At 67.5% G+C, this 81,747-nt stretch carries 69 protein-coding genes and 1 pseudogene (1 of these 70 only partly in view); 38 read left to right on the forward strand and 32 right to left on the reverse strand.

Translation table 11 applies throughout. The annotated features are described in order from the left end of the window. From U5809_RS27195 to U5809_RS27205, 3 genes are all read right to left on the reverse strand, one after another. On the reverse strand, positions 1–221 hold the start of the coding sequence (locus U5809_RS27195; protein ID WP_322088789.1) for a hypothetical protein. 577 nt of this gene lie to the left of the window's left edge; only the first 221 of its 798 coding nucleotides appear in the window; the start codon lies at positions 219–221; its stop codon lies beyond the left edge, outside the window. A gap of 63 nt (positions 222–284) precedes the next feature. Next, on the reverse strand, positions 285–695 hold the full coding sequence (locus U5809_RS27200; RefSeq protein ID WP_322088841.1) for a hypothetical protein: 411 nt from the start codon (positions 693–695) through the stop codon (positions 285–287). A 646-nt stretch (positions 696–1,341) separates the two neighbouring features. Beyond that, a complete protein-coding gene (locus U5809_RS27205) occupies positions 1,342–2,337 on the reverse strand; it encodes a LysR substrate-binding domain-containing protein (RefSeq protein WP_322088790.1) in 996 nt (331 codons plus the stop codon). A gap of 589 nt (positions 2,338–2,926) precedes the next feature. Here U5809_RS27205 and U5809_RS27210 point away from each other — a divergent pair. From U5809_RS27210 to U5809_RS27240, 7 genes are all read left to right on the forward strand, one after another. Continuing rightward, positions 2,927–4,342: a circularly permuted type 2 ATP-grasp protein gene (locus U5809_RS27210; RefSeq protein WP_176045111.1), complete on the forward strand. Its 1,416-nt coding sequence runs from the start codon at positions 2,927–2,929 to the stop codon at positions 4,340–4,342. Positions 4,343–4,406: 64 nt separating this feature from the next. Next, entirely contained in the window at positions 4,407–5,348 is a 942-nt protein-coding gene (locus U5809_RS27215; RefSeq protein ID WP_322088791.1) for an alpha-E domain-containing protein, read from the forward strand. 8 nt (positions 5,349–5,356) lie between these two features. Continuing rightward, positions 5,357–6,334, forward strand: a complete 978-nt coding sequence (locus tag U5809_RS27220) for a transglutaminase family protein (protein WP_322088792.1) — start codon at positions 5,357–5,359, stop codon at positions 6,332–6,334. 93 nt (positions 6,335–6,427) lie between these two features. Beyond that, positions 6,428–9,856 carry a transglutaminase family protein gene (locus U5809_RS27225; protein WP_322088793.1) on the forward strand — a complete coding sequence of 1,143 codons (3,429 nt, stop codon included), beginning with the start codon at positions 6,428–6,430 and terminating at the stop codon, positions 9,854–9,856. A gap of 202 nt (positions 9,857–10,058) precedes the next feature. After that, on the forward strand, positions 10,059–12,665 hold the full coding sequence (locus U5809_RS27230; protein ID WP_322088842.1) for a circularly permuted type 2 ATP-grasp protein: 2,607 nt from the start codon (positions 10,059–10,061) through the stop codon (positions 12,663–12,665). Continuing rightward, a complete protein-coding gene (locus tag U5809_RS27235; protein ID WP_322088794.1) occupies positions 12,659–13,702 on the forward strand; it encodes a transglutaminase family protein in 1,044 nt (347 codons plus the stop codon). Before U5809_RS27230 ends, U5809_RS27235 begins: the two co-directional genes overlap by 7 nt. Before the next feature lie 176 nt (positions 13,703–13,878). Then, complete coding sequence (locus U5809_RS27240) at positions 13,879–14,151, forward strand: hypothetical protein (protein WP_322088795.1); 273 nt, start codon at positions 13,879–13,881, stop codon at positions 14,149–14,151. Positions 14,152–14,208: 57 nt separating this feature from the next. On the opposite strand, the gene pip is transcribed toward U5809_RS27240, so the two are convergent. After that, positions 14,209–15,141 carry a prolyl aminopeptidase gene (pip, locus tag U5809_RS27245; RefSeq protein WP_282510492.1) on the reverse strand — a complete coding sequence of 311 codons (933 nt, stop codon included), beginning with the start codon at positions 15,139–15,141 and terminating at the stop codon, positions 14,209–14,211. 328 nt (positions 15,142–15,469) lie between these two features. Between pip and U5809_RS27250 the strand changes: the two genes are divergently transcribed. Beyond that, positions 15,470–16,621, forward strand: coding sequence for an acyltransferase (locus tag U5809_RS27250; RefSeq protein WP_322088796.1), 1,152 nt, complete (start codon positions 15,470–15,472; stop codon positions 16,619–16,621). Positions 16,622–16,649: 28 nt separating this feature from the next. On the opposite strand, the gene U5809_RS27255 is transcribed toward U5809_RS27250, so the two are convergent. After that, a complete protein-coding gene (locus U5809_RS27255; RefSeq protein ID WP_322088843.1) occupies positions 16,650–17,468 on the reverse strand; it encodes a multidrug ABC transporter ATPase in 819 nt (272 codons plus the stop codon). A 340-nt stretch (positions 17,469–17,808) separates the two neighbouring features. Then, positions 17,809–19,107 (reverse strand): NAD(P)/FAD-dependent oxidoreductase, encoded by a 1,299-nt coding sequence (locus tag U5809_RS27260; protein WP_322088797.1) that lies wholly within the window; start codon positions 19,105–19,107, stop codon positions 17,809–17,811. A gap of 586 nt (positions 19,108–19,693) precedes the next feature. Between U5809_RS27260 and U5809_RS27265 the strand changes: the two genes are divergently transcribed. Next, complete coding sequence (locus U5809_RS27265; protein WP_322088798.1) at positions 19,694–20,479, forward strand: alpha/beta hydrolase; 786 nt, start codon at positions 19,694–19,696, stop codon at positions 20,477–20,479. Positions 20,480–20,666: 187 nt separating this feature from the next. Here U5809_RS27265 and U5809_RS27270 read toward each other — a convergent pair whose 3' ends face one another. Genes U5809_RS27270 through U5809_RS27300 form a run of 7 tightly spaced genes read right to left on the reverse strand, consistent with a single transcriptional unit; the run spans position 20,667 to position 27,878 of the window. Next, positions 20,667–21,731, reverse strand: a complete 1,065-nt coding sequence (locus U5809_RS27270; RefSeq protein ID WP_322088799.1) for a 2-aminoethylphosphonate aminotransferase — start codon at positions 21,729–21,731, stop codon at positions 20,667–20,669. Then, positions 21,731–22,912, reverse strand: coding sequence for a phosphonopyruvate decarboxylase (aepY, locus tag U5809_RS27275; RefSeq protein WP_322088800.1), 1,182 nt, complete (start codon positions 22,910–22,912; stop codon positions 21,731–21,733). Before aepY ends, U5809_RS27270 begins: the two co-directional genes overlap by 1 nt. Continuing rightward, a complete protein-coding gene (gene aepX, locus U5809_RS27280) occupies positions 22,909–24,594 on the reverse strand; it encodes a phosphoenolpyruvate mutase (RefSeq protein ID WP_282510479.1) in 1,686 nt (561 codons plus the stop codon). Before aepX ends, aepY begins: the two co-directional genes overlap by 4 nt. Beyond that, positions 24,591–25,358, reverse strand: coding sequence for an NTP transferase domain-containing protein (locus tag U5809_RS27285; protein ID WP_176045124.1), 768 nt, complete (start codon positions 25,356–25,358; stop codon positions 24,591–24,593). The genes aepX and U5809_RS27285 overlap by 4 nt, the downstream gene beginning before the upstream one ends. 35 nt (positions 25,359–25,393) lie before the next feature. Continuing rightward, on the reverse strand, positions 25,394–26,395 hold the full coding sequence (locus tag U5809_RS27290; RefSeq protein ID WP_322088801.1) for an HpnL family protein: 1,002 nt from the start codon (positions 26,393–26,395) through the stop codon (positions 25,394–25,396). Further along, complete coding sequence (locus U5809_RS27295) at positions 26,392–27,201, reverse strand: 2OG-Fe(II) oxygenase (protein ID WP_322088802.1); 810 nt, start codon at positions 27,199–27,201, stop codon at positions 26,392–26,394. The genes U5809_RS27290 and U5809_RS27295 overlap by 4 nt, the downstream gene beginning before the upstream one ends. After that, positions 27,198–27,878: a CDP-alcohol phosphatidyltransferase family protein gene (locus U5809_RS27300; RefSeq protein WP_322088803.1), complete on the reverse strand. Its 681-nt coding sequence runs from the start codon at positions 27,876–27,878 to the stop codon at positions 27,198–27,200. The genes U5809_RS27295 and U5809_RS27300 overlap by 4 nt, the downstream gene beginning before the upstream one ends. 665 nt (positions 27,879–28,543) lie before the next feature. Here U5809_RS27300 and U5809_RS27305 point away from each other — a divergent pair. Beyond that, entirely contained in the window at positions 28,544–30,058 is a 1,515-nt protein-coding gene (locus U5809_RS27305) for an acetyl-CoA hydrolase/transferase family protein (RefSeq protein WP_322088804.1), read from the forward strand. A 37-nt stretch (positions 30,059–30,095) separates the two neighbouring features. Here U5809_RS27305 and U5809_RS27310 read toward each other — a convergent pair whose 3' ends face one another. Next, positions 30,096–31,625 carry a DHA2 family efflux MFS transporter permease subunit gene (locus U5809_RS27310; RefSeq protein ID WP_322088805.1) on the reverse strand — a complete coding sequence of 510 codons (1,530 nt, stop codon included), beginning with the start codon at positions 31,623–31,625 and terminating at the stop codon, positions 30,096–30,098. Between the two features lie 135 nt (positions 31,626–31,760). On the opposite strand from U5809_RS27310, the gene U5809_RS27315 reads away from it, so the two are divergent. Both U5809_RS27315 and U5809_RS27320 read left to right on the forward strand, forming a co-directional pair. Continuing rightward, positions 31,761–32,201 (forward strand): MarR family winged helix-turn-helix transcriptional regulator, encoded by a 441-nt coding sequence (locus tag U5809_RS27315; RefSeq protein WP_176045129.1) that lies wholly within the window; start codon positions 31,761–31,763, stop codon positions 32,199–32,201. 56 nt (positions 32,202–32,257) lie between these two features. Beyond that, on the forward strand, positions 32,258–33,328 hold the full coding sequence (locus U5809_RS27320; RefSeq protein ID WP_322088806.1) for a tetratricopeptide repeat protein: 1,071 nt from the start codon (positions 32,258–32,260) through the stop codon (positions 33,326–33,328). Between the two features lie 6 nt (positions 33,329–33,334). On the opposite strand, the gene U5809_RS27325 is transcribed toward U5809_RS27320, so the two are convergent. Continuing rightward, positions 33,335–33,832: a DUF2938 domain-containing protein gene (locus tag U5809_RS27325; protein ID WP_322088807.1), complete on the reverse strand. Its 498-nt coding sequence runs from the start codon at positions 33,830–33,832 to the stop codon at positions 33,335–33,337. 137 nt (positions 33,833–33,969) lie between these two features. On the opposite strand from U5809_RS27325, the gene U5809_RS27330 reads away from it, so the two are divergent. Then, positions 33,970–34,395 (forward strand): helix-turn-helix domain-containing protein, encoded by a 426-nt coding sequence (locus tag U5809_RS27330; RefSeq protein WP_176045132.1) that lies wholly within the window; start codon positions 33,970–33,972, stop codon positions 34,393–34,395. 86 nt (positions 34,396–34,481) lie between these two features. After that, the gene (locus tag U5809_RS27335) at positions 34,482–35,309 is read left to right on the forward strand and encodes a hypothetical protein (protein ID WP_322088808.1); all 828 of its coding nucleotides are present in this window, start codon (positions 34,482–34,484) and stop codon (positions 35,307–35,309) included. A 1-nt stretch (position 35,310) separates the two neighbouring features. Here the strand turns inward: U5809_RS27335 and U5809_RS27340 are convergent, their stop codons facing one another. Together U5809_RS27340 and U5809_RS27345 are read right to left on the reverse strand one after the other, a co-directional pair. Beyond that, the gene (locus U5809_RS27340; RefSeq protein WP_322088809.1) at positions 35,311–36,195 is read right to left on the reverse strand and encodes a helix-hairpin-helix domain-containing protein; all 885 of its coding nucleotides are present in this window, start codon (positions 36,193–36,195) and stop codon (positions 35,311–35,313) included. Between the two features lie 180 nt (positions 36,196–36,375). After that, positions 36,376–37,911, reverse strand: coding sequence for a sigma-70 family RNA polymerase sigma factor (locus tag U5809_RS27345; protein ID WP_322088810.1), 1,536 nt, complete (start codon positions 37,909–37,911; stop codon positions 36,376–36,378). Positions 37,912–38,209: 298 nt separating this feature from the next. Here U5809_RS27345 and U5809_RS27350 point away from each other — a divergent pair, with 298 nt between their 5' ends. Continuing rightward, positions 38,210–38,632 (forward strand): hypothetical protein, encoded by a 423-nt coding sequence (locus tag U5809_RS27350; RefSeq protein ID WP_322088811.1) that lies wholly within the window; start codon positions 38,210–38,212, stop codon positions 38,630–38,632. 43 nt (positions 38,633–38,675) lie between these two features. Next, positions 38,676–39,491, forward strand: a complete 816-nt coding sequence (locus U5809_RS27355; RefSeq protein ID WP_282510453.1) for an SH3 domain-containing protein — start codon at positions 38,676–38,678, stop codon at positions 39,489–39,491. Between the two features lie 126 nt (positions 39,492–39,617). Here the strand turns inward: U5809_RS27355 and ilvD are convergent, their stop codons facing one another. The 5 genes from ilvD to U5809_RS27380 all read right to left on the reverse strand — a co-directional run bounded on the left by ilvD (position 39,618) and on the right by U5809_RS27380 (position 47,206). Next, positions 39,618–41,477, reverse strand: a complete 1,860-nt coding sequence (ilvD, locus tag U5809_RS27360) for a dihydroxy-acid dehydratase (RefSeq protein WP_282510451.1) — start codon at positions 41,475–41,477, stop codon at positions 39,618–39,620. A gap of 271 nt (positions 41,478–41,748) precedes the next feature. Continuing rightward, positions 41,749–42,771, reverse strand: coding sequence for an Ldh family oxidoreductase (locus U5809_RS27365; protein WP_322088812.1), 1,023 nt, complete (start codon positions 42,769–42,771; stop codon positions 41,749–41,751). After that, entirely contained in the window at positions 42,764–44,356 is a 1,593-nt protein-coding gene (locus tag U5809_RS27370; RefSeq protein ID WP_322088813.1) for an aldehyde dehydrogenase (NADP(+)), read from the reverse strand. Before U5809_RS27370 ends, U5809_RS27365 begins: the two co-directional genes overlap by 8 nt. A 76-nt stretch (positions 44,357–44,432) precedes the next feature. Further along, positions 44,433–46,058 (reverse strand): APC family permease, encoded by a 1,626-nt coding sequence (locus U5809_RS27375; RefSeq protein ID WP_322088814.1) that lies wholly within the window; start codon positions 46,056–46,058, stop codon positions 44,433–44,435. A gap of 227 nt (positions 46,059–46,285) precedes the next feature. Next, positions 46,286–47,206 carry a dihydrodipicolinate synthase family protein gene (locus tag U5809_RS27380; RefSeq protein ID WP_282510444.1) on the reverse strand — a complete coding sequence of 307 codons (921 nt, stop codon included), beginning with the start codon at positions 47,204–47,206 and terminating at the stop codon, positions 46,286–46,288. A gap of 251 nt (positions 47,207–47,457) precedes the next feature. Between U5809_RS27380 and U5809_RS27385 the strand changes: the two genes are divergently transcribed. Genes U5809_RS27385 through U5809_RS27400 form a run of 4 tightly spaced genes read left to right on the forward strand, consistent with a single transcriptional unit; the run spans position 47,458 to position 51,009 of the window. Continuing rightward, complete coding sequence (locus U5809_RS27385; protein ID WP_322088844.1) at positions 47,458–48,390, forward strand: 4-hydroxyproline epimerase; 933 nt, start codon at positions 47,458–47,460, stop codon at positions 48,388–48,390. After that, positions 48,387–49,514: an FAD-dependent oxidoreductase gene (locus U5809_RS27390; RefSeq protein ID WP_322088815.1), complete on the forward strand. Its 1,128-nt coding sequence runs from the start codon at positions 48,387–48,389 to the stop codon at positions 49,512–49,514. Before U5809_RS27385 ends, U5809_RS27390 begins: the two co-directional genes overlap by 4 nt. After that, entirely contained in the window at positions 49,511–49,744 is a 234-nt protein-coding gene (locus U5809_RS27395; RefSeq protein WP_040139619.1) for a 2Fe-2S iron-sulfur cluster-binding protein, read from the forward strand. The genes U5809_RS27390 and U5809_RS27395 overlap by 4 nt, the downstream gene beginning before the upstream one ends. Continuing rightward, on the forward strand, positions 49,741–51,009 hold the full coding sequence (locus U5809_RS27400) for an FAD/NAD(P)-binding oxidoreductase (RefSeq protein ID WP_322088816.1): 1,269 nt from the start codon (positions 49,741–49,743) through the stop codon (positions 51,007–51,009). Before U5809_RS27395 ends, U5809_RS27400 begins: the two co-directional genes overlap by 4 nt. 106 nt (positions 51,010–51,115) lie before the next feature. On the opposite strand, the gene U5809_RS27405 is transcribed toward U5809_RS27400, so the two are convergent. Continuing rightward, entirely contained in the window at positions 51,116–52,060 is a 945-nt protein-coding gene (locus U5809_RS27405) for a LysR substrate-binding domain-containing protein (protein WP_322088817.1), read from the reverse strand. 168 nt (positions 52,061–52,228) lie between these two features. Between U5809_RS27405 and gtdA the strand changes: the two genes are divergently transcribed. From gtdA to U5809_RS27450, 9 genes and pseudogenes are all read left to right on the forward strand, one after another. Continuing rightward, positions 52,229–53,272: a gentisate 1,2-dioxygenase gene (gene gtdA, locus U5809_RS27410; RefSeq protein ID WP_322088818.1), complete on the forward strand. Its 1,044-nt coding sequence runs from the start codon at positions 52,229–52,231 to the stop codon at positions 53,270–53,272. 81 nt (positions 53,273–53,353) lie between these two features. Then, positions 53,354–54,052 (forward strand): fumarylacetoacetate hydrolase family protein, encoded by a 699-nt coding sequence (locus U5809_RS27415; protein ID WP_282510431.1) that lies wholly within the window; start codon positions 53,354–53,356, stop codon positions 54,050–54,052. 25 nt (positions 54,053–54,077) lie between these two features. Continuing rightward, positions 54,078–54,719 carry a maleylacetoacetate isomerase gene (gene maiA / locus U5809_RS27420; RefSeq protein ID WP_322088819.1) on the forward strand — a complete coding sequence of 214 codons (642 nt, stop codon included), beginning with the start codon at positions 54,078–54,080 and terminating at the stop codon, positions 54,717–54,719. A gap of 19 nt (positions 54,720–54,738) precedes the next feature. Continuing rightward, positions 54,739–55,947: a 3-hydroxybenzoate 6-monooxygenase gene (locus tag U5809_RS27425; RefSeq protein WP_282510427.1), complete on the forward strand. Its 1,209-nt coding sequence runs from the start codon at positions 54,739–54,741 to the stop codon at positions 55,945–55,947. A gap of 81 nt (positions 55,948–56,028) precedes the next feature. After that, positions 56,029–57,390 carry an aromatic acid/H+ symport family MFS transporter gene (locus U5809_RS27430; RefSeq protein WP_322088820.1) on the forward strand — a complete coding sequence of 454 codons (1,362 nt, stop codon included), beginning with the start codon at positions 56,029–56,031 and terminating at the stop codon, positions 57,388–57,390. A 97-nt stretch (positions 57,391–57,487) separates the two neighbouring features. Next, positions 57,488–57,838 (forward strand): metalloregulator ArsR/SmtB family transcription factor, encoded by a 351-nt coding sequence (locus U5809_RS27435; RefSeq protein ID WP_322088821.1) that lies wholly within the window; start codon positions 57,488–57,490, stop codon positions 57,836–57,838. Next, a complete protein-coding gene (locus tag U5809_RS27440) occupies positions 57,828–58,262 on the forward strand; it encodes a YeeE/YedE family protein (RefSeq protein ID WP_322088822.1) in 435 nt (144 codons plus the stop codon). The genes U5809_RS27435 and U5809_RS27440 overlap by 11 nt, the downstream gene beginning before the upstream one ends. Position 58,263: 1 nt before the next feature. After that, on the forward strand, positions 58,264–58,686 hold the full coding sequence (locus U5809_RS27445) for a DUF6691 family protein (protein ID WP_322088823.1): 423 nt from the start codon (positions 58,264–58,266) through the stop codon (positions 58,684–58,686). Positions 58,687–58,837: 151 nt separating this feature from the next. Beyond that, a pseudogene (locus tag U5809_RS27450) lies at positions 58,838–59,239 on the forward strand (PLP-dependent aminotransferase family protein); the annotation flags it as partial. A gap of 84 nt (positions 59,240–59,323) precedes the next feature. Here U5809_RS27450 and U5809_RS27455 read toward each other — a convergent pair. The 3 genes from U5809_RS27455 to U5809_RS27465 form a co-directional block, all read right to left on the reverse strand. After that, positions 59,324–59,599, reverse strand: coding sequence for a hypothetical protein (locus U5809_RS27455; RefSeq protein WP_034191604.1), 276 nt, complete (start codon positions 59,597–59,599; stop codon positions 59,324–59,326). Positions 59,600–59,696: 97 nt separating this feature from the next. Further along, positions 59,697–61,043 (reverse strand): cytochrome-c peroxidase, encoded by a 1,347-nt coding sequence (locus U5809_RS27460; protein ID WP_322088824.1) that lies wholly within the window; start codon positions 61,041–61,043, stop codon positions 59,697–59,699. 44 nt (positions 61,044–61,087) lie between these two features. Then, positions 61,088–62,551, reverse strand: coding sequence for a metallophosphoesterase (locus U5809_RS27465; RefSeq protein WP_322088825.1), 1,464 nt, complete (start codon positions 62,549–62,551; stop codon positions 61,088–61,090). A 198-nt stretch (positions 62,552–62,749) separates the two neighbouring features. Between U5809_RS27465 and U5809_RS27470 the strand changes: the two genes are divergently transcribed. Beyond that, a complete protein-coding gene (locus tag U5809_RS27470; protein ID WP_322088826.1) occupies positions 62,750–63,598 on the forward strand; it encodes a class I SAM-dependent methyltransferase in 849 nt (282 codons plus the stop codon). A gap of 99 nt (positions 63,599–63,697) precedes the next feature. Here U5809_RS27470 and U5809_RS27475 read toward each other — a convergent pair whose 3' ends face one another. From U5809_RS27475 to U5809_RS27495, 5 genes are all read right to left on the reverse strand, one after another. Further along, entirely contained in the window at positions 63,698–64,009 is a 312-nt protein-coding gene (locus U5809_RS27475; protein ID WP_322088827.1) for a hypothetical protein, read from the reverse strand. A 58-nt stretch (positions 64,010–64,067) separates the two neighbouring features. Next, a complete protein-coding gene (locus U5809_RS27480) occupies positions 64,068–66,089 on the reverse strand; it encodes a BCCT family transporter (protein ID WP_322088828.1) in 2,022 nt (673 codons plus the stop codon). Between the two features lie 308 nt (positions 66,090–66,397). Further along, positions 66,398–67,585 carry a porin gene (locus U5809_RS27485; protein ID WP_322088829.1) on the reverse strand — a complete coding sequence of 396 codons (1,188 nt, stop codon included), beginning with the start codon at positions 67,583–67,585 and terminating at the stop codon, positions 66,398–66,400. A 107-nt stretch (positions 67,586–67,692) separates the two neighbouring features. Further along, positions 67,693–70,113 (reverse strand): glycoside hydrolase family 31 protein, encoded by a 2,421-nt coding sequence (locus U5809_RS27490; RefSeq protein WP_322088830.1) that lies wholly within the window; start codon positions 70,111–70,113, stop codon positions 67,693–67,695. 27 nt (positions 70,114–70,140) lie between these two features. Beyond that, on the reverse strand, positions 70,141–71,412 hold the full coding sequence (locus U5809_RS27495) for an MFS transporter (protein ID WP_322088831.1): 1,272 nt from the start codon (positions 71,410–71,412) through the stop codon (positions 70,141–70,143). 470 nt (positions 71,413–71,882) lie between these two features. On the opposite strand from U5809_RS27495, the gene U5809_RS27500 reads away from it, so the two are divergent. The 8 genes from U5809_RS27500 (at position 71,883) to U5809_RS27535 (ending at position 81,232) form a co-directional block, all read left to right on the forward strand. After that, a complete protein-coding gene (locus U5809_RS27500) occupies positions 71,883–72,827 on the forward strand; it encodes a MurR/RpiR family transcriptional regulator (RefSeq protein ID WP_322088832.1) in 945 nt (314 codons plus the stop codon). Next, on the forward strand, positions 72,824–73,810 hold the full coding sequence (locus U5809_RS27505) for an isoaspartyl peptidase/L-asparaginase (protein WP_322088833.1): 987 nt from the start codon (positions 72,824–72,826) through the stop codon (positions 73,808–73,810). The genes U5809_RS27500 and U5809_RS27505 overlap by 4 nt, the downstream gene beginning before the upstream one ends. A gap of 27 nt (positions 73,811–73,837) precedes the next feature. Then, the gene (locus U5809_RS27510; protein ID WP_322088834.1) at positions 73,838–75,745 is read left to right on the forward strand and encodes a dipeptide ABC transporter ATP-binding protein; all 1,908 of its coding nucleotides are present in this window, start codon (positions 73,838–73,840) and stop codon (positions 75,743–75,745) included. 129 nt (positions 75,746–75,874) lie between these two features. Further along, positions 75,875–77,437 carry a glutathione ABC transporter substrate-binding protein GsiB gene (gsiB, locus tag U5809_RS27515; RefSeq protein ID WP_322088835.1) on the forward strand — a complete coding sequence of 521 codons (1,563 nt, stop codon included), beginning with the start codon at positions 75,875–75,877 and terminating at the stop codon, positions 77,435–77,437. Positions 77,438–77,504: 67 nt separating this feature from the next. Continuing rightward, positions 77,505–78,425 (forward strand): glutathione ABC transporter permease GsiC, encoded by a 921-nt coding sequence (gene gsiC / locus U5809_RS27520; RefSeq protein WP_282510395.1) that lies wholly within the window; start codon positions 77,505–77,507, stop codon positions 78,423–78,425. 7 nt (positions 78,426–78,432) lie between these two features. Next, positions 78,433–79,326 carry a glutathione ABC transporter permease GsiD gene (gsiD, locus tag U5809_RS27525; protein WP_322088836.1) on the forward strand — a complete coding sequence of 298 codons (894 nt, stop codon included), beginning with the start codon at positions 78,433–78,435 and terminating at the stop codon, positions 79,324–79,326. Further along, positions 79,326–80,408 (forward strand): P1 family peptidase, encoded by a 1,083-nt coding sequence (locus U5809_RS27530; protein ID WP_322088837.1) that lies wholly within the window; start codon positions 79,326–79,328, stop codon positions 80,406–80,408. The genes gsiD and U5809_RS27530 overlap by 1 nt, the downstream gene beginning before the upstream one ends. Further along, positions 80,405–81,232 carry a M55 family metallopeptidase gene (locus U5809_RS27535; protein ID WP_322088838.1) on the forward strand — a complete coding sequence of 276 codons (828 nt, stop codon included), beginning with the start codon at positions 80,405–80,407 and terminating at the stop codon, positions 81,230–81,232. The genes U5809_RS27530 and U5809_RS27535 overlap by 4 nt, the downstream gene beginning before the upstream one ends. A gap of 35 nt (positions 81,233–81,267) precedes the next feature. On the opposite strand, the gene U5809_RS27540 is transcribed toward U5809_RS27535, so the two are convergent. Continuing rightward, the coding region (locus U5809_RS27540; RefSeq protein ID WP_322088839.1) for an alpha/beta hydrolase at positions 81,268–81,747 on the reverse strand (480 nt) is incomplete at its 5' end.

Raw genomic sequence — 81,747 nt, forward strand, 5'->3', positions numbered from 1 at the left:
GCGACGATCGCCTTGCGGTATTTCCCGACGGCGGTCGTGATCACGCGGGAGATGTCGTGTGCCATGCTTGCGTGGCCGACCACCGTGTCCCGTTCGGCATACGCGAAGATGCCGAAGATCGCGGCGAACGCGACGAAGCTGAGTGCCGCGTTCTTTCCAGGGCCCCACGAGGGCTTCGGCGGGCGGGCGAGTGAGTCGTCCGGTCGTTCTGCACGAGTCATTCAATGCTCCTCGATTCGATACGCTGCGGTGAATGACGCGATCGGGGCCGATTCAGGCGGCGTTCACCATCGCAATTGCGTGGTGAGCGCGCCCGTTTCGACGATCGCGAACTGCGTGGCGCCTTGATAAGTCCCTTCGACCCGGTAGCTGGCATCGGGCACGCTGAACAGGCAGCGCGACCCCGATGCGTTGAATTCGACGAGCACACGGCCATGTCGCCGCAGGCGTACCTGCACGTTGGCAAGCGGCTGCCCGGTACTGGCGGACGCAAACGACACGCCCAGGTTGTAGGGCCGTCCGTCCGGTGGGAGCGGTGCGGTCCCGTCGATCCGTGCGTCGCCGCAGATATACGAAATCACGTAGCGGTTCGCGCCGGGACCGGACGCGGGGGCCTGGGCCATCGCATTCATGCAGAGCGCGGAGATGAAGACGCTGAGGATAGGGCGAGCATGCTGTCGATACGAGGAAGACATTGCAACCTCCCGTCCGGAATCAATGACAGGCATTTATTCCGAGTCAGATTTGCCTGCGTTCTTTTTGCGACACGCTATTGATACACGATGGTTTTTAAACCAACAACCGCATGTGGCCGGAATGGGACGGGGTGAAATATCCTATTTAAATAGGATAACGATGAATTCGTATGAATAACTTAACGCTGAAGAAAGTCGATATTGCCGAATATGATTATTGCTCGTCGGTAGCAATGATCGAGCACACATTGAATCAGGCCGGAGGTATCGACGTTCATGCCGAAAAGTAACGACTGATAAAAGGAATTTTTGCGACTGTGTTCGAGGCGGGTCAATGAGGGTTCGGATACAGGGCGTGCATCGTGAAAAGAGGGTGCGACGTTTTGGTTATTTTGGATTGTTACAGGTAAATAGAAACTTTTGATTTGTTCTGTAACAGGGTATTTCTGTCTGGAAAATCAGGCTGAATATTCGGACTTAATGGCGCAACAGTAAAAAATACGATATTGAAACGCAAACGTTTGCGTTTCGTCTGATGCCGATTTCGGGCCGGGCACCGGGATTTCACGGACTGCGGCGGGATTGCCGATTGCTGCCTCGGGAAAGGGCGTTCACGCCGTGAACCCGCACGGCGCGAACGCAGGGGTCAGCGGCTGCCGCCGGCGATTCGACGCGCAGTGCGCATCGCCGGCGCGGCGGCCTGCTCGGCGCCGAGCGCACCTTCGACCGCCGTGCGCGGCCGGTTCATGATGTAGGTCCACAGCTGCTCGGCCGCGAGCCCGCGCTTGCGTGCCGATCGATACAGGCGGATTTCGAGTTCGGTGATCCAGTCGCCGGTGCCCGCGCACACGAGTGTGCCGTCCGCGAGCTCCTTCGCGACGCAGCTCTCCGGCAGCCAGCCGATCCCGTGCCCGGCCACGACCATGCCTTTCAATGCCTCGGACATGTGCGTCTCGAAGCAGCGTTGCAGCACATACGGCTCGGTCGCATTCAGCAGCAGCATCTCGACGATGTTGCCGAGGAACGCGCCCGACGAATACGCGAGCAGCGGCAGCGGGGCGTCGGGCGTGCCCGGCAGCTGGAACACGGGCTTGCCACGCGCATCGGGTGTCGACACGGGCAGGATCCGCTCGACGCCGAGGCTGACGAACGGGAAGTGATTCGGATCGAGCACGATCGGCAGTTGCGGATGGTGATAGCCGAGCAGCAGGTCGCATTCGCCTTCGACGAGCTGCTGCACGCCTTCCGGCACGTTCACCGCGTTCACGCGCGCGGTCACGTGGCCGACCTCGCCGTTGAGCTGCTTGAGCCATTCGGGAAACAGCGTGAAGACGAGCGTATGCGCGACGGCGAAACGCACGACCTGGTCGCTGGCCGCGAACTGGTCGTAGCCGTTCACGAGATTGCGCGCCGCATACATGCTGCGCAGGATGTCCGCGGCGAGCCCGCGGAACATCTGGCCGGCCGGCGTCAGCGTGATCGGGTTGATGCTCCGGTCGACCAGCTTCGCATCCATCCAGGTTTCGAGCGCGGCAATTCGTCTGCTGAATGCCGACTGCGTGAGGTGCCTGTTACGTGCTGCCCGGGAGAAGCTCTTGGTATCCGCAAGGCTCAGGAAATCTTCCAGCCACTTTGCTTCCATTTCGATCGTCGCTTTTTATAGTCGGGCGCCTGAGGGCGGCGGCACCGTGTGCTGCACCAATTTTCTAGCGTACCGCGCCTCGCGTGGATCGGCCCGATGTTTTTTTTCGATCGGTGTCAGTCGAAATATGCATGGGCGTTGTCGGCGGGATTACGGCTACATAGCGTTGAGGTGCCGGACCCGGCTAACCGGACAGTTCACAGCGTCGAGCTGCCGGCGTGCCGCAGACGGTACTTCCCCCAGGGCCGGTTGCGCCGTGCGCGTGCCGGCCCGCCTCCATTGCGGCGGCCCGGTGCCCGGTCGCGCCGTTTTTTTTGTGCAGTGCAGATTGCACAATCGTGACACGCGGGGGAACTATGTTCGAAAGACGCGGCGCAGCATCGACCGTGCGCACTCGCGGCGCACGCGGACGCACGTCGCGTCGGGCGCTGCACCGTTGTGGTGCGCAATGCCGCGCGGGCGTGCCTGGCGTGGCGCAAAAACGGGGGGATATCGAGGAGATTGCACAAGGCACGTTCCTTGCACAGCATTGATTACGCCGGTCCGGCATGCGCAATGCCGGGGAAAACGATCGATGGAGAAAAGATCGATGAAGCCATTCGATGAAATGCTGCAATCCGGCGACATGGTAAGGGCGCCCTACGCGCGCCTGAAGCGGTGGCTCGACACGCAAAATCCCGCGAGCCTCGCCCAGAAAGCCCACGACGCGGAAGGTGTGTTCCGCAAGACGGGCATCACGTTCGCCGTTTACGGCGACGCAGAGGCCGCCGAGCGGTTGATCCCGTTCGATATCGTCCCGCGCATCATCTCGGGCGCGGAATGGAGCCGGCTATCGCTCGGGATCGAGCAGCGCGTGATGGCGTTGAACGCCTTCCTCGACGACATTTATCACCGGCAGGAGATCGTGCGCGCGGGCATCGTGCCGAAGCACCTGATCGCGCACAACGAAGCATTCGTGCCGGAGATGATCGACTTCCGGCCGCCCGGAAACGTTTACACGCACATCATCGGCGTCGACATCGTCCGTACCGGCGAGAACGAGTTCTACGTGCTGGAGGACAACGCGCGTACGCCGTCCGGCGTGTCGTACATGCTGGAAAACCGCGAGACGATGATGCAGCTCTTCCCCGAGCTGTTCCAGCAGGTGAAGGTGCGCCCGGTCGAAACCTATCCGCAGTTGCTGCGCCAGTCGCTCGCGGCCGTGTGCCCGCCGGGCGGCAATGCCGACAACCCGACCATCGCCGTGCTCACGCCCGGCATCCACAATTCCGCGTACTACGAACATTCGTTCCTCGCCGACCAGATGGGCGTGCACCTCGTCGAGGGCAGCGACCTGCAGGTGATCGACGGCCGCGTCGCGATGCGCACGACCGAAGGGTTCCGCCCGATCGACGTGCTGTACCGCCGCGTCGACGACGCGTTCCTCGACCCGCTCACGTTCCGCCCCGATTCGGTGCTCGGCGTCGCGGGGATCATGGACGTGTACCGCGCGGGCAACATCACGATCGCGAATGCGCCCGGCACGGGCATCGCCGACGACAAGGCGATCTACTCGTACATGCCGGAGATCGTCGAGTTCTACACGGGGCGCAAGGCGCTGCTGGAGAACGTGCCGACCTGGCGCTGCGGCGAGGCTGACAGCCTGAAGTACGTGCTCGAGCATCTCGACGAACTGGTCGTGAAGGAGGTGCACGGCTCGGGTGGCTACGGGATGCTGGTCGGGCCGTGCGCGTCGAAGGCCGAGCTGGAGGCGTTTTCCGCGAAGCTGCGCGCGCGCCCCGCGAACTACATCGCGCAACCGACGCTCGCGCTGTCCACGACGCCGATCCTGACCGACGCCGGCCTCGCGCCGCGCCACGTCGACCTGCGGCCGTTCGTGCTGGTGTCGGACCGGATCCGCATCACGCCGGGCGGGCTCACGCGCGTCGCGCTGAAGGAGGGATCGCTCGTCGTCAACTCGAGCCAGGGCGGCGGCACCAAGGACACCTGGGTGCTGGCCGACTGAGCCGGACGCGACCGCGCGCGCCGCAACCGGCGCGCCAACCGAACGAAGACGGAGTGGACACGAGATGCTTCTGGGACGTACTGCAAGCGGTCTCTACTGGATGTACCGCTATATCGAGCGCGCGGAGAACATCGCGCGCATCGTCGATGCCGGGCTGCGGATGGCGCTCACGCGCACGTCCGACGCGCCGGCCGAATGGTCGTCGGTGCTCGTCAGCTCGGGCACGGACGACGGCTACCGGCAGAAATACGATGCGTATGCGGCCGATACCGTGACCGACTACCTGCTGCGCGATCGCGACAACCCGTCGAGCGTGCTGTCGTGCATCGAGGCCGCGCGCTCGAACGCACGCATGGTGCGCACGGCGCTGACGCGCGAAGCGTGGGAGAGCGTGAACGGCGCGTGGCTCTCGCTGCGCCGCGCGCTTGCGGAGCCGGTACCGGAGAGCGAACTGCCGGCCGTGCTCGACCAGGTGAAGCGCGAAACCGCGCTGATCCTCGGCAGCTTCTACAGCACGATGCTGCGCAACGAGATCTTCGATTTCGCGCAGATCGGCGCATTCATCGAGCGCGCGGACAACACCGCGCGGATCATCGACGTGAAGTACCACCTGCTGCTGCCGTCCGTGTCGCACGTCGGCACGATCCTCGACAACTACCAGTGGGAGACGATCCTGCGCTGCGTCGCCGCGCACCGTTCGTACCGCTGGGTGTACGACGTGCAGTACAAGCCGATGAACATCGCCGACTACCTGATCCTGAACGGCCGCATGCCGCGTTCGCTGCGTTATTGCTACGGACGCGTCGTGTCGAGCCTGAACCTGCTCGCGAAGGATTACGGCGTGACACACCCGTGTCACGACACGGCCACGAAGATCCTGCAAATGCTGTCCGATACCTCGGTCGAGCGGATCTTCAAGAGCGGCCTGCACGAGTTCCTGACCGACTTCATCGGCCGCAACAACAGCCTCGGGATCGAAATCGCCCAGGCTTACAACTTCGACTGAGACTTGCCATGCGACTCGCCATTCGACACATCTCGCGTTATCGGTTCGACGATCAAGCCACCCATGCGCTGCAACGGCTGCGGCTGCGCCCGCAGTCGGGCCCCGGGCAGACGGTGCGCGCGTGGCAGGTCACGATCGACGGCGTCGAGCCGTCGCTGTCGTACGACGACGGCCTCGGCAACCGGATCGATCTCGTGCGTCACGACCGCGGCGCGAAGGCCGAGATCGTCGTCATCGCGGCCGGCGTCGTCGAGACGCAGGACCGCGCGGGTATTCTGGGGAATCCTGAGGGCTATGCGCCGCCGTGGATCTTCGAGCGCGAGACCGCGCTCACGAAGGCCGGCGACACCGTGCGCAAGCTCACGGAAGCGCTGCCCATCGATCCGCACGGCCTCGACGCATTGCACTGGCTGATGACGGAAGTGCACGGCCGCATCGCGTATGCGCCGAACCTGGCCGCCGACGCGCCCGTCGACGCGGAGACCGCGCTGCAAAGCGGCGAGGGCACGAGCCGCGACCATGCGCATGCGTTCATCGCGGCCGCGCGCGTCCTGAAGATTCCCGCGCGCTATATCTCGGGCTACGTGCTCGCCGACAGCGCGATGCAGCGCATCGCCGATGCGAAGCAGAACGCCGGCGACGTCGAAGAGGAGGAGGCGCTCGCGCTGCAGAGCGGCGAAGGCATGCAGCAGGTGCTCGGCGCATCGCACGCCGCCCAATCGCAGGGGCTGCCGCAACCGGCGCTCGGCGCGCAGCCGCTGGCCGCCGCGCTGATGCAGCAGCCGGCCGGCCATGCGTGGGCCGAGGCCTATGTGGAAGGGCTCGGCTGGGTCGGATTCGATCCGTTCATGAACCGCTGCCCGGACGAGCGCTACGTGCGCATCGCGGTCGGCCTCGATTATCGCGACGCGCAGCCGGTGACGGGGCTCGGCGCGACGGCCGTCGGCGTCGAGATCAGCGTCGTGCAGACGCCCGAGCTCGTCTGATCCGACGCACGCTTTCGCCGAATCCGCCATGCCGGGCCGCCGCGTCGAGTGCGACGCGGCGTGCGCGGCCGGCCCAACCCGAATCGAGCTCCCATGTCCATCCACGTCGCGCTGCATCACACCACCCGCTATCGCTACGACCAGCTCGTCAACCTCGGCCCGCAGGTCGTGCGGCTGCGTCCCGCGCCGCATTGCCGGACGCCGATCCTCGCGTATTCGATGACGGTCGAGCCCGCGCAGCACTTCATCAACTGGCAGCAGGACCCATTCTCGAACTATCTCGCGCGGCTCGTGTTTCCGGAGCGCACCGAGCATTTCGAGATCACGATCGATCTCGTCGCCGAGATGTCGGTGTACAACCCGTTCGACTTCTTCCTCGAAGCGAGCGCCGAACAATACCCGTTCAGCTATGACGACGCACTGAAGACCGAGCTTGCGCCGTACCTCGTGTGCGATCCGAAGACGAGCGCTTCGCCGCTGTTCCGTACGTATCTCGACGGCGTCGATCTCACGCCAGCCGGCACCGTGAATTTCCTCGTCGCGCTGAACCAGCAGCTTCAGCGCGACATCGGCTATCTCGTGCGGATGGAGCCCGGCGTGCAGACGCCCGAGCAGACGCTCGAGCTCGCGTCCGGCTCGTGCCGCGACAGCGCCTGGCTGCTCGTGCAGCTGTGCCGTCATCTCGGCATCGCCGCGCGTTTCGTATCGGGCTACCTGATCCAGCTCACACCCGACGTGAAATCGCTCGACGGCCCGAGCGGCACGTCGGTCGACTTCACCGACCTGCACGCGTGGTGCGAGGTCTACCTGCCGGGCGCCGGGTGGATCGGCTTCGACCCGACATCGGGCCTGCTCGCGGGCGAAGGGCATATCCCGCTCGCGTGCACGCCGCAGCCGACGAGCGCCGCGCCGGTCGAAGGGCTGATCGACGAGTGCGAGGTGTCGTTCGAGCACGAGATGACCGTGACGCGCGTGTACGAATCGCCACGCGTGACGAAACCGTATACGGAATCGCAATGGGACGCCGTGCTGACGCTCGGTACGCAGGTCGATGGCGCGCTGGCGGCCGGCGACGTGCGGCTCACGCAGGGCGGCGAGCCGACTTTCGTGTCGATCGACGATCGCGACGGCGCCGAATGGAACACCGACGCGCTCGGCCCGACCAAGCGCGGTTATGCGACCGAACTCGTGCAGCGGCTGCGCGCCGAATATGGCGACGGCGGCTTCCTGCACTTCGGGCAGGGCAAGTGGTATCCGGGCGAGCAATTGCCGCGCTGGGCGCTGTCGATTTTCTGGCGCGCGGACGGCCAGCCCGTGTGGCACGATCCGTCGCTGTTCGCCGACGAGCGCGAGCCGTCCGCGTATACGACCGACGACGCGAAGCGCTTCATCGATGCGCTCGCCGCGCGGCTGAACCTGACCGGCGAATTCATCCGGCCCGGCTATGAGGACGTCTGGTACTACCTGTGGCGCGAGCGCCGGCTGCCCGTCAACGTCGATCCGTTCGACTCGCGACTCGACGACGAGCTCGAGCGCGCGCGGTTGCGCAAGGTGTTCGATCAGCAGCTCGACAGCGTCGTCGGCTACGTGCTGCCGGTCAAGCGCGTGGACGATCAGCCGGGTCACGATCGGTCGGGCCTCGACGGGCCGCGCTGGCAGACGGGCCCGTGGTTCTTCCGCGACGAGCGGATGTACCTCGTGCCGGGCGATTCGCCGATGGGTTATCGGCTGCCGCTCGATTCGCTGCCGTGGGCCAGCCGCGCCGACCATCCGTATCTCGTCGAGCGCGATCCGTTCGCGCCGCGCGCCGCGCTGCCGGAAGCCGCCGCGATCCGCGCGCGCTACGCGGGCCCGGCCGATGCGCCGCGCTACCTGTCCGGCGTGCATCGCGAGGCGTCCGCGCAGACGGTCATGCAGTGGCGCAACGACGGCACGGCCGCCGACGGACGCGCCGCGGCGCTCGATCCGCAGCGCCGGCCCGAGCGCTTCGAATCGGCCGCATGGATCACGCGCACCGCGCTGTGTGTCGAAGTGCGCAAAGGCATCCTTTACCTGTTCATGCCGCCGCTCGCCGCGCTCGAGGATTATCTCGAACTGCTCGGCGCGATCGAGCTGACCGCGTACGCACTTGGTGTAAAGCTCGTGCTCGAAGGCTATCCGCCGCCACGCGACGCGCGGCTGAAGATGCTGCAAGTGACGCCCGATCCCGGCGTGATCGAAGTGAACATCCATCCGGCCGCGAGCTTCGACGAGCTCGTCGACCACACCGAATTTCTGTACGACGCCGCATGGCAGTCGCGGATGTGCAGCGAGAAGTTCATGGTCGACGGCCGCCACGTCGGCACGGGCGGCGGTAACCACTTCGTGCTCGGCGGCGCGACGCCGGCCGACAGCCCGTTCCTGCGGCGCCCGGACCTGCTCGCGAGCCTGATCGCGTACTGGCACAACCATCCGTCGCTGTCCTACCTGTTCTCCGGGTTGTTCATCGGGCCGACGAGCCAGGCGCCGCGCGTCGACGAGGCGCGCAACGATCAGCTCTACGAACTCGATATCGCGTTCGCCGAGATCCAGCGCAACAAGCTGTTGTTCGGGCAGGACATGCCGCCGTGGCTCGTCGACCGCGTGCTGCGCAACCTGCTGATCGACGTGACGGGCAACACGCACCGCAGCGAGTTCTGCATCGACAAGCTGTATTCGCCCGATTCGTCGACCGGCCGGCTCGGCCTGCTCGAACTGCGCGCGTTCGAGATGCCGCCGCATGCGCGGATGAGCATCGTGCAGCAACTGCTGCTGCGCGCGCTGGTCGCGCGTTTCTGGGCCGCGCCGTACACGACGCCGCTCACTCGCTGGGGCACCGCGCTGCACGACCGCTTCATGCTGCCTGAGTTTCTTCAGATGGATTTCGACGATGTGCTGGCCGAATTGCGCGATGCCGGTTTCGCGTTCGATCCGGCGTGGTTCGCGCCGCACTTCGAATTCCGCTTCCCGCTGTTCGGCCAGATCGCGGTGAACGGCATGCAGCTGTCGCTGCGCGGCGCGCTGGAGCCGTGGCACGTGATGGGCGAGGAGGGGGCGCCCGGCGGCACGGTGCGTTACGTCGATTCGTCGGTCGAACGGCTCGAAGTGCGCGTGACGGGGCTGAACGACAACCGGCATGTCGTGACCGTCAACGGCCGCGCGTTGCCGCTGCAGCCGACCGGCACCGTCGGCGAGTACGTCGCGGGCGTGCGCTACAAGGCGTGGTCGCCGCCGTCCGCGCTGCATCCGACCATCGGCGTGCATGCACCGCTCACGTTCGACATCGTCGATACGTGGCTGCAGCGCTCGCTCGGCGGCTGCCGCTATCACGTCGCGCATCCGGGCGGCCGAAACTACGCGACGTTCCCTGTCAATGCATACGAAGCCGAGAGCCGCCGGCTCGCACGCTTCGTCGAGATGGGGCATACGCCTGGGCGGATGGATGTCGCGGCTGCCGCGCCGAGCCGCGAATTCCCGTTCACGCTCGACTTGCGGCGGCCGTGATCCATCGATGACGGGGCGGATCACGATACGCGGCTCGCGACCTCCCGGCGGGCCCGCCGGAATGCTAGGATGCGGGCAGATTGCGGCCGCGCGCCGCAGCAGCTTGCCGCTGGCGCGGCGGTGCGCACGCGCGGTTGCGCCCTGAAGACGGAACGACATCGTGCCGCCCATTGACACCGATCATCTCGCCGCCCCCGACGCGATGCCCACGCTTTTCGATTCCGGCGCGCAGCCGGATGCCGCCGAACTGGCCGCCGCGCTCGCGGCGCCGGCGGCCGCCGGCCGTTACGACGAACTGCGCGGCAGCGCGGCCGGCCTGAATGCGCCTGCGCTCGCGCCCGCGTGGCGCAGTTTCTTCACATCGATCGGCAGCGACGGTGTGGCCGACCTCGATCGCCGCGCCGACGCGCTGCACCGGCGCATGCGCGAGAACGGCCTGTTCTACCAACTGCACGAGCAGCGCGCCGGCGACGGCGCGGCCGGCCCGTGGTCGCTCGACCTGCTGCCACTGATCGTCACGCCGGAGGACTGGGTCGCGATCGAACGCGGCGTGCTGCAGCGCGTGCGGTTGCTCAATGCAACGATGGCCGACCTGTACGGCCCCCAGACGATCCTGCAGCGCGGGTTGCTGCCGCCCGCGCTCGTCACCGGCCATCCCGGCTATCTGCGCGCGATGCGCGGCGCACACGTGCCGGGCGACACATGGCTGCATGTCGTCGCGTTCGATCTCGCGCGCGGCCCCGACGGGCAGTGGCGGATCGTCGCGCAGCACACGCAAGGCGCGGCCGGGCTCGGCTACCTGCTCGAAAACCGCTTGATCGTGTCGCGGCTCTTTCCGCGCGGGTTTCGCGGGCTGCGCGTGCAGCGGCTCGCGTCCGCGTACCGCGCACTGCTGCAGAGCATGCAGTCGCTCAGCCCGGCCCGCAAGAATTCACGGATCGTGCTGCTGACACCGGGGCCGCACAGCGCGACGTATTTCGAGCACGCGTATCTTGCGCGCTACCTCGGCCTCACGCTCGTCGAAGGCGGCGATCTGACCGCCCGCGACAACCGCGTATTCCTGAAGACGCTGCGCGGGCTTGAGCCGGTGCACGGCATCCTGCGCCGCGTCGACGACGCGTGGCTCGATCCGCTCGAACTGCGGCCCGATTCGATGCTCGGCGTGCCGGGGCTGTTGCAGGCCGTACGCGCGGGCAACGTGCTGCTCGCGAACGCGCCGGGCTCGGGCTTCCTCGAATCGCCGGCGATGCTCGGCTTCATGCCGCGCCTCGCCGAAGGGCTGCTCGGCGAAACGCTCACGCTGCCGGCCGTGCATTCGTGGTGGTGCGGCGAGGAGGCTGCCTGCGCCGACGCGCTGCCGCATCTCGCGCGCGGTATCGTCAAGGCGTCCTATCCACCCGACGTACAGGCTGGCGGCGCGTTCGAGCCGGTGATCGGCGCGCGGCTCACGCAGGCGCAGCTGGCCGAATGGCGCGCACGAATCCTCGCGCAGCCCGAACACTACACGGTGCAGGCCGACCTGCCGCTGTCGCAGGCGCCGACCTGGCCGCGGCCCGACGCGCCCGACGGCAACGGCAGCGCACGCATCGTGCCGAAGCCGCTGCTGATGCGCGTCTTCGCGCTCGCCGACGGCGCGCAGCGCTGGCGGCTCCTGCCGGGCGGGCTGTCGCGGGTCGGCACGCGCGACACGCTGTTCAATGCGCCGATGCCGCGCGGCGGCAGCACCGTCGATACGTGGGTGATGACCGAAGGCATCGTCGACTCGACGACGCTGCTGCAGACGCACCTCGGCCCCGACGACCTCGTCGAACGGCCGCGCGCGATCGCGAGCCGTGCGGCCGAGAACCTGTTCTGGCTCGGCCGTTACACCGAGCGGGCGACCAACCTGATGCGACTGGCGCGCGCCGCGCTCGAAAGGCTGCGCGGCGAAGACGACGTCGACAGCCCCGCGCATCTGGAGCTGATCGACACGCTGTGCCGCGATACGGGCCTGATCGCGGCCGACGCGCCGAATGCCGTCGAAGCGCCGCGCGCGTTCCAGCATGCGCTCGCGACCTCGCTGACGCGCGGTGCCGATCGCACGTCGGGCATCGCGTCGTGCCTGTTCGGGATGCGCGGCGCGGCCGCCGCGATCCGCGAAAGGCTGTCGAGCGATCAATGGCGACTGATCGACGACGCGACACAACTGTTCGCGGACAGTGCCGGTCTGCCCGAGGCCGAAGAGCAGATCGGCAACGAAGCGCTGCTGCTGCTGGAGCGTCTCGGCCTGCTGCTCGGCGCGATCACCGGCGCGCAGACCGACAACATGACGCGCGACGACGGCTGGCGATTGCTCTCGATCGGCCGGCAGATCGACCGGCTGGACTTCCTCTGCAGCGTGCTGAAGTTCGCGTTCGACGAAGGCGCGGTGCATCGGCAGGACGGTTTCGAACTCGTGCTGGAGCTGTTCGACAGCACGATCACGTTCCGCTCGCGGTTCCAGCGCGGCTTCGATGTCGCGCCGCTGCTGTCGCTCGTCCTGCTCGATACCGACAACCCGCGCTCGCTCGGCTGGGTCGTGCAGGCGCTGCGCGGCCGGTTGACGAAAGTCGAGCGCAGCGAAGGTTATGCGCTGTCCGAGCTGGCCGAGACGATTCCGGACGTGCCCGCGTGGTCGCTGCACGAGCTTTGCGAAACCGCTGAGGGCGGCCGGCACGACAAGCTGCTCGCCGCGCTCGACACGACGGTGAAGGCGGTCTGGGAGCTGTCGAACCGGATCGGCGAACGCTATTTCAGCCACGTGCGCGAGGCGGGCAGGACGCTATGGTGACGACGAAAGGCGCGGTAAAGGCGCCGTCTGGCGCGGGCAATGCACGACCGGCAGCGACACCAAGCGCACCGGCCGCACCAGCGGCCGGTGCACCGGGCCGGTTGCTGCGCGTCACGCACGATACCGAATACCGGTATGCGGCGCGTGTCGAATCCGCGCAGCACCAGGCGCGCCTGCAACCGCTCGTGACGCCGCGCCAGCAAGTGCTGTCGTTCTCGCTCGACATCGAGCCCGCACCGGAATCGGTCGGTACGGAGATCGACGCATTCGGCAATGCGCGCGCGTCATTCGCGCTGAACCAGCCGCACGACGCGCTGCTCGTGCGCAGCCGCAGCACGGTGCGCGTGACGCCGCCCGTGTGGTCGCTCGGCGCGCGCGGCGAGCCGCCGCCTGCGATCGCCAATCCCGATGCAAAACGGGCGACCGCATGGGAAGCCGTGCGCGACCGCTTGCGGTTCCGCGCGGGGCAGCCGTACGACGCAGCGAGCGAATTCGTGTTCGCGTCGCCGCACGTCGCGTGCGATCCCGAACTCGCCGCGTATGCGGCCGCGAGCTTCACGCCGCAACGTCCGCTCGTGCAGGCCGCCTGGGACCTGATGCGACGCGTGCACGCCGATTTCGCGTATACGCCGAACAGCACCGACATCACGACGTCGGCGCTCGATGCGCTGCAGTTGCGCAAGGGCGTCTGCCAGGATTTCGCGCACGTGATGATCGGCGCGTTGCGCTCGCTCGGGCTGGCCGCGCGTTACGTGAGCGGCTACCTGCTCACGCAGCCGCCGCCCGGTCAGCCGCGGCTGATCGGCGCCGATGCGTCGCATGCGTGGGTCGAGGTGTACGACCCGGCATGGCCCGAGGACAACGGCTGGCTGCAGCTCGATCCGACCAACGATCGCGCGCCGGGCGACGACTACGTGATGCTGTCGATCGGCCGCGACTATGCCGATGTGACGCCGTTGCGCGGCGTGATTCGCGGCGGCGGCGCGGACCAGGAGCTGAAGGTCGGCGTGACGGTCGAGCCGCTCGACGTGCCGTAACGCGTGTCGCCCGTGCGGGCGATTTCCCGTTTAAGTCTTCGTTAATACTGCACGCCTAGCATGGTGATGCCGGCGAACGGTCCGGAATTGTCCGGCGCGCCGGCGGCACGCGCGGGTGCGTCGACGTCACGGCGCCGCGCCGTCGCGCGTCGCCATTTTTGCAACGGCGGCAGACCATGATCAAGCACTTCGACTACACGCTCGGCAGCGAGACGATTGCGCTTTGCGCGAGCTTCGGCGCGGGGCCGGCGCTGCGCCGCGTGCTCGTCAGCCGCGCGGATTCGATGGAGACGCTGGTGGTGCTCGACGCGCGCGGGCTGTCGGGCTTGCTGAAGGTCGCGACCGAAGAGCCGGAAGGGCTGCTCGACGACGCGATCCGCAAGGTCGGTGACGAGCAGCTCGTCGAGCAGGCGATCAGCGGCAGGACGATCGTCGAAACCGTGCTTTGATCGGGCGGCGCGTGTGCGTGCGGGCAGCACGCGCCGCGTTGCGTTGCACTGCGTGGGCTACGCAGCGAACCGGTCCGTTGCCGCGATCAACGCTTCCAGGATCCCCGGCTCGTTGTAAGCGTGCCCGGCGCCCGGCGCGATCTCGAACGTCGCATCCGGCCACGCCTTCGACAGTTCCCACGCCGTGCGTGCGGGCGTCGCGATGTCATAGCGGCCTTGCACGATCACACCCGGAATGCCGGCGAGGCGATGGGCGTCGCGCAGCAACTGGCCTTCCTCGACGAAACCCTTGTTCACGAAGTAGTGGTTTTCGATCCGCGCGAACGCGAGCGCGTAGTGGCCGTCGGCGAAATGCGCGGCGAGCGCGGGATCGGGCAGCAGCGTGATCGTGCGGCCTTCCCAGATGCTCCATGCACGCGCGGCTTCGAGCTTCGCGGCTTCGTCATTGCCGGTCAGCCGGCGATGGTAGGCGGCCATCAGGTCGCCGCGCTCGGCTTCCGGAATCGGCGCGACGAAGTCTTCCCACAGGTCGGGGAACAGCCACGACGCGCCTTCCTGGTAGTACCACAGCAGTTCCGCGCGGCGCATCGTGAAGATGCCGCGTACGATCAACGCGCTCACGCGCTCGGGGTGCGTCTCCGCGTAGGCAATCGACAGCGCGCTGCCCCACGATCCGCCGAATACGAGCCATTGCTCGGCGCCGACCATCTCGCGCAGGCGTTCGATATCGGCGACCAGATGCCAGGTCGTGTTGTTCTCGAGGCTCGCATGCGGCGTCGAGCGCCCGCAGCCGCGCTGGTCGAACAGCAGGATGTCGTAGCGCTCGGGATCGAACAGGCGGCGATGGTCGGGGCTGCAGCCTGCGCCGGGGCCGCCGTGCAGGAACACGGCGGGCTTGCCGGCCGGGTTGCCGCAGCGCTCCCAGTAGATGCGATGGCCGTCGCCGGTGTCGAGGTGGCCGTGGGCGTAGGGTTCGATCGGTGGGTACACAGACAGGCTCCGGGTGAAGGTCGACAGGAGAGGCGGACGAGGCGCGGGCCGGTGTGCGGGCGGGTACGGTACGTCGGGTGTTGCTGCGCCGCAAAAATCGTTGCGTGGGCATCGGACCGGCCGCCGCCGGACAAGGCTTGTCATTATGCCCATTCGCCGCGCTCGACGTTTGCTCGCTGTGGCGTGCGCGACCGCCACTGTCAGCTCGGGGATTTTTGAAGCAATTTCATTCCGATATTTTTCATACAAAATCCCGGCGGCATATCGGCGTGCCAGTCGGCGCGCCGGCCATCTCCTGCTCCTTTACCGTGCCAACGGGAACCAGCCGATGAACCAACGCGTCACGCAGTTGACCGGGTTGCGCGCCGTCGCGGTCGCGATGGTGGTGGTCGGACACGCCGAACATGTGCTGCCGGGCGGCTACACGGGCTGGTACGCGCCGTTGCGGCTGGTCGCCGACGGCCGGCTCGGCGTGCTGATCTTCTTCGTCCTGAGCGGCTTCCTGATCACCAATGTGCTGCGCGCCGAATTCGCGCGAACCGGCGGCATCGCGCTGACGTCGTTCTACGTGCGCCGCGCGCTGCGGATCTGGCCGGCCTGCTATGTCTATCTCGCGGCCGTTGCGATCGTCGCGTTCGCCGGCTGGTTCGACGTCGATCGCCGGCAGTGGCTGTATGCCGCGCTGCACCTGTGGAATTACTCGGCCTGGTTCGGGCTGACCGCCGACAACACGCTGCATCCGGACGGTGCGTGGTACCTCGGCCATTTCTGGTCGCTCGCGCTCGAGGAACAGTTCTACTGGTTCTGGCCGTTGCTGTTCGTGTTCGGCATGCGGCGCGCCGGCACGCGCTGGCTGGCCGCGCTGATCCTGGTCGTGCCGCTGGTGCGCGCCGTCACGTATTTCGTTGCGCCGGCGCTGCGCGGGCAGCTCGGGATGATGCTCCACACCGGTGTCGATCCGATCCTGATCGGATGCTATGCATCGCTCAACCGCGAACGGCTCGAAGCGTGGATCGGCTCGTGGAGGGGCGAGGCGCGCATCGTGACGGCGATCGTCTTCGTCGTGCTGCTCGGCATGCCGCTCGCCGAACACCGGCTCGGCGGCTTCTGGAATGCGACGTACGGCGTGACGCTCGAAGCCGCGCTGATCGCGATCGTGATCGTCGTGCTGAATTTCCGCGACGAGTTCTGGTGTGCGCGCTGGCTGCGCGCGCGGCCGGTCGTGTTCATCGGCACGATCTCGTTCAGCCTGTATCTGTGGCAGCAGCCGTTTGCGAACCCGGATCTGCCGGTTGCGCACGCGTTTCCGCTTGGGATCGTGTGGGCGCTGCTGGCCGCGACAGCCAGTTACTTCCTCGTCGAGAAACCGTTCCTGCGGTTGAAGGATCGGTATATCGCGCGTGAGGCGCGACGCGTGCGGGACGATGCGTTGCGGATGCCCGCGTCGAGCGATGCAATCGGGGCGAAGGTGGTGGAGTAGGCGGGCGGGCCGGCGTCCCGCCGGAGCCTTACTTGAAGCGCTTCATCGCGGCGGGCGAATACCAGAAGTTCCGGAACATATCGATTCCATACGATTTGCCGTCGTATTTGACGACCGTGCGTACTGTACGTTTTCCCGCAGACGAGTCTTTTTTGTCGTCGCTTTCCATGTCAGTGACGTGTGCCGTAATCGACAGATCCGCGAAACCGTTGTGCACCGTCTTTTCAACAGCAATCGTCATGCGAGCAGACTCACTGCGCAGGTCGCTAGTATCGGGGCCACACGAGGTGCCTGCGATAGCGACCCAACCATTGAGATTTGTACCGAACACAGGGCGGATGCGGGCGCCGTCGCGAATCCACAGTGTCAGTTCGTTCTCGGTGTAGGCATCGGGACAACTCGGCCCCCGCGCGCTGCTCGAGAACACGACACCGAACGCGCGAACGTCCGGCGACAACCGGTAAGGTGCCGTATCGATGCGATAGCTGTTCTCGCCGATTTCCGTTATCGCATCTTCCTGAACCACTGACCGCTCGGCCGCCACGACCTTGCCGCCTTCAACGAGCGCGACGACCTGCAGCTTATTGCTTTCGTCCGGGTTCTTGCTTTTCGGAAGCGAATCGAACGCGACGGCCGCGATCGTCGTGTCCGGCGCATTCGGCATGACCTTGCACGCCGACGCGACGACGAGCCTGTCCGCGTCGCGCGTGGCGATCCGTGCGCTGGCGATGCCGGCCCAGCGGGCGATGGCCGTGACGATATCGTCGCCGCAAGGCTGGTTGTCGGCAGCCTGAACGGCGGAGGCGGCGACGAGCGCCAGCAGCGGGGCGAAACGAAGGATTCTCATAGTCAAAAGGTTCTTCATTGATGCCGTGGATGTCGAGTACCGACCCTTCTCGGCCCTTCACTGGCGCGTCGCACGGCGGGTCCCGGCGCACAACGGTCATCGGATTTTGATTGGTGGCCGACGGGTCGCCGGCTGTCGCCGACATTGGGGCGGGCTGGGTTCTACGTCGGCAATGTGGCGGATTGCTGACAGCGTCGGCGTCGAGCAACCGAACGTCAGCTTTCTGCGTCAACGAACTCACATCCTCGACTCATTGCGGTCCGTCGCCAATGCCTTCGGCAATGTCCGATGCGCAATCGGCAAGCGGTCGCTACCGAGCGGGTCCGGGTAGCCAGGCCGATCAGGCTCCAGGCGCGGGCATCTCCGGCAGCGAAATCTCGATTCCACGGCGGTGCAGTGCCGAGAGCACGTGATATACGACCTTGAAGCACATCACCGGGAGTGCGGCGCGCCAGCTCCCCCGAAGATTTCCTGCTAGCAGATTGACGATGCCGTCCCGCATCCACAGGCGATTGGACGGAGCCATGAAAAGCGTACGCATGACGGGATCGTTCACTCGATAGATCAGCCAACTGATCCGATCCATCGCCTCTGACAGCTCTTGGTTGGCTGCCTGTGCAAGCTTTGTTCCTCGTGCCGGATCGTCGAGCCAAACGTGGGCGGCCTCCGCGCCGAGTTCTCCACCAATCATCGCCATCAATACGCCTGTCGAGAACATCGGATCAACGAATCCGTAGGCATCGCCGATCATCAGAAACCCGTTACCGTTGCCCTCTCGCGCGCGATAGCTGTAATTGGCCGTGCTGTAGACGTCCGATACGCGCTGTGCGCCTTGCGCGCGAGCCGCGACGGTCGGGCTCGAAGCGATACGCTCGGTGAGCAGATCGGTCGGCGTTCCCTTGCGCGCTTTCCACGCCGATTGATTGCCGACAAAGCCAATACTCATTGTGTCACCGGGTAGCGGGATCAGCCAAAACCAGCCATCCTCCGCAAGATGAATGCTGATGTAGCCCGCGAGTTCGCCTTCTCGACGCTCTACACCAGTGAAATGCGCATAAACGGCCGCCGTGTTGTTGTACTTGTTCGAGGTCTTGACCTTCATCCGCGACGCGAGAAACGTATCGCGGCCCGAAGCGTCGAGCACGTAGCGCGGATGCCATTCGCGGGTGCCGCCCGATTCGTCCTGCGCGGACACGGCGTGACGTCCGCCGGCATCGTCCAGCTTGACCTGCGTCACACGAGTACGCTCGAAACAATCAGCCCCGCACGCGACTGCCTGTCTGAACAACAAGGCATCAAGGTCCGCACGCCGTACTTGCCAGGCGTGCGTACGGTCTCGATTCAGTGCGTTTTCGAACGGAAACGCGCAGCTGCGACCCGTACGGTCCGAGACGAACTCTGCACCCGGCTTATGGACACCGATCTCTCGTACCTGATCCAGAACGCCGAGCCGTTCGAAAATGTCGAGGTTACGTGGTAGCAGGCTTTCGCCGATATGGAAGCGCGGATGCGCTTCCTTCTCCACGAGCACAACGTCGCGTCCTTTCATCGCCAGGAAGGCCGCCGCCGTCGCACCGGCGGGCCCGCCGCCGATAATCAGCACGTCAGGTCGGTTCGAATCGCGTTCCAATGAGTTCATTGCGCTGGCTGCCAAAAAAGGACGTATTCGTGGACCAAAGCAACAATGCTATGGCTGATTTTGGGGATCATCGTGATGTTACGAGGTGCTTGCCTGCACGAGGCCTGAAATCCACTGACGGGGCGCAAGGAGATTCAGAGGCCCGACTCAGGATTTTTTGGTTCCTGATTGACGCAATTGGAAGCAGTCCGACTGTTTCCCGACCGCAGGCCGTGACGGATAGCAGCATTTTGCCATCGCGGACAGTCTGCGGGTTCGTGCGATGGGTGCGCGTGCGAGCAAAAGCAGACGTTCTGGATCGACGCTCAAGTGGCCGTTGCTGGCTGCGGAGTCGTCGTTCGAACGTCCGCGTGACAGCATCGGCCAGCGTCCGCAACTGGCCGACTGCCGCCCGACGCGGTCGGCCGTGGTCGACCTGCGTCTGACGTATGCGAGTGGCGACCTCCGATCTTTTTCAGTCACCCGGTTTCTCGTAAAGCAACCATTCAGCGGCGAAGACTCCAAGTCAGCACAGCGTGTACCATGCACATTCTCAAATATGCGGCGGTTCGCGATGAAAAGCCTTCTAATCACTTCAGGTCGTGCCATGCTGGCCACGGAAGTCTTCGGAAGCGGAGAACCGATTGTATTTTTGCACGCCCGGGTCGCCGATCGCCGGATGTGGGGCCAGCAGATTCGCGAAATCGGCGTTGGCAACCAAGCTATCGCCTATGATCGACGCGGATTTGGCGAAACAGTTGCCGAGACAGAGGACCACTCTGCCGTTGAAGATTTGATTGCCGTTCTCCAATCGGTGGCGGGTGGATCTCCTGCAATACTCGTTGCCTGCTCTCAAGGTGGAGGCATAGCGCTCGACGCAGCTCTTCGGTATCCGTCGTATGTTCGCGGTCTCGTTCTTGTCGCGCCGAGTGTGACAGGTGCGCCGAAAATGACTCATGCAGCGCGGGTTGAAGATTTGATCACCCGTTTGGCGGCGGCAGAAGCGAGGAAAGATATTGAAGAGGCCGTCGCGATTCGAGCGACGCTCTGGCTTGATGGTCCGTTTCAACCTGAGGGACGTGTGGCGGGTGAAGCTCGCAAACTGTTTGACGAGATGAACGTTGCTGTTCTCGGTTTGCCGCCGACGGGCACGAACACTGATGCACCGGTTGCTTACGGACGGTTGGGCGAACTATTGGTACCGACGCTGGTGATGTGTGGGGATCTGGACCTTCCCGGAATTCAGGAGCGCAGTCGTTACGTTGCGGCTAACGTATCCCGCGGGACGTTTCACCAGATTTCAGGAACCGCACATTTGCCGTCGCTCGAACGGCCACAGGAGGTTACGAGCGTAATCGCGAGTTTTATCAATCAATGTAAAGCTCTGCAATAGCGGGGGAGGCGAAGCGCTAACGAGGATTTTCCTGTGGCGCATGAAGTGATTGTCGACGATTCGAACGGTGTCATCGAGTACCCCCTCACGAATGTCGACACCTCGCCCAGAGTTTCCAAGAAATCCGCAAAGAATAAAAAAGGCCCTTGCGAGAAGGGCCTTTCACAGACAAAGGTACGACCAACGCTTACCGCGTCAACGCCGTAAACCCTTCCAGCAACCGCTCGACATCAGCCGCCTGAATCGCACCCATCGTCGAAATCCGGAACAGCTCTTTCGACAACCCGCCTTGCCCCGCGTAGATCACGAAGCCGCGCGCCTTAAGCCCGTCGTGCAGCGTCTCGTACGTGACGCCCTGCGGCAGCCGATACGCACGCAGCACGACCGACGAAGCACCTTCCGGCAGCACGAGCGGCATCCCACGCGCAGCGAGCCCCGCCTGCGCCTGATCCGCGAGCGCCTTGTAATGTGCATGCCGCGCCCGCCAGCCGCCGGCCTCATCAAACTCGCGCAGCGCCTCGACGAGTGCGTAATACGCATGCACAGAAGGCGTAAACGGCGTATTCCGCTGATCCTGCAGCTTCGCGAGACGACCGAGATCGAGGTAGTACGTACGGCTCGCAGCCTTCGCGAGCGCGCTACGACGCACGATCACGAACGCCGCGCCCGGCACACCGTGCAGGCACTTGTTCGCCGTCGCGGCAACCGCATCGATATCACCGCCAGCAAAAACGATCGCTTCCGCGCCAAAACTGCTGACACCGTCGACGAGCATCTTCACGCCACGCGAACGGCACACTTCAGCAATCGCGCCGAGATCATTCAGCCGGCCCGTCGTCGTTTCGTGATGAATCACCGCGACGTGCGTGTACCCACCCGCATCAAGACGCGCAGCGATCAGCGCGAGATCGGGCGCCTGCATCCACTCATGCTTCAGCACGTCGTGCGCGATCCCGTACTGCGTCGCGATCTGCGTGATCCGCTCGCCGTACACGCCGTTCTCGATCACGAGCAGCTTGCCGTCCTGCGGCACGAGTGCCGCAATCATGCTCTCGACGGCAGCCGTGCCCGAGCCCGTCATCAGCACGGCCGTCCATTCCGCCGGATCGAGCTCGTACGCGGCGACGAGGCGCGCGCGCGCCTCATCCTGCAGGTCGAAGAATTCGCTTTCGCGATGGCACAAATCGGGTTGCAGCAGGCTGCGGCGCACGCGTTCCGTGAGCGTGACCGGGCCGGGGTTCAGCAGCAGCATCAATGGGCTCCTTCAACGTAGGCTTCGGTCTGGGCGGCGCCGATGTGCCGCATCAGACGGGTCTTGACCTCGACCGGCGTGACGGTCGGGCGGGGCAGGCCGTCGGGCACGCCCGTGCGGATCGCGATGCGCACGAACTGCGCGCCATCGCTCGACGCGGCAAGCGTCGCATCGAGCACGTCGAGCGCATCGCCTTCGACGGCCGATGCGTAACCGCATGCGGCTGCCACACCGGCGAACGACACATGCTGCGACACCGTTGCCTGGCCGCCCGTCGATTCGTGCGCGCCGTTGTCGAGCAGCACGTGCGTGAGGTTGGCCGGGCCGTAGGTGCCGAGCGTCGCGAACACGCCCATGCGCATCAGCGCGGCGCCGTCGCCGTCGACGGCCACCACGCGCAGGTCGGGCCGCGCGAGCGCGAGGCCGAGCGCGAGCGGCGTCACGCAGCCCATCGAGCCGACCATGTACAGCTGGTTCGGGCGATCGTCGATCGCGTAGAGTTCGCGGCCGCAGAAACCGGTCGACGCGAGCACGACGGTCGAATCGACCGGCGTGTGCGCGATCACGCGCTGCAGCGCGTCGTGGCGGGTCGGCCACGCATCGGCCGATGCGGCACGCGACGGCGCTTGCGCGGCGACGTGCGCGCGCGGCTGCACGGCCGGGTTGGCCTTCAGCTCATACGGCGCGACGCTGCCTTTCTGCATCACGAGCGCATACGGGCGGCCCGTCGCGTCCATGTGCGCGATCGCGCGGTCGAGTGCCGGGCCGACCTGTTCGGGGTCGGTTGGGAACGTCTCCCACGGGATCTCCATCGTGTCGAGCATCGCGGGCGTGATCGGGCCCATCAGCGCATGCTGCGGCTCGTCGGCAACGCCCGGCTGGCCGCGCCACGTGACGATCAGCAGTTGCGGCAGGCGGAACGTCCAGGTCAGCGACGTGAGCGGGCTCACCGCGTTGCCGAGCCCCGAGTTCTGCATCATCGCGATCCCGCGCTTGCCGCCGAGCGTCGCGCCCGCGATCAGCGCGACCGCGTCGCCTTCGTTCGCGGCCGACACGTAGTTCAGCGTCGGGTCCTGCAGCACGTAGTTGATGAACGGCGTCAGGTACGAGCAGGGCACGCCCGCGTACCAGTCGAAACCACGCTCGCGCGCGGCTTCGACGAACTGGGCCGCTTCGATCATTGCGCGCCCCCGTTGCCGGCGCCCGGTTCGGACAGCGGCGTCTGGCCGTGCGCGAAGTCGCCCGCGCGGCGGAAGTCTTCGAGATCGTTCACACCGCGCCAGTGGCCGTGCACGTACTGCACCTCGATCTTCTCGCCGGCGGCGATCAGTTCGTTGAGCAGCGAAGGGATGTCGAGCGTGTCGAAATCGTCGCGCGCCTGCAGCGTCGCGAGCATCGCCTTCAGGCGCTCGACACCGGCGCCGCGCACGTTCAGCAGGCCGATCCAGCGGCCGTGCGGCGTGCCTGCGGCGACGTCGCTCGACACGCGTTGCAGGTAGGTCTTCTGGCCAAACAGGCCGCGATCGTCGGCAGCCGAGCAGAGCGCGAAGTCGCGCACGCTCTGGTTGGTTTCCGTCAGCGACGAATCGACCACCACACTGAACTCGGCCTCGCTCTCCGCGAGGTCGCGCACGATGTAGCTGCGGAACAGCAGGTCGCCGTACGAGATCACGGTGTCGCCGGTCAGGCGTTCGGCCGCGCATGCGAGCGACGCGAGTTCGCCCGTCTGCGCATGGCGTTCGTTGACCACGAGCTTGATGCCCGACGTGTCGATCGCGTCGGCGCGATAGCCGCCGACCACGGTGATGTCGTTCACGCCGTGCGTCTTGAAGCCGTCGACGAGCCAGCGCAGCAGCGGCTTGCCGGCGACCGGCAGCATGACCTTCGGCTTGTCTTCGGTCACGGCTTCGAGGCCCTTGCCGCGGCTCGCGGCGAGCACGATCGCGGCGTTCGACGCGCGTGAGGACGACGACAGGTAGATACGCTCGGCGGCCGAGTACTCGTCGGCGTCCTGCAGCCGGAAGATCTCGTTGACCGATGCAACGCGGTCCTCGACGTTGATCAGCGTTTCGCTCTCGTGGATCTCGCGTGCGGTCGCCTGCATCGCGGAGGCCGACGCGCGGATCAGGTGATTCGCCCAGATCACGGTGCTGATGCCGGCCTGGCGGAACACGTCGGTCGGCGTGCTGTAGTACTTGGTCGGCACGATCACGAGCGGCGCCTTGCCGCTCCATTCGCGCGCGAACTGCAGGATCTCGTCCGGGCGCGACAGCTTGCTGTGGATCAGGATCGCGTCGGCACCGGCTTCCGCATACGCGTTCGCGCGGCGCAGCGCCTCGTCCATTCCCCAGCCCGCGATCAGCGCCTCGACGCGCGCGACGATCGAGAAGTCGGGATCGGTCTGCGAATCCTTGCCGGCCTTGATCTTGCCGCAGAACTCGTCGATTTCCGCGAGCGGCTGGCGCTCGCCGCCGATGAAGCTGTTGGTCTTCGGAAACTGCTTGTCCTCGATGCAAACGCCCGCGATGCCGCGCTGTTCGAGCTTCTTCACGAGGCGGCGCACGTTGTTGAAGTTGCCGTAGCCGGTGTCGCCGTCGAGCAGGATCGGCAGGTCGCTCGCGTCGGCCATGAATTCGAGCACGTCGACGACTTGCGTCCAGCTCGCTTCGTTGTTGTCGCGCACGCCGAACTGCGCGGAGATTGCGAGGCCCGATGCCCAGATGCCCTTGAAGCCGGCTTCGCGGACGATCCGTGCGGACAGCCCGTTGTGCGCTTCCATCAGGAATTCGAGGTCGCTGCTGACGAGCATGCGGCGCAGGCGTGCGCTGCGCGATTCGGTGAAATTGGGTTCGCGAGCGTTCATCGTGCGGCTCCTGCGGTGGTGCGTTGAATCAGGGGGAGGATTTCTTGCGTGGCGCGAGCGACGTCGTTCGGGAAATCGATCTCGATCCACGGCGAGCCGGTGACGTCGGCCACGTCGAACGAATGACCGCCTTCGAGCAGCAGGTCGCGCACGGCTTCTTCGTGCGGCATGTTCGCGCGGCCGCTGTCGACGTAACCTGCGACGATCGTCGCGAGGCGGCGCGCGGTGCCTTCGGTGAAGCGGAAGAAGCCGACCGATTCGCCGATCGTGTCGTAGTCGAGATCGACCGCGAGCTGCTTGCGCAGTTCGACCGGTACGCCGTTCTTCAGGCACAGCTTGACGGGCTCGTCGCCGGCCTCGAAATCGCGGTCGATCAGCAGGCGGTCGACTGCCTTGTCGGAATCGGCCACCAGCGCGTGCAGGATGTTCTCGTCGTACAGCACGTCCGCGTCCATCAGCAGCACGTCGCCGCCGCGCGTCATCGCATCGGCGACGGTATGCACGGTCAGCACGCTGCCGAGGTCGTAGCGGTCGTTGATCACGATCTCGGCCTGGCGGCCGAGGCGCTTCAGTTCCTGCTCGACCGTCTCGTGCTGAAAGCCGAGCCCGAGCACGATCTCGTCGACGCCCGCGGCGTCGAGTACGCGCAGATGGCGCTCGAGCAGCGATACGTCGTCAAAGCGCAGTAGGCACTTCGGGAACTGCGCTTCGGGCGGTTGTTGCAGGCGCAAGCCGAGGCCTGCCGCAAGAATGATGGCTCGCATGGGTTCTCCAACCAAAAAGCCGGCGATCTGAACGATCAGTCGGCGAGCGGCTGCGGCGCACGGCGCCGCTGCCAGTTTCTTTCACTGAAATGCAGATAGAGCAGGCCGGGCAGGCCGAGCGCGAGTTCGCGCGCACGCTTCGCGAGCGACAGCGCGAGCGCCGCGTCGGGCGGCAGTCCGACCAGCGGGGCGAGCAGCAGATAGCCGCCTTCCTGCGCACCGAGCGAGCCCGGGATCGCGAAGGCCGCGCCACGAATGGCCTGACCGACGCTCTCGAGCAGCAGCGCATCGAGCCAGCTCACCGGATGCCCGAGGAAATGCAGCGCGAGCCACACTTCCGCGGTGCCGACGATCCAGCCGACGAGGCTCAACGCGAATGTTTTCGCGACCTTCGCGCGATCGCGGTACAGCGCGCCGACCGCGTCGTCGATCGCATCGGCACGCGTCGCCAGCGACGACCAGTCGCGCGGGCCGAACAGCTTCGACGCGAGGCGCAGGCCGCGGCCGAACAGCCCGCGCCGCTGCGCCGCATAGAACAGCAACGCAAGCGCGCCGAGCACGCCGGTCGCGATCAGCGCGGGCGTGCGCAGGTGCGCGACCGACTCGTGCGTCGCGTACAGGCTGAACGCCGCGATGCCGATCAACGCGAACGCCATCTGCGCGAGTGCCTGCATCGTCGTGCTGACGGTCACGGCGGCGGCCGCATCGGCCATCCGCGTGCCGCGCTGCGCGAGGTGGCGCACCATCAGCACGGGGCCGCCGATCTGCCCGGCAGGCAGCAGGCTGTTGACCGATTCGCCGACCCAGCGCGCGCGCAGCGCGTTGCCGAGCTCGGCGCCCGGCTGGCCGCGGCGGAACATCACGGAGATCGCGATTGCGTCGATCACGAGCGGCACGACGTGGAACGCCGCGACGAGCGCGAGGCCCCAGCCGGCCGCGAGGAACGTGGACGCGACCGCGCCGATGCCCTGCCAGGCAAGGAGTGCGATGAAGAGTGCCGTCCCGAGGGACAGCAGGATGAGGCCCGCGCGCGTCATGACCTGGTCGTGCGCCGCGTGGCCAGTTGCTTGAACACCTGGCGGAACCCGAAATACGCGATCGCGTCCTTCATGTTCGAGATGAAGCGCTTCCACGGCCGCATGCCGGGGTTCGTCACGTATTCGAAAGTGAGCGACACGCGCATCTCGTTCTGGCCGAGCGGCGTAATGCGGTGACGCAGCTTGTCGCCGTCGAACAGCACGATGCCGCCGTCGGCGATCTGCACCGAGCCCGGTTCGTCGGCCACGTCCGGATTGCGCGTGTGCAGCTCGTAGTCGAGCCGGCACGACGATTCGTCGATCACGCCGATCAGCAGCGTATAGCGGCGGCCGTCGTAGTACGACGTGTCGTAGTGCCAGCCGATGTGGTCGCCGGGCTTCGTGTAGTAATACAGCGCGTAGGCGTGCGGATCGTCGTCCGGCGACAGCATCAGCTTGTCGCCCGTGACTTTCTCCAGGAAGGAGATGAGTGCCTTCGAGCGATACAGTTCGGCGATGTACGGCGCCTGTTCGTCGATCGTATGGCGGCTCACGCTGCCGCCCTGTTTGTGGCCGGGCAGGTAATTGCGGTTCAGGCCGGCCTGCATCGCGCGGGCGGCCGCCGCGAGCTTCGCGTGCGCGTCGGCCGGCAGGAATGCGTCGAGGTACAGGAACGAGCCCTGGCGCATGTAGTCGCCGCGCAGGCGGTCGAGGTCGAGCTGGCCGACGCTGTCGGCCACGGTGCGATCGGGGTCGGCCGCGGCCGCGCGCACGGGCGCGGGGCGTGCCGGGCTCAGCACGGAGTCGTCGCGCGTGCTAGGAGTCATTTGGAAGCCTGGATTTCAGTAGGGTTCTGCGGGGTGTTGCCACGGCGGACGATGCGCCACCAGTCGATCACGACCCATGCGGCGAACAGCGGGGCGCCGATCGACGCCGCGAGCAGGAACGGCTCGACGCCGTCGACGAGCGTCACGATCGGCAGCAGGTACAGTACGTCTTCGGTTTCGAAGCCGCCGGCGAACGCCTGCTTGGTGCCGGCCTTGCCGGCGACCGATTCGATTCGCATGCGCAGGAAGAAGATCAGCGCGACGGCCGCGCCGGCCACCGCGCCGAGCAGCACCGGCGACGCGGCCATCTGCCCGCCCTGGGCGACGATGCCGAGGCCCATGCTGACGAACAGCGCGACCGTCACGAGCGCATCGGCCGCGAGGTCGTAAAAATGCCCGATCTTGCTGGACTTCCCGCTGATGCGCGCGAGTTCGCCGTCGGTGTGGTCGACGAAGTTCGACAGCACGATCAGGAACGCGCCCGCATTGCTCCAGCCGAAGCCGCCGTGCGCAAGGCACCAGGCGCCGGCGAGGCCGATCAGCAGACGAAGGGTAGTGAGGTGATTCGGGGTGACCGGCGTATCGACGAGCGGTCGGACAAGCGAGCGCGCGAGCCGCGCATCCCAGGTGCGTGGCAGGGGGGGCTCGGCGCGTGTGGCGGTTTTTCTTTGGTCCATCGGCGAAATATATACGGAATTGTAATTTGATGCTTTTTATTCGATCAATGTCCTGACATACGGGAGTGTTACCGCGTCTTGCGCGTATCGGCCAGTCGAAACCGGATGCGCGAAAGGGCGGGCGATCGGGGCTGCAAACGGCGCGGCCGGGCCCGTCTTCCAGTGTGGTTCGCGTCACGCGGCTGTCAAGGACGGACGGGCCTCTCAGGCCGATACGGCGAAGATTATCGCGCGAGGCGGCGGGCCGTACGCAGCGCATGCGACGTTGATGTGCATCAGGTCCGGCAAAGCCGCATCGGGCGACAATTGGCCGCGCCGCGCGGCCATCGGTCATTACCGAACGTCGGGCGGCAAATTGCAATGAAAATCCGCCGATTGATTCGCGAAGGTTGGCGATCCGGGGCCGGTCATTCGTTCCGATGCTTTCGTGCACCTTTCGGGTGCAATCGGCGGCGTGCGGATCGCCTGTCACAGAACGGTCGTTCGATACCCGGCATATTCGGTAAGGATCTTTTGCATCCAGCGGACATTTCGCGGCGATGGCCTCTGCGATACTCCGACCATGCCTGTGGTGCCGGCCGCCCCGCGCGGCCCCAAGGGCTTCATGTCGCTCAGGAGACACCCCCAGCGACGTCAACGACCGACCCAAGCGTCAGAAACCTGCCATGTCTTCATCACGCATCCTCGCTCCCGCCCTGCGTTCGCTCGTCCGCACCGCCGACGAAGCCGCCGCGCTGATCCGTCCCGGCATGACCGTCGCCATGAGCGGCTTCACCGGTTCGGGCTATCCGAAGGCCGTACCGGCCGCGCTTGCCACCCATATCGACGCGGCGCACGCGCGCGGCGAGGACTTCCGGATCAACGTGCTGACCGGCGCGTCGACCGCACCGGAACTCGACGGCGCACTCGCCCGCACCAACGGCATCTCCATGCGGCTGCCGTACCAGTCCGACCCGACGCTGCGCGACAAGATCAACAGCGGCGAAGTCGATTACCAGGACGTCCACCTGAGCCACGTCGCGCAGTACGCGTGGTTCGGGCTGTACGGCGATCTCGACGTCGCGATCGTCGAAGTCGCGGGCATCCGCGAGGACGGGCTGCTGATCCCGTCCGCGTCGATCGGCAACAACAAGACCTGGCTGGAACGCGCGAAGCACGTGATCCTCGAAGTGAATACGCGCCAGCCGCTCGGCCTCGACGGGATGCACGACATCTATTACGGCACCGCGCTGCCGCCGCACCGCAAGCCGATTCCGCTGACGAAGAGCGACGACCGGATCGGCGAGCCGTACCTGCGCTGCCCGGCCGACAAGATCGTCGCGATCGTCGAGACCGACGCGCCGGATCGCAGCAACGCGTTCTCCGCGCCGGACGAGACGTCGAAGCAGATCGCGCTGCAGCTGATCGACTTCCTGCGCCACGAAGTGAAGCGCGGCCGCCTGCCGGAAAACCTGCTGCCGCTGCAGTCGGGCGTCGGCAACATCACGAACGCGGTGCTTGCGGAACTCAGCTCGGCCGGCTTCTCGAACCTGACGGCCTACACCGAAGTGATCCAGGACGCCATGCTCGACCTGCTCGACGACGGGACGCTGAGCTTCGCGTCGGCCACCGCGCTGTCACTGAGCCCGGCCGCCGTGCAGCGCTTCGCCGACGAAATCGCGACGTTCCGCGACAAGATCGTGCTGCGCCCGCAGGAGATCAGCAACCATCCGGAGCTCGTGCGCCGCCTCGGCTGCATCGCGATGAACGGCATGATCGAGGCCGACATCTACGGCAACGTGAACTCGACGCACGTGATGGGCACGAAGATCCAGAACGGCATTGGCGGCTCGGGTGACTTCGCGCGCAACGGCTACCTGTCGTGCTTCATGTCGGCGAGCACCGCGAAGGGCGGCGCGATCTCGCGGATCGTGCCGATGGCGAGCCACGTCGACCATACCGAGCACGACGTCGCGGTGGTCGTCACCGAGCAGGGGCTTGCGGACCTGCGCGGCCTGTCGCCGAAGCAGCGCGCGCGCAAGGTCATCGCGACCTGCGCGCATCCCGACTACCGGCCGATGCTCGAGGACTACTTCGAGCGCGCATCGCACGAGAGCTTCGGCAAGCACACGCCGCACCTGCTCGCCGAAGCGCTGTCGTGGCACGAGCGCTACGTGCGGACCGGCACGATGAAGGTCTGACGTTTCGGCCCGCGACGGGCGTGTGCCCGTCGCGTTGTCAATCCATCGCCGCGTGCGCGACGTCGACGCTCGCCGCTTTCTGCGGCGGGCGGATCAGCAGCAACAGCGGAATCATCAGCAGCGTCGCGACGAACATCAGCTTGAAGTCGTTCAGGTACGCGATCATCGTCGCCTGCTGGTTGATCGTGCGGTCGAGCAGCGCGATGTCGAGGCGGCTACCGGCCATCGCCTGCACGGCCGGGTTGAACGGTGTGATGTGCGTCGCGAGATCGGCGTGCGCGACCTGCGTATTGCGCGTCATCAGCGTCTGCACGATCGAGATGCCGATACTGCTGCCGATGTTGCGCATCAGGCTGTAGGTGGCCGTGCCGTCCGCACGCAGGTCGGGCGGCAGCGTCGAAAACGACAGTGCGCTCAACGGCACGAACACGAGCCCCAGCCCGAAGCCCTGGACCACGCCCGGCCACACGACGTCCGATTCGGACAGCACGACCGTGTACTGCATCATCTGCCACAGCGCGAGCGCGGAAATCGACAGCCCGGCGAGCAGCAGCAACCGCGCATCGACGTATTTCAGCAGCCTGCCGACGAACAGCATCGCGATCATCGTGCCGGCGCCGCTCGGCGCGGTGACGAGGCCCGTCGTCGCGACCGGGTAGCCCATCAGGTTCTGCAGCATCGGCGGCAGCAGCGCGCGTGTCGCGTACAGCACCGCGCCGACGACGAAGATGAACAGCGTGCCCGTGGCGAAGTTCGGGTCGCGCAGCAGTTCCGACTTGAAGAACGACGCCTTGCCGACGGTCGCCGTATGCACGAGGAAGAACGCGAAGCTGAGCACTGCGAGAAGCGCTTCGATGCGGATTTCGTACGACCCGAACCAGTCGAGCTGTTCACCGCGATCGAGCATCGCCTGGAACGCGCCGATCGCGAGCGCCAGCGTCGCGAAGCCGAACGCATCGAATTTCACGTGCGGGCGCGGCGCGCGCGCCGGCAGGAAGGTCATCACGCCCGCGAGCGCGAACGCACCGATCGGCACGTTGATGAAGAACACCCAGCGCCAGTTGTAGCTGTCGGTGAGCCAGCCGCCGAGCGTCGGGCCGAGGATCGGGCCGACCATCACGCCCATCCCCCAGATCGCCATCGCCTGGCCTTGTTTCTCGCGCGGGTTGATGTCGAGCAGGATCGACTGCGACAGCGGCACCAGCGCGGCGCCGAATACGCCCTGCAGCAGCCGCGCGCCGACGATCTGCACGAGCGTCTCGGACAGCCCGCACAGCGCCGATGCAACCGTGAAGCCCGCGATCGACACGATCAGCAGCCGCTTGACGCTCAGCCGGTCGGACAGCCAGCCGGTGAGCGGCGTCGCGATCGCCGCGGCGACGATATAGGAGGTCAGCACCCACGTGATTTCGTCCTGCGACGCGGACAGCGTGCCCTGCATGTGGGGCAGCGCGACGTTCGCGATCGTGCTGTCGAGGGTCTGGATCAACGTGGCGAGCATGATCGACAGGGTCAGCATCGGCCGGTTCAGGGCGGGCGAGGCGGGGGCGTCGGCGGCGGGGTTCAAGCGGGTGTCTCCGTGGGGCGGTCGCCGTGGGCGGCGATCCGGTATGGCTCAAACTATAAGCACGCTTATTATATAGCCGCTTATTGCCGTGGCGCGAGCCGCGGCCCGCTGGCGGCTTGACCCTATAATCGGCTGATGGACAAGACCTACGAGAACCGGATCGGCTACCTGATCGCCGACGTGGCCCGCCTGAACGGACGCCTGTTCGACCGGCGCGCGAAGCGCATCGGGCTGACGCGGGCGCAAAGCCGCGTGCTCGCGTACCTGACGTGGAAGGGCGAGATGAACCAGGCGCGGCTGGCCGAATGGCTCGAGATCACGCCGATCTCGCTGACGCGCCTGCTCGACCGGATGGAGGGCTATGGCTGGATCGAACGCATCGCGAACGACGACGACCGCCGCGCGTTCGTGATCCGTCTGACCGACAAGGCGCGCGAGATCTTTCCGCAGATGCTGGAAGTGGGCGATACCGTCGCCGACGACGGGCTGCGCGGCTTCACGCCCGACGAGCGCGATACGCTGGTGCGGCTGCTCGGACGTGTGCGCCACAACCTGATCGACTGCGGCGGCGAGTGACGCGGGCGGCCGTTCGGGCGCCCCGTTTGCAACCATAAAAAAGAGAACATTGAGAGATGACCCAGGCACGACGAATCGGCCGGAAGACCCGCATTGCGATCCTCATCGCGCTCGCACTGGTACTGATCCTCGGGATCGGCGTTGTCTGGCTCGCGCACGACGATGTGCCCGAGACGTTCGACGCAACGATGGCAAAGGCGCAGCGCGGCGACGTGGACGGGGAATTCAACGTGGGGCTCAGGTACGAGCACGGCGACGGCGTCGAGCGGAATCCCGTCGAAGCCGTGAAGTGGTACAGGCGGGCCGCCGATCATGGCGATGCATCATCGCAGAACAATCTCGGCACGCTTTACGAGACCGGCGTCGGCGTGACGCAAAGCCGTTCGGAGGCCGTGAGTTGGTACCGGCGCGCGGCCGCGCAGGGCAATGCGAATGCATGGTGCAATCTCGGCCGCGCGTACGAGGACGGCGAAGGCGTGCCGCGGGATCGTACGGAAGCGGTGCGGCTCTACCGGCTTGCGGCCGACCAGGGGCTGCCCAGGGGGCAACTGTACCTGGCGATGATGTACGACGCCGGCGCCGGCGTGCCGCAGGATTTCGCGGAAGCCGCCAAATGGTACCGGCGCTCGGCGGACCAGGGCGATCCGCAGGCGCAGAACAGCCTCGGCTTCCTGTACGACACCGGGCATGGCGTGAAGCAGAGCGACACCGAGGCGTTCAAGTGGTATCGGCTCGCCGCGGAACAGGGCAACGCGAACGCGCAGAACAATCTCGGCCTGATGTATGAAAACGGACAGGGTGTGCACGAGGACGACGCCGAAGCGGCGAGCTGGTACCGGCTCGCCGCGGCGGGCGGCGTCGGGAGCTCGCTGTTCCGGCTGGGCATGCTGTACTTCGTGGGCAGCGGCGTTGACCACGATCCGATCGCCGCGAATGCGCTTTTCGGTCTGGCTGTCGCAGCCGGCGACACGCGCGCACAGGCCTATCTCGATCAGGGCGCGAAGCTCACGGCGCCGGCCGATATCGAGAAAGCCGCGCGGCTGCGGGCCGAGATGAGCCAGCCGGGCAAACTGCTCGACGCGCTCGACCATTACGAGGGAACGGCGCAACGAAGCGACGACGTCTGATGCCCGTCAACGGCCCAGTGCCGCAAGCGTGAACGCCGCGAGATAGAGCCCCACGCCATACGACAGATGCGTGGTGAGACTGCGCCGGCGCGCGACGCCCGGATGCGGCGTGCGCGACGCGGCGATGCCGAAGCCGAACGCCGGCTGCATCACGAAGAACGGGGCGACCACGCTGGCGAGGCCGGCGACGAGTGCAGGAAGCGGCGTCGGCGTGGCGATCCATGCGGTGCCCGCGATCATGACGGGCAGCGCCGCGAACGCGATGCCGATCGCGTAGTGTGCGATCCAGCCGAGAGGACGCTCGCCCGGCACGGGCGGCGCGGCGACGATCGACACATGCCGGAACCGGCCGTGCAGCATGTGGCCGAGCCAGCGGCCGACCAGTGCGTAGTCGAGCGACGGCGTGCCGAACGCTCGCCGCCGGAATAGCGTCCACAGGTCCAGCATGAGCGTGGCGCCCGTGCCGATCAGCAGCACGTCGAGCACGATAGCGGGCATATTCATCGCACGCCTCCGAAGCGGACGGCTGCTGCGCGGTCTGGCGCAATACGGGTTGGTTTCAGCGGTTTCATGGCGTTTCAGGCTTGTGTTCGTGAAGTCGGGCGACTATCTTGCAACTTCAAGTTCACTTGAGGTCAAGCATGAGCCGTCTGGACATTGCGGACGTGGCGCGGCGCTCGGGATTGCCCGCGTCGACGCTGCGCTACTACGAGGAAAAGGGGCTGATCGTCGCCAACGGCCGGCACGGGTTGCGGCGGCAATACGACGAATCGGTGCTGGAGCGGCTGGCGCTGATCGCACTCGGCCGCGAGGCCGGTTTTTCGCTCGACGACATCCTCGCGATGGTCGGCGCGGACGGCCAGCCCGCGATCGATCGCGCGAAGCTCGACGGCAAGGCCGACGAACTCGACCGCACGATCCGCCGTCTCGGCGCAGTGCGCGATATGCTGCGGCACGCGGCCGTGTGCCCGGCGCCAAGCCATCTCGAATGTCCGTCGTTCCAGAAGCTGCTGCGCATCGCCGCGCATCGTCGTCCGGCGCGTCGCACGAAGGCGGACGGTGCGTAGACTGCTCGTGCGATGCGCGAGCGGCAGGGTCGCGGTGCTGCCGGCCCCGGCCGGAAGTCGAAAACGAAAAACAACGGGGTTGCCGCTTGTCGATATTGCTTGCGCCATTGCTGGTGCTTTATGTGCTTCCGGCCGCGTATGCGGCATCGAAGGTCGGGCCGCATTACGGGTTTCTCGCGGGGTGCGCGACGATGGCCGCCGTGCTGGCGGCGCAGACCACCCTGCTGACGTGGGGAACCGCATGGGTGAAGCGGCGGCGTGGCGGCGTCGGGCAGGCCGGTACGGCCGCGCCGGCCACGCCGGCCGTACCGGCAGATAGTCCGGACGGTGAACCGGATGACGACGCCGGCGACGCTGGCGACGCGCCCGATGTGCCGCTTCAATACGGCGAGCATGCAAGATTCAAGCAACTGGTTCTGATTGCCGAAAACGGGCAGCCCGACGTCGCACGCTATTTCTACGACAACGCGAAGCGGACGATCGAAGCATTCGTGGACGTCGAGACCGGGCGCGACGATTCGGGCGCGTCGATGGTGTCGATGGCCGAACTTGCCGCCGAAGGTGGGGTGCCGGCCGCGCCACCTGACCAAACGCTGACCGTGTTCGTGTCGAACGACGGCGCATGGTCGGGGTTCCGCGTCGGCGACGACAGCTTCCGGTTTCGCCACGGCGCGATCACGAAATTGCGGCTCACGCAGGTGATACCGATACGCTGGAAGGGCGGCTACACGGTGTCGTTGTGGTTCGACGTGCCGAAGCGGAAAAGCACTGCCGATTATGTGTCGTATTCGACCTGGTTCGATCTCGTGGTGGAATATTCAGGTCGCCGCTCACGCGCGCTCACCCATGCATGTCGCGAGATTGCGTCCGTGCTCGATGTAGCGTTCGATGTCGACGAAACCTCCGACGACTGACTCATCCCGCGTAATACACACGGCATTCCATCTCGCGTCCGCGCACGATGCGCTTGCCGACGAGCGAGCCGTACGTTTCGGTGAAAACGGTGCGCTGGTTTTCGCACTGTACGGCGTCGTAGAAATAGAGCGAGACCCAGTCCGTCGGGCGGCCGGCTTCAGGCGTGCGCATCGCGGCATGCAGGCTCAGTGCCGTGAAATGCCAGCCGCCTTTGGTCATGTGCATCACCACGGGCGGCGGCACATAGCCGTCCGCGTTCAGGCGCCGTTGCGCGAGCGTCGGCAGCACGCCGGCGGCCGCCTTGTTGCGGTACTGGCGGTCGATGTAGAGCAGCAGCTCGACGGGCGGCTCCGTGCCGGGCCCGGCATGTTGCATGTGACCCTGCCAGCGCCGGCGGCGGCTCAGCACGTCGTCGAGCGCGGTGCGGATGCCGGCGGCGCGGCGCGGGCCGACGCCCGAGATCGTTTCGAGCTGGCCGTTGCGGGCCGCGCGTTCGAGTTCCTCGAGCGTATCGATGTGCAGCAGGTCGTGAATGCGCAGCGCGAGCGCGTGGCCGATGCCCGGCACGGCTTCGAACGCGGACGTGCGTTGGGCGTCGCCGCACAGCCGGTCGAGCTGGCGCCAGCGGCCCGTCACCAGCAACTCGGCAATCGCCTGCGCGACGCCCGTGCCGATCTCGGGCAGCGCACTGAGCGCGTCGGTGCCGCCGGATTCGAACACGGTGCGGAGATCACGGTCGAGCGCATCGACCGTCTCGGCCGACGCGCGGTAGGCGGCGACCCGGTAAGGATTCGCGCCCTGGTCGGCCAGCCGCTGCGCGGCCTCGCGCAGGCAGGTCGCGATGTGCCGGTTTTCCTCGAACGTTTGGCTGGCGGTCGTCTGCATGGCGAGGGACCTGGGGAAGCTCAAACGGAATGGACACGGCGAACGATGCGCCGGTCGGCTTTTCACCATTGTCGCGAGACGCGACGAAGAAAACTTGATGCACGTCAATGGCAAACGTAGCACATGCGCGAAGCGCACGGTCGTGCCGGTTGGCGGCACGACCGTGCGTCGCGTGTGCGCTTACGCGTCGAGGAACGACTGCGCGTTCTCGGCCTCGGCAGCCGTGCGCAGTGCGGCGAGCGCCCGTTTCTCGATCTGCCGCACGCGTTCGCGGGACATGCCCGCGTCCAGCGCGATGGCGTCGTACGTATCGGGCTCGGCGCCGCCGAGGCCGAACCGCCGGCTCAGCACGTCGGCCTCGGCCGGCGTGACCGACCGGAGCAGCGACCGCACACAGTCGCGCATGCGCGTGTCGGCCAGTTGCTCGAACGGGCTGGCCGAGGTTTGATCCTCGATCAGCTCCACGAGCCCGGTGTCCGCGTCGGGCAGCGGCGTGTCGAGCGAAAGGGGCTCGGCCGGCAGCGCGAGCACCGCGCGCACCTTGTCCTCGGCGAGGCCGATTTCTGCCGCAAGCTCGGCCGGCGTCGCCCGGCGGCCCGTGCGCTGGCGAAAGCGCAGCGCATGCCGCTGTACGCGCTGGTACTGGTCGCCGACGTGCACGGGCACGCGGATCGTGCGAGCGCGATCGGCGACCGCACGCGTGATCGCCTGACGGATCCACCAGGTCGCATAGGTCGAGAACTTGAACCCGCGACGGTATTCGAACTTCTCGATCGCCCGCATCAGGCCGAGACAACCGTCCTGCACGAGATCGGACAGGTCGACGCCGCGGTTCATGTACTTGCGCGCGATCGACAGCACGAGCCGAAGGTTCGCCTCGAGCATCGCGCGCGTTGCATCGCGCACCTTCTGCTGGCCATCGCTCAGTGCAGCCGCGAGAGCCCGCCGCGCGAGCGCGTCGAAGCGGGCGGCTTCCCCCGTCGCAGCGTCATGCGGTGCGGTTGCGAGCGCGCGCACGATGCGGCTGGCGTCGTCGACGGCCGGTGCAACCCACGCAAGCGAACCGAGCAGGGCGGCCACGGCGTTGCGCGCGTCGCGGTATGCGTCCGAACGGACGCCATGCGCGTGCAACGCGTCGCGCAACTTCGCCACAGCGGCCCGCAGATCGTCGTAGCGGGCGGGGGCGGGCGTGTCGCCTTCGTCTTCATCGGCAGAGCCGGTCGCACCCGTTGCACCCTTCGCACCGTGACGCGCAAGCAGCGCGTCGACGGCCGCCGGATACCCGGCGAGCGCGTGCAGCACCTGATGGCGACCCGTCTCGATTTCGCGGGCGAGCACGATTTCGCCTTCGCGCGTGAGCAGCGGCACGGCCTGGATGCGGCGCATGTAGAGCGCGAGCGGATCGGTCGATGCACTCGTGCCGCGTGCGAGGTCGCCGAGCATGGCCCGGCCCTCGTCGAGCGTGTCGCGATCGACGTCGACCGGCGCCGTGCCGGCGAACGGCGCAGGCACGGCCGGCTCGTCGAGCACGGCGATGCCGATGTCGGCGAGCGCGGCGCGCACGACGTCGAGCGCATCGGGGCTGTCGCTTTCAGGCGGCAGCGCGTCGACGAGGTCGGCGTGTGTCAGATAACCCTGTTCGCCGGCAAGCGCCAGCAACTGGATGATCGGATCGAGCGGTGTGTCCGCCCGGGGAGTGGGGCGTGGCGTAGTCATGTCGATGGCGGCGCGAGCCGCGTTCCTGTCTGGGCGGGCCGAAGTCCGCCGGTGGGCGGCCGCCGGTCATTCGCGAACACCTGTCCGCGCCGGTCAGCCTGACATCGTTCAAGTTGAGGGCATTTGCGCCAACTTCAACGCGGGCGCCGCGGACGGGCGAGCACACCGCATGCCCGCCTGCACCGTCCGGGGCAGGAAACAAAAAGTAACCGATCATACGCGCGGAAATCTGCAGGGGACGTAAGCTAGAGTCAGGCGCGCGCCCGGCGGCGGCGCGCGGATTCTGCCGGAGCACGAGATGAACCCGATTTCCGCCGCGAGGCCCGCCGTCATCGCGCTGGCCGCGCTGACGCTCGGCGGCTGCTACTACACGAGCCCGTACGGTTATGCACCTTATTACGCACCGGTGCCCGCCACGGTGACGCAGCGCGAATTCCCGGTTGCACCGGCCGCGCCCGGTCCGGCCCCTTCCACGGCGCCTGCCACGCCGGACTACGTCGAGGCGCAGACGCCGGTGTATGTCGCACCGGCCTATGTGCCGCCGCCGTATCCGTATTACTACCCCGCGTATTACTCGGGCTGGTACGGGCCGCCCGTCACGATCGGCTTCTGGGGCCGTTGGGGCGGCGGATACTGGGGCGGGCGAGGCGGGTACTGGCATCGTCCGTGGGGCGGCGGGAATTGGGGTGGCGGCCACTGGGGCGGCGGCCATCGGCACTGATCGGCATTGACCGGCGCGCGGCGGCACCGCGCGGGAGAGCATCATGAGGAACACGTTTGTCCGAAGTCTGTGCGTCGTCCTGGCCGGCCTTGCGGCCGCACCGGGCATTGCCGACGCGCAGAGCAGCGCTTACACGAACTCGCCGGCCGAGCTGTTCGCCGGGCCGGCGCCCGATTATCCGGTGGTCGCGCAGATCCCGCCCGATACCGCGCTGGACGTATTCGGCTGTCTGAGCGACTACTCGTGGTGCGACGTCGCGCTGCCGGGCGTGCGCGGCTGGATCGATGCGCAGTTGCTCGAGTATCCGTACCAGGGCAGCTACGTGCCGTTGCTCGAATACGGCGCGATCATCGGGGTTCCGGTGACGGGATTCGCGATCGCCGCGTACTGGGATCGTTATTACCGGCACCGCCCGTGGTACCACGACCGCGATCGCTGGGCGCATCGTCCGGAACCGAGGCTCGGCCCCGGAGGCATGCCGCCGGGACAAGGCCGTCCGCAACCGGGCGGGCCGATGCAGGTTGCACCGGGCGGCCCGCCCGTGCACGACGCGCGGCCGTCGGCTGCACGCGGCGGCTGGAACGGCGCGATCCGCACACCGCCGCCGGCAGCACCGGCGCCTTCACCGATGCCGGGCGGGGCGGGCAACGCGCGTCCGGCCGGCCCGCCGCCGGCCGTGTTGCGCCCGCCGCCCGCGCCGGGTGGCGAGGCGCGTCCGATGCCACCGCCGGTGCGCCAGGGCGGCGGGGGCGGCGGCGGTTATGCGCGGCCGCAAGGTGGCGGAAATGGTGGCGGCAACCACGGCGGCGGTGGTGGCGGAGGCGGGGGAGGTGGAGGCCCCGAAGATTTCCGTCACTGATGCCGCCGGCGCTGTGGATTCCCCCAAGTGCCGGACGAAAAAAAGCCGCTCCGGAGAGCGGCTTTTGAATCGGGCGAGCGGTCGGTTGCGTGGCCCGCAACCGACTGTCGGCAATAGCCCGTTGCGTCAGTCGTCCAGCAGCGACAGGTCGCGCACGGCGCCCTTGTCGGCCGACATGACCAGCTTCGCGTAGGCCTTCAGCGCGGCGGACACCTTGCGCGGACGCGGCTGCGCCGGCTTCCAGCCCTTCGCGTTCTGCTCTTCGCGGCGGCGCGCCAGTTCCTCGTCCGATACCAGCACGTCGATCGTGCGGTTCGGGATGTCGATGCGGATCTTGTCGCCGTCGCGCACGAGACCGATCGCGCCGCCTGCCGCCGCTTCCGGCGAGCAGTGACCGATCGACAGGCCCGACGTGCCGCCCGAGAAGCGGCCGTCCGTCAACAGCGCGCAGGCCTTGCCGAGCCCTTTCGACTTGATGTAGCTGGTCGGGTAGAGCATTTCCTGCATGCCGGGGCCGCCCTTCGGGCCTTCGTAGCGCACGATCACCACGTCGCCGGCCTTGACCTTGTCGTTCAGGATGTTTTCAACGGCTTCGTCCTGCGATTCGGTCACATGCGCCGAGCCTTCGAACACGAGGATGCTTTCGTCGACGCCGGCCGTCTTCACCACGCAGCCGTCGAGCGCGATGTTGCCCGTCAGCACCGCGAGACCACCTTCCTTCGAGAACGCATGCTCGTACGAGCGGATGCAGCCTTCGGCGCGATCGAGGTCGAGGCTCGGCCAGCGCGTGTTCTGGCTGAACGCAACCTGCGTCGGGATGCCGGCCGGGCCGGCCATATAGAACGTGCGGACCGCTTCGTCCCGCGTGCGGACGATGTCCCACTGGTCCAGCGCATCCTTCAGCGTCGGTGCGTGGACGGTCGGCACGTCGGTATGCAGCTTGCCGGCGCGTTCGAGCTCACCGAGGATCGCCATGATGCCGCCAGCGCGGTGTACGTCCTCGATGTGGTACTTGTTCGTGTTCGGCGCGACCTTGCACAGCTGCGGCACCGAGCGCGACAGGCGGTCGATGTCCTTCATCGTGAAGTCGATGCCGGCTTCCTGCGCGATCGCCAGCAGGTGCAGGATCGTGTTGGTCGAGCCACCCATCGCGATGTCGAGCGTCATCGCGTTCTCGAACGCGGCGAAGCCGACCGAGCGCGGCAGCACGCGTTCGTCGTCCTGCTCGTAGTGCTGGCGCGTCAGTTCGACGATGCGGCGGCCGGCGCGCTTGAACAGCTGTTCGCGATCGGCGTGCGTGGCGACCACCGTGCCGTTGCCGGGCAGCGACAGGCCGAGCGCTTCGGTCAGGCAGTTCATCGAGTTCGCGGTGAACATGCCCGAGCACGAACCGCAGGTCGGGCAGGCCGAGCGTTCGACTTCGGCGACTTCGGCGTCGGAATACGACGGGTCGACCGCAATCACCATCGCATCGACGAGGTCGAGCTTCTTCACTTCGATGGCCTTGGTGACCGGGTTCGCGAGGCGCGTCTTGCCGGCTTCCATCGGGCCGCCCGACACGAAGATCACCGGGATGTTGAGGCGCATCGCGGCCATCAGCATCCCCGGCGTGATCTTGTCGCAGTTCGAGATGCAGACCATCGCGTCCGCGCAGTGCGCGTTCACCATGTACTCGACCGAGTCGGCGATGATGTCGCGGCTCGGCAGCGAATACAGCATGCCGTCATGGCCCATCGCGATGCCGTCGTCGACCGCGATCGTGTTGAATTCCTTCGCGACGCCGCCGGCGGCTTCGATCTCGCGCGCGACGAGCTGACCGAGATCCTTCAGGTGCACGTGCCCGGGCACGAACTGCGTGAACGAGTTGACGACCGCGATGATCGGCTTCGAGAAATCGTCGTCTTTCATGCCGGTGGCGCGCCACAGCGAGCGCGCACCTGCCATGTTGCGGCCGGCGGTGGAGGTTTTGGAACGGTAAGTGGGCATTGTGATTGCTGAAGAAAGATCGCGAAAAAGGGTGGAGGCACGGGGAATAAAGGCCTCTCTCGCGCCCGTGCGAACAACCTCTTGAGCTGCGCCCTGGGCAAACTCGGCGATTATCCCACAGCCGCCGCGGGCGTGGCGCCCATGGGGCCGGCGACGGGCATGGGTCGCGTGACTGACGTGACGGCTGCGAGCTGCCGGCCCGGCCGGTTCGGGAGGCGGCGGAGTCGTCTTCTCGTCGATGACGAAGCCGCGCCGCCCCCGCGCTCGGGTGTCAGTCGAGCAGCGTCAGGATTTCGTCGTATAGCGCCTTCGGAACCCGCACGCCGTTCGCGATGCTGCGCGCGCGGGCGTCGAAGCGCCGTTGCGACGGCAGCCGCGCACCCTGCGCGACGATCGATTCGAACATCCGTTCGCCGCGTGCGAGGCCCGCATCGAGATCGTCGCCGAGGAACACCTTCGGATCGAACGCGATCACGAGCTCGCCGTGGCACGGCGTCGCGCCGACGCCTTCGTCGAAGTCCATCGATTCGCGGCTGGTCATGTCGCCGATCAGCGCGCCGCCGAGCAATTCGACCATCGCCGCGAGCGCCGAGCCCTTGTGGCCGCCGAACGTGCGCATCGCACCCTGCAGCGCCGCCTTCGGGTCCGTGGTCGGCTGGCCGTCGGCGTCGATCGCCCAGTGCGATGGAATCGCCTTGCCTTGCTTCGCGTGCAGCTCGATGTCGCCGCGCGCGATCGCGCTCGTCGCGAAATCGAACACGAACGGCTCGCCGCCGGGGCGCGGCCATGCGAACGCGATCGGGTTCGTGCCGAACACGGGTTCGCGGCCGCCTTCCGGTGCGACCCAGCTATGGCTCGGATTCATCGCGATGCCGACCAGCCCTTCGGCGGCAATCGCCTCGACCTCGGGCCACAGCGCCGAGAAGTGGTAGCAGTGATTGATCGTCATCGCGGCGATGCCGTGCTGCTTCGCCATCTCGACGAGCACGGGCAGCCCGGTTTCGAAGCTCAGCAGCGAAAAGCCGCGATGCGCGTCGACGGAAACGATCGACGACGACAGCTTGCGCAGCGTCGGCACCGCTTGCGGATCGACCTTGCCCTTCTTCAGCGAACGCACGCACACGAGCAGCCGGTACACGCCGTGCGAATGGCATTCGTCGCGCTGGCCCTGCGTGATGACGTTGGCGATGGCCCGCGCATGCGCGTCGGACATCCCGTGGTGCGTCAGCACGCGCAGCGCGAGCGCATGGACTTCATCGAGCGACAGGACGACTTCGGCGGTTTGCTCAGTCATGGTTCACCTCGCGCGGCGCGGGCACGCCGTCGATGCGTTGCGGCACGTGCAGCGGATTGCCGTCGCGGATCGCGTCCGGCAGCAGCGCGTCCGGCAGGTCCTGGTACGACACGGGGCGCAGGAAGCGCTCGATCGCGCGTGCGCCGACGGACGTCGTGCGCGTGTCGGAGGTCGCCGGGAACGGGCCACCGTGCACCATCGCGTGACCGACCTCGACACCCGTGCCGAAGCCGTTGACGAGAATGCGGCCGGCCTTGCGTTCGAGCGTCGGGCGCAGCGCGGCGAACAGCGTCGCGTCGCCGTCGGCGAGATGCGCGGCGATCGTCAACTGGCCTTCGAGCGATTTCAGCACGCGATGCAGCGTATCGGCATCCGGGCAGCGGACGATCAGCGACGCGGGGCCGAATACTTCGTCGCGCAGTTCCGGGCGCGCGATGAACGCGTCGGCCGAGGTCGCGAACAGCGCCGCGCGGGCCTGATGGCGGCCGCCTTCCGCACCTTCCGCCAGCAGCTCGACCGCATCGTGACCGCGCAGCGCCGCGACGCCTTGCGCATAGCTCGCGTGGATATGCGGCGTCAGCATCGTCTGCGCGGCCGCCGCGCGCACCGCATCGGCCGACGCGGCTTCGAACGCGCGCAGCGCCGGGCCGTCGACGGCGAGCACCAGGCCGGGGTTCGTGCAGAACTGGCCGGCGCCGAGCGTGAGCGATGCGACGAACTGCGGCGCGATGGTGTCGTGGCGCGCATCGAGCGCGGCGGGAAACAGCAGCACGGGATTGATCGAGCTCATTTCCGCATAGACGGGAATCGGCTCGGGGCGCGCGGCCGCGATATGCATCAGCGCGACGCCGCCGCGACGCGAGCCGGTGAAGCCGACTGCCTTGATGCGCGGATCGGCGACGAGCGCCTGGCCGATCTCGCGCGAGGCGTCGAACAGCAGCGAGAACACGCCGGCCGGCATCCCGCATTCGCGCGCGGCCTGCTGGATCGCGCGGCCGACGAGTTCCGACGTGCCCGGATGCGCGGAATGGGCCTTGACGATCACCGGGCAGCCGGCTGCCAGCGCCGATGCCGTGTCGCCGCCGGCGACCGAGAACGCGAGCGGGAAATTCGACGCGCCGAACACGGCGACAGGCCCGACCGCGACGTTGCGCAGGCGCAGGTCGACGCGCGGCAGCGGCTTGCGCTCCGGTCGCGCAGGATCGATCCGTGCGTCGAGAAAGCCGCCGTCACGCACGAGCGAAGCGAACAGCGCGAGCTGGCCGACCGTGCGGCCGCGTTCGCCTTCGATGCGTGCGCGCGGCAACCCCGTTTCGATGACGCAGCGCTCGATCAGGTCGTCGCCGAGCGCCATGATGTGGCGGCCGATCGCGTCGAGAAATGCGGCGCGCGCTTCGAGCGATGTTTCGCGATAGAGGTCGAACGCGTCGTCGGCGAGCGCGCAGGCCGTCTCCAGGTCGTGCAGGCTCGCGCCGCCGAAAGCGGGTTCGATCGGTTCGCCGGTTGCGGCGGCGATCGCGTGGAGGGTGCCGTTCTGTCCGGCGACGGCGGACTGGCCGATCAGCAGTTGACCTGTGAGTTGCATGGTTTTCCTCGGAAAAAAGCAGGGGCCGGGCGTGGTGCGCCCGGCCGCGGGGATCATGGGAAACGGCGGGAGCGCGTCAGTCCTCGTCGTCGTCGAGCTGCAGCTTGTCGGCGCGCACGCCGGTGTTGGCGCCCCAGTAATAGATGGCGAGCGCGACGGCCGCGACGACGACCGTGTCGTACGGATGCGCGAGCTGGCCCGTGCCGCCGAAGCCGCCGAGATACGACAGCACGATCATCGCGGCATAGAACGCGATCAGCCACGCGGACGAACGCACCTGTTCGGCGAGGCTCAGGTGCGCGGTCGGCACCCAGCGGCGGCACGCGAGATAGATGACGAACATCACGATCTGCAGGCCCAGCAGCCAGGACACCGTGCTCCAGCCCGACCAGTAGACGATCAGCGCGGCGATCACGAACGACGCGGGGCCGGTAATGCCGAATGCCACCGCACGGAACGGCCGCGGCAGGTCGGGCGCGGTGCGGCGCAGCGCGGCGACCGAGACCGGCGCGACCGCATAGCTCAGCACGAGCGCGGCCGACACGATGTTGATCAGCGCTTCCCACGACGGGAACGGCAGCGTCCAGAAGATCGCGAGGCCGAACGTGAGCCACAGGCCGGCGCGCGGGATGCCCGACGCTTCGTCGACACGCGTGAACACCTTGAAGAACGTGCCCGTCTTCGCCCAGCCGTAGACGACGCGCGGCGTCGCGTTCATGTAGATGTTGCCGCAGCCGCTCGGCGAGATCATCGCGTCGGCGACGACCATCACCGCGAGCCAGCCGACACCGAGCGCGAGCGCGATGTCGCGGTACGGCAGCGAGAACGCCTTGCTGACGTCGTGCCAGCCGGCGGCGAGCATGGTGGTCGGGATGCTGCCGATGAACGCGAGCTGCAGCAGCACGTAGATCAGCGTGGACAGCAGGATCGACAGGATCAGCGCGATCGGGATCGTGCGCTGCGGATTGCGCACCTCGCTCGCGACCGACACGATCGGCGTGAGCCCGAGATACGCGAAGATGATGCCGCCCGCGGACACGGCCATCTCGATGCCCGGCATGCCGAACGGCGCGAAGCCGTGCACGGTCAGGTTCGCGGGCTTGAAGAACGTGAACAGCACGCCGATCACCGCGAGCGGCACGATGAACTTGAAGATGCTGATGATGTTGTTCGCTTTCGCGAACGTCTTCACGCTCGAATAGTTCAGGTAAAAGAAGAAGCAGAGGAGCGCTGCCTGCACGAGCCAGCCGAGCGTCGTCGGGTCGCTCGATCCTTCGGCCGTCAGGCCCGGAAACCACGCGGCCGCATACTGGCGCGCGGCGACGACTTCGATCGCGATCAGGCTCGAAAAGGCGATCAGCGTGATGAAGCCCATCAGGTAGCCGAGCAGCGGGCCGTGCGAGAACACCGGGTAGCGCACGACGCCACCGGCACGCGGCAGCGCGGCGCCGAGTTCGCAGTAGACGATGCCGAGCAGCAGCACCGCGAAGCCGCCGAGCAGCCACGAGAAGATGCCGGCCGGGCCCGCGATCGTCGACACGTGACTCGCGGCGAACAGCCACCCCGAACCGAAGATGGCACCGAGACCGATGAACGTGAGATCGGTCAGCGACAGCTGTTTCTTGAACTTGCCGTGACCCGCGTCGGGGAGCGCGGAACGGGAAAGCGGGACAGACGGTTGAGCGTTGCCTTGGCCTGGCATGGGCTTGTCTCCTGGGGAATGGCGGTACAGGCGTAAGCTGCGCGCGCTCCGACGGAGCAGCGCGCACGCCTGCCGGCCGGCGTCGCCCGGTTCGAACGACCGGGGCAGGACGCGGCCCGTTCACGCGCGGCGCGGGCTGGCGCCGGTGCAAACGGGCCCGCGGGCCAATGCCGGACCGGAGACGGCGGCGAGCAGGGGAAGCCTGCGCGCCGCCGCAGGGGAGTCGATCAGAGACCGACGTCGGGCAGTGCCGGGCGCGTTTCGAGCGCCTTCGCGACGATCGCCTTCACTTCCGCGAGCGTGTCGCCCTGCAGCGCGAGGCGCGGCGGACGCGTGATCGCGCTGCCGCGGCCAACCAGCTCTTCGCACAGCTTGATGCACTGCACGAGGTCGGGGCGGGCATCGAGGTGCAGCAGCGGCATGAACCAGCGATACAGTGCGAGCGCTTCGTCGAAACGCTTCTGCTTCGCGAGGCGGAACAGCGTCTCGCCTTCCTTCGGGAACGCGTTCGACATGCCCGACACCCAGCCTTCTGCGCCGACCGCGATGCTCTCGACCACGACGTCGTCGAGGCCCGCGAACAGCACGAAACGATCGCCGACCGCATTGCGCAGGTCGATGAAGCGGCGCGTATCGCCCGACGAATCCTTGAAGCAGACGATGTTCTCGCAATCCTGCAGTGCGATCAGCACGTCGGGCGTCACGTCGTTCTTGTAGATCGGCGGGTTGTTGTAGACCATCACCGGCAGGTCGGTGCTGGTTGCGACCGCGCGGAAGTGCGCGGCGGTTTCATGCGGTTTGGCCGAGTACACGAGCGCGGGCATGACCATCACGCCGTCGACGCCCACGCGCTGCGCTTCACGCACCGTGTTGCGCGCGAATTCGGTCGTGAATTCGGCGATACCGGCGATCACCGGAATCTTGCCGCCGGCCGCGTCGCGCGCAGCCTCGATCACCTGGAGCTTCTCGCTCGTCGACAGCGACGTGTTTTCGCCGACCGTGCCGCAGACCACGAGGCCCGACACGCCGTCGTTCACCAGGTTCTTCACCACGCGGTGCGTGGCGTCGATGTCGAGGGAAAAGTCCGGCTTGAACTGGGTGCTGACGGCCGGGAAAACCCCGGTCCATTGAATGGATTTGCGGCTCACTGAAATCTCCTACGTTCGTATCGGTCGGCCGACAGGTGTGTCGGTGTGGCAACCAGTATCGCCGCGCAAATGCCCATCACGCTTGAGTCGTATCGCGGAGCAAAATGACGAAATCGGCACAGCGGCCGGCAGGGGCGCGACGGGCGCGTCGCACTATGCCGATTTCGTCGTCGTCCTCATCGAAAAGCCACAAGCGGACGGACGCGCGACGGAGGAAGCTATGCTCCTTTCCCCACTTCGGACGGCTCATGATGAAGCGCATCCAGATCATCGATTCGCACACGGGCGGCGAACCCACTCGGCTCGTCGTGTCCGGCTTCCCTTCGCTCGGCAGCGGCACGATGGCCGAGCGCCGCGACGTGCTCGCGCGCGAGCACGACCGTTACCGCACCGCGTGCATCCTCGAGCCGCGCGGCAGCGACGTGCTGGTCGGCGCGCTGCTCTGCGAACCCGTATCGCCCGACGCGGCGGCCGGCGTGATCTTCTTCAACAATAGCGGCTATCTCGGGATGTGCGGGCACGGCACGATCGGCGTCGTGCGCACGCTGCATCACATGGGCCGCATCGCCCCCGGCGTGCACCGGATCGAAACGCCCGTCGGCACCGTCGAGGCGACGCTGCACGACGACCTGTCGGTCAGCGTGCGCAACGTGCCCGCGTATCGCCATGCGCAGGGCGTCAAAGTCGACGTGCCGGGATACGGCCCCGTGAAGGGCGATATCGCGTGGGGTGGCAACTGGTTCTTCCTGATCAGCGACCACGGGCAGCGCGTGACCGGCGACAACGTCGCGGCGCTCACCGCGTATGCGTCGGCCGTGCGCGAAGGGCTCGAGCGCGCGGGCATCACCGGCGCGAACGGCGGCGAGATCGACCACATCGAGCTGTTCGCCGACGACGCCGAACACGACAGCCGCAGCTTCGTGCTGTGCCCGGGCCTCGCGTACGACCGTTCGCCTTGCGGCACCGGCACGAGCGCGAAGCTCGCGTGTCTCGCGGCCGACGGCAAGCTTGCCCCGGGCGCCGTGTGGCGGCAGGCGAGCGTGATCGGCAGCGTGTTCCACGCGAGCTACGAGCAGGCCGACGGCGGCATCGTGCCGACGATCCGCGGCAGCGCGCACCTGAGCGCGGAAGCGACGCTGCTGATCGAGGAAGACGATCCGTTCGGCTGGGGCATCGGGTCGTGAGCGAAACGAAGACCGACGTCGTCGTGATCGGCGCCGGCATCGTCGGCGCGGCGTGTGCGCACGAACTCGCGCAGCGCGGGCTGCGCGTGCTCGTCGTCGACGACGCGAGCGGCGGCGCGACCGGCGCGGGGATGGGCCACCTCGTCGCGATGGACGACAACGCGGCCGAACTCGCGCTCAGCCATTACTCGATCGAACTGTGGCGCGCATTGAGCGGCGACATGCCGGAAGGCTGCGCGTACCGGAACTGCGGCACGTTGTGGCTCGCGGCAGACGCGCACGAGATGGATCTGGCGCGCGCCAAGCAGGCGACGCTTGCTGCGCACGGCGTGGCCGGCGAGCTGATCGACGCGGCGGCGCTTGCACGACTGGAGCCGATGCTGCGCACGGGTCTTGGCGGCGCGCTGAAGATTCCCGGCGACGCGATTCTCTATGCGCCCGTCACCGCGAACTGGCTGCTGCAGCGCGCCCCGCGCATCACGTTGCGCCGCGACCGGGCGGTCGCGGTCGATGGACCGAGCGTGACGCTCGCAAGCGGCGACACGCTGCGCGCGGAGCGCGTGGTCGTCGCGAATGGCGTTGCCGCTCGCACGCTGCTGCCCGAATTGCCGCTGCGCCCGAAAAAGGGCCACCTGCTGATCACCGATCGTTATCCGGGCCAGGTGTCGCACCAGCTCGTCGAACTCGGTTATGCGGCGAGCGCGCATGCGAGCGACGGCACGTCGGTCGCGTTCAACGTGCAGCCACGGCCGACCGGCCAGTTGCTGATCGGCTCGTCGCGCCAGTTCGACACCGAGGATGCGCGCGTCGAGCCGCCCGTGCTGGCCCGGATGCTGCGCCGCGCGGTGGGCTACCTGCCGGATCTGGCCGACCTGAACGGCATCCGCTCATGGACCGGCTTCCGCTCCGCAAGCCCCGACGGCCTGCCGCTGCTCGGCGAGCACCCGGCGCGGCCGGGCGTGTGGCTCGCGGTCGGGCACGAAGGGCTCGGCGTGACGACCGCGCCGGGCAGCGCGCGGCTCGTCGCCGCACTGATGGCCGGCGAGCGGCCGCCGATCGATATCGAACCGTATTTGCCGGGACGCTTCCTGACCGCGTCCCCCGTAGCCGGAGCGCTGACATGATCATTCATCTGGACGGCCGCGCGCTGACGGTGGCCGACGGCGCGACCGTCGCGGCCGCCATTGCGGCGAGCGGCGACGACACGACGCGGGTGTCGTGCACGGGCGCGGCGCGTGCGCCGTTTTGCGGGATGGGCGTTTGCCAGGAATGCCGGATGACGATCGACGGCCGGCGCCGGCTGGCATGCCAGACGCTGTGCCGCGACGGGATGCAGGTGGAGCGTACGCGATGAAACAGGAACGATTGAGCGTCGACGTCGCGATCGTCGGCGCGGGCCCGGCCGGGCTGTCGGCCGCGCGGGCTGCTGTGAAAGGCGGCGCGACGGTCGCGATCGTCGACGACAACCCGCGCGCGGGCGGGCAGATCTGGCGGCAAGGCGCGGCGGTCAAGCCTGCGCCGGTCGCCGCCGAACGCCTCGCCGTGTTGCGTCAGCCGAACGTCACGCATCTCGCGGCGACGCGCATCGTCGCCGAAACCCAGCCGGGCACGCTGCTGCTCGAGGATGACGAACGCGGGCTACTGCTCGATTTCCGGACGCTGATTCTTTGCTGCGGCGCGCGTGAGCTGCTGCTGCCGTTCCCGGGCTGGACGCTGCCGGGCGTTACCGGGGCAGGCGGCTTGCAGGCGCTGATCAAGTACGGCCTCGACGTGAGCGGGCAACGCACGGTGATTGCCGGCAGCGGGCCGCTGCTGCTCGCGAGCGCAGCGACGGCCCGTCAGGCCGGCGCGCGTGTGTCGCACGTACTCGAACAGGCCGCGTGGGGCGACGTGGCCGGTTTCGGCGCGGGATTGTGGCGCTGGCCGTCGAAGCTCGCGCAGGCCGCGAAGCTCGTCACGGCCGCTTACCGGCCCGATGCGCATGTCGTCGAGGCATTCGGCGACAAGCGACTCGAACGCGTTCGGATTCGTCAGGGCGATCGCGAGTTCGAGGTCGATTGCGACCGGCTCGCGTGCGGTTTCGGCCTCGTGCCGAACACCGTGCTGCCGAGCCATCTCGGCTGCCGGATCGACAATGGCGCGGTGACGGTTGATGTGCACCAGCGTACGAGCCGCGAACGGGTGTTGGCGGCGGGCGAGTGCACGGGCGTCGGCGGCAGCGAGCTGGCGATGGTCGAAGGCGAGATCGCCGGTTATGTGGCGACCGGGCAGACGGCGCAGTTGGCCGCGCTGATTGCGCAGCGCGCGCACTGGCAGGCTTTTGCCGATGCCGTACGCGAGCGCTTTGCGATCCGCGAGCCGATCCGCCGGCTTGCGCGGCCCGATACGCTGCTGTGTCGCTGCGAAGACGTGCGTTTCGATGCCGTCGCGCAAGCGCCGGGCTGGACGGCCGCGAAACTGCAGTCACGTTGCGGGATGGGCGCATGCCAGGGCCGCGTGTGCGGTGCGGCTGCACAGGCATTGTTCGGCTGGACGCCGCCGGTACCGCGCACGCCGCTCGTGCCCGTGCGGGTCGGCACGCTGATGCTGGACGGCACGGTCTCCTGCGACGGCGCGTGACGCACGCGCGGTTGCGGCAACGCAGCAACGCAGCAACGCAGCAACGCAGCAACGCAGCAACGCAGCAACGCAGCAACGCGGCCCGGTTGACACCGGGCCGCGTCATTCATTCCACCTTCACTTTCTCCCATCCGCCGACTTGCGGCGCCGCGCAAGCGCGCAGGCACTCGATCGTCGCGGCCACCGCCGCGCGATTCGCGCTGTCGGGGTGCCAGTACATCGACACCGCGCCCTGGCCTTCGAGCCGCATCGGCAGGATCCGGATCGCGTTCAGTTGCGCAAAGCGCTGCGCGGCACGATGCGACGCGACGCCGAGCAGGTCGGTGTTGTTCAGCAGCGTGAGGTTGAGGATCGACGAATTCGATTCGACGCAGTGCGGCGGCCGCACGCGGCCGGCGGCCGTCAGCGCGGCCTCCAGCGCATTGTGTACGGGCGTGCCCGACGGCCACACGATCCACGAATAGGCGAGCACGTCGTCCCAGTCGACCGACGCCGCACCGGCAAGCGCGTGGCCGGGCCGTGCGACGAACACGACCGGATCGACATACAGCGCTTCGGCGCGCAGCAGCGGATCGACGGAGGTCGAGCCCGAGCGGCCGACGACGATATCGAGTTCGCTGCGCGCGAGCTGCGGCATCAGCTGGTTCATCGTGCTTTCGGTGAGACGCACCTGTGCGCGCGGCATCCGCTTCAGCAGTTGGGACACCGCGAGCGGCACCGTATCGGCCGCCGCAACGCCCGATGTGCCGATCGTCACGAGGCCGCTACCGCCTTCGCGCAGCGCGGCCATGTCGTCGCGCGCGACGTCGAGCTGCGCTTCCACGCGGCGCGCGTGCTCGATCAGCGCTTCGCCGTAGGGCGTCGGCCGCAGGCCGCGCGCATGCCGTTCGAACAGCGGCAGCCCGACATCTGCTTCCAGCTCCTTCAGCCATTTCGACAGCGCGGGCTGCGTGGTCGCGAGCGCGACCGCTGACTGGCTCAGATTGCCGGTGCCGGCCAGGCTCAGCAGTACCTGCAGATGCCGCAGTCGCAGCCGGTGGGTCCAGTCCATCGCATGCCTCGTCGCAAGGAGATATATCCATAACTATATGGATTAGATGATTTAACCATTTTACCGGGTATGGCTGCGTCGAATATAAATTCACTCACGGACTGCTGCACGGTCCCCGACCAGACAGACCCGGCGCCGATGCCGATCGGCCGCCTTCAAGGAGACATCATGACGACCCATCCGGACGCGTCGCGCGCCGCCTACTACGCACGGATCGCCGAGCAACGCCTGGCGCCGCTGTGGGAATCGCTGCACAACCTCGTGCCGAAATCCCCGCAGCCGGCCGCGCAAGCCGCGATCTGGAAATACGCGCAGGTGCGCGACCTCGTGATGCAGGCCGGCAGCGTAATCAGCGCGGAAGAAGCCGTGCGCCGCGTGCTGGTGCTGGAGAACCCGGGGTTGCCCGGCAAGTCGAGCATGACGCCGACCCTGTACGCGGGGCTGCAGCTGATCCTGCCGGGCGAGATCGCGCCGAGCCACCGGCATACGCAGTCGGCGCTGCGCTTCATCGTCGAAGGGCGCGGCGCATGGACGGCCGTGAACGGCGAGCGCACGACGATGCATCCGGGCGACTTCATCATCACGCCGTCGTGGGCGTGGCACGACCACGGCAATCCGTCGGTGGACGAGGGCGGCGAGCCGGTCGTGTGGCTCGACGGGCTCGACATTCCGCTCGTTGCGAATCTCGACGCCGGTTTCGCGGAGAACTACCCGGATGCCGTGCAGCCCGTGAATCGCCCGGAAGGCGACAGCCTCGCGCGATTCGGTCACAACATGGTGCCGGTGCGGCATCGCGTGAGCGATCCGACGTCGCCGGTGTTCAGCTATCCGTATGCCCGCACCCGCGAGGCGCTCGACGCGCTGTACCGGAACGGCGAGCTCGATGCGTGGGACGGCGTGAAGCTGCGCTATGTGAACCCCGCGACGGGCGGCTGGCCGATGCCCACCATCGCGACTTTCATGCAGTTCCTGCCTGCCGGCTTCGACGGCCGCACGTATCGCAGCACGGACGCGACGATCTACTGCGTCGTCGAGGGCAGCGGCACCGCGCACATCGGCGGCAACGCATTCGAATTCGCGCCGCACGACATCTTCGTCTCGCCGTCGTGGGCGCCGGTACGGCTGTCGGCGTCGTCCGACAGCGTGCTGTTCAGCTATTCCGACCGGCCCGTGCTGTCCGCGCTGAACCTGCTGCGCGAAGCGCGCGACTGACGCCGGCGCGCTCAACGAACTGTTTTCCGTGCGCCGTCGTGGCGGCGCGCCCCTTCCTTCATGCCTACGCAGGAGCCGTTCATGACTTTCGTTTTCCCGCCCGAAGCGCCCGTGGCGCTGCCCGTCGCCGGCAGCGACGCCCGCTTCGCGGTGCGCCGCGTGTACTGCGTCGGCCGCAATTACGCGGCCCACGCGCGCGAAATGGGCTTCGATCCCGATCGCGAGCCGCCGTTCTTCTTCTGCAAGCCGGCCGATTCGATCGTGCCGGTTGCATACGGCGAAACGCTCGATCTCGCGTATCCGTCGCAGACGCAGAACTATCACTACGAAGCCGAACTCGTCGCGGTGATCGGCAAGGGCGGGTCGGACATTCCGCTCGAACGCGCGCTCGAACACGTGTGGGGCTATGCGGTCGGCCTCGACATGACGCGCCGCGACCTGCAGATGAAGATGCGCGAAATGGGCCGGCCGTGGGAAATCGGCAAGGCGTTCGACCGCTCGGCACCGATCGGGCCCGTGCATCCGGCAAGCGACGTCGGTCATTTCGAGCAGGGCGGCCTGTGGCTGACCGTCAACGGCGCGACGAAGCAGAAGAGCGACGTGTCGCACCTGATCTGGTCGGTCGCGGAAACGGTGGCCGACCTGTCGAAGTTCTTCCGCCTCGAACCGGGCGATGTGATCTTCACGGGTACGCCGGAGGGAGTCGGCGCAGTGGTGGCGGGCGACGTGATGAAGGTTGGCGTCGAGCGTCTCGGCGAACTGACCGTGCGCGTGGTCTGACGCATTTTTCCCGAGAGGTTACATCGTGCAACTGCATAGCTTCTTCAACAGTTCGACATCCTACCGGGTGCGCATCGCGCTCGCGCTGAAAGGGCTGCCGTACGACACGCTGCCCGTGAACATCCGCACCGGCGAGCATCGCGACGCCGCGTACGTCGCGCAGGTGAACCCGTCGGCGGCGGTGCCGGCGCTGATCGACGGCGATTTCCGCCTCGGTCAGTCACTCGCGATCCTCGATTACCTCGACCAGATCCATCCGGAACCGCGGCTGATTCCGATCGAGCCGCGCCGTCGGGCGCGCGTGCTGGAACTGGCTGCGTTGATCGCGTGCGACATCCATCCGGTCAACAACCTGCGCGTGCTGCGCTATCTCGACAGCGAGCTGAAGGTCACGCTGCAGCAGAAGACCGCGTGGTACCGGCACTGGGTCGCGGAGGGGATGGCCGGCGTCGAGCGGCTGCTCGCACGCGCGGACGAGGGCCCGTGGTGTTTCGGCGATACGCCGACGCTGGCCGACGTGTGCCTCGTGCCACAGGTCGCGAACGCGTTGCGGATGGATTGCGACCTGAGCGCGTATCCGCGCAGCCTCGCGGTGTATGAGCACGCGCGGCACGAGCCGGCTTTCGAGGCCGCACAACCGCAGCGGCAACCGGATTACGTCGCGTAACAAGAAGCAGGAGACAGAGATGGGCGAGACACACAACAACGGCCGACGCGTACTCGTGATCGGCGGCGGTATCGGCGGGCTCGCGGCGGCGCTGGCGCTCGCGCGCCAGGGCATCCGCGTGAAGCTGCTCGAACAGGCCGAGCAGATCGGCGAGATCGGCGCGGGAATCCAGCTCGCGGCGAATGCATTCAACGCGCTCGACGCGCTGGGTGTCGGCGAGGCGGCACGCGGCCGCGCAGTATTCACCGACTGGCTGCAACTGATGGATGCGATCGATGCACGCGAGGTCGCGCGCATCGATACGGGTGCCGCGTACCGCGAGCGCTTCGGTAATCCGTATGCGGTGATCCATCGCGCGGACATCCATCTTTCGATCTACGAGGCGGTCAAGGATCACCCGCTGATCGAGTTCCGGACGAGCACGCAGGTGTGCGGTTTCGAGCAGGACGGCAACGGCGTGACCGTGATCGACCAGCATGGCGAACGCTATCGCGCCGATGCGGTGATCGGCTGCGACGGCGTGAAGTCCGCGATCCGTCACGCGCTGATCGGCGATGCGCATCGCGTGACGGGCCACGTCGTGTATCGCGCGGTGGTCGACGTCGACAACATGCCGAAGGATCTGCAGATCAATGCGCCCGTCGTGTGGGCCGGCCCGCATTGCCATCTCGTCCACTATCCGCTGCGCGGCGGGCGGCAGTACAACCTCGTCGTCACGTTCCACAGCCGCGAGCAGGAGACGTGGGGCGTGCGTGAGGGCAGCAAGGAAGAAGTGCTGTCGTACTTCGACGGCATTCATCCGCTGCCGAAGCAGATGCTCGACCGGCCGACGTCGTGGAAGCGCTGGGCGACCGCCGACCGCGATCCGGTCGAACGCTGGAGCGCGGGCCGCGCGACGGTGCTCGGCGACGCCGCGCATCCGATGACGCAATACATCGCGCAGGGCGCATGCCAGGCGCTCGAGGACGCGGTGACGCTCGGCGCGGCCGTTGCACACACGAACGGCGATTTCGAGGCCGCGTTCGCGCTGTACGAGCGCGTGCGGATTCCGCGCACTGCACGCGTGCTGTATTCGGCACGGGAAATGGGGCGGATCTATCACGCGAAAGGCGTCGAGCGGCAGGTGCGCAACGGGCTCTGGGTCGGTCGCACGCAGGCGCAGTTCTATGACGCGCTCGACTGGCTGCACGGCTGGCGCGCGGAGGATTGCCTGAAGACGGTCGCGTAACGCATCCGTTCAGCCCGAATCCGGCGGCGCGTATTTCAACGACAGACGACGCGCGACCGCCTTCCTGGAGGAGACACCATCATGGCCGATACGCTGTCCATCGACGTCAGCGAATGGATCGACCGGCATCGCGTTGCGCCGTTTCAGGCCGCGATCGTCGTCCTGTGCTTTCTGATCGTCGCGATCGACGGGTTCGATACCGCATCGATCGGTTTCATCGCACCCGTCATCCGCGCGGAATGGGGCCTGTCGCCCGCGCAACTGGCGCCCGTGTTCGGCGCGGGGCTTGCCGGGTTGATGGCCGGCGCGCTCGTGTTCGGGCCGTTCGGCGACAGGTTCGGCCGCAAGCGCCTGCTGCTCGCGTGCGTGGCGTGCTTCGGCATCGCGAGCGCCGCATCGGCAAGCGCGGGTGGCCCGACCGAGCTGATCGCGTGGCGCTTCGTGACCGGGCTCGGGCTCGGCGGCGCGATGCCCAATGCGATCACGCTGACGTCCGAGTACTGTCCGGCGCGCCGCCGCTCGCTGCTGGTGACGACGATGTTCTGCGGCTTCACGATCGGTTCCGCGCTCGGCGGGCTTGCCGCCGCGTCGCTGATCGAGCATCACGGCTGGCGCTCGGTGCTCGTGGTCGGCGGCGCCGCGCCGCTGCTGCTCCTGCCGGTGCTCGCGTGGCGGCTGCCGGAATCGGTGCGCTATCTCGTCAGCCGGAACGCGCCTTCCGCGCGGATCGCGGCGATGCTCGGCCGCATTGCGCCGGATCCGCACCTTGCGCACGCGTCGTTCGTCGCGCAGGGTGGCAAGCCGGCCGGGTCGCCGCTCGGCCGGCTGTTCGATGCCAACCTGCTGCGCGGCACGCTGCTGCTGTGGCTGACGTTCTTCATGAGCCTGCTCGTCATCTACCTGCTGTCGAGCTGGCTACCGACGCTGTTGCGCACGACCGGGGCGACGCTGCAGACGGCCGCGCGCGTGACCGCGATGTTCCAGGTCGGCGGCACGCTCGGCGCGATTGTCCTCGGCTGGCTGATGGACCGCTTCGACCCGCATCGCGTACTGGCTTGCAGCTATGCGGCGGCCGGCATCTTCGTCGCGGCAATCGGCGTGTTTGCCGCGTCGCCTTGGGGCGCCGCGCTTGCCGTGTTCGCGGCCGGTTTCTGCGTGTCGGGTTCGCAGGTCGGCGCGAATGCGCTGTCGGCCGCGTTTTATCCGACCGCGTGCCGGACCACCGGCGTGAGTTGGGCGAACGGGATTGGCCGGGGCGGTTCGGTCGTCGGATCGATGGCCGGCGGCGCGATGCTGGCGATGGGCGTGCCGCTGTCGACCGCGTTTGCCGTCGTGGCGGCGCCCAGCGTGATAGCGGCGATCGCGGTGCTGGCGCTCGGCATGGTGCGTGCCGAAGCGGCGCGGGCGTCGGGTGTCGACGGGGTTGCGGGCGAGCAGGCCTGAGCGAAGGCGGGCGGCAAGGGCGTCAGTACGCACATGGCGGGAAACAATAATATATAAATTTATATAATATTGTTTCTTTAATTGATTTCATGCCCCGATGAACGACGCTCTTCCCGCCGGGTTACCCGAGCCCGATCAGATGCGCGCCGCCGCCGAATCGGCTTGCGCGCTCCTCAAGGTGTTGTCGAATCCCGACCGGCTGCTGCTGCTGTGCGAACTGTCGCAGGGCGAGCGCTGCGTCAGCGATCTCGAAACACGGCTGGACATCCGCCAGCCGACACTGTCGCAGCAGCTCGGCGTGTTGCGGGACAACGCGCTGGTCCGTACGCGTCGCGACGGCAAGAACATCCACTATTCGCTCGACAGCCCGGCCGCGATCGCGGTGATGGGCGTGCTGTACGAACAGTTCTGCGGCCCGGCCGCGAAAGGGGCGCGCGATGCAGCTTGATGCGCTTCATTTCACGCCGTGGCTGTCGCTGGCCGGTGGTGTCCTGATCGGGCTCGCGGCCGCGTGGCTCGTCGCGTTCAACGGCCGGATCGCCGGCATCAGCGGCATCGTCGGCGGGCTGTTGACGGCGGGTGCGGGCGAGCGCGACTGGCGCATCGCGTTCGTCGGCGGGATGATCGTCGCGCCGGTCGTGATGCGCGTCGCCGGAACCGGTCTGACGCCGCGGGTCGATGCGAGCTGGCTCGAATTGCTGGCGGCCGGCCTGCTGGTCGGGATCGGCACGCGGTACGCGGGCGGCTGCACGAGCGGCCACGGCGTGTGCGGGATGTCGCGCGGTGCGCTGCGTTCGGTGGTCGCGACGGCGACCTTCATGGTCGCGGGCTTCGTGACCGTCTTCGTGCGGTTGCACGTGCTGGGAGGCTGACATGCAGGCAGGATTCGCGTTTCTGGCCGGGCTGCTGTTCGGCGTCGGCCTCATCGTGTCCGGCATGGCCAATCCGCAGAAGGTGCTCGGCTTTCTCGACCTTGCCGGCCGCTGGGATCCGTCGCTCGCGTTCGTGATGGCGGGCGCGACGGGGGTGGCCGTGTTCGCGTTCGCGTGGGCGAAGCGCCGGACGCGGTCGTGGCTCGGTCTGCCGATGCAGTTGCCGGCGCTGCGGGCGATCACCGTGCGCCTGGTTGCCGGAAGTGCCGTGTTCGGTATCGGTTGGGGGATTGCCGGGTTCTGCCCGGGGCCCGCGATCGTGTCGATCGGCTTCGGATCGGTAAAGGGGATCGTGTTCGTCGTCGCGATGCTGGCCGGGATGGTGATTTTCGAATGGGTCGAGCGTCGCCGGAACGCGCATTGATGTGGCGGCCGCGCCTGCCGGGCAGGTTGCGGCGGTCGCAAGGATGCCTGGAGCCGAACGTGTCCGTCAGTCGCAGCGATGATGAGGTGACTGCCACGGGCGCGTCGTGATTTGGCCAGTTTCGATTTCGGGAATGCTCGAGCACAGCCGGCACAACAGGCACAACACCATGCCGTAGCAGGCCGTGGCAGCCGAATTCGTCGGCTCGGGTGCGTTCGACCGCCATCTGCCTCGGTTTCGTGAGCAATGGTGCGTGCAGCGCGATGTGACGATCGACGCGATCGCGCGGCATTTCCCGCCCGGCACGCGGATGAACCAGCCATTGGGTGGAATGCGGCTGTGAATCGCATTGCCGGATAGCGCGCGTTCCACGGCGCTGTTCGACGCCGCGCCGGCGCAGGGGATCAGGATCGCGCCCGGTTCGATCTTCTCGAATTCCGACCGCATCGACGGCTATATCTGGCGGGCCTGCACACGCGTGTTCGATGCGGCGCACGCAGCGGCATTCGAAACGCTCGGCCGCCTCGTACGGGAAGCCACGGCGGCAGCGTAAGCGCAGCGGCGGCGGCCGGCCGGACAGGCGAATACGCGAGCATTCCGGCTTGCCGAGGCGCCGTAGTGGCAACCCGCCGCCATTTCATCGGCTGGCCGAATGTGTAGCGAGGTGCTGGCGGATCAGCGACAGGTAACGATCGCCGACCGAGAAGTCGCGTGCGGCGCGCGGCCGGTCGGCCTGACGCAGCGTGGCCGGCGCGCTCATGCCCAGGTACCGGCACACGGCGGACGGGAAGGGCTTGCGCGTATGCCCGAGCTGGCGAGCCGCGCGCTCGACGCGGGCATCGCCGACCTGGGCGCGAAGCCACGCCAGCACTTGGCGATCGGCTTCGTTGACGATACGGACCAGATGTTCCATCTCGCACCTCACTGTTCATAAATACAGTACTGTAAATATAACCAGTGTTTGCGGCGACCGCAAGCGGGTGCGCGTGCGATTGGCCGTCCGGCCAGGGTCAATGCGCCGGCGTGGCGGTTCGCGTGATCCGGGAAGCGGGGGTAACGGGCGCCGCCGGCGCTGCGACCCCCGTATAGCGCGCGTCGGTCAGCGTGCCGAGGAACGCGACGATGTCGTCGATTTCCGCGTCGGTCAGCGCGGGCGGCGTACCGGGACGGCGATTCATCGGCGTCGAGTTGACGTTGATGTTGCCGCGATAGGCGGCCGGCACGTCGTCGAACGTGTTGGCGCCGTGATACCAGAAGCCGGGATCGGTCGAGCGCGTGTTGTAGAACGCGACCGCGTCGCGCAGCGTCGTGAACACGCCGTTGTGCATGAACGTCTGCTTGACCGCGACGTTGCGCAGCCCCGGCGTGCGCAGGTAGCCGCACCATTGCGTCGGCTCGGGCCAGCGCAGCCGACGCGCGGTGTCGCACAGCCCGTTGTCGAAATGGCGCGGGTCGCGGTTCGCCGGCAGCGCGCGATTGCGCGGCACCGCGATCGCGTCGTAGCCGAAATCGGTGAACAGCGAGCGCTCCGGACGGCTCGACGTGTCCGACAGCGTATGGCAGGTCATGCAGTTGCCCTTGTCCGGGTTCCGGAACAGCGCGAGGCCGCGCATCTCGGCCGGCGCCAGCGGCTTGCGCGTACGCAGGAACGCGTCGAAGCGCGACGTGAACGGCGCCATCTCGTCGCTTTGCAGATAGGCCTCGACGGCCGAACCCAGCGCGCGCACCAGTTGCTCCGGATCGCGCCGCACCGGCGCGCCGAAGCGCGCGGCGAGATCGGTCGCGAGCTCGGTCGCGTTGACCTTGCGCAGCAGTGCGGCCGGCGACCGGTTGTTCATCTCGTCCGGATCGAACAGCGGCCCGCGAATCTGTTCGGCGAGCGTATCCGCGCGGCCGTCGCTGAACAGGCCGCCGAACGGCGACGGTGCGGGCGCATCGTCGTCCTGGTAGAAGTGGCGGCGCGGCACGTAGCGCACATAGAGCAGTGACGGCGCGTTGCGCCGGCTGAAGCGCCCGGGCCGGCTGCCTTCCGGCACGCCGGGCCCCGCGAGCGCGGCGGCCGACAACGTCGGTGCGAAGGCTCGGCCCGGATCGTGGCATCCCGCGCACGACATGCCGCGCGGCTCGGACAGCCGCGGGTCGAAGAAGATCCGGCGACCGAGCGCGACGAGCGTCGGGTCGGGCGCGAAGCGTGCGGTGGCCGCATCGATCTTGCCCGTCACTTGCGGTGTGCCGTTGCCGATCGTGTCGACGACGCGCGACGGTGGCGCGCCGGGGAGCAGACCCGTTTCGGCCGGCGCGGCGTGGGCCGTGAGCGTCAAGCCGGCGAGCAGCGTGACGGCAAGCGTGTGCAGCATTCGACGGCCGCGCACCACGCGGCCGTCACATCGGACTTCTTCACTCACGGCGCGATGAACCCCGTCTTGTCGCAGGCGAGCGTCGTGCCCGACTGGTCGCACGATGCGAGCAGCTTGCCTGCCGCCGAATACGCATGGAACACCCAGCCCGTCGCGGGCGCTGCGCGGCGCTCCATGATCAGGAAGCCGAAGCTGTTGTTGTGCGACAGCCGCTCGATCACCGCGCCCGGTGCGGGCGTCAGGCCGGCCGGGAACGGGTCGGGCAGCGCGACGTCGAGGTTGTCGCCGCCGTTGCCGGACACGATCGTCGCCGGGTGCCCGGACGAGAAGTTGATCGCCTGGAAGTCATGTACGTGGCCATGCAGCGCGACGTGCACGCCCGGCGGGTAGTACGCCTGTGCGTTGAGGCTCGACATCACCGACTGCAGTGCGAGGTTGCCGGGCGCGGGCGTGCTGCCGGCGATCGGCGCGAACGCGAGGATCGGGTGATGGTTCGTGAAGATCGTCGTCGTCATGCCGGCCTTCGACGCGAGCGACGCGACCGTCTGGAACTGCTTCTGGTAGATGCCGAATTGCGCGTCGGTCGTCTTGAGCGCGATGCGGCCGACCTTCGCGGTATCGAACACGATCACCTGCGAGCCGCCGCCGAGCGACACCGCATAGGGTTCCGAATAGTTCGCGTTGTTGTCGTTGGCCGGATCGTCGCACGAGCGCGCCGCCGAATACGGACGCGGATCGAGGAAACGGAACCAGCCCTGGCCTGCGCGCGCGCATTCCTCGTGGTTGCCGCGCACGACGACCCATGGCGCCTTCGCGAGCAACGGCGCAGCCGGGCGGAACAGGTCGGCCTGCCACGTATCCCAGCCGTAGCCCCACGGGCTGTCCTTGCAGCCGGCGATGTCCGGCGGGCACGCGTTCTCGCGATAGTGGTAGTCGCCGACGTGCAGCACGAGATCGGGCGACAGTTTCGCGACGCTGGCCGCGATCGTGTCGAGCGGCCAGACCGTCGCGTCGTTGCACGCCTGCCACGCGTTGTCGGCTTTCTTCATGCGGCAGCCGGTGTCCGCGATGATCGCGATGCGCTGCGGCTGCGCTTTTGGCAGCGGCAGCGTGCGGCCTGCGACGCTCGCGGCCTGCGCACCCGTCGGCAGCGTCGTTTCGCAGACGGAGACCGGGAAGCTCGACGGTTTCGAATCGGCCGGATCGCTGGCGGTCGGCCGCTGTGCCAGCGTCGCGGCGCCCGCGCGCAGTGCCATGCGCGACAGCTTGCCGTCGACGGTCAGCTGCGGGCACAGCGGGTCGCTGGCCGACGCGGGCGTGTAGTTCGTGATGACTCGGGCGATCGCCTGGTTCGCATCGCCGATCTCGACCCAGGCGGCCTGGACGTTGACCGATGCGCTGGCCGGATCGTCCGGTGTATCGATGTGATTCGAACACGCGGACAACGCGGCGAGGGCAACAAGGGGGGCGCAGCGCACGAGCAGCGCGCGCGTGAGGAGTCGTCGCATGGGAGGCACCGTAGGAAAGTCGTCAACGATACGCAGCGTGAATGTAAGAAATGTGAAAAACGGGGCGCGGCGGGGGCGCGCACGCGGGCCGGGTGTCGACATGGCGGCGGCAGGTCGCGGCCCGAGGGGCTTGACTTCAAGTCGGCTTGAAGCAGCACAGTGCGATGCACGATCAATGAACCGGAAAGGGAATCGACGATGGAAACCAGGCAGCCCAATGACGAACAATCCGCGCTTTGGAACGGCCCGTCGGGGCGCGCCTGGGTCGATACGCAGGCGCCGATCGACCGGATGTTCGAGCCGTTGGAGAAGTTGCTGGTGGAGGCGGCGGCCACGTCGCCCGCGCGCAGCGTGCTCGATGTCGGCTGCGGCACGGGCGCGGTCACGGTTGCGATCGCGCGGCGGCTCGGTGCGCACGCGCAATGCACGGGCATCGATATCTCGGCCCGGATGATCGACGCAGCGCAGGTGCGCGCCGAACGCAGCGGCGTTCACGCCCGCTTCGTGCGTGCGGACGTGCAGACGCATATATTCGAGCCCGCGAGCGTCGACCTGATCGTGTCGCGCCTCGGTGTGATGTTCTTCGACGATCCGGTTCGTGCGTTCGCGAACCTGCGGCATGCGGCGCGGCCGAATGCGCAGATGCGGTTCGTCGCATGGCGCAGCGCGGCAGACAATCCGTTCATGACGATCGCCGAGCGGGCCGCGGCGCCGTTGCTGCCGAACCTGCCCGTACGGCGACCCGGCGCGCCGGGGCAGTTCGGGTTCGGCGACCGGCAGCGGATCGCGTCGGTGCTGTCGGACAGTGGCTGGGCGGACATGGCGATCGAGCCGGTCGATCTGGCGTGCGCGCTGCCCGCGCCCGCGCTGGACGACTACATCACCCGGCTGGGCCCGGTCGGGCTTGCGCTGCTGGAGGTGGACGAGGCGACGCGGCGGCGCGTGGTCGACACGATGCGTACCGCGTTCGAGCCTTACGTCGACGGCGCGGATGTGCGCTTCGACGCCGCATGCTGGCTCGTGACGGCGCGAGCACCGTCCGCGTAAGCCGTTGCGGCAAGGAAGCGGATCAGGGAAGCGGCGGCCGCTTTGCCCCGCGCGTTGCCGTTCGCGCGGGACGAGGCCGGGCCGCGTGCCGTACGCGTGTCAGCGTCGCCGCGCGCGCAGCATCAGCCACGCGCAACCGCCGGCGACCAACACGAGGCCGAGCAGGACGGCCTCGACGCCGAGCGCAAACCCGGGCGGCATGTTCCCGGTGTCCGGCATCGGCGACAGGTTGATGCCCATCGCGATGGCGCCGCCGGCGAGCAGCGCCGCGCTCACGATCCAGTAGATCTTGCCGCGCGGCGCCGCGGCGCGGATCCGCCACAGCGCGATGCCGGCTCCGCCGAGATAGAGCACGGCGAGCGTGCCGAGCGCGATGACGTCGGAGGCGCGGCTTTGCAGGAACCCGGTCATCGTATGGCTCCGTCGGGCGTGGCAATGTGCCACGACGCAGTGAAGGCGGCACGCGGGCTCATTCGGCCTCCGTCGCATGTCCCGGCGCACGGCTCAGCAGATGCGTCCGCTTGTCGGCGGCGAGCGACACGTAGCGTTCGTACTGGCGCAGCACGTCGGCGATCACCTCGTCGCCGCGCAGGTATTCGACGTCGTAGCCGAGCCGGCCGTCTTCGAAGAACGTGACGATCCCGTATACGTGCTCGCGCGCCGCATCGGGCTCGGCGGCCTCGCGCACGAGGAACGCAGCCGCGGATTTGGCCGTCACGCGCACGCCGTACACGAAGTCGCGATGCTCGGCGGTCGGCACGGTGAGCCGCGCCGCATCGTCGCTGTCGCGCTGCACGAGCGCATCGACGCCGCTCGCGCGCAGCTCGTCGGCAACCTTGCGCAGCGCCGGCTCGATGGTCTCCGCGACGAACTGGCGTGCCTCGGCCTCGGTCGTCTGCCGCAGGATGTGCGTCAGGCGGTGGCGCCAGTGCTGGCCGGTCCAGAAGCTCGCCGCGGGCGCGACGTCCTGCGAATAGTGCGCGCGGTCGGCCGCGAGCCCGCGCCAAAGCCCGTAGCACAGCGCGAGCATGATGATCGCGACCGGCAGCGCGGCGATCAGCGTCATCGCCTGCAGCGCGCCGAGCCCGCCGGCGACGAGCAGCACCGCGGCCGTCACGCCGAGCAGCGCAGCCCAGAACAGCCGCTGCCACACGGGCGAGTGCGTGTTGCCGCGCGTCGCGATCTGGTCGATCACGAACGCGCCCGAATCGGCGGACGTCACGAAGAACACGGCGATCAGCACGATCGCGGCGATCGACATCAATTGCGGAAACGGCAGGAAATCGAAGAAGCGGAACAGCAGCGCATCGACGTTGGTGGCCGTCTGCGCGAGCGCGCCGGCCGCGCCATGCGTATCGAGCCAGATCGCGCTGTTGCCGAACACCGTCATCCACACGAGGTTGAACGCGGTCGGCACGAGCAGCACGCCGATCACGAACTGTCGGATCGTGCGGCCGCGCGAAATGCGCGCGATGAACATGCCGACGAACGGCGACCACGATATCCACCACGCCCAGTAGAGGATCGTCCAGCCGCCGAACCAGCCTTCCTCGCGCGGCGGCGCGTACGCGTACGTGCGGAACGACAGGTCGACGAGGCTGGACAGGTACTGGCCGATGTTGTCGCCGAGTGCGCGCAGCAGGAACGCCGTCGGGCCCGCGACGACCACGAAGGCGAGCAGCAGGAACGCGAGCAGGAGGTTCAGCTCGGACAGCCGGCGCACGCCCTTGTCGAGGCCGGTCGCGGCCGATACGCCCGCGAGGATCACGACGGCCGCGACGAGCCCGATGCGGAACACGTTGCTGCCGGTGTCCCAGCCGCCGACCGTATGCAGGCCCGCGCTCAGCTGCATCACGCCGTAGCCGAGCGTCGTCGCGATGCCGGCGACCGTGCCGACCAGCGCGAACGCGTCGACGGTGTGGCCGATCCAGCCGTTGATGCGCTCGCGCAGCACCGGATAGAGCCCCGAGCGCAGTGTCAGCGGCAGGTTGTAGCGAAAGCCGAAGTACGCGAGCACGAGCCCCATCAGCCCGTAGATCGCCCACGCATGGAAGCCCCAGTGGAAGAAGGTCATCAGCATCGCCTCGCGCGCGGCGGCGGGCGTGCCGGGGTCGACGGTCGGCGGCTTCAGGAAATGCTGCATCGGTTCGCCGACGCCGAAGTACATGAGGCCGATGCCCATGCCGGCCGCGAACAGCATGGCCGTCCACGATACGAAGCTGAATTCGGGTTCGGCGTCGTCGGGGCCGAGGCGGATGTTGCCGAAGTCGCTGGCGGCGATCAGCACGAGAAACACGAGGAAGCCGGTAACGGCGAGCACGTAGAACCAGTCGAAGCGTGCGATGACCCATTGCTGGCCGGCGGAGAACAGCGCGCCGGCTTCGCTCGGGCGCAGCGCGCACACGACGAGCAGCGCGCCGATCACGGCGAGCGCGGGCAGGACGACCTGCGGCTTGAACGTCGTGCGGGGCGAGGGACGGGAATCTGGCATGGCGGGCATCCAGTTGTAGGCGCAACGAGGCGCAACGCCGCCCGGCGCGCGCGTCGCGCGTCGGACCCTGATACGGCGTGCGTCGAGTGTACCGCGGTGTCAGGACTGCAAGAAGGGGCATGCAGGAGGGATCAACCTGACGAATTGTAAGGTATCGGGGCGATCGGGCAAACCCGCGCGGTTCGCGCGGCAGGCGGACGGGGTGGGGAGAGCGGTGCGGCGAAAGCGCACCGGGCGCCCGGACGGCGCATGCGGAATGCGCATCGTCCGGGGCGGCGGCAGCGCGCCGAAGGCGCTGCCGGGCAGGTTCAGAACGTGACGGCGATACCGGCCATGCCGACGAACTGGCCGTGCGTGGTCGACGGCGTGAGCTGCTGCGAATCGCCGACGATCGGTGCCGCGTCGACGATGTGGCCGGCGCCTTGCGCGCCGAGCGTCTGGCCGCTCGAATGCGTGTAGGCCTGCAGCGCATAGAGCGTCGTCCGTTTCGACAGGCTGTACGACTCCTTCAGCGAGTACTGCTGGTAGCGGGCCGCGTTTGCGACGCCGTTCGCCTTCGACGCGAGCGTGTACGCGAACGCGCCGGCCACCGAGAACGTCGGCGTGAAGCGGTACGCGGCGAGCGCGCCGTAGGTATTGAACACGGCCGTATCGGTGAACGCGGAGCCGTTGCCGGGCAGGTACTTCACGTTCGAGTAGTTGACGCCCATCGTCAGGTCGCCGAGCGTGTAGTTGCCGGCCGCCGCGACCTGCTCGACGGCCTTCGCGCTCAGGTAGCCCTGGTTCAGCACGGATACCGCGAAGCTGCCCGACGAGGCGGTGGCCGGGTTCAGGAAGCCGGCGGACGAGCCCGAGCTGTTGATCCGCAGGTAGCCGGCTGCAATCCCGATCGGCCCGTTCGCGTAGCGCAGCGCGGCGCTGAACGTGTTGCCCTTGCCGGTCGCGCCGGCGATGCCGCCGAATGCGTACATCGCGCTCGCGGTCAGCCCCGCGAAGGTCGGCGACGTATAGGTAACCGAATTGTTCACGCGGATCGTCGTGTCGAGGCCGTCGATGTCGCCCGGATGCGCGCCAGTGGCACCGGTCAGCCAGCTGCTCGACGCATACGGGCCGACGAACAGGAAGTAGGGCGTGTACTGGCGGCCGGCCGTCAACGTGCCGTAGTGATCGTTGCGCAGGCCGACGAATGCCTGGCGGTTGAAGATCGTGCCGGCGGCGGCCTGCGCGCCGGTATTCAGGTTGAAGCCGGACTGCAGGTCGAAGATCGCGTGCGTGCCGCCGCCGAGATCCTCGTCGCCGCGCAGCCCGAATTTCGACGCATACAGGTTGCCGTCGCGCATGTAGATATTCGAGTGGCCCTGCTGGTTGTTCACGTACGCGATCGAATCGTCGACGACGCCGTACAGCGTCACGCTGCTCTGCGCGTGGGCGGCGGTCGAGCCGAGCGAGGCGGCCGATAAAATAAGGATTGCATAGCGGTTGACGGGTGCTTTCATTGTCGATCTCCAGATCTCTTCATCTTTTCAACGGGGGCGGGAGGCTGGGGCGCCTCCTCTGTGGCGGGCGGCGGGCCGCGCGAACGGCCCGCCTGATCAGGCTTGCTTCAGTGGTCGAGCGCGACGACGATGCGGCGCCATGCGCCGTCCGGCGCGTCCTGATCGATGCGCGCGCCGCGCACGGCGACCGCGCCTTGCAGCGAGGCGGGCAGCAGGATTTCGACGCGCTCGGCCGGGCGGCCCGGGCGGCCGTCCCAGCGGACCGACACGCCGAGCACGCCCGATGCCTCGCGGCCGGTTTCGATGCGCCACAGTCCGTATTCGCCGTCGCGCCACGCTTCCGTTTCGCCGTCGTCCTCGACGCATTCGCCGTACGCGACGCCGTCCTCGATGCGCGGCGCGACGAGGAAGCCGCGCGTGTCGGCGCGCGCGCCGAAATGCTGTTCCGCGACGTTCAGCGGCAGCACGCGGCCTTCGCGCAGCAGCATCACCGGCGTGTCGAGCGGTGCGGGCAGCGTCACGCTTGCGCCGCCGTCGAACGCCTGCGCGCTCGCGCAGCACATCCAGCGCGCGCCCGCGGGCAGATAGACCGTGCGCGCCGTCTGGCCGGGATCGACGACCGGCGCGACGAGTAGCGCGTCGCCGAGCATCATGTCGTCGCATGCGTCGTAGCAGCGTGCATCGCCGGGGAAACCGGCCAGGGTCGGCCGCAGCACGGGCTCGTAACGCGTCGTCGACAGCCACAGCAGGTGATAGAGGTAAGGCAGCAGCCGGTAGCGCTGCTTGATCAGCGACGCGATCTGCGCGGTGATCTCCGGATACATCCACGGCTCGTTGACGGTGCCGTCGTCGTTCCACGAATGGATGCTGAAGCGCGGCATGAAGATGCCGAACTGCACCCAGCGCAGCAGCAGCTCGGGCGACGGCGCGGGGCCGGAGAAGCCGCCGATGTCGTGGCCGATGTTCGACACGCCCGACAGCGCGAGCCCGAGGCCCATCTTCAGGTTGTAGCGCAGCGTTTCCCACGACGTGTAGTTGTCGCCGGACCAGGTCTGCACGTAGCGCTGCATGCCGGCGCCGCCGGAGCGCGACACGAGGAACGGCCGCTGCGCCGGCGCGTGCGCGCGCTGCGCTTCGCGCGACGCGCGCATCATCAGCATCGTCTGCAGCACCTTCGCCTCGCGCGCCGGGAACGGCTGGCCGAAGCCGTGCGCGATCGCGTCGGGCGACCAGATCTCGTATTCGTTGTTGTCGTTCCAGGTCGACTCGATCCCGTAGTCGAGCAGCGCCGACGTGACCTGTTCGCGCCACCAGCGGTACGCGTCCGGCTGCGTGAAGTCGAGGTACGCGCCGACCTCGTCCCAGAACTGCACCCACGCGGGTTCGCCGGACGCCGAGCGGATCAGCAGGCCGCGCTGCGCGGCATCGTCGAACGCGGGATGATCGCGCAGCAGGCACGGCTTGATGTTCGCGCACAGGCGGATGCCGTGATCGCGATAGTGCTGCGCGAAGCCCTTCGCGTCGGGGAACTTGTCGCGGTTCCAGTTGAACACGTAGCGCTTCGCGCCGATCGACGTATAGCCTGACGACAGGTGGAACGAATCGCACAGGACGTCGTGCGCGTCGCACTGCTCGACGAACCGGTTCATCTGCTGCTGCGCGTCCGGCGCATCGGTATAGCTCATCGTCGAGCCCGAATAGCCGAGCCCCCATTTCGGCGTGCGCGCGGGGCGCCCGGTGAGCCATGTGAAGCACCGCGCGGCCGCGAGCGGCGTGTCGGGCGATGCGATGAAGTAGTAGTCGAGATCGCCGTGCTCGGCGACGAAATAGCGATACGGGCCGTGATAGTTGTCGAGTTCGCGGCCCATGTCGAACGTGCAATCCGACAGCGTGTCGTAGAACAGCCCGAAGCCCTGGCACGTGTCGGGCGACCACGTGATGTAGAACGGGATGTGCTTGTACAGCGGGTCGGTATGTTTCGCGCTGTAGCCCATCGCGTCGATGTTGCGCATCTCGAAGCGCGCGCCCGTGCGGTCGAGTTCGCCCGCGCGTTCGCCGAGGCCGAACACCTTGTCGCCGCGCTCGCGGGCAACGTAGTGATAGGCGCGGTCGTCCCACCAGCCGAAGTTGTACGCCTGCGTCGAGCGGTCGGCGAGCGCGACGCGCCACGTACCGTCCGCGCCGCGCATCGACCACGTGCAATGGCCGCCTTGCCAACGCACGGCGAGCCGGATCTGCTCGGTTTCGATGTGCAGGCCGTCGTCGCCTTCGGCGAGCGAAAAGGCGGGCAGCGCGAAGCCGTCGAGATCGAGGCGGTCGCGCCCGTCGAGCGGCACGTCGTCGAGACCCGGCGCGATCGTCCACGTGCGTGGGTTGCGTGCCGTCGCGTCGGGCAGCACGCGTACGCGCACGATGTCGTCCTCGAGCACGAAGATCTCGATGGTGGCGCCGGCATCGGACGCGAGCAGCACGCGGTTCGCGTGCATGCCGGCAACGCGGAACACGGGCGGATGAAGAAGCGAAGTCATGAATGCGATTCCTGGTGAGGGCAGTTGTCAGGCGTGCCGTGCGAGCAGGCGTTCCTGCTTCGACTGCCCGCGGATCAGCACCGCGAGCAGCGTGACGCCGATGATGTCGAACAGGCCGAGGCAGGCGAACAGCGGCGCATAGCCGATCTTGTCGGCGAGTGCGCCGACCAGCAGCGAGAAGCCGAGGCCGCCGATCCACGCGGCCATCCCGGCGAAGCCGCTCGCCGTGCCGACTTCCTCGGGATCGAACACGTCGGCCGACAGCGTGTTGACGAGCGCGGAGATCATCTGGTGCGCGAAGCCGCCGACGCAGAACAGCGCGATGGCCGTGTACGGCGACGACACGAGGCCGATCATCGCGGGCCCGAGCATCAGCACCGCGCCGAGCGCGACGCCGGCGACGCGCGACCACACCAGCGGCAGCTTGTAGCGTTTCGCGAGATACGGCGACAGGTAGCCGCCCGCGATGCCGCCGGCATCGGCCGCCAGAAACGGCATCCACGCGAAGATCGCGATCTGCGTGAGCGGCATGTGGCGCTCGGTCGCGAGGTACAGCGGAATCCAGAAGCTGAAGGTTTGCCACGCGGGCTCCGCGAAGAAGCGCGGCAGCGCGATGGCCCAGAAGCGCCGCGCGGTGATGACGTCGCGGATGCGGCGCTTCGACACGGGCGGCATCGTGGCCTGGCCGTCGCGGATCAGCGCACGCTCCTGCGGCGTGATGCGCGGATGATCGGCCGGCGACCGGTATTGCGTGTACCAGAGCGCGGCCCACACGAACCCGAGTGCGCCGGTGGCCATGAACGCGGCCTGCCAGCCGAACCGCATCGACAGGAACACGACGAGCGGCGGCGCGATTGCGGCGCCGAGCGACGTGCCCGCGTTGAAGTAGCCGACCGCGACGGACTTCTCGCGATCGGGAAACCATTCGGCGACGGCCTTCATCCCCGACGGAATCGCGGCGGCTTCGAACAGCCCGAGAAAACCGCGCAAGACGCCGAGCGACAGCCAGCCCGACGCGAAGCCATGCGCGACGCCGACCACCGACCACAGCATCGCGAACAGCGCGAACCCAAGCCGCAGCCCGATCAGGTCGACGACGAACCCGCACACCGGCTGCATGATCGTGTAGCCGATCTGGAAGGCCCCCACGATGTACGAATATTGCTGCGTCGAGATCGAGAACACCTGCTTCAGCTCGGGCGCGAGCACCGCGAGGGAATTCCGTGCGAGGTAGTTGAGGATCGTGCCGAGGCACACGAGCACGATGATCCACCAGCGCAACGCCTTGACTGTCTTCACTGCTGTCTCCTGTCAGGCAGGGCAGGCGTGCGGCGCCTGCCCGATCCATGAGGGCCATCCATCGAGATGGCTTGTTTCGTTTTATTCGTACGATGTCCGATCTTGATGTGCGCCGGCTTTCCCGGTTTATATCGAAATCACGGCGTTCGAGCGAACATTTTGCCGTCATTAAATCGCTGTGTTATCTGACGACTGATCATTTTCGAACATCCTATGTTCGAATTCGAATCCGGTCAACGTGAATCTGCATTCGAACGAACTTGCTCGGGGTTTTCCCGATGGGCGGGTGATGGGGGGCTCGGCGGCGAGCGCCGGCGGCCGCGTGCCAAAGGCCCGTGCGGCGGGCCTGAGCGATCGTTGTGCGGTGGCCGGGCCCGGAAAGGGGCGTGACAACCCTGATGAAAATTTATTTCTTTCCGGGGTGTGGATTGTGTAAATTGATTTTCATCATCCTTGCAACGGCCCTTCGCATGACGCCTCTCGTTCCGTACGACGCCAGTCACGACGAACCCGCGATCGCCGAGCGGATCGCGTCGGCGATGCCGTTGATGACGCCGATCCACCGGCGCATGGGCGAATTCGTGCTTGCCAATCCGTTTCGCGCGGCGACGATGCGGATCGACGAACTCGCGCAGGCCGTGAATGCGTCGATCGCGACCGCGAACCGCTTCGCGAAGGCGCTTGGCTTCGACGGCTATCCGGCGATGCGCGCGGCGCTCGTGCGTGGCTTCGAGGCGACGCTCGGGCCGGTCGAGCGGCTGCGCTCCGCGCAGGAACTGGAGCCCGGCGTGCGCGGCGCCGCCTGGATCGACGCGGTATTCGACCAGGCTGCCGCCAATATCGAGAGCACGCGCGCGCAACTGGATGCGGCCGATGTCGAGGCCGCGGTCGAAGCGATCGTCGGCGCGCGGCGCGTGCTGATCCTCGGCGCCGGATCGAGCGCGTTCCTTACCGGGCTGATGGAGCACGGGCTGTCGGTGTGCCACGACAACGTGCAGTCGCTCGCGCTGCTCGGCGGCCCGTCGCACGCGGCGCGGCGCCTGTATACGGCCGATTCGCGCGATCTCGTAATCGCACTCGCGTTTCCGCGCTACGTGAAGGACACGATCGAGCTGGCCCGCCGGGCGGCGGCGCGCGGCGCGCGCGTGCTCGGCATCTCCGACGGCCCGCAGTCGCCGCTGGCGCCGATCGCGTCGCTGAACCTGTACGTCAAGGCCGAACGGCGTTTCGCGGCCACGTCGGAAGCCGCCGTGCTCACGATGATCGAGGCGCTGATCGACGCGGTCGCGCTGCGCACGCACCGGTCCGCGAAGTCCGCGGCCGAGATGACCGAATTCCTGCTGCCGTGGCTCGTGCAGCCGCAGGCGGCGTTGCCGGCCACCAACCCTTCTTCCTCACGTCCGAAAAAATCATGACTTCAACCGCGATCGTTGCGATTCACGGCGGCGCAGGCACGATCCTGCGCGAGGCGATGGATACCGATACCGAACGTCGGTACCGCACCGAACTGACCGCCATCCTGCAGGCCGCGCAGCAGGTGCTGGCCGATGGCGGCAGCGCGCTCGACGCCGTCACCGTCGCGGTGCGGATGCTCGAGGACTGTCCGCTGTTCAACGCCGGGCGGGGCGCGGTCTACACGGCCGAAGGCAAGCACGAACTCGACGCGGCGGTCATGGATGGCGCGACGCTCGGCGCCGGCGCGATCTGCTGCGCGACGCGTGTGCGCAATCCCGTGCTCGCCGCGCGGCGGGTGATGGAGGCGAGCGAACACGTGCTGTTCGCCGGTGCGGGCGCCGATGCGTTCGCGGCCGCGCAGGGGCTCGACCTCGCGGAACCCGGCTACTTCGACACCGACGCGCGGCATGCGCAGTGGCTCAAGGCGCGCGCGGCGGCCGGCACGATGCTCGACCACGATGCGGCGGCGTTCGCGTTCGGCAAGTCGCAGCCGGCCGAGCCGCTCGATCCGAACCGCAAGCTCGGCACGGTCGGCGCGGTCGCGTGCGACCTGCACGGCCACATCGCGGCGGCGACGTCGACGGGCGGCATCACGAACAAGCAGCCGGGGCGGGTGGGCGATTCGCCGATCATCGGCGCGGGCTGCTACGCGGACGACGCAACCTGCGCGGTCTCGACGACGGGCACCGGCGAGATGTTCATCCGCCTCGCGACCGCGCATGACGTCGCCGCGCAGATCGCGTATCGCGGCGCGTCGCTCGCCGACGCCGCGCACGACGTCGTGATGAACAAGCTGGCGCGCCTCGCCGGCCGCGGCGGGCTCGTCGCGGTCGATGCGCACGGCAATGTCGCGATGCCGTTCAACACCGAAGGGATGTACCGCGGCTACGCGCGCGTCGGTGAAGCGCCGGTCGTCGGCATCTACCGCGACGACGCGGCCTGAATCCGGATCGCACGAGGAGAGACCCGCATGACTTCGAGCCGAACCCCATCCGGCCTCGTGCTGCCCGAACAGCGCGTGGTGGCCGTCGACGATCTGTCGGTCACGTTTCGCCGCGAAGGCGTGACGTTCGACGCCGTGCGCAACGTGTCGTTTCACGTCGACCGCGGCGAGACGCTCGCGATCGTCGGCGAATCGGGCTCCGGCAAGTCGGTCACGTCGCTCGCGCTGATGCGGCTCGTCGAACATGGCGGCGGCGCGATCACGGGCGGCCGGATCGCGTTCCGGCGCCGCGGCGGCGCACTCGTCGATCTGGCGCAGGCGAGCGCCGCGACGATGCGCGGCATCCGCGGCGCGGACATTGCGATGATCTTCCAGGAGCCGATGACGTCGCTGAACCCGGTGTTCACGGTCGGCGACCAGATCAGCGAGGCGATCGCGCTGCACCAGTCGAAGGGCGCGGCCGAAGCAAGCGCGGAAGCGCTGCGGCTGCTCGATCTCGTGCGGATTCCGGAAGCACGCCGCGTGTTCGCGCGTTATCCGCATCAGCTGTCGGGCGGGATGCGGCAGCGCGTGATGATCGCGATGGCGCTGTCGTGCCGGCCCGCGCTGTTGATCGCCGACGAGCCGACGACCGCGCTCGACGTGACGATCCAGGCGCAGATCCTGCAACTCGTACGCGGGCTGCAGGACGAAATGAACATGGGCGTGATCTTCATCACGCACGACATGGGCGTGGTGGCCGAAGTGGCCGACCGCGTGCTCGTGATGTATCGCGGCGAGAAGGTCGAGGAGGGCGAGTCGGATCGCATCTTCTCGGCGCCCGCGCATCGCTACACGCGCGCGCTGCTCGCGGCCGTGCCGCGGCTGGGCTCGATGGAAGGCACCGACACGCCCGAGAAATTCCCGCTGCTGAAAGTGGACGACGCGAATGCGCTGAACGCGACTCCGGCCGCCGCGTCTGCCGCACACGGCGAGGGTCAGCCGCCCGTCGATCACGCTGCGCCGCCGATCCTGCGCGTGAGCGATCTCGTTACGCGCTTTCCGGTGAAAAGCGGCGTGTTCGGCCGCGTGTCGCAGTACGTGCATGCGGTCGAGCGCGTGAGCTTCGAGCTGCGTGCGGGCGAGACGCTTGCGCTCGTCGGCGAATCGGGCTGCGGCAAGTCGACCACCGGCCGTTCGCTGCTGCGCCTCGTCGAATCGCAGAGCGGTTCGATCGAATTCGACGGCCGCGACATCAGCGCAATGAAGGGGCATGACCTGCAGGCGCTGCGCCGGAACATCCAGTTCATCTTCCAGGATCCGTTCGCGTCGCTGAACCCGCGCCTGACGGTCGGCTTCTCGATCATGGAGCCGTTGCTCGTGCACGGCGTCGCGCGCGGCAGCGAAGCGCAGGCGCGCGTCGACTGGCTGCTCGACAAGGTCGGCTTGCCGCCCGAGGCAGCGCAACGCTATCCGCATGAATTCTCGGGCGGCCAGCGCCAGCGGATCGCGATCGCGCGTGCACTCGCGCTGAACCCGAAGGTCGTGATCGCCGACGAATCGGTGTCGGCGCTCGACGTGTCGGTGCAGGCGCAGATCGTCAACCTGATGCTCGACCTGCAGCGCGAGCTCGGCGTCGCGTACCTGTTCATCTCGCACGACATGGCCGTGGTCGAGCGCATCAGCCATCGCGTCGCGGTGATGTATCTCGGCCAGATCGTCGAGATCGGTCCGCGCCGCGCGGTGTTCGAGGCGCCGCAGCATCCGTACACGAAGAAGCTGATGAGCGCGGTGCCGGTGGCCGACCCCGCGCGCCGGCATGCGCCGCGCCAGCTCGCGGCAGACGAAATACCGAGCCCGATCCGCGCGATCGGCGACGAGCCGGTCGTCGCGCCGCTCGTCGCGGTCGGCCCCGATCATTACGTCGCGACGCATCGCGTCGGCGGCGCGTATTGAGTGCGTGACGGAGTGCATATGGACCGCAGCTGCGCACGCGCCAGGCAACGGCGTCTTTATCCCGAGCGGGGGCAGTCACGCCGCGATTTCCACCACGCGTTACCGAATCATCCACAGGAGCCCAACAAGATGAACAAGCCGCATTCGTTCCCGATGTTCCGTCCGCGCGCGCTGTTTGCGGCGGGGGCCGGCGCGCTCGCGCTGTCGGTCGCGGTGCCCGCGTTCGCGCAGCAGAACGTCGTGGTCGCCGTGTACTCGACGTTCACGACGATGGACCCGTACGACGCAAACGACACGGTGTCGCAGGCCGTCGTCAAGTCGTTCTACGAGGGGCTGTTCGGTTTCGACAAGAACATGAAGCTCGTCAACGTCCTGGCGACCAGCTACACGGCGTCGCCGGACGCGAAGGTGTACACGGTCAAGTTGCGCGAGGGCGTGAAATTCCACGACGGCACCGATTTCAACGCGGCGGCAGTGAAGGCGAACTTCGATCGCGTGACCGATCCCGCGAACAAGCTGAAACGTTACGGCCTGTTCCGCGTGATCGAGAAGACCGAAGTGGTCGATCCGACCACGGTGCGGTTCACGCTGCGCGAGCCGTTCTCGGCGTTCATCAATACGCTCGCGCACCCGTCGGCGGTGATGATCTCGCCGGCCGCGCTGAAGAAGTGGGGGCGTGACGTGTCGCTGCATCCGGTCGGCACCGGACCGTTCGAATTCGTCGAATGGAAGCAGACCGACGACATGAAGGTGAAGAAGTTCGCCGGCTACTGGAAGAAGGGCTATCCGAAGGTCGACACCATCGACTGGAAACCGGTGGTCGACAACAACACGCGCGCGGCGCTGATCAAGACGGGCGAGGCGGATTTCGCGTTCACGATTCCGTTCGAGCAGGCGAACGACCTCAAGAGCAACCCGAAGGTCGAACTGATCGAGTCGCCGTCGATCATCCAGCGCTACATTTCGCTGAACACGCAGCAAAAGCCGTTCGACAACCCGAAGGTGCGTGAAGCGCTGAACTATGCGGTCAACAAGGAAGCGCTCGCGAAGGTCGTGTTCGCCGGTTACGCGACACCGCAGACCGGGGTTGCGCCGATGGGCGTCGAATACGCGACGAAGCTCGGGCCCTGGCCGTACGACCCGGCGAAGGCGCGTGCGCTGCTGAAGGAAGCCGGTTATCCGGACGGATTCGAATCGACGCTCTGGTCCGCGTACAACCATTCGACGGCGCAGAAGCTGATCCAGTTCGTCCAGCAGCAGCTCGCGCAGGTCGGCGTGAAGGTGAAGGTGCAGGCGCTCGAGGCCGGCGAGCGGGTCGCAAAGGTCGAGAGCGCCCAGGATCCGGCAACGGCGCCGGTGCGGATGTACTACAGCGGCTGGTCGGCATCGACGGGCGAAGCGAACTGGGCGCTGACGCCGCTGCTCGCGTCGGCTTCGGCGCCGCCGAAACTCTACAACACGGCGTACTACAAGAGCGCTGTTGTCGACGACGATCTCGCGAAGGCGCTCGAGACGACCGATCGCGCGAAGAAAGCCTCGCTTTACGCCGATGCGCAGAAGCAGGTGTGGACCGATGCGCCGTGGATTTTCCTGGTGCAGGAGAAGATCGTCTATGCGCGCAACAAGCGACTGCACGGCATGTACGTGATGCCGGACGGCTCGTTCAACTTCGACGAAATCTCGGTGAAATGACGGCGGCTTGCCTGCCTCGCGGTGCCGGCGGTGCAGGCCGCCGGCACGCTGATTCGATCGGTGCCCCATGCTGAATTTTCTCGTCAAACGCCTGTTCGGCCTGCTGCCCACGCTCGCGATCGTCGCGGTGCTGGTGTTCCTGTTCGTGCACCTGCTGCCGGGCGACCCGGCGCGGCTTGCGGCCGGCCCCGAAGCCGACGATGCGACGGTCGCGCTCGTGCGTGCCGATCTCGGGCTCGACCGGCCGCTGCCCGCGCAGTTCGTGAATTTCTTCACGAAGATCGCGCACGGCGATTTCGGCATGTCGACGCGCAGTAAGCGGCCGGTTTCGACCGAAATCGGCGAGCGCTTCATGCCGACGCTGCTGCTGACACTTGTCAGCATGGTGTGGGCGACGGCCTTCGGCATGGCGATCGGCATTGCATCGGCGGTGTGGCGCAATCGCTGGCCCGACCGTCTCGGCATGACGATCGCGGTGTCGGGCATCTCGTTTCCCGCGTTCGCGCTCGGCATGCTGCTGATGGAAGTCTTCTCGGTGAAGCTCGGCTGGCTGCCGGTCGTGCCGGACGGCTCGTGGAAGAGCTACGTGCTGCCGTCGCTGACGCTCGGCGCGGCGGTGGCGGCCGTGATGGCGCGCTTCACGCGTGCATCGTTCGTCGAGGTGCTGAACGAGGATTTCGTGCGCACCGCGCGTGCGAAGGGCGTGCACGAGCCGATGGTCGTGCTCAAGCATTGCCTGCGCAACGCGATGATTCCGGTCGTCACGATGATGGGGCTGCAGTTTGGCTTCCTGCTGGGCGGCTCGATCGTCGTCGAGGTCGTGTTCAACTGGCCGGGGCTCGGGCGCCTGCTGGTCGATGCGGTGACGATGCGCGACTACCCCGTGATCCAGGCGATCGTGCTGCTGTTCTCGCTCGAATTCATCCTGATCAACCTGACCGTCGACGTGCTGTACGCGGTCATCAACCCGACCATCCGGTTCAAGTGAGGCGCGCATGAACGCGACTGTCCCGACCGCGGCGCCGGCCGCACCGACCGCGATCCGCACGCCGTGGCGCGAATTCTGGCGCAAGTTCCGCAAACAGACCGTCGCGCTCGTCGCGGGCGGCTTCGTGCTGGCGCTCGTCGTGCTGGCCTTCGTCGGCCCGCACATCGTGCCGTTCGATCCGGAGAACTATTTCGACTACGACGCGCTGAACGCGGGGCCGTCGGCCGTGCACTGGTTCGGCGTCGATTCGCTCGGCCGCGACATCTTCAGCCGGATCGTCGTCGGCACGCGCATCTCGCTCTCGGCCGGTTTCTTCTCGGTCGCGCTCGGCGCGGTGATCGGCACGTTCTTCGGGCTGCTCGCCGGCTACTACGAAGGCTGGTGGGACCGCATCACGATGCGCATCGCCGACGTGCTGTTCGCATTCCCCGGCATCCTGCTCGCGATCGGCGTGGTCGCGATCCTCGGCAACGGGATGATCAACGTGATCTGCGCGGTCGCGATCTTCAGCATTCCGGCGTTCGCGCGGCTCGTGCGCGGCAACACGCTGATGCTCAAGCACATGACCTACGTCGAGGCCGCGCGCAGTATCGGCGCGTCGGACTGGACGATCATCATGCGCCACATCCTGCCGGGCACCGTGTCGTCGGTTGTCGTCTACTTCACGATGCGGATCGGCACGTCGATCATCACGGCCGCGAGCCTGTCGTTCCTCGGGCTCGGCGCACAGCCGCCCACGCCGGAGTGGGGCGCGATGCTCAACGAGGCGCGCGCGGACATGGTGACGGCGCCGCACATCGCCATCTTCCCGAGCCTCGCGATCTTCCTGACCGTGCTCGCGTTCAACCTGCTCGGCGACGGGCTGCGCGACGCGCTCGATCCGAAGCTGGAGCGCCGCTGATGGGCGTTGCACCGATGTGGGCCGCGACACTGCCGGCCGGCCCGCGCGGCACGATCGCCGACGTGCCGGGCGTGACGGTCGGTCATTGCACGCTCGATGCCGGCGGCGTGCAGACGGGGGTGACCGTCGTGAAGCCGCATGCGGGCGACGTGTACCGCAGCAAGGTGCCGGCCGGCGTTGCCGTGATCAACGGCTTCGGCAAGAGCGTCGGGCTCGTGCAGGTCGACGAGCTCGGCACACTCGATACGCCGATCGCGCTGACCAATACGTTCGGCGTCGGCGCGGTCGCCCAGGCGCAGATCCGCGCGGCGATCGCGGCGAATCCGCAGATCGGCCGCGACTGGTCGACCGTCAACCCGCTCGTATTCGAGTGCAACGACGGTTATCTGAACGATATCCAGGCGTTCGCGGTCACGGCTGCGCATTACGACGAAGCGTGCCGCATCGCGTCGCGCGACATCGAACGCGGTGCGGTGGGCGCAGGGCGCGGGATGTCGTGTTTCGACCTGAAGGGCGGGATCGGCTCCGCATCGCGCGTCGCCGTCGCGGCCGGCCGGTCTTATACGGTCGGCGCGCTCGTGCTCGCGAATTTCGGCCGGCTGCCGATGCTCACGCTCGGCGGCGTGCCGCTCGGGCGCATCGTCGCGCAGCGGCGCGCGGCCGAAGCCGCGCATGCGGCGCCGCTCGAGCAGGGCTCGATCATCCTGTTGCTCGCTACCGATGCACCGCTCGACGCGCGGCAGTTGTCGCGGCTCGCGCGCCGCGCGGGCGCCGGGCTGGCGCGCACGGGGTCCGTCTACGGGCATGGCAGCGGCGACATCGCGCTGGCGTTCTCGACCGCTTTCACGATCGCGCACGATGCATCGACGATCGCGCTGCCGGCGCTCGTGGCCGATGCGGCGCTCGATCCGCTGTTCATGGCCGCGGCCGAAAGCGTCGAGCACGCGATCGCCGACGCATTGCTGCAGGCCGTGACAGTCACCGGGCGCGACGGCCACGTGCGGCAATCGCTGCGCGACGCGGTGCCCGATCTCGACCGGTTGTTCAACGAAGATAACGAAGGGCATTCGACCCAGTCATGAAGATCCTGATCTCGACCGATATCGAAGGTATCGCCGGCGTATTCGCCACCGAGCAGACGCGCGCAGGTAATCCGGAGTACGAACGGGCGCGCCGCTGGATGACCGCCGAGGCGAACGCGGCGATCGAAGGTGCGTTCGCGGGCGGCGCGCAGGCCGTATGGGTCAACGATTCGCACGGTGGCTTTCGCAACCTGCTGCCCGACGGGCTCGATGCGCGTGCGCGTGTCGTGCTTGGCAAGCCGCGCATGCTCGGGATGATGGCGGGCCTTGAACAGCAGCCCGATCTCGTGTTCATGATCGGCTATCACGCGAAATCGCAGACGCGCGGCGTGCTCGCGCACACGATCAACGGCTTCGCGTTCACGCAGGTATGGCTGAACGGCGTCGAGCTCGGCGAAGCCGGGCTGTATGGCGCGCTGGCGCAGGAATATGGTGCGCACGTCGCGCTGGCGACGGGCGACGACGTGTTCGCCGAGGAAACGCAGCCGCTGTTTCCGGACGCACGTTTCGAGACGGTCAAGACGGCCGGCGGCACATCGAGCGGCGACACGCTCACGCCAGCCGCGTCGTGTGCGCGAATCGCGACCGCCGCGCGCGATACGGTGGCGCATGCGTTGTCGGCTGGCGTGCGTGCCGGTGCTCATCGGCCCGCGCCGGCTGCTTGCACGCTGCGCGTGCAGACGGCCGCGCTGGCTGACTTGTTCTGCGTGCTGCCGTCGCTCGAGCGTGTCGATGCGGTGACGCTGCGCTTCGACGGGCCGTCGGTCGAGCACGTGGTGCGCACGCTGAACAGCCTGTCGGCGATGTCGTTCATGCTGCGGTGATGCGCGCGGCAACGATGTCGCAGGCGTGCGACCGGTCAATACGCAACGGCAGGGCACGCTGTCACGGCGAGCAGAAACGCTTCCATCGCCGCGACCAGCGCGAGCGGCGTCTCGTTCATCGGATAGTGGCCGGCATTGCGCAGCACGTCGACGGTGGCGAACGGATAGCGCCGCAGGTAGGTATGGGCCATCAACGCCGCGTCGAACGCGGGATCGTGTTCGCCGATCAGCACTTTGACCGGGTGCGTACCGGCGATCTCGTCACTGAAATCCGTATCGGCCCATGCGCGGAAGTACGCGCCGAATGCCTGCGCCGACGAACAGGCTGCCGAATACGCGGCTTTCCACTCGATCCAGGCGGCCGGCAGTCGGCCGCCGGTGCTGCGGTCGATGATGGTCCGGCGATCGGCGGGATGGTCGGCGGCGCGCTCGAATAGCGCGCGTCGCGCGGCGTCGAACCGCAGGCCGCCGCATGGGACGGGCACGATCGGCACCAGCGCGCGCACGCGGTCGGG

It is taken from the genome of Burkholderia sp. BCC1999, assembly GCF_905339975.1.
Lineage (GTDB): Bacteria > Pseudomonadota > Gammaproteobacteria > Burkholderiales > Burkholderiaceae > Burkholderia.

Bases quoted from the DNA above. Each gene is read 5' to 3' on its own strand.
- U5809_RS27530 (WP_322088837.1), top strand. From the start codon at position 79,326: ATGGGCGTTGCACCGATGTGGGCCGCGACACTGCCGGCCGGCCCGCGC.
- U5809_RS27260 (WP_322088797.1), bottom strand. From the start codon at position 19,107: ATGAACTCATTGGAACGCGATTCGAACCGACCTGACGTGCTGATTATC.
- U5809_RS27270 (WP_322088799.1), bottom strand. From the start codon at position 21,731: ATGCTGCTGCTGAACCCCGGCCCGGTCACGCTCACGGAACGCGTGCGC.
- U5809_RS27465 (WP_322088825.1), bottom strand. From the start codon at position 62,551: ATGCGACGACTCCTCACGCGCGCGCTGCTCGTGCGCTGCGCCCCCCTT.
- U5809_RS27500 (WP_322088832.1), top strand. From the start codon at position 71,883: ATGACGCCTCTCGTTCCGTACGACGCCAGTCACGACGAACCCGCGATC.
- U5809_RS27215 (WP_322088791.1), top strand. From the start codon at position 4,407: ATGCTTCTGGGACGTACTGCAAGCGGTCTCTACTGGATGTACCGCTAT.
- U5809_RS27325 (WP_322088807.1), bottom strand. From the start codon at position 33,832: ATGAATATGCCCGCTATCGTGCTCGACGTGCTGCTGATCGGCACGGGC.
- gtdA (WP_322088818.1), top strand. From the start codon at position 52,229: ATGACGACCCATCCGGACGCGTCGCGCGCCGCCTACTACGCACGGATC.
- U5809_RS27220 (WP_322088792.1), top strand. From the start codon at position 5,357: ATGCGACTCGCCATTCGACACATCTCGCGTTATCGGTTCGACGATCAA.
- ilvD (WP_282510451.1), bottom strand. From the start codon at position 41,477: ATGCCCACTTACCGTTCCAAAACCTCCACCGCCGGCCGCAACATGGCA.
- U5809_RS27285 (WP_176045124.1), bottom strand. From the start codon at position 25,358: ATGCGAGCCATCATTCTTGCGGCAGGCCTCGGCTTGCGCCTGCAACAA.
- U5809_RS27265 (WP_322088798.1), top strand. From the start codon at position 19,694: ATGCTGGCCACGGAAGTCTTCGGAAGCGGAGAACCGATTGTATTTTTG.
- U5809_RS27350 (WP_322088811.1), top strand. From the start codon at position 38,210: ATGAACCCGATTTCCGCCGCGAGGCCCGCCGTCATCGCGCTGGCCGCG.
- U5809_RS27415 (WP_282510431.1), top strand. From the start codon at position 53,354: ATGACTTTCGTTTTCCCGCCCGAAGCGCCCGTGGCGCTGCCCGTCGCC.
- U5809_RS27475 (WP_322088827.1), bottom strand. From the start codon at position 64,009: ATGACCGGGTTCCTGCAAAGCCGCGCCTCCGACGTCATCGCGCTCGGC.
- U5809_RS27405 (WP_322088817.1), bottom strand. From the start codon at position 52,060: ATGGACTGGACCCACCGGCTGCGACTGCGGCATCTGCAGGTACTGCTG.
- gsiD (WP_322088836.1), top strand. From the start codon at position 78,433: ATGAACGCGACTGTCCCGACCGCGGCGCCGGCCGCACCGACCGCGATC.
- U5809_RS27235 (WP_322088794.1), top strand. From the start codon at position 12,659: ATGGTGACGACGAAAGGCGCGGTAAAGGCGCCGTCTGGCGCGGGCAAT.
- U5809_RS27205 (WP_322088790.1), bottom strand. From the start codon at position 2,337: ATGGAAGCAAAGTGGCTGGAAGATTTCCTGAGCCTTGCGGATACCAAG.
- U5809_RS27305 (WP_322088804.1), top strand. From the start codon at position 28,544: ATGTCTTCATCACGCATCCTCGCTCCCGCCCTGCGTTCGCTCGTCCGC.
- U5809_RS27425 (WP_282510427.1), top strand. From the start codon at position 54,739: ATGGGCGAGACACACAACAACGGCCGACGCGTACTCGTGATCGGCGGC.
- U5809_RS27255 (WP_322088843.1), bottom strand. From the start codon at position 17,468: ATGAGAATCCTTCGTTTCGCCCCGCTGCTGGCGCTCGTCGCCGCCTCC.
- U5809_RS27365 (WP_322088812.1), bottom strand. From the start codon at position 42,771: ATGACTGAGCAAACCGCCGAAGTCGTCCTGTCGCTCGATGAAGTCCAT.
- U5809_RS27200 (WP_322088841.1), bottom strand. From the start codon at position 695: ATGTCTTCCTCGTATCGACAGCATGCTCGCCCTATCCTCAGCGTCTTC.
- U5809_RS27485 (WP_322088829.1), bottom strand. From the start codon at position 67,585: ATGAAAGCACCCGTCAACCGCTATGCAATCCTTATTTTATCGGCCGCC.
- U5809_RS27240 (WP_322088795.1), top strand. From the start codon at position 13,879: ATGATCAAGCACTTCGACTACACGCTCGGCAGCGAGACGATTGCGCTT.
- U5809_RS27340 (WP_322088809.1), bottom strand. From the start codon at position 36,195: ATGCAGACGACCGCCAGCCAAACGTTCGAGGAAAACCGGCACATCGCG.
- U5809_RS27225 (WP_322088793.1), top strand. From the start codon at position 6,428: ATGTCCATCCACGTCGCGCTGCATCACACCACCCGCTATCGCTACGAC.
- U5809_RS27430 (WP_322088820.1), top strand. From the start codon at position 56,029: ATGGCCGATACGCTGTCCATCGACGTCAGCGAATGGATCGACCGGCAT.
- U5809_RS27320 (WP_322088806.1), top strand. From the start codon at position 32,258: ATGACCCAGGCACGACGAATCGGCCGGAAGACCCGCATTGCGATCCTC.
- U5809_RS27440 (WP_322088822.1), top strand. From the start codon at position 57,828: ATGCAGCTTGATGCGCTTCATTTCACGCCGTGGCTGTCGCTGGCCGGT.
- U5809_RS27330 (WP_176045132.1), top strand. From the start codon at position 33,970: ATGAGCCGTCTGGACATTGCGGACGTGGCGCGGCGCTCGGGATTGCCC.
- aepY (WP_322088800.1), bottom strand. From the start codon at position 22,912: ATGATCGAAGCGGCCCAGTTCGTCGAAGCCGCGCGCGAGCGTGGTTTC.
- U5809_RS27535 (WP_322088838.1), top strand. From the start codon at position 80,405: ATGAAGATCCTGATCTCGACCGATATCGAAGGTATCGCCGGCGTATTC.
- U5809_RS27345 (WP_322088810.1), bottom strand. From the start codon at position 37,911: ATGACTACGCCACGCCCCACTCCCCGGGCGGACACACCGCTCGATCCG.
- U5809_RS27455 (WP_034191604.1), bottom strand. From the start codon at position 59,599: ATGGAACATCTGGTCCGTATCGTCAACGAAGCCGATCGCCAAGTGCTG.
- U5809_RS27355 (WP_282510453.1), top strand. From the start codon at position 38,676: ATGAGGAACACGTTTGTCCGAAGTCTGTGCGTCGTCCTGGCCGGCCTT.
- U5809_RS27210 (WP_176045111.1), top strand. From the start codon at position 2,927: ATGAAGCCATTCGATGAAATGCTGCAATCCGGCGACATGGTAAGGGCG.
- U5809_RS27510 (WP_322088834.1), top strand. From the start codon at position 73,838: ATGACTTCGAGCCGAACCCCATCCGGCCTCGTGCTGCCCGAACAGCGC.
- U5809_RS27300 (WP_322088803.1), bottom strand. From the start codon at position 27,878: ATGGACCAAAGAAAAACCGCCACACGCGCCGAGCCCCCCCTGCCACGC.
- U5809_RS27445 (WP_322088823.1), top strand. From the start codon at position 58,264: ATGCAGGCAGGATTCGCGTTTCTGGCCGGGCTGCTGTTCGGCGTCGGC.
- U5809_RS27315 (WP_176045129.1), top strand. From the start codon at position 31,761: ATGGACAAGACCTACGAGAACCGGATCGGCTACCTGATCGCCGACGTG.
- U5809_RS27505 (WP_322088833.1), top strand. From the start codon at position 72,824: ATGACTTCAACCGCGATCGTTGCGATTCACGGCGGCGCAGGCACGATC.
- U5809_RS27480 (WP_322088828.1), bottom strand. From the start codon at position 66,089: ATGCCAGATTCCCGTCCCTCGCCCCGCACGACGTTCAAGCCGCAGGTC.
- U5809_RS27385 (WP_322088844.1), top strand. From the start codon at position 47,458: ATGAAGCGCATCCAGATCATCGATTCGCACACGGGCGGCGAACCCACT.
- U5809_RS27490 (WP_322088830.1), bottom strand. From the start codon at position 70,113: ATGACTTCGCTTCTTCATCCGCCCGTGTTCCGCGTTGCCGGCATGCAC.
- U5809_RS27470 (WP_322088826.1), top strand. From the start codon at position 62,750: ATGGAAACCAGGCAGCCCAATGACGAACAATCCGCGCTTTGGAACGGC.
- U5809_RS27230 (WP_322088842.1), top strand. From the start codon at position 10,059: ATGCCCACGCTTTTCGATTCCGGCGCGCAGCCGGATGCCGCCGAACTG.
- U5809_RS27370 (WP_322088813.1), bottom strand. From the start codon at position 44,356: ATGCAACTCACAGGTCAACTGCTGATCGGCCAGTCCGCCGTCGCCGGA.
- U5809_RS27290 (WP_322088801.1), bottom strand. From the start codon at position 26,395: ATGACGCGCGCGGGCCTCATCCTGCTGTCCCTCGGGACGGCACTCTTC.
- gsiC (WP_282510395.1), top strand. From the start codon at position 77,505: ATGCTGAATTTTCTCGTCAAACGCCTGTTCGGCCTGCTGCCCACGCTC.
- U5809_RS27400 (WP_322088816.1), top strand. From the start codon at position 49,741: ATGAAACAGGAACGATTGAGCGTCGACGTCGCGATCGTCGGCGCGGGC.
- U5809_RS27435 (WP_322088821.1), top strand. From the start codon at position 57,488: ATGAACGACGCTCTTCCCGCCGGGTTACCCGAGCCCGATCAGATGCGC.
- U5809_RS27250 (WP_322088796.1), top strand. From the start codon at position 15,470: ATGAACCAACGCGTCACGCAGTTGACCGGGTTGCGCGCCGTCGCGGTC.
- U5809_RS27460 (WP_322088824.1), bottom strand. From the start codon at position 61,043: ATGCTGCACACGCTTGCCGTCACGCTGCTCGCCGGCTTGACGCTCACG.
- U5809_RS27295 (WP_322088802.1), bottom strand. From the start codon at position 27,201: ATGACTCCTAGCACGCGCGACGACTCCGTGCTGAGCCCGGCACGCCCC.
- U5809_RS27375 (WP_322088814.1), bottom strand. From the start codon at position 46,058: ATGCCAGGCCAAGGCAACGCTCAACCGTCTGTCCCGCTTTCCCGTTCC.
- aepX (WP_282510479.1), bottom strand. From the start codon at position 24,594: ATGAACGCTCGCGAACCCAATTTCACCGAATCGCGCAGCGCACGCCTG.
- gsiB (WP_322088835.1), top strand. From the start codon at position 75,875: ATGAACAAGCCGCATTCGTTCCCGATGTTCCGTCCGCGCGCGCTGTTT.
- U5809_RS27395 (WP_040139619.1), top strand. From the start codon at position 49,511: ATGATCATTCATCTGGACGGCCGCGCGCTGACGGTGGCCGACGGCGCG.